The sequence below is a fragment of the Streptomyces sp. NPDC048106 genome (genome assembly GCF_040706415.1).
Classification (GTDB): Bacteria; Actinomycetota; Actinomycetes; order Streptomycetales; family Streptomycetaceae; genus Streptomyces.
Genome location: NZ_JBEZND010000024.1, coordinates 1 through 111,943 on the forward strand (window position 1 = coordinate 1; position 111,943 = coordinate 111,943).

Annotated in this window: 107 protein-coding genes (1 of these 107 cut by a window edge); 48 read left to right on the top strand and 59 right to left on the bottom strand. The window is 73.0% G+C overall.

Annotated elements, in window-relative coordinates:
* Positions 1–99 precede the first annotated feature (99 nt).
* Positions 100–465: a DUF6479 family protein gene (locus tag AB0927_RS23540; RefSeq protein WP_366669657.1), complete on the bottom strand. Its 366-nt coding sequence runs from the start codon at positions 463–465 to the stop codon at positions 100–102.
* A gap of 112 nt (positions 466–577) precedes the next feature.
* Here AB0927_RS23540 and AB0927_RS23545 point away from each other — a divergent pair, with 112 nt between their 5' ends.
* Positions 578–952: a ferredoxin gene (locus tag AB0927_RS23545; protein WP_366669658.1), complete on the top strand. Its 375-nt coding sequence runs from the start codon at positions 578–580 to the stop codon at positions 950–952.
* A 20-nt stretch (positions 953–972) separates the two neighbouring features.
* Here the strand turns inward: AB0927_RS23545 and AB0927_RS23550 are convergent, their stop codons facing one another.
* From AB0927_RS23550 to AB0927_RS23635, 18 genes are all read right to left on the bottom strand, one after another.
* Positions 973–1,860: an SDR family NAD(P)-dependent oxidoreductase gene (locus tag AB0927_RS23550; protein ID WP_366669660.1), complete on the bottom strand. Its 888-nt coding sequence runs from the start codon at positions 1,858–1,860 to the stop codon at positions 973–975.
* A gap of 101 nt (positions 1,861–1,961) precedes the next feature.
* Positions 1,962–3,986, bottom strand: coding sequence for a radical SAM protein (locus AB0927_RS23555; protein WP_366669661.1), 2,025 nt, complete (start codon positions 3,984–3,986; stop codon positions 1,962–1,964).
* Between the two features lie 82 nt (positions 3,987–4,068).
* Positions 4,069–5,025, bottom strand: coding sequence for an aldo/keto reductase (locus tag AB0927_RS23560; protein ID WP_366669662.1), 957 nt, complete (start codon positions 5,023–5,025; stop codon positions 4,069–4,071).
* On the bottom strand, positions 5,022–6,518 hold the full coding sequence (locus AB0927_RS23565; RefSeq protein WP_366669663.1) for a GMC oxidoreductase: 1,497 nt from the start codon (positions 6,516–6,518) through the stop codon (positions 5,022–5,024). The genes AB0927_RS23560 and AB0927_RS23565 overlap by 4 nt, the downstream gene beginning before the upstream one ends.
* A complete protein-coding gene (locus tag AB0927_RS23570) occupies positions 6,515–7,450 on the bottom strand; it encodes an adenosine kinase (RefSeq protein ID WP_366669664.1) in 936 nt (311 codons plus the stop codon). Before AB0927_RS23570 ends, AB0927_RS23565 begins: the two co-directional genes overlap by 4 nt.
* A 116-nt stretch (positions 7,451–7,566) precedes the next feature.
* On the bottom strand, positions 7,567–8,367 hold the full coding sequence (locus AB0927_RS23575) for an HAD family hydrolase (protein WP_366669665.1): 801 nt from the start codon (positions 8,365–8,367) through the stop codon (positions 7,567–7,569).
* The gene (locus AB0927_RS23580) at positions 8,364–8,909 is read right to left on the bottom strand and encodes an NUDIX hydrolase (RefSeq protein ID WP_366669666.1); all 546 of its coding nucleotides are present in this window, start codon (positions 8,907–8,909) and stop codon (positions 8,364–8,366) included. The genes AB0927_RS23575 and AB0927_RS23580 overlap by 4 nt, the downstream gene beginning before the upstream one ends.
* On the bottom strand, positions 8,906–9,796 hold the full coding sequence (locus AB0927_RS23585; protein WP_366669667.1) for a sugar nucleotide-binding protein: 891 nt from the start codon (positions 9,794–9,796) through the stop codon (positions 8,906–8,908). Before AB0927_RS23585 ends, AB0927_RS23580 begins: the two co-directional genes overlap by 4 nt.
* Positions 9,793–10,821, bottom strand: a complete 1,029-nt coding sequence (locus AB0927_RS23590) for an ROK family protein (RefSeq protein WP_366669668.1) — start codon at positions 10,819–10,821, stop codon at positions 9,793–9,795. The genes AB0927_RS23585 and AB0927_RS23590 overlap by 4 nt, the downstream gene beginning before the upstream one ends.
* Positions 10,814–11,920: a sugar phosphate nucleotidyltransferase gene (locus AB0927_RS23595; RefSeq protein WP_366669669.1), complete on the bottom strand. Its 1,107-nt coding sequence runs from the start codon at positions 11,918–11,920 to the stop codon at positions 10,814–10,816. Before AB0927_RS23595 ends, AB0927_RS23590 begins: the two co-directional genes overlap by 8 nt.
* The gene (locus AB0927_RS23600; protein WP_366669670.1) at positions 11,913–14,015 is read right to left on the bottom strand and encodes a glycosyltransferase; all 2,103 of its coding nucleotides are present in this window, start codon (positions 14,013–14,015) and stop codon (positions 11,913–11,915) included. The genes AB0927_RS23595 and AB0927_RS23600 overlap by 8 nt, the downstream gene beginning before the upstream one ends.
* 8 nt (positions 14,016–14,023) lie before the next feature.
* Positions 14,024–15,469, bottom strand: a complete 1,446-nt coding sequence (locus AB0927_RS23605; RefSeq protein WP_366669671.1) for a hypothetical protein — start codon at positions 15,467–15,469, stop codon at positions 14,024–14,026.
* 3 nt (positions 15,470–15,472) lie between these two features.
* Positions 15,473–16,288 carry an ABC-2 family transporter protein gene (locus tag AB0927_RS23610; protein WP_366669674.1) on the bottom strand — a complete coding sequence of 272 codons (816 nt, stop codon included), beginning with the start codon at positions 16,286–16,288 and terminating at the stop codon, positions 15,473–15,475.
* On the bottom strand, positions 16,285–17,097 hold the full coding sequence (locus AB0927_RS23615; protein WP_366669675.1) for an ABC-2 family transporter protein: 813 nt from the start codon (positions 17,095–17,097) through the stop codon (positions 16,285–16,287). Before AB0927_RS23615 ends, AB0927_RS23610 begins: the two co-directional genes overlap by 4 nt.
* Complete coding sequence (locus tag AB0927_RS23620) at positions 17,094–18,089, bottom strand: ATP-binding cassette domain-containing protein (protein ID WP_366669676.1); 996 nt, start codon at positions 18,087–18,089, stop codon at positions 17,094–17,096. Before AB0927_RS23620 ends, AB0927_RS23615 begins: the two co-directional genes overlap by 4 nt.
* Positions 18,086–19,387 carry an aspartate aminotransferase family protein gene (locus AB0927_RS23625; RefSeq protein ID WP_366669677.1) on the bottom strand — a complete coding sequence of 434 codons (1,302 nt, stop codon included), beginning with the start codon at positions 19,385–19,387 and terminating at the stop codon, positions 18,086–18,088. Before AB0927_RS23625 ends, AB0927_RS23620 begins: the two co-directional genes overlap by 4 nt.
* Positions 19,384–19,800 (bottom strand): cupin domain-containing protein, encoded by a 417-nt coding sequence (locus AB0927_RS23630; protein WP_366669678.1) that lies wholly within the window; start codon positions 19,798–19,800, stop codon positions 19,384–19,386. Before AB0927_RS23630 ends, AB0927_RS23625 begins: the two co-directional genes overlap by 4 nt.
* Positions 19,801–19,852: 52 nt before the next feature.
* Complete coding sequence (locus AB0927_RS23635; RefSeq protein WP_366669679.1) at positions 19,853–21,085, bottom strand: sedoheptulose 7-phosphate cyclase; 1,233 nt, start codon at positions 21,083–21,085, stop codon at positions 19,853–19,855.
* A gap of 151 nt (positions 21,086–21,236) precedes the next feature.
* Here AB0927_RS23635 and AB0927_RS23640 point away from each other — a divergent pair, with 151 nt between their 5' ends.
* From AB0927_RS23640 to AB0927_RS23650, 3 genes are all read left to right on the top strand, one after another.
* Positions 21,237–22,076, top strand: a complete 840-nt coding sequence (locus AB0927_RS23640; RefSeq protein WP_366669680.1) for an oxygenase MpaB family protein — start codon at positions 21,237–21,239, stop codon at positions 22,074–22,076.
* 83 nt (positions 22,077–22,159) lie between these two features.
* Positions 22,160–23,749, top strand: coding sequence for an NAD(P)/FAD-dependent oxidoreductase (locus AB0927_RS23645; protein WP_366669681.1), 1,590 nt, complete (start codon positions 22,160–22,162; stop codon positions 23,747–23,749).
* 40 nt (positions 23,750–23,789) lie between these two features.
* Positions 23,790–25,289, top strand: coding sequence for a fatty acyl-CoA synthetase (locus AB0927_RS23650; RefSeq protein WP_366669682.1), 1,500 nt, complete (start codon positions 23,790–23,792; stop codon positions 25,287–25,289).
* Between the two features lies 1 nt (position 25,290).
* On the opposite strand, the gene AB0927_RS23655 is transcribed toward AB0927_RS23650, so the two are convergent.
* The 3 genes from AB0927_RS23655 to paaK form a co-directional block, all read right to left on the bottom strand.
* A complete protein-coding gene (locus tag AB0927_RS23655; protein ID WP_366669683.1) occupies positions 25,291–26,214 on the bottom strand; it encodes an RNA polymerase sigma-70 factor in 924 nt (307 codons plus the stop codon).
* Between the two features lie 56 nt (positions 26,215–26,270).
* Entirely contained in the window at positions 26,271–26,744 is a 474-nt protein-coding gene (locus tag AB0927_RS23660; RefSeq protein WP_366669770.1) for a carboxymuconolactone decarboxylase family protein, read from the bottom strand.
* A 97-nt stretch (positions 26,745–26,841) separates the two neighbouring features.
* On the bottom strand, positions 26,842–28,140 hold the full coding sequence (paaK, locus tag AB0927_RS23665; RefSeq protein ID WP_366669684.1) for a phenylacetate--CoA ligase PaaK: 1,299 nt from the start codon (positions 28,138–28,140) through the stop codon (positions 26,842–26,844).
* A gap of 170 nt (positions 28,141–28,310) precedes the next feature.
* Between paaK and AB0927_RS23670 the strand changes: the two genes are divergently transcribed.
* The 4 genes from AB0927_RS23670 to AB0927_RS23685 all read left to right on the top strand — a co-directional run bounded on the left by AB0927_RS23670 (position 28,311) and on the right by AB0927_RS23685 (position 31,273).
* A complete protein-coding gene (locus AB0927_RS23670; protein ID WP_366669685.1) occupies positions 28,311–29,132 on the top strand; it encodes an alpha/beta hydrolase in 822 nt (273 codons plus the stop codon).
* A gap of 142 nt (positions 29,133–29,274) precedes the next feature.
* The gene (locus AB0927_RS23675) at positions 29,275–29,517 is read left to right on the top strand and encodes a DUF397 domain-containing protein (RefSeq protein WP_366669686.1); all 243 of its coding nucleotides are present in this window, start codon (positions 29,275–29,277) and stop codon (positions 29,515–29,517) included.
* Positions 29,518–29,666: 149 nt separating this feature from the next.
* Positions 29,667–30,566, top strand: coding sequence for a universal stress protein (locus AB0927_RS23680; protein ID WP_366669687.1), 900 nt, complete (start codon positions 29,667–29,669; stop codon positions 30,564–30,566).
* Positions 30,567–30,775: 209 nt separating this feature from the next.
* The gene (locus AB0927_RS23685) at positions 30,776–31,273 is read left to right on the top strand and encodes a hypothetical protein (protein WP_111583711.1); all 498 of its coding nucleotides are present in this window, start codon (positions 30,776–30,778) and stop codon (positions 31,271–31,273) included.
* Between the two features lie 6 nt (positions 31,274–31,279).
* Here AB0927_RS23685 and AB0927_RS23690 read toward each other — a convergent pair whose 3' ends face one another.
* The 3 genes from AB0927_RS23690 to AB0927_RS23700 form a co-directional block, all read right to left on the bottom strand.
* Positions 31,280–33,250 carry an N-acetylmuramoyl-L-alanine amidase gene (locus AB0927_RS23690; protein WP_366669688.1) on the bottom strand — a complete coding sequence of 657 codons (1,971 nt, stop codon included), beginning with the start codon at positions 33,248–33,250 and terminating at the stop codon, positions 31,280–31,282.
* A gap of 240 nt (positions 33,251–33,490) precedes the next feature.
* Positions 33,491–35,455, bottom strand: a complete 1,965-nt coding sequence (locus AB0927_RS23695) for an ATP-dependent DNA helicase (protein ID WP_366669689.1) — start codon at positions 35,453–35,455, stop codon at positions 33,491–33,493.
* 289 nt (positions 35,456–35,744) lie between these two features.
* Positions 35,745–36,890: an aminoglycoside phosphotransferase family protein gene (locus tag AB0927_RS23700; protein ID WP_366669690.1), complete on the bottom strand. Its 1,146-nt coding sequence runs from the start codon at positions 36,888–36,890 to the stop codon at positions 35,745–35,747.
* A gap of 245 nt (positions 36,891–37,135) precedes the next feature.
* Here AB0927_RS23700 and AB0927_RS23705 point away from each other — a divergent pair, with 245 nt between their 5' ends.
* Complete coding sequence (locus AB0927_RS23705; RefSeq protein ID WP_366669691.1) at positions 37,136–38,629, top strand: hypothetical protein; 1,494 nt, start codon at positions 37,136–37,138, stop codon at positions 38,627–38,629.
* Between the two features lie 51 nt (positions 38,630–38,680).
* Here the strand turns inward: AB0927_RS23705 and AB0927_RS23710 are convergent, their stop codons facing one another.
* Positions 38,681–40,120 carry a SpoIIE family protein phosphatase gene (locus AB0927_RS23710; protein WP_366669692.1) on the bottom strand — a complete coding sequence of 480 codons (1,440 nt, stop codon included), beginning with the start codon at positions 40,118–40,120 and terminating at the stop codon, positions 38,681–38,683.
* A gap of 363 nt (positions 40,121–40,483) precedes the next feature.
* Here AB0927_RS23710 and AB0927_RS23715 point away from each other — a divergent pair, with 363 nt between their 5' ends.
* Positions 40,484–40,897 carry an SsgA family sporulation/cell division regulator gene (locus AB0927_RS23715; RefSeq protein ID WP_366669694.1) on the top strand — a complete coding sequence of 138 codons (414 nt, stop codon included), beginning with the start codon at positions 40,484–40,486 and terminating at the stop codon, positions 40,895–40,897.
* Between the two features lie 158 nt (positions 40,898–41,055).
* Complete coding sequence (locus AB0927_RS23720) at positions 41,056–43,080, top strand: phosphocholine-specific phospholipase C (RefSeq protein WP_366669695.1); 2,025 nt, start codon at positions 41,056–41,058, stop codon at positions 43,078–43,080.
* On the opposite strand, the gene AB0927_RS23725 is transcribed toward AB0927_RS23720, so the two are convergent.
* Together AB0927_RS23725 and AB0927_RS23730 are read right to left on the bottom strand one after the other, a co-directional pair.
* On the bottom strand, positions 43,070–44,095 hold the full coding sequence (locus AB0927_RS23725) for a Gfo/Idh/MocA family oxidoreductase (RefSeq protein ID WP_366669696.1): 1,026 nt from the start codon (positions 44,093–44,095) through the stop codon (positions 43,070–43,072). The genes AB0927_RS23720 and AB0927_RS23725 overlap by 11 nt on opposite strands.
* A gap of 79 nt (positions 44,096–44,174) precedes the next feature.
* Positions 44,175–45,269: a chemotaxis protein gene (locus tag AB0927_RS23730; RefSeq protein ID WP_366669697.1), complete on the bottom strand. Its 1,095-nt coding sequence runs from the start codon at positions 45,267–45,269 to the stop codon at positions 44,175–44,177.
* 415 nt (positions 45,270–45,684) lie between these two features.
* Here AB0927_RS23730 and asnB point away from each other — a divergent pair, with 415 nt between their 5' ends.
* Positions 45,685–47,526, top strand: coding sequence for an asparagine synthase (glutamine-hydrolyzing) (asnB, locus tag AB0927_RS23735; RefSeq protein WP_366669698.1), 1,842 nt, complete (start codon positions 45,685–45,687; stop codon positions 47,524–47,526).
* Positions 47,527–47,552: 26 nt separating this feature from the next.
* Here the strand turns inward: asnB and AB0927_RS23740 are convergent, their stop codons facing one another.
* Both AB0927_RS23740 and AB0927_RS23745 read right to left on the bottom strand, forming a co-directional pair.
* The gene (locus tag AB0927_RS23740; RefSeq protein ID WP_366669700.1) at positions 47,553–48,278 is read right to left on the bottom strand and encodes a DUF4232 domain-containing protein; all 726 of its coding nucleotides are present in this window, start codon (positions 48,276–48,278) and stop codon (positions 47,553–47,555) included.
* Between the two features lie 50 nt (positions 48,279–48,328).
* Entirely contained in the window at positions 48,329–49,957 is a 1,629-nt protein-coding gene (locus tag AB0927_RS23745; protein ID WP_366669701.1) for an alpha/beta hydrolase, read from the bottom strand.
* A 296-nt stretch (positions 49,958–50,253) separates the two neighbouring features.
* Here AB0927_RS23745 and AB0927_RS23750 point away from each other — a divergent pair, with 296 nt between their 5' ends.
* From AB0927_RS23750 to AB0927_RS23760, 3 genes are all read left to right on the top strand, one after another.
* Positions 50,254–50,904: a chaplin family protein gene (locus tag AB0927_RS23750; RefSeq protein ID WP_366669702.1), complete on the top strand. Its 651-nt coding sequence runs from the start codon at positions 50,254–50,256 to the stop codon at positions 50,902–50,904.
* 355 nt (positions 50,905–51,259) lie between these two features.
* Positions 51,260–52,114, top strand: coding sequence for a GNAT family N-acetyltransferase (locus AB0927_RS23755; protein ID WP_366669703.1), 855 nt, complete (start codon positions 51,260–51,262; stop codon positions 52,112–52,114).
* A 50-nt stretch (positions 52,115–52,164) separates the two neighbouring features.
* Positions 52,165–52,950: a GNAT family N-acetyltransferase gene (locus AB0927_RS23760; protein WP_366669704.1), complete on the top strand. Its 786-nt coding sequence runs from the start codon at positions 52,165–52,167 to the stop codon at positions 52,948–52,950.
* Positions 52,951–52,957: 7 nt separating this feature from the next.
* Here AB0927_RS23760 and AB0927_RS23765 read toward each other — a convergent pair whose 3' ends face one another.
* Positions 52,958–53,221 (bottom strand): GlsB/YeaQ/YmgE family stress response membrane protein, encoded by a 264-nt coding sequence (locus AB0927_RS23765; protein WP_366669771.1) that lies wholly within the window; start codon positions 53,219–53,221, stop codon positions 52,958–52,960.
* Between the two features lie 227 nt (positions 53,222–53,448).
* Here AB0927_RS23765 and AB0927_RS23770 point away from each other — a divergent pair, with 227 nt between their 5' ends.
* Complete coding sequence (locus tag AB0927_RS23770) at positions 53,449–54,924, top strand: hydrolase (RefSeq protein WP_366669705.1); 1,476 nt, start codon at positions 53,449–53,451, stop codon at positions 54,922–54,924.
* A 48-nt stretch (positions 54,925–54,972) separates the two neighbouring features.
* Here AB0927_RS23770 and AB0927_RS23775 read toward each other — a convergent pair whose 3' ends face one another.
* Entirely contained in the window at positions 54,973–57,714 is a 2,742-nt protein-coding gene (locus AB0927_RS23775) for an exo-beta-D-glucosaminidase (RefSeq protein ID WP_366669706.1), read from the bottom strand.
* Positions 57,715–57,889: 175 nt separating this feature from the next.
* Here AB0927_RS23775 and AB0927_RS23780 point away from each other — a divergent pair, with 175 nt between their 5' ends.
* Together AB0927_RS23780 and AB0927_RS23785 are read left to right on the top strand one after the other, a co-directional pair.
* Positions 57,890–59,332, top strand: a complete 1,443-nt coding sequence (locus AB0927_RS23780) for an APC family permease (RefSeq protein WP_366669707.1) — start codon at positions 57,890–57,892, stop codon at positions 59,330–59,332.
* A gap of 80 nt (positions 59,333–59,412) precedes the next feature.
* The gene (locus AB0927_RS23785) at positions 59,413–59,937 is read left to right on the top strand and encodes a GNAT family N-acetyltransferase (RefSeq protein WP_366669708.1); all 525 of its coding nucleotides are present in this window, start codon (positions 59,413–59,415) and stop codon (positions 59,935–59,937) included.
* Between the two features lie 123 nt (positions 59,938–60,060).
* Here the strand turns inward: AB0927_RS23785 and AB0927_RS23790 are convergent, their stop codons facing one another.
* Entirely contained in the window at positions 60,061–60,498 is a 438-nt protein-coding gene (locus tag AB0927_RS23790) for an SPW repeat protein (protein WP_366669709.1), read from the bottom strand.
* 218 nt (positions 60,499–60,716) lie between these two features.
* Between AB0927_RS23790 and AB0927_RS23795 the strand changes: the two genes are divergently transcribed.
* Positions 60,717–61,904: a hypothetical protein gene (locus AB0927_RS23795; protein ID WP_366669710.1), complete on the top strand. Its 1,188-nt coding sequence runs from the start codon at positions 60,717–60,719 to the stop codon at positions 61,902–61,904.
* Between the two features lie 35 nt (positions 61,905–61,939).
* On the opposite strand, the gene AB0927_RS23800 is transcribed toward AB0927_RS23795, so the two are convergent.
* Both AB0927_RS23800 and AB0927_RS23805 read right to left on the bottom strand, forming a co-directional pair.
* A complete protein-coding gene (locus AB0927_RS23800; protein WP_366669711.1) occupies positions 61,940–62,290 on the bottom strand; it encodes a hypothetical protein in 351 nt (116 codons plus the stop codon).
* Position 62,291: 1 nt separating this feature from the next.
* Positions 62,292–62,507 carry a hypothetical protein gene (locus AB0927_RS23805; protein WP_366669712.1) on the bottom strand — a complete coding sequence of 72 codons (216 nt, stop codon included), beginning with the start codon at positions 62,505–62,507 and terminating at the stop codon, positions 62,292–62,294.
* Between the two features lie 48 nt (positions 62,508–62,555).
* Here AB0927_RS23805 and AB0927_RS23810 point away from each other — a divergent pair, with 48 nt between their 5' ends.
* Positions 62,556–62,933 carry a BlaI/MecI/CopY family transcriptional regulator gene (locus AB0927_RS23810; protein ID WP_366669713.1) on the top strand — a complete coding sequence of 126 codons (378 nt, stop codon included), beginning with the start codon at positions 62,556–62,558 and terminating at the stop codon, positions 62,931–62,933.
* 16 nt (positions 62,934–62,949) lie between these two features.
* The gene (locus AB0927_RS23815; RefSeq protein WP_366669714.1) at positions 62,950–63,879 is read left to right on the top strand and encodes a M48 family metalloprotease; all 930 of its coding nucleotides are present in this window, start codon (positions 62,950–62,952) and stop codon (positions 63,877–63,879) included.
* Positions 63,880–63,909: 30 nt separating this feature from the next.
* Here the strand turns inward: AB0927_RS23815 and AB0927_RS23820 are convergent, their stop codons facing one another.
* Complete coding sequence (locus AB0927_RS23820) at positions 63,910–64,872, bottom strand: zinc-binding dehydrogenase (protein ID WP_366669715.1); 963 nt, start codon at positions 64,870–64,872, stop codon at positions 63,910–63,912.
* A gap of 94 nt (positions 64,873–64,966) precedes the next feature.
* Between AB0927_RS23820 and AB0927_RS23825 the strand changes: the two genes are divergently transcribed.
* Positions 64,967–65,605: a helix-turn-helix domain-containing protein gene (locus AB0927_RS23825; protein ID WP_366669716.1), complete on the top strand. Its 639-nt coding sequence runs from the start codon at positions 64,967–64,969 to the stop codon at positions 65,603–65,605.
* 170 nt (positions 65,606–65,775) lie between these two features.
* Complete coding sequence (locus AB0927_RS23830) at positions 65,776–66,846, top strand: adenosine deaminase (protein ID WP_366669717.1); 1,071 nt, start codon at positions 65,776–65,778, stop codon at positions 66,844–66,846.
* On the opposite strand, the gene AB0927_RS23835 is transcribed toward AB0927_RS23830, so the two are convergent.
* Positions 66,828–67,343, bottom strand: a complete 516-nt coding sequence (locus AB0927_RS23835) for a DUF664 domain-containing protein (protein WP_366669718.1) — start codon at positions 67,341–67,343, stop codon at positions 66,828–66,830. The genes AB0927_RS23830 and AB0927_RS23835 overlap by 19 nt on opposite strands.
* Positions 67,344–67,385: 42 nt before the next feature.
* Positions 67,386–68,288 carry a LysR substrate-binding domain-containing protein gene (locus AB0927_RS23840; protein WP_366669719.1) on the bottom strand — a complete coding sequence of 301 codons (903 nt, stop codon included), beginning with the start codon at positions 68,286–68,288 and terminating at the stop codon, positions 67,386–67,388.
* A gap of 108 nt (positions 68,289–68,396) precedes the next feature.
* Between AB0927_RS23840 and mgrA the strand changes: the two genes are divergently transcribed.
* Positions 68,397–69,389, top strand: a complete 993-nt coding sequence (gene mgrA, locus AB0927_RS23845) for an L-glyceraldehyde 3-phosphate reductase (RefSeq protein WP_366669720.1) — start codon at positions 68,397–68,399, stop codon at positions 69,387–69,389.
* A 193-nt stretch (positions 69,390–69,582) separates the two neighbouring features.
* On the opposite strand, the gene AB0927_RS23850 is transcribed toward mgrA, so the two are convergent.
* Complete coding sequence (locus AB0927_RS23850; RefSeq protein WP_366669721.1) at positions 69,583–69,966, bottom strand: nuclear transport factor 2 family protein; 384 nt, start codon at positions 69,964–69,966, stop codon at positions 69,583–69,585.
* A gap of 287 nt (positions 69,967–70,253) precedes the next feature.
* Here AB0927_RS23850 and AB0927_RS23855 point away from each other — a divergent pair, with 287 nt between their 5' ends.
* A complete protein-coding gene (locus AB0927_RS23855; protein WP_366669722.1) occupies positions 70,254–70,664 on the top strand; it encodes a hypothetical protein in 411 nt (136 codons plus the stop codon).
* Here AB0927_RS23855 and AB0927_RS23860 read toward each other — a convergent pair.
* The gene (locus AB0927_RS23860; RefSeq protein WP_366669723.1) at positions 70,617–71,918 is read right to left on the bottom strand and encodes a streptophobe family protein; all 1,302 of its coding nucleotides are present in this window, start codon (positions 71,916–71,918) and stop codon (positions 70,617–70,619) included. The genes AB0927_RS23855 and AB0927_RS23860 overlap by 48 nt on opposite strands.
* 188 nt (positions 71,919–72,106) lie before the next feature.
* Here AB0927_RS23860 and AB0927_RS23865 point away from each other — a divergent pair, with 188 nt between their 5' ends.
* Entirely contained in the window at positions 72,107–72,559 is a 453-nt protein-coding gene (locus tag AB0927_RS23865) for an ATP-binding protein (RefSeq protein ID WP_366669724.1), read from the top strand.
* A gap of 35 nt (positions 72,560–72,594) precedes the next feature.
* On the opposite strand, the gene AB0927_RS23870 is transcribed toward AB0927_RS23865, so the two are convergent.
* Positions 72,595–73,482: an RNA polymerase sigma factor SigF gene (locus tag AB0927_RS23870; RefSeq protein ID WP_366669725.1), complete on the bottom strand. Its 888-nt coding sequence runs from the start codon at positions 73,480–73,482 to the stop codon at positions 72,595–72,597.
* A gap of 301 nt (positions 73,483–73,783) precedes the next feature.
* Here AB0927_RS23870 and AB0927_RS23875 point away from each other — a divergent pair, with 301 nt between their 5' ends.
* Positions 73,784–74,266 (top strand): VOC family protein, encoded by a 483-nt coding sequence (locus AB0927_RS23875; RefSeq protein ID WP_366669726.1) that lies wholly within the window; start codon positions 73,784–73,786, stop codon positions 74,264–74,266.
* Positions 74,267–74,377: 111 nt separating this feature from the next.
* On the opposite strand, the gene AB0927_RS23880 is transcribed toward AB0927_RS23875, so the two are convergent.
* Both AB0927_RS23880 and AB0927_RS23885 read right to left on the bottom strand, forming a co-directional pair.
* A complete protein-coding gene (locus AB0927_RS23880; RefSeq protein ID WP_366669727.1) occupies positions 74,378–75,283 on the bottom strand; it encodes an aminoglycoside phosphotransferase family protein in 906 nt (301 codons plus the stop codon).
* A gap of 34 nt (positions 75,284–75,317) precedes the next feature.
* Entirely contained in the window at positions 75,318–76,319 is a 1,002-nt protein-coding gene (locus AB0927_RS23885) for a zinc-binding alcohol dehydrogenase family protein (protein ID WP_366669772.1), read from the bottom strand.
* A 138-nt stretch (positions 76,320–76,457) separates the two neighbouring features.
* On the opposite strand from AB0927_RS23885, the gene AB0927_RS23890 reads away from it, so the two are divergent.
* The 5 genes from AB0927_RS23890 (at position 76,458) to AB0927_RS23910 (ending at position 80,211) form a co-directional block, all read left to right on the top strand.
* The gene (locus tag AB0927_RS23890) at positions 76,458–77,252 is read left to right on the top strand and encodes a VOC family protein (protein ID WP_366669728.1); all 795 of its coding nucleotides are present in this window, start codon (positions 76,458–76,460) and stop codon (positions 77,250–77,252) included.
* A 29-nt stretch (positions 77,253–77,281) separates the two neighbouring features.
* Positions 77,282–77,983, top strand: a complete 702-nt coding sequence (locus tag AB0927_RS23895) for a ribonuclease H (RefSeq protein ID WP_366669729.1) — start codon at positions 77,282–77,284, stop codon at positions 77,981–77,983.
* 133 nt (positions 77,984–78,116) lie between these two features.
* Entirely contained in the window at positions 78,117–79,100 is a 984-nt protein-coding gene (locus tag AB0927_RS23900) for an aldo/keto reductase (protein ID WP_366669730.1), read from the top strand.
* Positions 79,101–79,152: 52 nt separating this feature from the next.
* A complete protein-coding gene (locus AB0927_RS23905) occupies positions 79,153–79,695 on the top strand; it encodes a DUF6328 family protein (protein WP_366669731.1) in 543 nt (180 codons plus the stop codon).
* Between the two features lie 36 nt (positions 79,696–79,731).
* On the top strand, positions 79,732–80,211 hold the full coding sequence (locus tag AB0927_RS23910) for a GNAT family protein (protein ID WP_366669773.1): 480 nt from the start codon (positions 79,732–79,734) through the stop codon (positions 80,209–80,211).
* A 23-nt stretch (positions 80,212–80,234) separates the two neighbouring features.
* Here the strand turns inward: AB0927_RS23910 and AB0927_RS23915 are convergent, their stop codons facing one another.
* The 5 genes from AB0927_RS23915 to AB0927_RS23935 form a co-directional block, all read right to left on the bottom strand.
* Complete coding sequence (locus AB0927_RS23915; RefSeq protein WP_366669732.1) at positions 80,235–80,660, bottom strand: SsgA family sporulation/cell division regulator; 426 nt, start codon at positions 80,658–80,660, stop codon at positions 80,235–80,237.
* A 69-nt stretch (positions 80,661–80,729) separates the two neighbouring features.
* Positions 80,730–81,701 carry an LLM class F420-dependent oxidoreductase gene (locus tag AB0927_RS23920; RefSeq protein ID WP_366669734.1) on the bottom strand — a complete coding sequence of 324 codons (972 nt, stop codon included), beginning with the start codon at positions 81,699–81,701 and terminating at the stop codon, positions 80,730–80,732.
* 85 nt (positions 81,702–81,786) lie between these two features.
* Entirely contained in the window at positions 81,787–82,749 is a 963-nt protein-coding gene (locus AB0927_RS23925; RefSeq protein ID WP_366669735.1) for a threonine/serine dehydratase, read from the bottom strand.
* A gap of 17 nt (positions 82,750–82,766) precedes the next feature.
* Positions 82,767–83,444: an AIM24 family protein gene (locus AB0927_RS23930; RefSeq protein WP_366669736.1), complete on the bottom strand. Its 678-nt coding sequence runs from the start codon at positions 83,442–83,444 to the stop codon at positions 82,767–82,769.
* Positions 83,445–83,498: 54 nt separating this feature from the next.
* Positions 83,499–84,689: a serine hydrolase domain-containing protein gene (locus tag AB0927_RS23935; RefSeq protein WP_366669737.1), complete on the bottom strand. Its 1,191-nt coding sequence runs from the start codon at positions 84,687–84,689 to the stop codon at positions 83,499–83,501.
* A 311-nt stretch (positions 84,690–85,000) separates the two neighbouring features.
* Here AB0927_RS23935 and AB0927_RS23940 point away from each other — a divergent pair, with 311 nt between their 5' ends.
* Entirely contained in the window at positions 85,001–86,788 is a 1,788-nt protein-coding gene (locus tag AB0927_RS23940) for a M4 family metallopeptidase (protein WP_366669738.1), read from the top strand.
* 242 nt (positions 86,789–87,030) lie between these two features.
* On the top strand, positions 87,031–88,272 hold the full coding sequence (locus AB0927_RS23945; RefSeq protein ID WP_366669739.1) for an SGNH/GDSL hydrolase family protein: 1,242 nt from the start codon (positions 87,031–87,033) through the stop codon (positions 88,270–88,272).
* A gap of 9 nt (positions 88,273–88,281) precedes the next feature.
* On the opposite strand, the gene AB0927_RS23950 is transcribed toward AB0927_RS23945, so the two are convergent.
* The 3 genes from AB0927_RS23950 to AB0927_RS23960 are packed head-to-tail and all read right to left on the bottom strand — an operon-like array spanning position 88,282 to position 91,771.
* Positions 88,282–88,632: a UBP-type zinc finger domain-containing protein gene (locus AB0927_RS23950; protein ID WP_366669740.1), complete on the bottom strand. Its 351-nt coding sequence runs from the start codon at positions 88,630–88,632 to the stop codon at positions 88,282–88,284.
* Entirely contained in the window at positions 88,629–90,098 is a 1,470-nt protein-coding gene (locus tag AB0927_RS23955; RefSeq protein WP_366669741.1) for an ATP-binding protein, read from the bottom strand. Before AB0927_RS23955 ends, AB0927_RS23950 begins: the two co-directional genes overlap by 4 nt.
* Positions 90,095–91,771: an FAD-dependent oxidoreductase gene (locus tag AB0927_RS23960; protein WP_366669774.1), complete on the bottom strand. Its 1,677-nt coding sequence runs from the start codon at positions 91,769–91,771 to the stop codon at positions 90,095–90,097. Before AB0927_RS23960 ends, AB0927_RS23955 begins: the two co-directional genes overlap by 4 nt.
* Before the next feature lie 243 nt (positions 91,772–92,014).
* Between AB0927_RS23960 and AB0927_RS23965 the strand changes: the two genes are divergently transcribed.
* Entirely contained in the window at positions 92,015–92,878 is an 864-nt protein-coding gene (locus AB0927_RS23965) for a universal stress protein (protein WP_366669742.1), read from the top strand.
* Between the two features lie 6 nt (positions 92,879–92,884).
* On the opposite strand, the gene AB0927_RS23970 is transcribed toward AB0927_RS23965, so the two are convergent.
* Both AB0927_RS23970 and AB0927_RS23975 read right to left on the bottom strand, forming a co-directional pair.
* A complete protein-coding gene (locus AB0927_RS23970) occupies positions 92,885–93,658 on the bottom strand; it encodes an MBL fold metallo-hydrolase (protein ID WP_366669743.1) in 774 nt (257 codons plus the stop codon).
* 51 nt (positions 93,659–93,709) lie between these two features.
* Positions 93,710–94,339 (bottom strand): alpha-ketoglutarate-dependent dioxygenase AlkB, encoded by a 630-nt coding sequence (locus AB0927_RS23975; protein WP_366669744.1) that lies wholly within the window; start codon positions 94,337–94,339, stop codon positions 93,710–93,712.
* A gap of 124 nt (positions 94,340–94,463) precedes the next feature.
* On the opposite strand from AB0927_RS23975, the gene AB0927_RS23980 reads away from it, so the two are divergent.
* On the top strand, positions 94,464–95,102 hold the full coding sequence (locus AB0927_RS23980; protein WP_366669775.1) for a helix-turn-helix domain-containing protein: 639 nt from the start codon (positions 94,464–94,466) through the stop codon (positions 95,100–95,102).
* A gap of 92 nt (positions 95,103–95,194) precedes the next feature.
* On the top strand, positions 95,195–96,868 hold the full coding sequence (locus tag AB0927_RS23985) for an FAD-binding dehydrogenase (protein WP_366669745.1): 1,674 nt from the start codon (positions 95,195–95,197) through the stop codon (positions 96,866–96,868).
* 2 nt (positions 96,869–96,870) lie between these two features.
* Here the strand turns inward: AB0927_RS23985 and AB0927_RS23990 are convergent, their stop codons facing one another.
* Positions 96,871–97,218 (bottom strand): DUF488 family protein, encoded by a 348-nt coding sequence (locus tag AB0927_RS23990; RefSeq protein WP_366669746.1) that lies wholly within the window; start codon positions 97,216–97,218, stop codon positions 96,871–96,873.
* A gap of 244 nt (positions 97,219–97,462) precedes the next feature.
* Between AB0927_RS23990 and AB0927_RS23995 the strand changes: the two genes are divergently transcribed.
* From AB0927_RS23995 to AB0927_RS24015, 5 genes are read left to right on the top strand one after another with little or no spacing between them, the layout of a single operon-like run.
* Positions 97,463–98,881: a M1 family metallopeptidase gene (locus tag AB0927_RS23995; RefSeq protein ID WP_366669747.1), complete on the top strand. Its 1,419-nt coding sequence runs from the start codon at positions 97,463–97,465 to the stop codon at positions 98,879–98,881.
* 42 nt (positions 98,882–98,923) lie between these two features.
* Complete coding sequence (locus tag AB0927_RS24000; RefSeq protein WP_366669748.1) at positions 98,924–99,658, top strand: L,D-transpeptidase family protein; 735 nt, start codon at positions 98,924–98,926, stop codon at positions 99,656–99,658.
* A gap of 30 nt (positions 99,659–99,688) precedes the next feature.
* A complete protein-coding gene (locus tag AB0927_RS24005) occupies positions 99,689–100,393 on the top strand; it encodes a response regulator transcription factor (RefSeq protein WP_366669749.1) in 705 nt (234 codons plus the stop codon).
* Positions 100,390–102,261, top strand: coding sequence for a HAMP domain-containing sensor histidine kinase (locus AB0927_RS24010; RefSeq protein ID WP_366669750.1), 1,872 nt, complete (start codon positions 100,390–100,392; stop codon positions 102,259–102,261). The genes AB0927_RS24005 and AB0927_RS24010 overlap by 4 nt, the downstream gene beginning before the upstream one ends.
* A gap of 54 nt (positions 102,262–102,315) precedes the next feature.
* Positions 102,316–102,765, top strand: a complete 450-nt coding sequence (locus AB0927_RS24015; protein WP_366669751.1) for a DUF6098 family protein — start codon at positions 102,316–102,318, stop codon at positions 102,763–102,765.
* 12 nt (positions 102,766–102,777) lie between these two features.
* On the opposite strand, the gene AB0927_RS24020 is transcribed toward AB0927_RS24015, so the two are convergent.
* Together AB0927_RS24020 and AB0927_RS24025 are read right to left on the bottom strand one after the other, a co-directional pair.
* Positions 102,778–103,032 carry a WhiB family transcriptional regulator gene (locus AB0927_RS24020; protein WP_366669752.1) on the bottom strand — a complete coding sequence of 85 codons (255 nt, stop codon included), beginning with the start codon at positions 103,030–103,032 and terminating at the stop codon, positions 102,778–102,780.
* 186 nt (positions 103,033–103,218) lie between these two features.
* Positions 103,219–104,100 (bottom strand): LysR family transcriptional regulator ArgP, encoded by an 882-nt coding sequence (locus tag AB0927_RS24025; protein ID WP_366669776.1) that lies wholly within the window; start codon positions 104,098–104,100, stop codon positions 103,219–103,221.
* A 69-nt stretch (positions 104,101–104,169) separates the two neighbouring features.
* Here AB0927_RS24025 and AB0927_RS24030 point away from each other — a divergent pair, with 69 nt between their 5' ends.
* Complete coding sequence (locus AB0927_RS24030; protein WP_366669753.1) at positions 104,170–104,787, top strand: LysE/ArgO family amino acid transporter; 618 nt, start codon at positions 104,170–104,172, stop codon at positions 104,785–104,787.
* A 12-nt stretch (positions 104,788–104,799) separates the two neighbouring features.
* On the opposite strand, the gene AB0927_RS24035 is transcribed toward AB0927_RS24030, so the two are convergent.
* Positions 104,800–105,879, bottom strand: a complete 1,080-nt coding sequence (locus tag AB0927_RS24035; RefSeq protein WP_366669754.1) for an endonuclease/exonuclease/phosphatase family protein — start codon at positions 105,877–105,879, stop codon at positions 104,800–104,802.
* Between the two features lie 87 nt (positions 105,880–105,966).
* Here AB0927_RS24035 and AB0927_RS24040 point away from each other — a divergent pair, with 87 nt between their 5' ends.
* From AB0927_RS24040 to AB0927_RS24050, 3 genes are read left to right on the top strand one after another with little or no spacing between them, the layout of a single operon-like run.
* Entirely contained in the window at positions 105,967–106,662 is a 696-nt protein-coding gene (locus AB0927_RS24040; protein WP_366669755.1) for a response regulator transcription factor, read from the top strand.
* Entirely contained in the window at positions 106,655–107,785 is a 1,131-nt protein-coding gene (locus AB0927_RS24045) for a HAMP domain-containing sensor histidine kinase (RefSeq protein ID WP_366669756.1), read from the top strand. The genes AB0927_RS24040 and AB0927_RS24045 overlap by 8 nt, the downstream gene beginning before the upstream one ends.
* 50 nt (positions 107,786–107,835) lie before the next feature.
* Positions 107,836–109,134, top strand: coding sequence for an MFS transporter (locus tag AB0927_RS24050; protein ID WP_366669757.1), 1,299 nt, complete (start codon positions 107,836–107,838; stop codon positions 109,132–109,134).
* Between the two features lie 51 nt (positions 109,135–109,185).
* Here AB0927_RS24050 and AB0927_RS24055 read toward each other — a convergent pair whose 3' ends face one another.
* Together AB0927_RS24055 and AB0927_RS24060 are read right to left on the bottom strand one after the other, a co-directional pair.
* On the bottom strand, positions 109,186–109,641 hold the full coding sequence (locus AB0927_RS24055; protein ID WP_366669758.1) for a cyclic nucleotide-binding domain-containing protein: 456 nt from the start codon (positions 109,639–109,641) through the stop codon (positions 109,186–109,188).
* A 277-nt stretch (positions 109,642–109,918) separates the two neighbouring features.
* The gene (locus AB0927_RS24060) at positions 109,919–110,167 is read right to left on the bottom strand and encodes a hypothetical protein (protein WP_366669759.1); all 249 of its coding nucleotides are present in this window, start codon (positions 110,165–110,167) and stop codon (positions 109,919–109,921) included.
* Between the two features lie 117 nt (positions 110,168–110,284).
* Here AB0927_RS24060 and AB0927_RS24065 point away from each other — a divergent pair, with 117 nt between their 5' ends.
* Positions 110,285–110,689, top strand: a complete 405-nt coding sequence (locus AB0927_RS24065) for an ATP-binding protein (RefSeq protein ID WP_366669760.1) — start codon at positions 110,285–110,287, stop codon at positions 110,687–110,689.
* 429 nt (positions 110,690–111,118) lie between these two features.
* Positions 111,119–111,943, top strand: partial view of a SigB/SigF/SigG family RNA polymerase sigma factor gene (locus AB0927_RS24070; RefSeq protein WP_366669761.1) — the 5' portion only. The gene runs 21 nt beyond the window's last position; the window shows 825 of its 846 coding nt (coding positions 1–825); the start codon lies at positions 111,119–111,121; its stop codon lies beyond the right edge, outside the window.

Sequence of the window (111,943 nt, forward strand, 5' to 3'; positions counted from 1 at the left end):
GTCCGCTCACCCCCTACGAACTGAGCAACATGGACTCCAGGCCGAGCGACGACAAGAAGCGTCGGCGCTGGAGCAGCGGGCCACCATGGTCACCGATCGTCAGTGAGCGCCGAGCCCCCCGCCTCCGAAGGACCCGCTGGACCCGCTGCTCCAGCGCCGACGCTTCTTGTCGTCGCTCGGCCTGGAGTCCATGTTGCTCAGTTCGTAGGGGGTGAGCGGACGACCGCCCTTGGGTGTCTTGGGGACCTCCTGGTAGTCCCGGTTCTCCCGGACCTCGTGGACCGCGCCCTCCGGTGGCAGCTTGGGCTGCTCCTCGGGACGCGGGCGAGCGGACTCGCGGTACTTGACCCGGGAGGTCAGCCAGAAGCCGCCGGCGAGCATGGCCAGCAGCCCGATGGCCACGATGAAGAGCACGAGGCTCATCAGGCCGCTCGGCGCGGCAAGCTGCATCGATGCGGTGTTCATAGCAGAGGGATACCCCACCGATAAGCATATGAATCGAACAAAGAGAACGAACCGGACCTCGTCGTCGTGCCGGGCCGGGTTTGCCCCCGCCCCTCGCGGCAACCCGCACCCTGTGACCCCCCAGGCTTCCCCCCAGCAGCTCTACCGGTTCCTTGAGGACCGCTTCAGTTGTGCCCAGGCGTGCACGGAGTGTGCCCGGGCCTGCTCGGTGCGGGTCAGCCTGGTCGATCCGGGCGGCCCCGACTACCAGGAACGGGTGCGCCGGCTGGGCATCATGTGTGCCGAGGTGTGCGACGCCACCTGCCGCCTGCTGTGCGAGGAGGGCCGGCAGGACGAGGAGGGACTCCGGGGCCGGGTCGACTGGTGCCGCCGGGTCTGCCTCGAATGCGCCGGCGCATTCGAGGCACACCCCGGCGCCGAGTCGGCCGCGGCCGCCTGCCGGGTCTGCGCGGACGCCTGCGCGGACTTCCTGGACACGCTGGGCTGAATGCGCCGGGGCGCCTTCCCTCACGGCGTGAGCAGGCGGTCCTGTTCGACCAGGGGTGTGCCGCCGTGCCAGTCCAGGGCTTGGCCGAAGCGGATCAGCTCGCCGTACAGGCCGGGGTCGACGTGTTCGGCGAAGACGACGTCGAGCACGGCCGAGGCGGCCTCGGAGGGTGGCTGCGCCTGGCTGAAGTCGCTGAACCAGGGCCGGGAGGTCGCGGTGTCGACCATGCCGGGGCAGACCGCGGCGATCAGGGTGCCGGTCGCGAGGTCGCGGGCCCGGCGTTCGGCGGCGACCGCGCGCACGGCTGCGACCTGGGCCACCTTCGAGGGCACGTTCAGCCAGCGCGGCCAGCCCGCCGCCGCGGCGGTGCCGGTCCGTACGGCCTCGCGCCAGGACTCCACGGCGCTCTCCACCTGGTCCAGGCTCGCGCCGTCGAACAGGTGGTGCAGCCGCGGGTCCAGGCGGCCGAGGGTACCGAGGCTGCTCGCCACGACGAGGAGCCGGCCGCCCGGGCGCAGCACGGGGCCGAAGCGCCGCAGGACGGCATGCGTGGCCGTGTTGGAGACGTCGATGAACTCGTCGGCCCGCGCCGCCTGCGACTCCTCGGGCAGCAGCCGGGCCACCGCGTTGGAGATGACGATGTCGACACCCCCGTGTTCCGCCCGCAGCTCCTCGGCGAGCCGGGCGATGGCGTCGGTGTCGGTGACGTCGAGGACTCGGCCCTCGACGCGGGCGCGGGTGCCGGGCAGCCCGGCCACCTCGCGGGCGGCGTCGGCCACGCGCCGCCGGTCGCGGCCGGTGAGGAGAACCAGGCTGTCCGGGTCCAGGCGGGCCGCCAGTCCTTCGACGAGCGCGCGGCCGAGTCCTTGGTTGGCGCCCGTGACAAGGGCGATGCGGGAAGCGTTCACACCTGCCACGGTAGGAACCGACATCACCATGCGTCCAACGAAAGCACGGCATGGGTGATATGTGTGATTATCGTGTATTTCGCGGAGTTGACGTCACCGGCTCACCCGATGGCCGCCCCGCGGGACCTCAGCTCCGTGCCCCGGCGGCGCACGGCACCCGGAGTCCGCAGTTCGTGGGCGAGGAGGCGGGCGGCGAGTCCGTCGCGGTCGCCGGGCGCGAGGGCGGTTGCCGCGGCGACCAACTTCTCCACGGCCGCCTGGTCGAGGACGGCCGGAAGCGGGTCGTGGCCCAGGAGGCGGGCCGTCTCCGGGTCCAGCGGGGCGGGGTCCTCGGCGGACGGGTCGGCGAGTGCGCGGCTCAGGGATTCGGCGGCCTCGTCCGGCAACAGGGCTGCGTAGCGCGGGAGTTCGGCGTCCGACGCGATCAGCAGCAGGTGCTTGGCGAGGAGGGCGGCCTCCGGGAAGGGGGTGCGTACGGCCAGCGGGGCCAGGGCGTCGGGGGAGAGGCCGAGGACGCAGCCCGCGTGCAGCAGCACCTCGCGGACGCGGGTCGCGGCGGGCGCCTCGGGCAGCAGGGCGCCGGTGCGGGCGAGGAACCCGGCCACGGTCCGCTCGGCGGCCGTGCCGTCGACGGACTCGGTGCCCCGGTAGTAGCGCGCCATGTAGGCGTACCACCAGGCGAGTTGGACCTCGTACAGCTCGGCGACCACCGACTCGTACGCCTCCTGCGGGAGCAGTTCCCGCAGGGCCGGCACCAGTTCGCGGTAGACGAGGCGGATCCAGGTGTGCGGGGAGCGCTGGATGCCCCAGCACTCGCCGTGCGCGTAGTCCCCGATCAGCTCGGCGAGGCCGAGTTCCCCGGCGGCGAACTCGGAGCGCACTGCGGTGCCGGTGGTCTCGAAGCGGTAGAAGTGGTCGGCGGAGGCCGGAGGCCGGGGGGTGGGCAGCACCTGGTCGATCAGGTGCTCCACCTCGCGGTAGCGCGAGTGGAGCCGGTCCAGGTCGAGGGGCAGGCGAGGGAAGAGCGGGTCGGTGAACTGCCTCTTGAACTTGGCGATCTCCTCCGACAGCGCCTGGTAGAGGAAGACCTTGTCGAAGCGGTGGCTGAAGGACAGCCCGATGTACGGGAAGACGGTGCAGCTGCGGCACTCCGAGCGGTGGCCCACCTCCTCGTCCCGCACCCGCAGGAACTCGGGGTCCTCGACCAGTTCGCGCAGCGGACGGTCCCAGGCCACCGAGTTGTCGAAGGCGTGGTAGCAGGGCAGGACCAGCCGCCCGTCGGGGCCCACCGTCAGGATCCGCTTGTTGGCGTAGCAGTCGGTCGGCGCGGTCGGGTCCAGGGTCTCCATGTACTTGCGGAAGTGCAGGTTGACCAGCGCGAACGGCTGGTGCAGCAGGCGTATCAGCTCTTCGGCGATCGGTCCGCCGGTCGGCTCCGACTCGTCCATCCGCCCCGAGCGGCCCGCCACGGCGTCGGCGAGCGGCTTGCCGTTCTGCTCGATCAGCTTCAGCTTGCGGGCGGTCCGGTTGGTGTCGCGGACGGTGTCCTGCTCGTCGAAGTACTCGAACATCCCGGAGAAGTAGACGGTGATCCGGTTCTCGTGGGCGAAGCGCAGCAGGTCCGGTATCTCGTCCACGTTCTCCCGGGTCACCACGCAGATCAGCTTGAGGTTGCCGCTGCCGGTGGCGATGACCTTCCGGATGACGTCGACGGCCCGGTCCAGCGTGGGCACCCCGCGGATCTGCCGGTAGCGGTCGGGCCGCAGGGTGTCCAGGGAGACGTTCATGGTGTCGACGTGGGGCACGATCGCGTCGATGTGCTGGGCGAACCGGATGCCGTTGCTGGTGATCTCCACGGCCATGCCGAGCGACTTGGCGTACTGCACGATGCCGTCGATGTGCGGGTGCAGCACCGGCTCGCCACCGGTGAAGTCCACGTAGCGCACGCCGAGTTCGTACAGCTCGTCCAGGATCTGGCGGGCCCGCTCCAGGGTGAGTTCCTCGTAGCCCTTGAACTTGTCGTCCTGCCACACGTTGCAGTAGCCGCAGAGCGAGTTGCAGCGGAAGGTGATGTAGAAGCGGGCCGAGGTCAGCCGGCCCCGGTCGGTGGTGGTGCTCGCGGTCACGGGTCAGTTCTCCGTCGGTCGGTACGGCGGGGGAGTCAGCGGGCGTGAAGCCCTGGTCGGGACGGCGGGGCCGGCCGGATCCTCACGGCAGCGGGGTACCCCGTGCCGTGGTCCACAGCTCGTACCACTCCTCGTGGTCGAGGTCCGGTGCGCGCAGCGCCGCGTCCCGGCAGGCGCGGATCCGTTCGGGACGGCTGGTGCCGATCACCGGGACGATGCCGGCGGGATGGCGGGCCAGCCACCACAGAAGCACCGTCTCGGGGGTGGTGTCCTTGTCCCGGGCCAGCCGGCGCAGCAGCTCGGCGGTGGGGGAGTCGGCGTCCCCCGTGTACCGGCCGCGGGCCAGGGCGCCCCAGGCCTGGAGCTGGATGCCCCGGTCGGCGCACGCTTCGAGCGTGCCTTCGGGAAAGCCGTTGGACGCGGCCGCGGAGGTGTTGACCAGCACACCCGCCTCGACCCAGTCGCGCCGGGCCAGGCTCATCTCCAACTGGTCGGCCACCAGCGGGAGTTCCAGACGCGTCTGGAGGTGGGCGATCTGCGCGGCGCTCATGTTGGAGACGCCGAAGCGGCGCACCAGACCCTGCCGGTGCAGTTTGTGCAGCGCGGCGGCGATCTCGTCGGGGCCGGTCAGCGGGTCGGGGCGGTGCAGCAGCAGGGTGTCGATCACCTCGGTGCGCAGCCGCGCGAGGCTCTCCTCCACCCGCCGGACGATCGAGTCCGCGCGCAAGTCGTACAGCCCCGGCCGGTCCCCCTCGGCGAGCCGGATCCCGCACTTGGTCTGTACGGTGATCCGCTCCCGCAGTCCCGGCGTCCGGGCCAGCACCTCGCCGAACACGGCCTCCGACTTGCCGAACCGGTAGATGTCCGCGAGGTCGAACACCGTGATCCCGCACTCCAGGGCCGCCTCCACCGCGGCCTGCGCCCGGTCGACGTCCCCGGCGGTGTACGGCGCGCGGTCCCAGTCGCCGCCGAGCCCCATGCAGCCGTAGATCAGCCGTGCCTCGGGCGCCCGCCCGGAGAGATCCGTCTCGGTCGTCAACTGGCCGCCTCCTTCAGGGCGTCGGCGAGGAGTTCGGCCGCGGCGAGCACCGGGAGCTGGGTGTTGGCCGCGGGCACGGTGGGGAGCACGGAGGCGTCGGCGACGCGCAGGCCGGACACGCCGTGCACGCGGCCCTCGCCGTCGGTGACCGCCATCGGGTCGGTCGCGGGGCCCATGGCGCAGGTGCCGACGGGGTGCCAGTACGTGCCGAGCAGGGCTCGCAGTTCGGCGTCGGTCAGCTCGCGCGAAGGGCGGCCGGCCACGGGGCCGGCCAGCGGGGCGAGCGCCGAGGTGGCGGCGAGCCGCTCGACGATCTCCAGGCCCTCCCGCAGCACCGCCACGTCGTGGCCGCCCGGGTCGGTGAGGAACGCCGGGTCGATGTCGAGGGGCTCGGCAGGGTCGGCCGAGCGCAGCCGGACCCGGCCCCGGGAGGCGGGTTTCATCAGGAAGGCGGCGATGCCGGCCTCGTACTCGCCCGGCGGCAGGCTCCCGAAGAGCGGGTCTCCGGCCGAGGGCAGGATGTGCAGGTCCCAGCCGTCCGCCGGACAGTGCGTGCTGGCCGCCCGGACCAGCATCCGGCTGACGTACAGCTCGCCTTCCTTCTCCTGCGCGGCCAACGCCGAGTTGAGGTCCTCGGTGGGGGCCAGCGGGATGAACACCCCTGGCTGGTCGGAGAGGTTGGCGCCGACGCCCGGCAGGTCCACCTCGGCCCGTACGCCCTTCTCCCGCAGCTCGTCCGCCGGTCCGATGCCGCTGCGCAGCAACAGCCCGGCCGAGCCGAAGGTGCCGCAGGCCAGGACGTAGGTGTCGGCGGTCAGCGTCTCGCGCCGCCCGTCCACGACGACCTCGGCGCCCAGGACCTTGCCCCCGCCGAGCACCAGCCGGTTCGCCGTCGTGTCGCCGAGGACGGTGAGGTTGGGCCGGGAACGGGCCGGGCCGAGATAGCCGAAGGCCGCGTTCCAGCGCAGCCCGTCACGCGCGTTGAGCAGCGGGGTGCCGCGACCGGGCGCCCCTGGGGCACCCATGTCGACGTCCTCGTAACCGAGTTCACGCGCGCCCGCGAGCGCTGCGTGCGCCCAGACGCTGAACTCCCGCTCGGGCGCGGGGCGCAGCCGCATGGCCGCCACGGCCCGCTCCCGGTACGGCGCCATGGCGGCGGCCGACCAGCGGGGGCCGCCGGCCCGGGTCCACTCCGCGTGGTCGGCGTCCGAACCCCAGGTGTGCCAGCAGCCGTTGACGCAGGAGGAACCGCCCACGACCCGGGCGCGCAGCCGGTGCACGGCGACCCCGCGCTCCCACATGTGGTCGCGGGGCAGCGCGCGTGCGTCGCGCAGGGAGCGCGGCCAGGCGTCCTGGTCCGGCCCGTGGTCGGGTCCGGCCTCCACCAGGCAGACCGTGCGCGCGGGGTCCTCGCTGAGCCGCGCGGCGAGCACACAGCCCGCCACGCCGCCGCCGAGCACCAGCACATCGTGATGGCCTATGACACGGCTCATCCGCTCACCTTGGCGGCCTGCTCGTCGGCATCCAACTCGGCGGCGCGGGCAAGGAGTTCGTCCCGCCCGATGGCGTCGGCCCGGGTCGAGGGCACGGTGCAGGCGTGGGCGCCCGCGATCGCGCCGTAGCGGGCGCAGCGCAGCGGGTCGGCGCCATCCAGCCAGCCGAGCAGGAAGGCGGAGGCGAAGGCGTCGCCCGCGCCGTTGGAATCCACGACGGGCTCGGGCGGGGCGACCGCGGGCACCAGGGTCAGCTCGCCGTCGGCCAGCAGGTACGCGCCCTCGGCGCCCGCGGTGGCCACGACGATCCGGGCCCGGCCGCGCGCCGCGATGTTGCGCATGGTGTGCTCCGGGTCGGCCAGCGCGGTGGTGGACAGGAAGACCAGGTCCGCGGCGAGCGCGAAGGGCTCGTGGTAGGGGTTGACGCCGTCCCAGTTGTGCAGGTCCGTCGAGACGGTCAGCCCGGCCTCGCGCAGCACCGGCAGGGCGTACGAGCACGGGTGGGTGATCACCACGTGCGCGTGCCGGCTCGCCGCCGCCAGGGCGCGCAGGGTGTCCTCGGGCAGCCGGTCGGACTCCTGGCTGCGGGTGTCGTCGTACAGGGACAGCCGCCGCCCGTCCGGGCCGACCAGGTTGACCGCGCGCTTGGTGCCCGCGGCGGAGGGCACGTCGGTGAGCGGGATGCCCCGCTCCCGGTGCAGCGCGCGCACCAGGTCGCCCTCCGGGTCGGCGCCGACCAGGTCGATGTGGTGGGTGCGCAGGCCCAGGGCGCTGACCCCGAGCGCGACGAAGTCTCCGCTCTGCCCGGCGCGGGTCACGATGCCCGGCCGGATCATGTAGCTGTCGGCGTAGGGGATCGGCAGCTCCGGGACGTGGACGACGGTGTCCACGCCCGCGCCGCCCAGGACGAGGACGTCGGTCTCGGTGGTCATGGCAGTCGGCTCGTTTCTCTCGCGTCGGGGTGGTGAGTCAAGCAGCACCCCGGACGGCTGGCAAGAACTTGCAGAAATTTTCAGCAAGTTGCTCGATCGGTCGGGTGAAGCGGGGATCAGGGCGCGAACAGGCGTTCAAGGACCGCGGCGACGCCGTCCTCCTCGTTGCCCGGCGCGATCTCGTCGGCGTGGCGCTTCAGTTCGGGGTGGGCGTTGCCCATGGCGACGCCGTGCCCCGCCCACGCGAGCATCGGGATGTCGTTGGGCATGTCCCCGAACGCGACCGTGTCGGCGGCGCCGAACCCCAGCAGCCGCCCGGCCTCGGCGAGACCGCTCGCCTTGTCCACCCCGTCGGGCAGCAGCTCGACCATGCCCTCACCGGAGTGGGTGACCCCGATCCGCCCGGCGCACACGGCGTGCGCGAGCGCGGCGAGCCCGTCGTCGTCCAGCGCCCGGCTGCGGATGAGGACCTTCTCCACGGGCCGCGCCCACAGCCCCGCCGCGTCCTCGACCAGCCGCCAGCCGTGCCGCACCCGCTCGCCGAAGCCCGGCGTGACCAGGAACTCCCCGGCGAGCCCCGCGGTCACCACGCCGAGCGCCAGCGGGCCCGCCGCCTCGGCGATCCGCGCCACCAGTGCCCGGACGACGTCCCGGTCGAGGGTCGCCGAGGACAGCAGCCGGTCGGCGCCGACGTCGTAGAGCTGCGCCCCCTGCCCGCAGACCGCGAGCCCCTGGTAGCCCAGCGGGGCCAGCAGGGCGCGGCAGCCGGCGGCCGGACGGCCCGTCACCACCAGGTGCCGGGCGCCGCGGGCGTCGGCCCGGGCGAGCGCGGCCCGGGTGCGGGGGGAGACGGTGAGGTCGCCGCGCAGCAGCGTGCCGTCGAGGTCGGTCGCGACGACCTTGTACCGCGGCGTCATCCGGCCCCGTCCCGGTGCAGGTCCAGCAGGGTGTACGCGGCCAGCGTCGCCGCGTCCGTGATCCGGCCGGCCCGCACGAGGTCGCGCCACTGCGCCGGATCCGCCCGGCGCTGGCGCATGTCGGCCTCGGTCGCCTCGCGTTCGGGCGGCCCCTCGGTCAACTCCTCGGCGAGGAAGACGTTGCAGCCCTGGCTCGCGTAGCCGTAGGCGACGTGCACCATGCCCAGGTACGTCATCCGGGCGGCCCGCAGCCCGGTCTCCTCGCGCAGTTCGGCGCGGGCCAGTTCGAGCGGGGGCGCGCCGGCGTGCCCGGCGGGCCAGGAGCCCTGCGGGAACTCCCAGTAGCGGCCCGCGACCGGATAGCGGTACTGCTCGACCAGATGCAGACCGCCGTCGTCGTCCAGGGGGATCACCAGCGCGTAGTCCGGCTTGTCCACGACGCCGTACACGCCCTCGCTCCCGTCGGGGCGCCGGATGTCGTCCTCCCGGACGGTCATCCAGGCGTTGCGGTAGACCTCGCGGGAACGCACGGTGCGGATCACCGGGCGGCCTCCAGCAGGGCGCGGGCCCCCTCGGCCACACCGCGCACGCGCAGCCCGTGCCGGCGCAGCACCTCGTCAAGCAGGGTGCTGGTCAGGCAGGTGTGGGCGGGCCGGCTCGCGTACCGGCCCTGCGCCCGGGGCACCCGCGTCACCCGGGTGCGGGGCACGCCCAGGCCGTCGGCGATCGCCTCCGCCCAGTCGGCCCGCGAGACCCGGTCAGGGCCGCCGAGGTGCAGCAGCGCGGGCGTCTCGGGCTCCAGGGCGGCGGCGGTCACCGCGGCGACGTCCTCGACCAGCACCGGGGTGGTCCACTGGTCGTACGGCGCCTCCACCTGCTCGCCCGCGCGCAGCCGATGGGCGCAGGCGGCGAAGAAGTTCAGCCACTTGGCGGAGTCGGCGGGCTCCCAGCCGTAGACCAGGCTCACCCGCAGCACGGTGGCGTCGGGGGCCTCGCCGACGATCCGCTCGGCGGCGAGCTTGGCCCGGCCGTAGGCGTTCGCGGGCGCCGTGGGGGTGCTCTCGTCGTTGTCGGGGCCGCTGCCGTCGAAGACGTTGTCCGTGGAGATCAGCACGGTACGGCGGCCCCGCGCGGCCGTCGTCAGATGGCGGGCCGCCGCGCTGTGCAGCGCGACGGCACGCTCGGGGTCGGCCTCGCACCAGGTGACGTCCGAGGGGCCGTGCACCAGCACGAGCCGGTCGGGCCGCACCGAGTCCACCGCGCGGGCGCAGGCGTCCGCGTCGGTGGCGTCGAGCCGCACCCAGGGCGCGGTGGAGCCCGGCGGCGGGGTGCGGGAGGCGAGGACGGGGGTGCCGCCCTCGGCGGCCAGCCGCTCGGCCACGGCCCGCCCGACGAAGCCGCTGCCGACGATCAGCGTGGTCGTGCTCATACGGCCGTCACCGCCCTGCGGCCCACGCCCCGTGCCGCCAGCAGCCGCCCGGCGCCGATCAGTCCGTGGTCGTCGTCCGGGGCGCCGAGCGTCACCATGCGCCGGATGCCGTCGGCGTCCAGCCCGAAGCAGCCGAGGCGCTCCAACTCCTCGGTGAGCAACTGGACATAGCGAGGTCCGACGGCGAGGGCGAAGCCGCCCATCAGGATGTAGCGGCGGATGCCGATGGAGGTGAACACGGAGATGATCGCCGAGGCGAGATAGGGCAGGACGGACCGCAGGACGGCCGTCGCGAACGGGTCGCCGGCCCGGATCGCGGCGACCAGCGCCGGGTTGTCCAGCCGGTCCGGGTCGGGCGCGGTGGCGCCCAGCGCCGAGCGGGCGTAGCCGCCGGGGTCGGCGTGGGCGGCGCGGCGCGCGGCCGCGAGGGTGCCCCGCCCGGAGGCGATGCCGCCGAGGTGGCCCCGGCCGCCGCAGTCGCACCGGGGCGCGTCCGGGGATGGATCGCAGGGCCAGTGGCCGAGTTCGCCGCCGTGGCCCTCCGGGTCGAGCAGCACCTCGCCCGCCCGGTACACCTTGCTGCCGATCCCGGAACTCACCGTGATCAGGCAGAACGGCGGCTCCTCGGGGCCGCGCACATAACGCCACGCGGCGGCCGTCAGGTCGTTGACCACCACCACGGGCAGGCCGAGGCGGTCCTCCAGCGACTGCCGCACCGGCAGCGGATCACCGGGGCCGCCCCAGATGGTGGGCGCGGCCAGCGCCCGGCCGTCGGCGGTGACGGGGCCGGCGAAGGCCACGGCCAGCGCGCCGCTGCCGTGCCGCGCCACCGCCTCGGCGCACAGCCCGGCGAGCTGCTCGCGCACGCGTTCCTGGAGGACCTCGACGGGCGCGCCGGGGTAGCGGTCCAGGCCCTCGGTGGGGGTGCGGCGCACATCGGACAGGGCGCCGGTGGTGAGGTCGTAGCGGGCGGTGCGCAGGGTGGTGCCGCCCAGATCGACCACCGTGCAGGCGGGTTCAGACATGGGCTCCTCCTCGGGGGGAAGCGGGCGCCACGGACTGCACCGTGCCGTCCTCCAGCACGATCGCGGAGTCGATCTCGGCGCCGTCCGGCACCGCCGCACCCGGCAGCAGCACGCTGCGGCGCACCCGCGCCCCGGCACCGATCCGGGCGCCGGGGAAGGCGACGCTGTGCTCCAGCAGACCGCCGTTGACGAGATCGGCAGGCACCAGGCTGCGGGTCACCCCGGGAGCGGACGCGACGACCTCGCGCGGCACCTCGGGGCTTACCGTACAGGGGAGTTGACCGACCGTCAGGGACGGCTGCTCCGCGACCAGCGCGAGATGGGCCCGGTGGTAGCGGTCGACCGTGCCGATGTCCTCCCAGTGCCCGGGCACCTCGTGGCCGAGGATCAGCTCGCCGCCCGCCAGCATCGCGGGGATGACGTCCCGGCTGATGTCGTGCTGCCAGCCGGTGCCGTCCAGCCGCTCCAGGTAGTGGTGGAGCCGGGCCGCGTCGAAGACGCAGAACGCGGCGAACACCAGGTCGCTGGTCGGCTCGGCGGGCTTCTCGACGAACGCCGTCAGCCGTCCCGCCCGGTCGAAGTCGACCATGCCGAACAGATGGACGTAGGCCCGCTCGATCCGCTGGTAGGCCAGGGTGAGCGCGGCGCCGGAGCGGCGGTGGGCGGCGATCAGCGGCCCGTAGTCGAAGCGGTACACGTGGTCCGCGTGCAGCACCAGCACCTCGGAGGTGCCGGGGCCGAACAGGTACGGCGCCTTGCGGATCAGCGCGTCCGCGGTGCCCCGCTCGGGCGTGCCCCCGGGCGGCGGGGGCCGGTAGCCGGTGCCCTCGCGGTACGAGCGGTCGTACGGCCCGAAGTGCACCCGGAAGCCGGGCCGCCACCACGTGCGGTGCAGGTCGTCCATCAACTGCCGTTCCTCGTACTGGGACAGCAGCAGCACCTCGCCGAAACCGGACGCCTCGGCGTTGGCGAGCGAGAAGTCGATCAGCCGGCAGGAACCCCCGAACGGCACCAGCGGCTTGAGCCGGCCGTGCCCCAGCGGCCCCATCCGGCGGCCCTCGCCGCCGGCGAGCAGCGCGGCGCGCACCCCGTCAGCCATGGCGCACCACGTCCCAGACGGAACGCCCGTCGGCCAGGGTCAGCAACAGGTTCAATTCCCCTCCGGTGTCGGGCAGTTCATGCAGATCCATGGTGAACTCGCCGGGTCCGGTCGCGGTCGCCCGGTGGACCGCCGTCCCCCGGCGCCCGGCGCCGGTGGGCTCGGCCCACAGGACCGCCTCCACGCGGGCGGCGCCCGGCAGCCGGCAGGTGAGCCGCCCGTCTTCGATCGAGTGGCGGGCGTCGAGGCGGGCCCGCAGCTCCGGGTCGTCCGCGGCGGCGCGGGCACAGCGCTCGAAGTCGGCGCGCGCCCAGGCGGCCTCGAACAGGGCGCGGCGCGCTCCGGCGTCCAGGGGGCGGCAGCGGGCGTAGGCGTCGGCGTCCCCGAGCCGGGCCGCGGCCTCGGCGATCGCGTCGCCGTGGGTCGCGTACGCCTCCTCGGGCAGCAGGTCGAACCAGCCGTGCTTCAGCAGGAGCCGGACGTCCCGCGCGGGCCGCTCGCCCTCCCACAGGGGCGTGAAGGCGTCCAGGTGCTGCCGGGCCGTGTGCTCCCAGGTGAACTGCCGTGCGTTGGCTATGGAGTTGGCCCGCAGCCGGGCGTACTCCTCGGGCCGTTCGCGCAGCAGGGCGGCGGCCTCCTGGATACGGCGGGCCAGCGCGTCGGTGAGCAGGGAGTCGTCCTCGGCGAAGGAGCGGTTGACGGCGAAGCCGGTGGCCCCGGAGGTGTTCAGCGGGTCGGCGACATGGCCGAAGTGGGCCATGCCCCGCTGGGCCGTGGCGATCGGGACCGCGCCGACGGCCATCGCCTCGCCCTGCGCGATCAGGAACGTGTCCATCTCGAACTTGGACGGGAAGAGGCAGAAGTCCGAGGAGGCGGCGTAGGCCATGATCCGTTCCTCGGCGACCCGTTCGCACTCCAGGAAGATCCGGCCCTTGTGGCGTTCGACCACCTCACGGATGTACGGGTCGCCGATGCCGTCGTCGCTGAGGCAGCGCAGCACGAAGTTGGCCGCCAGGCCCTCGGTGAGCACACGGTCGGCCGCGCGGAACAGCTCCAGCTGTCCCTTGTGGTTCACGGCGTACCGGGCGTTGTGGAAGAACGTGGGCAGCGCCGGGTCCAGGCCGAGGCCGCCGAGGACGGCCGCGCGGTCCACGGCGGGCCGCTCCGGCGCGGTCCAGCGGTCGCCGATCGCGCAGCCCCCGACGAAGCTCTTGTGCGCGTTGCGGCGCACCGTCTCGTGCACGGGCATCCGGCGGAACGGCTCCTCGAACGGGGTGCCGGCGAAATCGGTGTAGAACTCCAGGTGTCCGGGTGAGAGGAAGTCGACCAGGTCGGCGTGGTCGGCGACCAGGTCGTAGACGCCGATGTGCCCGGGACCGTACTCGTAGTGCAGATGGGTCCGTTGCTGGTAGGCGCTGCGCACGGACGCCTCCGCCGGGCCCGGTTCCTCGGCGGGCAGGGTGACCGGCGCCTGAAGGAACTCCAGCAGCCGTTCGACCTTGGGCCGGTACACCTTCTTGGTGATCGGCATGTTGCTCTGCACGGTGCCGACGACCAGCTTCGACGGGTCGGCGCGGAAGGCCGCCGGCATCAGGTAGTGGTAGTACGGCTCGTGGGCGTGCACGAGCGCCTTCTCGTCCCCGAACCGGGCGCGCACGAACCGCACCGTGTCCGTCTGGTAGGCCAGCGGCTTGAAGAAGACCAGGTCATGGCCTTTGCTGTCGTACGGCGGGTAGAAGCGGTCGGGGAGCGCGTCGAGCAGCTGGTTGGACAGGAAGTACAGGTCGACGCCGTCCAGGCGCAGCCGGTGCGCGGTCGTGGTGAGCGGGATGGTCACCTCGGCCGGGAAACGGTCGCCCCAGGTGTCCGGGTCGAGGACGAGCGGCAGTTCGTAGGTGTCCTCGTAGTCCAGGGTCTCCAGATCGTAGGAGGCCCGCAGTTCGGCCAGCCGGCCGTGGGCCGGGGTGACGACCGAGACCCGGTGGCCGGCGTCGGCGAAGGACTTGGAGAGGTTCCAGAGGTAGACGGAGATGCCGCCCTGGAGGAAGCGGTGGTCGAAGCCCCCGCACTCGAAGTAGGTCTCGATGATGTGCACGGGTGTCCTCATCCGGTGGCCGGGAGACCGCTGGCCTCCACGGCGTGCCGCAGGTTGATCGCCGCGTGGTAGGCGCGGTCGTGGGCGTAGGCGTAGTCGAGCTCGTGGATCAGCCGGCGCAGCCGGAACAGCCGCCAGGCCGGGTGCGCGTCCCGGTCCGGACCGGCGTCGGCCAGCAGGTTCCCGGCCCGCGTGGCCCACAGCCCGGACGCCCGCCTGAGCCGCGCGAGAGAGGCCAGCCGCTCCTCGGTCCAGCCGGGCGTGTCGGGGCGGGCGCCCGCCGCCTGGAGCAGCGCGGTGCGGCAGGTGTCCTCCGGGTCCATGCCGAGGACGCCGGCCGCGTGGTCGGAGAACTCGTCGGCCGTGAAGATCTCCAGCCCCCGGGTGAGCGCGGCCAGGTCCTGCCACGGCGACTGCGCGGTGGCCGGGTCGGCCGGGTCGGCGCGCGGGGTGGACAGGTCTATCACGCACAACTCCCAGCTTCCGTCGGCACGTTCGCCGCGCAGGACATGGGACAGATGCAGGTCGCCGTGGCACGGCCCGGCGGGCCAGGGCCGCGCCGGCAGCCCCGCGACGCGGGCCAGCTCGCGGGACAGACCGGTCGCGGCGGCCTCGCGCACCGGCACCGGGTAGCGCGTGTCCGCGAGGATCAGCGGGGTGAGCCGGGCGAGCCGCTCCACGGCCTCGTCGAGCACCGCCTCGGCGGGGAACTCCGGGTGCGGGCCGAGCCGTTCGGCCAGCTCCTGGTGGAAGTCGCGCAGGAAGCGCCCGGTCGCCCGCAGCGGCGCGACCAGGTCGTGCTGGGAGGCGTCGACGGCCGTGGCCGGCTCGACTCCGTCCGCCAGCAGGGGCCACAACGCCCGGATCCCCGCCCGCAACGGCACGTTGAGGCCCTCGCCCTCGGCGAACCGGTACAGCACCCCGAGCGGCTCGCGCCTCCCCGTCGCCGTGTCCACGTACGTGTAGTCGCCCACCGGCTGCTGGGTGCGCCCGCCGTCCGCCATCAGGCGCAGCAGCTCGGCCTCCCGGTTCCCGGTGCCGATGCGGCGGTAGCTCTTGTGGGTGTGCGCGGTGCCGCCCAGGTCGATCAGGGACAGCGCGTTGGAGCACCAGCCCGGGTCGAAGGGCAGCGGACCCCGGTAGGCGGCGGGCGCCCCCCGGAACTCGATCGTGTTGCCGCGCGCGGTGGGCAGGCTCAGTCCGTCGCGCAGCGCGCCCACCACCGCCCGGTCGAAGGCCTCGGTACCGGCGGCGGTCCGGCCCGGATCGGCGTCGAGGACCGGCACGAACCAGCGGGCCTCGCCCGCCTTGACCAGCAGCAGCCGCACCTCGCCGAGCACGGCCTGGTCGTCCAGCTCGAAGGGGCCCCGGCGCCCCGCCTCGTCCATCCAGGAGGCGGCGCGCAGCAGGCCGGCGGTCGCGGGCGCGGGGGCGCCGGGCAACAGGGTGTCCATGGGTCAGCTCCCGGTCATCTCGTAACGGTCGACGCCCCGGTGCCAGACGACCAGGGCGAGCGCCACCACACCCGCGGTCACCACGAACAGCCAGGGCAGCATGCCGGTGCGCCCGAAGAGGAGGTAGGCCGCGGGGACGTAGGCGGTGAAGGCGTAGGGCAGCAGCCAGGTCAGCAGCCACCGCAGGGAGGGGTGGTACAGATCGAGGGGGTAACCGGAGAAGTCGCCGAGCTGGTTGGCCGCGTACAGGGCCGGGAAGCTGTTCGTCGTCCAGAACGCCAGCGACGCGAACAGCGTCTTGATCGAGGCGAGGACCAGCGTCCCGCACAGCACGAGCAGCGGCAGCAGCAGCCACTGCACGGCACTGAGTCTCAGGTCCAGCTCGTCGGCCGCGTACCAGGTCAGGGCGGCGCCGGTGAGCAGTTCGCCGAAGCCGTCCGGGTACAGGAACCGCTCGGACAGCAGCGAGAACAGCGGGTGCACCGGCCGGATCAGATAGCGGAAGAACTCGCCGTTCTGCACCAGCTTGCGGGCCATGACCCACAGCTGGTCGGTGAACATCCGGTCCAGGCCGCGCGGCAGCAGCGAGAAGCCGAGCAGGAACAGCACCTGGTGGTAGTCCCAGCCGGCGATCCGCGGGGTCTGCCGGAACACCATGCCGACCACGGCGACCTGGCACACCACCCGCAGCACCAGGCCGCCGGCGCCGAGCAGGAAGTCCATCCGGTACTCGGTCAGCCGGTGCACGCTGACGGCGCTGAGATGCCAGGTCAGCCGGGCGTAGCGGGCGGCCGTCGCGAGCGGTCCGGGTGCGCTCATCCGCCCAGCACCTCCACCCGGCGTACGGCCCCGCGCCAGGCCAGCGCGGCCAGCGCGCACAGCGCGAGCGCCCAGCCGAGCTGCACGGCCAGGATCCCCGCCGCGCCCGCCGCGCCGTCGTAGCGCCCGAGCAGCAGGCGCAGCGGCCCGTCGACCATGCCCTGGAACGGCAGCACGCGGGCCACGGCCGCGAGCGGACCCGGCATCAGCGCGAGCGGCACCACCTGCCCGGCGAAGAACGCGACCACGCTGTCCTTGACGACGCGCACGCCCCAGATGTTGGTGGTGACGAACCCGGCGAGCCCGACCAGCAGGTTCACCCCGAAGCCGATGACCAGGGACAGGACGGCGGAGCACGCGAAGAGCAGCATGCCGCCCCAGGTCGGCGTGGTCAGCGGCAGCAGCAGCGCGTACAGCGCGACGACGGGTACGGCGACCAGCGTGGCGTTGGTGAGCGACACCGGCAGCCCCGTGGCGAACCGGGACAGCGGATAGCTGACCGGGCGCAGCAGCGAGACGGCGATGTCCCCGCGCTGGACCTCCCCGGAGACCTCCTCGTCCACCCGGCTGGCCTGCATCAGGCCGAGCACCTGGGCGAGCAGCACGTACGTCGTCAGGCGCGGCAGGTCGTAGCCGCCGGGCAGCCCGCCCGGCCGGCCGCCGTAGACCGCGCGCCACAGGAAGACCTGGACGCCGACCGCCGTGGTGGCGGTCAGGGCGTTGATCAGGAAGGTGGAGCGGTACTGGAGCAGCGACTGGAGGCTGGCGGCCGCGAACGGGGTGTAGCGGCGCAGCGCGGGGGCGTTCACCCGGCCGCCCGGCCGGCGTAGATGCGCCGCAGCACCATCTCCAGGTCGGGTTCGGGGGCGACGCAGTCGGTGACGTCGAAGTGGTCGAGGAGGAAACCCATCACCTGCCGGGCGGTCCAACGGGCCACCGGGTACTCGACCTTGATCCGCCCGTCGTCGGCCAGCTGCGCCGACGCCCCGTCGAGTCCCTTCTCGATCAGCCCGGTCGCGTCCTCGGACGAGCCGTGGTGCTCGAAGACCACCGCCCTGGTGTCGGCCGTGCGCAGCAGTTCGTGCATGGTGCCGCGGTGCACGACCTCGCCGTGGTTGACGACCAGTACCTGGTCGCAGATGGCGGTGATGTCGCCCATGTCGTGGCTGGTGAGCAGCACCGTGGTGCCGAGTTCGGCGTTGACGTGGTTGACGAGCCTGCGGACGGCCTCCTTGAGTACCAGGTCGAGCCCGACCGTCGGCTCGTCCAGGAAGACCACCTTGGGGTCGTGCACCAGGCTCGCCGCGACCTCGGCCCGCATCCGCTGGCCCAGACTGAGCTGCCGTACCGGTGTGTTGCCCAGCGCGTCGAGGTCCAGCAGCTCCTGGAACAGGGCCATGTTGCGCCGGTAGACGGCGTCCGGGATCTCGTGCACGCGGCGCAGGATGCGGAAGGAGTCCGGCACCGGCAGGTCCCACCACAGCTGGCTGCGCTGCCCGAACACCACCCCGATGTTCGCGGCGTTGCGCCGCCGCTCCCGGTACGGCTCCAGACCCGCGACCAGGGCCCGGCCCGAGGTGGGCGTCATGATGCCGGTGAGCATCTTGACGGTGGTCGACTTGCCCGCGCCGTTCGCCCCGATGTACGCGGCCTTCGTCCCGGCCGGTATCTCGAAGGACACCCCGGACACCGCCCGCACCAGCCGGTGCTCCCGGCTGAACAGGGTGCTGAGGCTGCCCATCAGGCCGGGCTTGCGCTCGGCGACCCGGAACTCCTTGACGAGGTTCTCCGCGACGATCACCGCGGGTCCCCCGTGGCGCGCTCCAGGGCGCGGTCGAGCAGCGTGACGCCCTCTTCGAGGAGTGCCCGGTCGATGGTGAACGGCGGGGCCAGACGCAGCACATGGCCGCCGATCGCGGTGCGCAGCCCGAGGTCCAGCGCGTGCCGGTACACGGCCTGGGCGATCTCGGGCGCGGGCGTCCGGCTCGCCCGGTCGCGCACGAACTCCAGCCCGTGCAGCAGCCCGAGCCCGCGCACCTCGCCCAGCACCTCGTACTTGGCGTGCAGTTCCGCCAGCCGCTCGTCCAGCACGGCGCCCAGCTCGGTCACCTTGGCGAGCAGCGCGTCCCGGCGTACGACCTCCAGCGTGGCCTTCGCGGCGGCGATGCCCAGCGGGTTGTTCGCGTACGTCGACGCGGTGGACCCGGCGCGGCCCGCCTCGGGGTGCCGCAGCACCGCGGACCGCCCGGCCAGCGCGGCGAACGGGAAACCCGAGGCCAGTCCCTTGGCCAGGGTCACGAGGTCGGGCTCGATGCCGAACCGCTCACTGGCCAGGAAGGTGCCGGTGCGGCCGCCGCCGGTGAGCACCTCGTCGGCGACGAGCAGCACGCCGTTCTCCCGGCAGCTCTCGGCGATCTGCTCCCAGTACCCGGGCGGCGGCACGATCACCCCGGCCGCGCCGAGGACCGGCTCGAAGACCAGCGCCGAGACGTTCGGCTTCTCCGCGATGTGCCGGCGCACCAGCGAGGCGCAGCGCACCCCGCAGGAGGGGTACTCCAGCTCCAGCGGGCAGCGGTAGCAGTAGGGGGAGTAGCCCAGCACGCTGTTGCCCGCGAACGCCTGGTGGCCGATGTCCCAGTGGACCAGCATCCTGGCCCCCTGCGTCTTGCCGTGGAAGCCGTAGCGCAGCGCCCCGATCCGGTTGCGGCCCGGCTCGGCGACGGCCTGCACGGCACGCAGCGCGGCCTCCACGACCTCGGCGCCGGTGGAGAAGAAGGCGTAGGTGTCGAGCTGTTCGGGCAGCAGCTCGGCGAGCAGGTCGCACAGGGCGGCGCGGTCGGCGGTGGCGAAGTCGTGCACGTTCCACAGCCGGCCGGCCTGCTCGGTGAGCGCGGCGACGACCTCGGGATGGCAGTGGCCCAGCGACTGGGTGAGGGTGCCGGCCGCCAGGTCGATGTACTGGTTGCCGTCCAGATCGGTGAGGACGGCACCGCGGCCCTCCACGAAGACCCGGCGGCCCAGCGCCGACTCCTCGGAGGCGCCGGGCGCCATGTGCGCCGACTCCCGCTCCAGCAGCTCCCGTTGGCGCGGGCCGGTCATCCGGCACCGCCCAGCGGGCCGACCTCGAAGACCAGCAGGTTGAGGTCCTCGTCGGCGTCGTTGACCAACCCGTGTTCGCCGTAAGGGCGGTTGGGGACCACGTCGCCCGCGCGCACCGGGAACTCCTCGCCGTCCAGGGTCATCCGGCCCCGCCCGGAGAGGATCACGTACGTCTCCTCGTCGTCGGCGTGCCGGTGCAGCCCGATGGACGTGCCCGGGGGCAGCACCACCAGGTCGATGAACGCGATCGGGGCCCTGGCACCGGCGCCGAGGTAGGCGCGGTGGGCGCGGATCGTGCCGGTGCCGCCGTGGTCGCCGGTCACCTCGCGCAGCAGTCCCTCGTACAGGTTGGTGACGCGGGTGCGGACGGGCTCGGGCGCCGGGGCACCCGGCTCCGGCAGGGCAGGACTCATCGCGGTGCTGCTCCAAGTCGCTTGCGGGGACGGGGGTTCGGGGCGGGACGCGTCAGTACGCGGCCGTGAGCGGCGTGGTGGGGGAGGCGTTCGAGGCGCGGGTGGCCAGGGCGTCCAGCGCCTCCTTGAGGGCGCCGTCGGGAATGTCGTCCAGATCGTCCACGAAGACCGCCGAGCCGATCCCGTCGGGCACCACGAGATGCAGCCGGCGGCCCCGGCGCTCCCAGGACGCCGTCAGCGCCCGCTCCATCAGCTCGGGCGTGCAGGTCTCCGGATCGAACACGGGCAGCCCGAGCGCGTCGATCAGGGCGACGATCCGCGCGCAGTCCCCGGCGTCCAGCAGCCCCAGCACCCGGGCGAGTTCACTGGAGAGCGCCATGTCGACGGCGACCGACTCGCCGTGTGCGATCCGGTACTCGCTGGCCGTCTCCATCACGGGCCCGAAGGTGTGCCCGAAGTCGACGAGGCGGGCCAGGTCGTGCTCACGGAGGTTGGGACACAGCTCCTCCATCATGAGCCGCATCGAGGTGCGCAGCACGTAGTCCTCGACGCCGTGCCGGCCGAGTCCGTCCTGCGCGAGCGCCGCCGGGGTGGCGTACGGCCGCTGGAAGACCTGGGGGCACTCCTCCAGGGTCCGGAAGAGCCGGGCGTCCTTGATGACGGCCATCTTGGCTATCTCGCCCAGTCCGCAGCGGATGTCCCGGGGCGCCAGCGTGCGCAGGAAGCCGGGGTCGTTGAGGGAGGCGTGCGGCGGGTGGTAGGCGCCGAGCATGTTCTTGGTGCCCAGCGCGTTGATCCCGGTCTTGACGCCCACGCCCACGTCGACCTGGCCGACCAGGGTGGTGTTGACCTTGATGTAGCGCACGCCCCGGCAGTAGATCGCCGCCGCGAACCCGACCAGGTCGCAGGTGACGCCCCCGCCGACGGCGAGCATCACCCCGCCGCGGTCCAGGCCCGCCGCCTTGGCCAGCGCGCAGATCTCCTCGACGGATTCCATGCGCTTGCGGTCCTCGCCGCCGCCCAGCACGTGCACGCTCCAGGTGCCCGGGGCGAGCCGCGCGTCCAAGTAGGCGCGGAGCTGGCGCCCGTACAGCCGGTCGACGGCCGGACCGGTGAAGGCCACCACCCGGCGCCCCTCGCAGCGCTCGGCCAGCAGCGGGTTGGCGGGGGAGAGCACCTCACGGGTGAGGTCGACGCGGTACGAGGTTCCGTCCGGGGCGCGGAGGGTGAACCCGCTGTCATCGCCTCGGACCCCGGATTCGGCGGCGGATGTCTGCGCCGTCACGACACTCCTCGAATCGGCCGGTTGCACCACCGGCTCGCCGTCAACTGCGATCAACAGGGCCTGAGTTAAACAGGTGACCGAGCGCGTCTGCAAGAACTTGATGAAACTTGCTGCTGTTTCTTGCAAGCGGAGGGGCGGTCATACTGGCCGCATGGGCGACCCCGGCCTCTTCACCCCGCGCTCCGTGACCTGGCAGATGCACGGCGACCCCATGATGTGGGTCGCCGGCATCCGTGCGCTCTATCTGCAGGCACTGCTCCCGCGCGCGGTGCGCGGCGTGCTCCAGAATTCCGACTTCCGCCGCGACGCCTGGGGCCGGCTGCGGCGCACCGCGGACTTCGTGGGCACCACGACGTACGGTACGGCGGAGGCCGCCGAACGCGCCGGGGCCCGGGTCCGCGGCATCCACCGGATGCTCGGCGCGACCGACCCCGCGAGCGGCGAGCGGTACGGCGTCGACGAGCCCGGACTGCTGCTGTGGGTGCACTGCGCGGAGATCGACTCCTACCTGCACGTGCTGCGCCGCTCCGGCTTCCCGCTCACCGACGCCCAGGCCGACCGCTACGTCGCCGAACACCGGGTCAGCGCGCGCCTGGTGGGGCTCGACCCGGAGCGGGTGCCGGCGAGCCGGGCCGACCTGGCCGCGTACTTCGAGGAGACGCGCCCCCGTCTGGCCGCGGGCCCCGAGGCCCGGGAGGTGGACGACTTCCTCCGGCGCCCGCCGGCGCACCCCCTGCTGGTCCCGGCGCGCGAGCTGCTGTGGCGGCGGGTGGCGGGGCTCGCGTACGCCGCGCTGCCGCCCTACGCCCACGAGCTGTACGGCAGGCCGGCCCCCGCCCCCGCCGTCGTCACCCGCCGCCTGCGCACGACGGGCGCCGTGCTGCGCCGGATCCCGGCCCGGCTGCGCTGGCAACTCCCGCCGAAGCACATCCTGCGCGCGATGGACCGCCTGGGCCCGGCCGCCCGCCCGGCCCCGCACAAGGTCCCTTAGGGCCGGTCCAGGGCTCAGGGCCCTGTCCACGGCGCGTCGGGTCCCCTCTGGCCCCGCCGGATCGCCCCGTGTTACGAAGGACCATGTCCGCGAAACCGGGAACCCGCGCGTACGACGCCGTCATCGTCGGCGCAGGCCACAACGGTCTGGTCGCCGCCGCCTACCTGGCACGGGCCGGGCGCTCCGTGCTGGTGCTGGAGCGGCTCGGCCACACCGGCGGGGCCGCCGTCTCCAGCCGCCCGTTCGCCGGGGTGGAGGCCCGGCTGTCGCGCTACTCCTACCTGGTCAGCCTGCTGCCGCCGAAGATCGTGGCCGACCTCGGGCTGGACTTCCGGCTGCGCTCGCGCACCATCTCCTCGTACACCCCCGTGGAACGCGCGGGCCGCCCCACCGGACTCCTCGTCGGCGGCGGCGAGCAACGCACCCGGGACGCCTTCGCCCGGCTGACCGGCGGCGAGCGCGAGTACGCCGCCTGGCAGCGCTTCTACGGCATGACCGGCCGCGTCGCCGAGCGCGTCTTCCCGACCCTCACCGAGCCCCTGCCCACCCGGGACGAGCTGCGCCGCCGCATCGACGACGAGACCGCCTGGCGGGCCCTGTTCGAGGAGCCGATCGGGACCGCCGTCGAGGAGCACTTCCAGGACGACCTGGTCCGGGGCGTGGTCCTCACCGACGCCCTCATCGGCACCTTCGCCGACGCCCACGACCCCTCCCTCGCCCAGAACCGCTGCTTCCTCTACCACGTCATCGGCGGCGGCACCGGCGCCTGGGACGTCCCCGTGGGCGGCATGGGCGCCCTCACCGACGCCCTCGCGACGGCCGCCCGTACGGCGGGCGCGGAGATCGTCACCGGGCACGAGGCGGTCCGGATCGCCGGCGACACCGAGGGCGCCGAGGTCACCTACCGCACCGCCGACGGCGAGGGCGTCGCCGCCGCCCGGCACGTCCTGGTCAACGCCTCGCCGCACGAACTGGCCGCCCTCACCGGGGCGACGCCCCCGGAGCCCGCCGAGGGCGCCCAGCTCAAGGTGAACATGCTGCTCACCCGGCTGCCGAAGCTCCGGGACCCGGACGTCGACCCCCGCGAGGCCTTCGCCGGCACCTTCCACATCGCCGAGGGATACCGCGAGCTGGCCACCGCGCACGCCCAGGCCGCGGCCGGCCGGCTCCCCGCCGCGCCGCCCTCCGAGATCTACTGCCACTCCCTGACCGACCCCACCATCCTCGGCCCCGGACTCGCCGGGCGCGGCTACCAGACCCTCACCCTCTTCGGCCTGCACACCCCGGCCCGGCTCTTCGACCGGGACAACGACGGCGCCCGCGAGGAACTGCTGGACGCCACCCTCGCCCAGCTCGACGTCCACCTCGCCGAGCCCCTCGCCGACTGTCTGGCCACCGACGCCGACGGCCGCCCCTGCATCGAGGCGAAGACCCCGCTCGACCTCGAACGGGACCTGCGGCTGCCCGGCGGCAACATCTTCCACCGCGCCCTGTCCTGGCCCTACGCGCAAGCGGACACGGGCCGTTGGGGCGTGGAGACCCCGCACCCGCGGGTCCTGCTGTGCGGCGCGGGCGCGGTGCGCGGGGGAGGGGTGAGCGGGGTACCCGGGCACAACGCGGCGATGGCGGTACTGGAACACGGCCACCGGAACCGGAATCCCGACCTGCCATAGCCCTTGACCTGCGCGTCCTTCGGCCTCAGGATCGGCGCTCATGAGCAAGGGACAGGACAGCACGGTCGACGCGATGCTGCGGCGCAGCGCCCGCCGCACCCCCGCGCGGGTCGCGGTGGAGTACGGCGAGCGCGGCTGGACGTACGAGGAACTGGACGACGCCGTCTCCCGCGCGGCCGCGCTGCTGCTCGCCGAGGGCCTCGCCCCCGGCGACCGGGTCGGCGCCTACGGCCACAACTCGGACGCCTATCTGATCGCCTTCCTCGGCTGCGCCCGCGCGGGCCTGGTCCACGTCCCGGTCAACAACCACCTCACCGGCGACGACCTGGCCTACGTCGTCGGGCAGTCCGGCAGCGCCCTGGTGCTCGCCGACCCGGACCTCGCCGGCCGGCTCCCGGACGGGGTACGGTCCCTGCCGCTGCGGGACACCGGGGACTCCTTCCTGGCCCGGCTCGCGGACACCCCGCCCTACGACGGCCCCGGGCCGCGCGCCGAGGACCTGGCGCAGCTGCTGTACACCTCCGGTACGACCGCGCTGCCCAAGGGCGCGATGATGACCCACCGGGCGCTGGTGCACGAGTACCTGAGCGCGATCACGGCCCTTGACCTGCGCCCCGGCGACCGCCCCGCGCACGCGCTGCCGCTGTACCACTCGGCGCAGCTGCACGTCTTCCTGCTGCCCTACCTCGCGGTCGGCGCCACCAGCGTCATCCTGGACGCGCCGGACGGGGACCTCCTGTTCGACCTGATCGAGGCGGGCCGGGTGGACAGCGTGTTCGCGCCGCCCACCGTGTGGATCGCCCTGGCCAACCGGCCCGACTTCGCCACCCGGGACCTCGACGGGCTTCGCAAGGCGTACTACGGCGCCTCCATCATGCCCGTGCCCGTCCTGGAGCGGCTGCGCGAGCGCCTGCCGGACCTCGCCCTCTACAACTGCTTCGGGCAGAGCGAGATCGGCCCCCTCGCCACGGTCCTCGGCCCGGCCGAGCACGAGGGCCGGCTGGACTCCTGCGGGCGGCCCGTGCTGTTCGTGGAGGCCCGGGTGGTGGACGAGGAGGGCCGGGAGGTGCCCGACGGCACGACCGGCGAGATCGTCTACCGCTCACCGCAGTTGTGCGAGGGCTACTGGGACAAGCCCGAGGAGACCGCGGCGGCCTTCCGGGACGGCTGGTTCCACTCCGGCGACCTCGCGGTGCGGGACGCGGACGGCTGCTTCACCATCGTGGACCGGGTGAAGGACGTCATCAACTCCGGTGGCGTGCTGGTCGCTTCACGGCAGGTCGAGGACGCCCTCTACACCCACGAGGCGGTGGCGGAGGCCGCCGTGATCGGCCTGCCCGACGAGCGGTGGATCGAGGCCGTCACCGCGGTCGTCGTGCGGCGGGAAGAGGTGACGGAGGAGCAACTCGTCGCGCACGTGCGGGAGATACTGCCGTCCTTCAAGGCGCCCAAGCGGGTGCTGTTCGTGGACGTGCTGCCGCGCAACGCCAGCGGGAAGATCCTCAAGCGCGAACTGCGGGACAGCTTCGGGAACAGTTGAGTCAACCCGCCTGCCGGCGGGCCCGCTTGACCTCCTCGTTCACTGCCCAGGCGTCCGCGACCGGCCCGAGATGGCCGAGCTTGTCGGGGTTGGTCACCGCGCGTACGGCCTGGATCCGCCCGTCCAGGACGTCGATGACCAGGGTCTGGAACACCCGGCCCGCCCGGTCGTGGAACACCGCGCCGGGCTGGCCGTTGATCTCCCGCGGCTCGTAGGACACCTCGGCCCGCAGCAGCGACGGGAAGACCGAGCCCAGCAGCCGCGCCACGTTGTCCGCACCCACCACGGCCCGGGAAAGCTGGGGTGCCTTGCCGCCGCCGTCCCCGACCAACTGGACGTCGGCGGCGAGGAGCCGGCGCAGCCCGCCGACGTCGCCGTCCCGCAGCGCGCCGAAGAACCGCGTCGCCAGCTCCTGCCGTTCCCGCCGGTCCGCCGCGAACCGGGGCCGCCCCGCCGCCATGTGCCGCCGCGCCCGCACCAGCAACTGGCGGCAGGCCGGCTCCGAGCGCTCCACGGCCGCGGCGATCTCGTCGAAGCCGAAGGCGAACACCTCGCGCAGCACGAACACCGCGCGCTCCAGCGGGCTGAGCCGTTCCAGCAGCAACAGCGCCGCCATCGACACCGAGTCGGCCAGCTCGGCCGACCGCGCCGGGTCCTCGTACGGGTCGCTGAGCAGCGGCTCCGGGAACCACGGTCCGACGTACTCCTCGCGCCGCACCCGCGCCGAGCGCAGCACGTCGATGGAGAGCCGGGTCACCGTGGCCGACAGGAACGCCTTGACCGACGTGGGCCGGGTGGCGGAGGCCGCGAAGCGCAGCCAGGTCTCCTGCACCGCGTCCTCGGCCTCGCCCACACTGCCCAGGATCCGGTAGGCGATGGAGAACAGCAGCGGCCGCAGCTCCTCGAACTCCTCGTGCTTGCCCATGCCGATCCCTTCCCCCGTGCCCACGCCCGACCCCGTCCCCGGTGTTTCCGCGGACCCTAGTGGAACGACCCGGGCACGTAGTCGCCCGCCGGCCGCCGGGCGATGACGTTCATCCGGTTCGCCAGGTTCATGAAGGAGACCAGGAGGACCAGGGCGGCGAGCTGGTCCTCGTCGTAGTGCTCGGCGGCCCTCGCCCAGGTCTCGTCAGCGACCCCCGTGGCCGCGTCCGCGATCCGGGTGCCCTCCTCCGCCAGCGCCAGCGCGGCCCGCTCGGCCTCGGTGAACACCGCGGCCTCCCGCCAGGCCGCGACCAGGTTCAGCCGGACCGCGGACTCACCGGCCAGGGCCGCGTCCTTGGTGTGCATGTCGATGCAGGAACCGCACCCGTTGATCTGGCTCACCCGCAGCGCCACCAGCTCCTGGGTGGCGGCGGGCAGGGCGGACTCCTTGAGCTCCCTGCCCGCCGAGGCGATGTACTTCAGGGCCTTGCCGACGACGGGGTTGGCGGCGTAGTCGAGGCGTGCGTCCATCATGTCCTCCGGGGAGTCGATCGTGCCTGCATCCCCGAGACGAGACAGCCCTGCACCCTGTGACACGGCCGGCTGTGACCCGCGTCTCACCCTGTGCTCAGTCGCGCGGCCGCAGGTCCACGATCCGGCGGATCTTGCCGACCGAGCGCTCCAGCGACTCCGGCTCCACGATCTCCACGTCCACCGAGACCCCGATGCCGTTCTTCACGGCGGTCACGATGGACCGGGACGCGGCCTCCCGCGCCTCCGGCGTGGCGCCCGGGCGTGCCTCGGCCCGCACGGTGAGCGAGTCCATACGACCCTCACGGGTCAGCCGCAGCTGGAAGTGCGGGGCCACGCCCGGTGTGCGCAGCACGATCTCCTCGATCTGCGTGGGGAACAGGTTCACCCCGCGCAGGATCACCAGGTCGTCGCTGCGCCCGGAGATCTTCTCCATCCGCCGGAAGACCCGGGCCGTGCCGGGCAGCAGCCGGGTCAGGTCCCGGGTCCGGTACCGGACGATCGGCATGGCCTCCTTGGTCAGCGAGGTGAACACCAGCTCGCCCCGCTCGCCCTCCGGCAGCACCTCGCCGGTGACGGGATCGATCACCTCCGGGTAGAAGTGGTCCTCCCAGACGGTCAGCCCGTCCTTGGTCTCCACGCACTCCTGCGCCACACCCGGGCCGACCACCTCGGACAGGCCGTAGATGTCGACGGCGTCGATCGCGAACCGCTCCTCGATCTCCCGCCGCATCTGCTCGGTCCAGGGCTCGGCCCCGAAGACCCCCACCCGCAGCGAGGTCGTACGGGGGTCCACGCCCTGCCGCTCGAACTCGTCCAGCAGTGTCAGCATGTAGGAGGGCGTCACCATGATCACGGCCGGTCGCAGGTCCTGGATCAGCTGCACCTGCCGCGCCGTCATGCCACCGGACGCCGGGACGACCGTACAGCCGAGCCGCTCCGCGCCGTAGTGGGCGCCGAGCCCGCCGGTGAACAGCCCGTACCCGTACGCCACGTGGACGATGTCGCCGGGGCGCCCGCCCGCCGCCCGGATGGACCGCGCGACCATGTCGGCCCACATGGACAGGTCACCGTCCGTGTAGCCGACCACGGTCGGGCGGCCGGTGGTGCCGCTGGAGGCGTGCAGCCGGCGGATCCGCTCCCGCGGCACCGCGAACATCCCGAACGGGTAGTTCTCCCGCAGGTCCGCCTTGGTGGTGAAGGGGAAGCGGGCGAGATCCTCCAGCGAACGGCAGTCCTCCGGGCGTATCCCCGCCTTGTCGAAGGATTCCCGGTAGAACGGCACGTGCTCATAGGCGTGCCGCAGCGAGGCGCGCAGCCGCTCCAGCTGGAGCGCCCGCAGCTCCTCTGGGCCGAGCCGTTCGCCCGCATCCAGCAGATCCCTCGCATCCGCCATCGGCACGTCTCCTTACCCAGACATTCCGGACGACCGATCATTCGGTCGAACTGTTCGGGGTCAGTAATTCAGGCCAGAGGGGTTTCAGACAAGGGGGCTGCGGAGATTTGTCGCGCCGCAGGCGGGAAATGCCTTGCGACCGGCCGCGCCCGGCCTCGACCATCATGTCCATGCCGACCTTCACCACGACCGACGGCACCCGGCTCGCCTGCCACCTGCGGGGCGAGGGCGAACTCCTCGCCGTCCTGCCCGGCGGTCCCATGCGCGCCTCCGCCTACCTGGGGGACCTCGGCGGGCTCGGCGCGCACCGCCGCCTGGCCCTGCTGGACCTGCGGGGCACCGGCGACTCGGCCACCCCGACCGACCCGGCGACGTACCGCTGCGACCGCATGGTCGAGGACGTGGCAGCCTGGCTCGACCACCTCGACCTGCTCGCCCACTCCGCGGGCGCGGCCCTGGCCATGTTGTACGCCGCCCGTCACCCCCACCGGATACGGCGCCTGCTGCTGATCACCCCGAATCCGGCCGCCCTCGGCCTGCGCACCACCCCCGCGGACCGCCTGGCGGCGGCCGCGCTGCGGACACACGAGCCCTGGTTCCCCGAGGCGTACCCCGCCTTCCGCGCCTGGCTCGCGGACGAGACGGACTTCGACGACGTGTTCCTGCCCTTCTTCCACGGCCGCTGGGACGCCACCGCGCGGGCACACGCGGACGCGGAGCCGGAGCAGAGCAACGGCGAGGCCGGTGAGCGGTACTTCGCCAAGGGGGTCTTCACGCCGGACGCGACCCGCGCCGCCCTCGCCGCGCTCGCGGCGCCGGTGCTCGTGTACGCGGGGGAATTCGACGGCGGTCCCCGCCCGGACCTCGCCCGGAGGATCGCCGAGTCCTTCCCGGACGCCGAGCTCACCGTTCAGCCGGGCGCCGGCCACTACCCGTGGCTGGACGACCCGGAGGAGTTCCGGAAACGGATCACCGCCTTCCTCGGCCGGTGACCGGCGACCCCGCAGGCGGCTGCCGGCGGGCCGGGAGCGGTGAGCCGGGGGAGCGCCGAACGTCCTCCCCACGTGGGCTGTTGGGCGCCGGGAGCGGTCGCTAGGCTGGCCCGCGCACGACGACACCGGGAGGAGCACGGACGTGGCCGAGAGCACCACCCAGCAGAAGCCGCTCATGGGCTGGGACAAGCCGGACCTGGACCTCAGCAAGGCCGAGTGGCAGTCCAGCAGCCGAGGCAAGGGCGATGTCCAGATCGCCTTCGTCGAGGGCTTCATCGCGATGCGTAACAGCGACCGCCCGGAGAGCCCCTCCCTGATCTTCACCCCCGCGGAGTGGGGCGCCTTCGTCTGCGGCGCGCGGGAAGGGGAGTTCGACCTCACCTGAGGGCGGCCCGAGCCCGCTTCGCCTGACCTGAACCGGGGGTGTTGCGCCCCGTTTTCCGGACACGCGACCTACAGCGCCCTGTCCGGGTGGCTGCCTGGGCAAGGCTGGCCCCAGCAAGGCAGAAGGTCGGGTTCCGGAGGTGAGGAAGCATGAGCGCTGCGCCGGTCATCGCCGCGGTGGACGGTTCCGAGGACAGCCTGCGCGCGATGGAGTGGGCCGCGGACGCCGCCCGCCGCCGCGCGGCACCGCTGCGGGTGGTCCATGTCCGCCAGTACGCCGCCTGGAGGCAGACCGACGTACTGGTGGCCGGGCCGCCCGAGGCGGAGGGCGACCCCGTCCTCGACGAGGTGCGCACCCGGCTCGCCGCATACGCGCCCGAGGCCGTGGAGTACATCGCGCTGGAGGGCGCGCCCGGTGCGGTGCTGCCCGAACTCGGCGTCGACGCCCAGCTGATGGTGCTGGGCTCCCGGGGCCGGGGCGGCTTCGCCAGCCTGCTGCTCGGCTCCAACAGCCTCGCCGCCGCGCGGGACGCCGAGTGCCCGGTGGTCGTCGTACCCCCGCCCGGCCGCGAGGTGCACGGCGAGGGCCCGGCCGAGCCCGGACCGCGGGTGGTCCTCGGCCTGAACGTCGACAGTCCCGACGAGGCCACCCTCTCCTTCGCCTTCACCGAGGCGTCCCTGCGCGGCGCCCGGGTCCAGGCGGTCGCCGCCTACCCGTGGCCCCTGCAGACCTGGTCGGCGCCGGGCCAGCTGGTGCCGCCCATGCCCGACCAGGAGGCCATCGCGAACGAGACCCGGGCCCTCGCCGAGGGCTTCCTCGCCCCGCACCGCGAGCGCCACCCGAGCGTCCGCGCCGACGCGGAGGCCCTGCCGGGCGACGCGGCGGGCAGCCTCGTGGCCGCCTCCCGGGACGCCGAACTGGTCGTCGTCGGCCGCCACCGCCGCCGCCTCCTGGCCCCGGCCCGCATGATCGGCTCCGTGACCCAGGCCGTCCTGCTGCACGCCGCCAGCCCGGTCGCGGTGCTGCCCCCGACCCCCGCGGAGCGGTGACCCGGCCGGCCGTACCCACCGGAGGCGCCACCGGCAGCTCCCGGCCTTCCCTACCGGTCGGTTCGGGGACTTGTCCCGGCGGCGCACCACCGGGCACCCGCAGGGCTCCGGCGTCCCGCCGCCAGGCGGCTGACGGGCGCCGCTCCCGGGGTCCCGCCACCGGGTGCCCGCAGGTCACTCACCCCTGCCGGGGCACGTACCATGGCCGCATGTCGTTCCTCCGCCGCCGCAGTGCCACTCCCGCCGGGCCCGACTTCGACGTGCTGGCCATGGACCCGGGCGACTGGCCGGGCAATCTCGGCGCGGGTCTGCTGCCCGCGCCCGACGGCACCTGCCAGGGTGTCTTCCTGCGCTACGACCTCTTCGGCGGCCGCGGCCCCGCGATGATCATCGGCAATCTGCCGCAGGGCTCCCCGGCCCGCGAGGTGGCCGAGGAGGAGATCCCCTTCGAGGTGGGCCAGCTTCTGCTGGCGCTGGAGAACGACGAGGAGGTCACCGTCGTCGGCACCGAGGACACCCCTGTCCTCCAGGGCGACAACCTCCTCATCGTGCGCCGCCTGAAGCTGTCCGAGAGCCGGATCTCCTGCGTGCAGTTCGACCGCAGCGACGGCGTCCTCGTGACCATCGCCGCCTGGGACCGGCCCATCACCGACGACCTGTACGCCCTGCTGAAGCCGCTCCCGGCGGAGCTTTTCCAGCAGGGCTGAGACGGCCTAGCCGGCCGAGTTCTCCACGGTCACGTCCGCCGCGCGGACGAACTCGACGCGGTGGCCGTACTGGATCTCGTAGTACAGGTCCTGGCCCCGCACGACCTGGTGCGCTTCCGGGGTGAAGGTGACCGCGTAGTAGTACTCGCCCGGCATCTCGTCACCGACCACGTACTTCTGCCCCGCCGGGATGGTGTACGGCAGCGGCACCACCGACTGCGCGGGCACCCCCGCCGGGTAGGCGGACTTCTCCGGGTAGGCGCGGCCGTACACCGGAATGCTCGCCAGACCGTCCTTCGGGGTGATCACCAGCCCCTTGGCGGAGACCGCCGTCGGCTGCTTCGCCGGGTTCTGGAACCAGGCCTTCTGGCCGAGGTACCAGATGGCCGTCCAGTCGCCCCAGCGATCCGCGACCGCGTACTGCTGGCCGGTGGACACCCGCGAGGACACGTCGTTGACGCCGGTCGTCGGCGTCGTGCCGAGCCCGACGTCCTTGATCAGCGGCGCGCCCGCATCGTGGTCCGTGTACAGCCGCACCTCGCTGGAGGCGTGCGCCGCGCAGGGCTCGCCCGCCGTGGTGCAGCCCGTGTACGTCGGCTGGTTGGCGGCGTAGTCGGGCCGGATCGTCACCAGGCCGCCCCGCTTGCCCGCCGTCTTCCTGAACGGGTGGCCGAGCAGCTGGAAGTAGTGCGCCCAGTCCCAGTACGGACCCGGGTCGGTGTGCATGCCCGGGATGGTGGACGCGGTCGGGCCGGGCACGTTGTCATGACCCAGGATGTGCTGCCGGTCCAGCGGGATGCCGTACTTCTTGGACAGGTACTTCACCAGACGCGCCGAGGACCGGTACATCGACTCGGTGAACCAGGCGTCCGGGTCGGTGAGGAAGCCCTCGTGCTCGATGCCGATCGAGCGGGCGTTGACGTCCCAGTTGCCCGCGTGCCAGGCCACGTCCTTCGCCTTGACGTGCTGGGCGATGAGCCCGTCGGTGGAGCGGATGGTGTAGTTCCACGACACGTAGGTCGGGTCCTGGATCAGGTTCAGCACCCCGTCCCAGGCGCCCTCGGTGTCATGGATGACGATGTACTTGATCGGCTGCGACGCCGGCCGGTCGCCGAGGTCGTGGTTGCCGTAGTCGTTGTTGCCGAACTGCGCGTAGGCCGCCGGGAACCACTCGCAGGACACCGACTTCGGGCACTCCGCGCCGTCGGCGTCGACCGTGCGCAGACCGGTCCCCGCCAACTGCGCGGTGTCCGGGGCGAGACCCGGCTCGGCGGTGAGGGCGACCCGCTGACCGGCGTCCGTGGTACGCCGCTCACCGGTGCGCAGCACGTCGTACACGTCGTCGGCGTACGACCTCGCGGTCGCCGTGTCGTCGGCGCCGGAGAAGCGGGCCACCGCGCCGTACCAGTCGGCGGGGTCGGCACTCAGCGGCTCGCCGAGCTGCCGCTGCGCGGCGGCCAGCAGGGCGGCGCCGCCGGACACGTTCGCCGCCGGGTCGGTGCGCAGCTCCGCGGCCGGGATGCCGGTCAGCTCCGCGGCCCGGGGGAGGGTCTTCAGCCGGGCCGGCAGCGCGGAGTCGGCCGGTGCCTGGGCCGTGGGGCGCAGGGCGGGGCGGGAACCGTCGCCGCGGGCGTCCTCGGTGCCGTCGGCGAAGTGCTCGGTGGTGGCGATCGCGGTACGGGCGTCGGTGAGGTGCATCGGGCCGTAGCCGCCGGAGACGCTGGGCGCGCCGCCGTGGTAGTCCCAGCGGGACTGGAGGTAGGAGACGGCCAGCAGCACACTCTGCGGCACGTGGTACTCGGCGGACGCGGCGGCGAACGCCGACTGGAGCCGGTCCGGGGCGGCGCCCGGCGCGCTCTGGGCGGGGGCCGCGCCGAACAGCGGCAGCAGCAGGGCCGCCGCGGCGAGCGGTACGGCGGCCCTCTTCAGGTGTCTGTGGCCGGGAGTGGACGGGGAATCGGGGGCGGAACCTCGCAATGCGGCCTCCTGTGACGGGCGGGCGTGGCGGGGCGTGCGGCGCCGAGCTGGGTCAGTGGTATCGGCTTGCCGACGATCCGTCAATGATGCAGTCGCCAAGAAGATTTCCCACGTCACGGCGGGTTTCGGCGAGTTTCGCCACGGCGGTGGGCGGGCCTGCGGGGCGTCAGTGGAATAGACCAATGGGTTCCGTCGAGGGAGTGGAGTTGCGCCGAGGTGGGACGGAAAGCCGCCGGGTCGTCAGGCGGACGGGACGGTGATGGTGCGGAGGCGCTTGGTGGCCCGGGTCAGGGCTACGTACAAGTCCCTTTCCCCACCGGGGCGGGCGGTGATGATTTCCTCGGGGTTCATGACGACGACCCCGTCGAATTCCAGGCCGCGCGCCTCGGAAGCCGGCACGACGCGTGCGTGGTCGGCGATCCCCTGGGCCGTCAGCTCGCTGACCCTGGTGTCCGCGCAGATCACCCCCAGAAGCTCGCCCGGGTGCGCGGTGCTCTGGGCGCGGAGTTCCTCAGCGACGGCGGTGACCAACCCCTCCGGAGGCGCGGTCACGGTGCGAGGACTCTCGCCGCTGCGCAGTGACCGGGTGGGCCGCTGGTCCGGAGCGATCCGCGCGAGCAGGTCCCGGACGCTCTCCAGGATCTCCTGCGTGGTGCGGTAACTGACGGTCAGCTCATGCAGTCTGAACCGCGGTCCGACATGGGGGCTCAGTGCTTCCTTCCAGTCCCGTGCCGTCGCGACCGGGCCTGCCTGGGCGAAGTCGCCCACCAGCGTCATCGCCCTCGCCGGGCAGCGGCGGACGATCATCCGCCACTGCATGGCGGTCAGTTCCTGCGCCTCGTCGACGACGACGTGCCCGTACGTCCGCTCGGGCGGGCCGTCGACCAGGCTCGCCGCCTCGTCCAGCAACGGCACATCGGCATCGGTCCACGGGGCGTCGGCGCCGCGCAGCAGAAGGGACCGCTCACGCGCGGTCAGGCCGGGCAGGTGCTCGGCGAGCGCGTCGGCGTTCGTCAGGAGCGCCTGCACGAGGTCACCGGGTACCAGCCGCGGCCACAACACCTCGACCGCCCGGTCGACGCCGGCATCGTCGAGGAGATCGGCTCGGATGGCGTCCAGGTCCAGTTCGTGGACCGGACCCGGGTCGGCCGCGCCTTCGGTACGGTGCTGGGCGGTTCCCGTGAACCGGTCGAGGTCCAGGCCCGTCATCCTTTCGGCGTCGGCGTCGATCTGCTCCAGGAGGTCGCCCATGTCCCGCTGCATCGCGTCGGTGACGGCGTCCACCAACAGCTCCTTGAACACCTGGCGCGCGGGATTGTGCCCCGCGGCGGCCGCCACGGCGGCGTCGCGTGCCGTGGCCACTTCCTCGCCGGACAGGTGAGCCGGTTCCCGTCCGACCCGCACGGTGAAGTCACCGGCGGGGGCTTGGTGGACGCGCAGCAGGCCGGCCAAGGCGTCGGCGAGGTCGGAGCCGCCCTTGAGCCGCGCCGTGTCGAACGGGTCCACCGTGTCCGTGGACACTCCGGCCAGTTCCCCGCAGGTCGCCAGCACGACGTCGTTCTCCCCGAGCGAGGGAAGGACCTGGGAGATGTAGTCGAGGAACCGGGCGTTCGGTCCCACCACCAGGACACCCTCCTCCGCGGCGCGGGGGAACGCGTAGAGGACGTAGGCCGCCCTGTGCAGGGCGACCACCGTCTTGCCGGTGCCGGGCCCGCCCTGCACCACGGTCACCCCGCGGTGGGCGGAACGGACGACCTCGTCCTGCTCGGCCTGCAACGTCGCGACGGCCGAGTGCATCCTGCCCGTGCGCCGTGCCGACAGCGCCTCGGTCAGCGGGCCGTCCCCGACGACGTCCTCGTCGGTCGGGGCACTCCCGTCCAGCAGTTCGTCGCTGACCGAGACGACCGTGCGCTCCTGAAGGCGCAGGTGCCGGCGCCGCCGCAGGCCCATCGGGTGGACCGGTGTCGCCTCGTAGAAGGGCCGCGCCGCGTTCGCGCGCCAGTCCACGAGCAGAGGCAGGTCGTCCTCCTCCGTATGCAGTCCGATCCGCCCGATGCGCAGGGCGGTGCCATCCGTCCAGTCGACGCGACCGAATACCAGCCCCTTTTCGGCGCCCTCCAGCCGGCCGATTTCCTTGGCCAGCCGCTCGGCGGCGATTTCTCTCTCGTATGCCTCACCGGCGCCTTCCGCCGGGGCCTTCAGCACACTCGCCCGGTGTACTCGCGCCTCGGAAATCCGCTCGGTAAGCAACTCGTACAACGAGGACACATAATCCTGCTCCGATTCAACCGCACGCGCAGCGACATTATTCATTTCCGGCAACAGAGGGCTCCTTCGACGGGAGCCATACCATACGGTCAAAGTTCTCTGAAGGTAAGTCTTGACTTACTTGGTGAATGTATGTCCCTGCGGCCTTATGAGCGAGCCGGAAAAAAGGGAAACGCTCGGCTGGGAAATCCCAGCCGAGCGTCCGCATAAACCGCTCGCGACGTGATCAGCGCGTGCCGACCGCCGCGCGCACCGCCTTGCGGGCCATCTGGCAGTCGTCGTGCAGCCGCCTGAGCAGCAGCCGCTGCTCCTCGCCGGACGGCACGGCGCCCGGGTGGGCCGTACCCGGTGCCGCCGGGGCCGGGTCCTGCATCGAGCGCTGCACGGCCGTCTCGTACCGCCTGATCTCGCGGGTCAGCAGCAGCATCAGGTTCACCAGGAAGGCGTCCCGGGAGGCCGGGCCCGCCGACTGGGCGATCTGGCTGATCTGGCGCCGGGCCCCCGGGGCCTGTCCGAGCACCAGCCACAGGGTGGCCAGGTCGTGGCCCGGCAGGTACCAGCCCGCGTGCTCCCAGTCCACCAGCACCGGACCCGCCGGGGAGAGCAGGATGTTCGACAGCAGCGCGTCGCCGTGGCAGAACTGGAGCATGGAGCCCCGGCCCACCTCCTGCGCGATGCCGTGCAGCAGCTTCTGGAGGTCGCCGAGATCCCGGTCGGTCAGCAGCCCCAAATCGTGGTAGCGGGAGATCTGTTCGACATAGTCCAGCGGCATGTCGAACAGACCGGCCGGGGGCCGCCAGCCGTTCATCCGGCAGACCGCGCCGAGCGCCGTGCGGATGTCGGCGCGGGGCGGCGCCTCCATCGGATGCCGCTGGAGCGCCGCCACCCGGCCGGGCATCCGCTCGATCACCAGGGTGCAGTTGTCCGGGTCCGCCGCGATCAGCCGGGGCGCCCGGACCGGGGGGCGGTGCCGGACGAACGAACGGTATACGGCTATTTCGTGGCGGCTCCGCTCCTCCCACGCCGGCGCGTGGTCCAGCAGACACTTGGCGACGGCCGTGCTGCGCCCGGTGGTGCCCACGAAGAGCACGGACCGCGCGCTGCGCCGCAGGACCTGGACCGGCGTGAACTCCGGGCAGATCCGCTGCACCGCGGCGATCGCGCCGCGCAGCGGGGCGCCCTGGGGGCCGGACAGGTCGAGTCGCCCGCTCAGCGGTGGGACGCCGGGCTGGCCCGGGGCCCGCCGGGGCCGTGGCGCGCCCAGCATGGAGCCGCCCGGACGCACCGCCGGGTCGAGGTACGGTCCGCCGCCCGCCGGGCGGGGGCGCAACGGCCGAAGCGGGGCGGACACGGAGGACGATGCCGCGTACATGGGAGATACAGATCCCTTCGTTGCCTGCGGTGCCTGCCTGAGAAGTCCTCGCGTCAACCCGGCCCGGTCCCCGGGTACACCCTGGGGAATGTTCCCGGGACGCCGGGTCGGGGTGGCGCTTTCCTACCTGACACCCGATGACCCGTGGCACACCATCTGGCGCACCCTGGCGAACCCTGGCGAATAGTCGCCCGGCAACCTCCACGGGGCTACTGTCAACTCAGCCGAGAACCTGGGGGCTTGACGTGAGCGGACGACCCAACACCCGCCTCTCCGATCTGTTCGGCCTGGCCGGCTGGTCGAAGGGCGAACTCGCGAGGCTGGTCAACAGGCAGGCGGCGGCCATGGGCCACCCCCAACTGGCGACCGACACCTCCCGGGTCCGGCGGTGGATCGACAGGGGAGAGATCCCGCGCGATCCCGTGCCGCGGGTGCTGGCGGCCCTGTTCACCGAGCGTCTCGGCCGTGTCGTGACCATCGAGGACCTCGGTCTGGTGCGCCACGGGCGGGCAGGGAAACGGCAGGGCGACGGGATCGAGGAACATCCCGACGGAGTGCCGTGGGAGCCCGAGCGGACCGCCGCGGTCCTCACCGAATTCACGGGAATGGACCTCATGCTCAACCGACGCGGCTTGGTGGGCGCGGGTGCCGCGCTCGCCGCGGGATCCACACTCAGCAGCGCCATGCACGACTGGCTGCAGACCGACCCCGTCCTCAGGGCCGACGGCCCTGCCCTGGACGACCCCCTGCACGCCGACACCACAGGTCTCGACCGCTACGAGGCCGCCCCCATCGGCTCGGACGAGGTCGCGGAGCTGGAGCGCTCCGTCGAGGTGTTCCGGGCCTGGGACGCGGCCCGGGGCGGCGGCCTCCAGCGCAAGGCGGTGGTGGGCCAGCTCAACGAGGTGGGCGGCATGCTCGCCTACTGTCATCCACCCCACCTCCAGCGGCGCCTGTGGGGCGTCGCCGCCAACCTGGCCGTCCTCGCGGGCTGGATGTCCCACGACGTCGGCCTGGAGCCCACGGCGCAGAAGTACTTCGTCATCGCGGCGCACGCCGCCCGGGAGGGCGGCGACCGGCCGCGCGCCGGGGAGGCGCTGTCCCGGGCGGCCCGCCAGATGGTCCACCTGGGCCGCCCGGACGACGCGCTGGACCTGATGAAGCTCGCCCAGTCCGGCGGGGGCGACCGCCTCCAGCCGCGCACGAAGGCGATGTTCCACACCATCGAGGCCTGGGCACAGGCGGCGATGGGCCAGGGCCAGGCGATGCGCCGCACCCTCGGTCAGGCGGAGGACCTGTTCGTCGCCGACCGGGGCGACGGCGAGCCCCTCGACTGGATGCAGACCTTCAAGGCCGAGGACCTGTACGGCATGCAGGCCCTGGCCTACCGCACGCTGGCGGAGTCCGACCCGGACGCGGCGGTGCACGCCCAGCACTTCGCGGAGAAGGCCCTGGCGTTGCGCGTCGACGGCCGGGAGCGCTCGAAGATCTTCGACCATCTCTCCATGGCCTCGGCCTGTTTCATCGCCGACGACCCCGAACAGGCCGACCGCTACGCGCGACTGGCCCTGATGTCGATGGGCGCGAACTCCTCCCGCCGCACCTGGGACCGGCTGCGCCAGATGTACCGGCTCACCGCGGAGTACGCCGGATACCCGAAGATCCACGAACTGCGGGAGGAGATCAGGCTCGTCCTGCCCAAGCCCAGGAGCAAGGCCGGGAACAGCGCACCCGCGTAGGAGCCCGCGCGCCTCGTTCTCTCCCGCACACCGGTCACAGAGACCGGTTCATCACGCCGTGACCCTGGCGACGAGCACACACGCGTCGTCCACCCGGGCCCCGCCGAACTCCTCCACGAGCACCCGCACGCAGTCCTGCGCGTCCCGGACGTCGTCGAACCGTGGGGCGAGGCCGAGCAGCCGGTCCACGGCCACCGTGCCCCGGCGCCCGGGCACCAGCCCCTCGGTGTGCAGCAGGAGCAGGTCGCCCGGTACGAGGTTCACCTCGGCCTGCCCGTAGCCGGCGCCCGGGGTGGCGCCGAGCAGCACGCCCCGCGGGGCGTCGAGCACGCACCCCGTCCCGTCGCGGTACAGCAGCGGGGCGGGGTGTCCCGCCTGCCCCCAGACCAGGGTCCGGGTGGCGGGCCGGTAGCGGCAGCAGAGCGCGCTGCCGAGGGCGGGGTGCACCGTGGAGTCGAGCAACCGGTCCAGTAAAGCCAGGAGTTGGCCCGGCTGGGTGCCGGCCATGGCCATGCCGCGGACCGCGCCGAGCAGGGTCGCCATGCCCGAGGCGACGGCCACCCCGTGTCCGGTCAGGTCACCGACGCTGAGCAGGGTCTCGCCGTCGGCCAGCTCCAGGGCGTCGTACCAGTCCCCGCCGATCGGTGCCCCGCCGTCCGCGCGCAGCCGGTGCGCGGCGAGGTCCAGTGTGCGCGGGCCCTGGTGCGGGGGGCGCAGGGAGCCGCGCCAGGGCGGCAGCACGGCCTCCTGCAGTTCGGTGGCGACCCGGTGCTCGGTCTGCTCGCGCTGCTGGTGCCGCCGGAGCGAGTCGCGGGTCTCGTGCACCGTCCGCTGGCTGTGGCGCAGCGCGCTGACGTCCCGCAGCACGGCCCACATCGAGGCGGTGGCGCCGTCGGCGCCGAGTACCGGCTCGCCCGTCATGTGCACGGCCCGCACGGAGCCGTCGGGGCGGCGCACCCGGAACTCGCCGTCGATCGGCCTGCCGTCGATCAGGCAGTCCGTGACCATCGCGGTCAGCTTCGGGCGGTCCTCCTCCACGACCAGCGAGGGCAGTTCGTCCAGGGTGAGGGCGGGCAGGGCCGGGTCGCGGCCGAGGATCCGGTACAGCTCCCCGGACCACGTCGCCTCGTCCGTCAGCAGATTCCACTCCGCGCTGCCGACCCGGCTGAGCGGCGCCCTCCGCGGTGCGCCGGCCGGAGCCGGGCGGACGGCGCGCACGCCCACGGGTTCCGCCGGTTCGGCCGGGGGCAGTGGGGCGGGGCCGTTGCGCAGCTGGGCCAAGTGGGCGTCAAGATCGTCCAGTTGGTGCAGCGCCAGGTCGTACAGGGCGCGCTGCCAGCGTTCCCCGGGGTCGGTGTCGTCGTGACGGACGTCCCGCCGAACCGCGTCCACGTCACCCTTGAGCCGCCGCGCCTGCGTGATCAACGCCTCCACCGGGTCGTCGCCGGGTGGCTGGGCGGCTGAGCGGTCCGCGGAGACAGGGGACGGCATTTCGCACTCCGAACGAGGGGGACGGCAGGGCCAGGCGGGGCGGGGACCGTACCGACTGTTGCACAGCCCGGGACGCCCTGTAAGGGATTTGGCAACACACGATACGGTGGTGCTTCTGGCATATGCCAGAGTCTCCCCGGAGCGGTCCGCAGCCGCGCGCGACGTACCCGGTCGCGCGATCAAGTCGTAGACCTGCTACGGGAGTTGACGGACTCGGTGGTCCTGCGTCGGGACCCCCGGAGGAGGCGGTCAACCACCTGTTCGAGGGCCGTATGTTCGTCGCCGTTCGGGACCGGCCGGTACCCATCGAACTCTGACCGGATTTGGCGGCATGCGAAGGGCCTCCCGGGACTCCATAAAGGCATGGAGACCACCATCGAACTGCCCGCCCTCGCCCGGCTCGTCACCGCCGAGGACCGGGAGATCCCCCTCACCGCCACCCTGCGTTACACCACGCGCGAGCCGCTGGCCGTCTTCATGGACTTCCCGGCCGAGGCGGCGCTGGAGGGCGAGGACGTGAGCTGGACCTTCGCCCGGTCCCTGCTGGACCAGGGGCTGCGCACCCCGGCCGGACATGGCGATGTCCAGATCTGGCCGTACAGCCGCACCCGGACCGTGCTGGAGTTCCACTCGCCCTTCGGTCTCGCCATGCTCCAGTTCCCCACCTCGACCCTGCGCCGCTTCCTGGTGCACACCTACGAGGCGGTGGCGGCCGGCCAGGAGGACATGGCGGCGGTGGTGGAGCGGGGGCTGAACGCGCTGTTCAGAGAGGTGTGAGGCGTGCGGCGCACGCCGGTCGCGTCCCGGGGAGCACCGGGCGGCTTCGGGCGCTGTTCACCTTCGCCTCACCGCACGGGTATGGACCCCGACGCCCGGCGCGGGCACCCTGGCCCGCGGTGTGCCGCAGGGGCACTCCCGTGACCGAGGGCGGACGAATGACACCGATCAGCCGAAGGGGATTCGTGGGGCTGGGCGCATCCGTGGCGGCGGGAGTGGCGCTGGGCGCCACCACGCGCCCGGCCGCGGCGGCCGCCACCCCGGCGACCGGCACGATCAAGGACGTCAGGCACGTGGTGATCCTGATGCAGGAGAACCGCAGCTTCGACCACTACTTCGGCCGTCTGAAGGGCGTGCGCGGCTTCGACGACCGCAGCGGCATCACCCTCAGCGGCGGCCACTCGGTCTTCGACCAGCCGAACCTGCTGTCCCGCCAGTACCCGTGGAAGCTCAGCTCCACCCCGTCGGTCTTCGGCAAGGACGGCGAGACCCTCGCGCAGTGCAACGGCGACCTGCCGCACTCCTGGTCCTCGCAGCACTCCGCCTGGAACAAGGGCCGCCTGGACAACTGGGTCCTCGGCGTCGGCAACGTGCGCTCGCTCGGGTACCTGGACCGCTCCGACATCCCGTTCCACTACGCTCTCGCCGACAACTACACCGTCTGCGACGCCTACTTCTGCTCCACGCTGAGTGCCACCGGACCCAACCGCACCTACCTGTGGAGCGGCAAGGTCGACTCCTCCAGCAACGACGGCGGCGACGAGTCCGGCCTCACCTGGGAGACCTACGCCGAGTCGCTCCAGGCCGCCGGGGTGAGCTGGAAGGTCTACCAGAACGCCGCCGACAACTACGGCGACAACGCCTGCGCCTACTTCGCCAACTTCGCCGCCGCCAAGGCCGGCGACCCGCTGTACGACCGGGGCATGTCCTCGGTGCCGGAGGTGACCGGCTCCACCCCGGACGACATCGCCGCCGCCATCAGGGCCGATGTGCTGGCGGGCACCCTCCCGCAGGTCTCCTGGGTGGTGGCCAACCAGGCCTTCTCCGAGCACCCCTACGCCCCGCCCGGCGACGGCGCCCACTTCGTCAACCTCGTCTACCAGGCCCTCGCCGCCGACGAGGACGTCTTCGACTCCACCGTCATGTTCCTCAACTACGACGAGAACGACGGCTACTTCGACCACGTGCCCCCGCCGTCCCCGCCCGCCGGCACGGCCGGCGAGTTCCTGGGCGGCGTGCCCTACGGCTTCGGCTTCCGGGTGCCGATGATCGTCATATCGCCCTGGACGCGCGGCGGCTGGGTCTCCTCGGAGGTCTTCGAGCACACCTCGGTGCTGCGCTTCCTGGAGACCTGGACGGCCGCCCTCGGCACGCCCGCGAAGTGCCCCAACATCAGCGACTGGCGCCGCCGGGTGAGCGGCGACCTCACCGGCGTGTTCGACTTCGCCCACCCGGTTTCCGGCCCGGTCCCGCTGCCCGCGACCAGCGTCATCGGCATGGACAACTGCGCCCTGCTGCCCAACCCGGTGCCGACCGACAACGCGCTGCCCGCCCAGGAGCCCGGCACCCGACCGGCCCGCGCGCTGCCGTACCAGCCGGGCGGATACCTGGACCACCTGGAGTTCGGCTCGGGCGGCAAGATCCTCGCCTGGTTCGTCATGACCAACCAGGGCGCCCCCGCCTCCCGCGCGGCCCACTTCTCGATCCACCCCAACGCCTACCGGGACACCACGCCCTGGCAGTACACGGTGGACGCGGGCGGCACCGCCACCGACTACTTCAACATCGGCTCGGGCTACGGCGACGGCAAGTACGACCTGTCGATGGTCGGCCCCAACCGCTTCCTGCGCCGCTTCCAGGGCGACGCCACCAAGACGGGCAAGTCCGCGGAGGTGAGCACCCGTTACGCCGTCGAACCGGGCACCGGCAAGCTCGCCCTCTACTTCCGGATGACCAACTCCGGCTCGGCGCCGGTGAGGTTCACCATCACCTCCAACCACTACCGCGGCGACGGCCCCTGGACCTACACCGTCGCCGCCGGCACCTCGGCGGAGGACTTCTTCAACGCGGTCGCCTACACCGACGGCTGGTACGACTTCACGGTGACCGTCGACTCCGACGCGACCTGGTCGCGCCGGTTCACCGGGCACCTGGAGACGGGCGCCGCCAGCGTCAGCGGCTGACCGCGGCGTACAGGTCCGGGCGCGGGGCGAGTGCGACGGCCGTCCGGTCGCCGGACTCCAGGGCCCGGACCCCCGCCTCGGCGACGACCGAGGCGGCGTAGCCGTCCCAGGCGCTCGGCCCGGTCACCCGGCCCGCCCGGGTGGCGTCCACCCAGGACTGCACCTCGCGGTCGTAGGCGTCGGCGAAACGCACGAGATAGTCCTGGGCCACCGCCCGGCGCGCGCCGCCCGCGCGGGTGACCACCATGGCGTGCTCCTCGCCGATCCGCGCGCTGCCCGCCTCGCACACCGCCTCGCAGCGCACCTGGTAGCCGAAGCCGCAGTTGACGAACGCCTCGACGTCCACCAGGGCGCCCCGCTCGGTCTCGAACAGCACGAACTGCGGGTCGATCAGCCCCTTCGGCGCCCCCTGGGAGGACACCGGGCGCCGGACGGTCACCGCCGTCAGCTCCTCGCCCAGCAGCCAGCGGGCCGCGTCGATCTCGTGCGAGACCGAGCTGTTGATCAGCTCGGCGCTGGTGTAGCCGGGCGGCGAGGAGACATTGCGGTGGACGCAGTGCAGCATCAGCGGACGGCCGAGGCTCCCCCCGTCCAGCAGCGCCTTCAGCCGCTGGTACTCGGCGTCGTACCGGCGCATGAACCCGACCTGCGCCAGCCGCCGGCCGAGCCGTGCCTCGGCCTCCACCACCCGCAGCGCCCCGGCGGAGTCCGGCACCAACGGCTTCTCGCACAGCACCGGCAGGTTCCGGGCGAACGCGGCCAGCAGCGCGGCCTCGTGCGCGGGCCCCGGGGAGGCGATCAGCACGGCGGCGACGCCCGGCGCGTCGAGCGCCGCCTCGGGGTCCGCGTGCACGGTGACGCCGGACAGGCCCGCCACGGCCGCCTTCGCCCGCTCGGCGTCGGGGTCGGCGACGGCCGCGACCCGGGCGCCGCTGACCACTTGGTCCAGGCGCCGTACGTGATCGGCCCCCATGTTCCCGGCACCCAGCACCGCCACACCCAGCAGCTCACCCATGCGCGCGCTCCCTCACCTCGACGATCACGCGTAGCGTACGTCGGCGGGGGAGCGCGCACTCAAGGCTTCGACGGGCGGGTCAGAACCGCAGCACCCCCGCGATCCCGTCCTCCTCGCCCAAGGTGCCGTCGGGCACGAAGCGGACCTCGGCGCCGGTCTCCAGGCACTGCTCCACGATCTCGTCCACGATGTCGTCGCGGGCGTCCAGGTCGGCGGGCTCGGCCGGGATCAGATGGTCGCCGTCGTCACGGACGACCGCTCGGAAGCCCTCCTCCACGGCGAGCAGCCGCACCCGGCCCTCCCGGGCGCTGAGCCACAGCTCGTCCAGGCCCGCCGCGAAGGTGCGGTGGCCGCGCGCGGAGGTCAGCTCCTCGACCACGGAGGTGGTGTCCTTGGACTCCTCCGCCTCCAGCGCCGGCCGGATGGCCTGCCACACCGCCTCGGGACCGGAGTTCGCGAGGCCGCCGTGGCCCACCAGCACGGCGTGCTTGGTGACGCTGCCGGCCTCGTCCATCAGGGAGAGCGCGGCCCTCTCGCCGGTGACGTACAGCGGACGGGGCTGGTCGCGCAGGAGGGAGGCCATCGCGATGTCCGCCTCGCGCAGGAACTGGCGGGTGCCCTCGTCGCGGAAGGTGCTCGGCAGGTCACCGATGCGCATCTGCCGCTCGGCGTCGAAGTTCTCCCGGTTGCGGATCAGCGGGAAGCCCCCGGCGTGGGCCTCCTCGACCCGGCCGCCGCCACCGCTCCACAGGGTGACCCGGTCGGCCGAGACGGACAGCACCCAGAAGGGCCGCTCGGCCGCCTGCGCGGCGACCAGGTTGCGGGTGAGGAAGGTGTCCGCGAGCACCACGCGCTCGGGGACACTGCGGGCCAGCGACCAGACCTGGTGCTCGCCCGGCGCGGCGAAGATCACCAGACCGTCCTCGGCGTGGGCGAGATCCACCTCGGCGAGGGCCCGGTCGAGCTGGGCGTCGACGTCCGCGCGCCGCTCACGGGTCACGGCCGGATCGGCCTCCAGGCGCTTCCTGGCCTCGGCCACCACATTGCGCAGCCGGACCGGATCCTGGTCGCTGCCCGACCCGCGGCGGTGCGTCGGGGTCAGCACCGACACCGCCGGGTAGGGCCGCGGCCGCCGCAGTTCGGCAAGGGTTGCGGGACTCAGTGCGTGCTCCATGACAGCACCATAGGGCCGATTCACAAGTACGGCATTCGGGGTATTCCGGATATATGACTGTTGAGCGTGACGTGCCCGCGATGCCCCGGTGGCCCGGCCGCCGGGGCACCGGGGCGGTTCCTGATCGCGAAGCCGCGGGGCGAACACCGCTTGGGGAACTTTTTGCCCGTGGCCGGTTCCCGCCGCTTCCGGCGCACCGGCGCCGCGTTTCCTGGATTTCACACAGGCAAAACACGGCCGAAATCATCGGGCGCACGGCCCCGGCCGTGTCGCGGTCGCGTTGACCGGCACCGGCCGCCGACGGACGCTCGTCATGTAGGTGCTCGATACAACTGGTTCGCCGGCCGGTCCACGACCCCCGCGAAAGCGCAGGTGGGCGCGAGACCTTCGGCCGGCCGGAGGCAGGAGGCAGCGCATGTGCGGCATCACCGGATGGGTGTCCTTCGACCGTGACCTGACCGCCGAGGCCACCACCTTGCATGCGATGACCGAGACGATGGCCTGCCGCGGCCCGGACGACCGCGGCACCTGGGCCGAGGGGCCCGCGGCCCTCGGCCACCGCCGGCTCGCCATCATCGACCTGCCGGGCGGCCGCCAGCCGATGTCCCTCGCCACCCCCGAGGGCACCGTCGCGCTGGTCTACTCCGGGGAGACCTACAACTTCACCGAGCTGCGCCGCGAACTGACCGACCGCGGCCACCGGTTCACCACCGACTCGGACACCGAGGTGGTCCTGCACGCCTACATCGAATGGGGGGACGCGGTCGCCGAACGCCTCAACGGCATGTACGCGTTCGCCCTCTGGGACGGCCGCCACGACAAGCTCGTGATGATCCGCGACCGCATGGGCATCAAGCCGTTCTACTTCTACCGGACGCCCGACGGCGTCCTGTTCGGCTCCGAGCCCAAGGCGATCCTCGCCAACCCGCTGGCCCGCCGCCGCGTGACCCTCGACGGCCTGCGCGAGCTGTTCGCGATGATCAAAACCCCCGGCCACGCCGTCTGGGACGGCATGCGCGAGGTGGAACCCGGCACGGTCGTCACCGTCGACCGCTCCGGCCTGTCCACCCGCGTCTACTGGAGCCTGCGGACCCGCCCGCACGAGGACGACCGCGACACCACCATCACCACCGTGCGCACCCTCCTGGACGACATCGTGCGCCGCCAGCTCGTCGCCGACGTGCCCCGCTGCACCCTGCTCTCCGGCGGCCTCGACTCCTCGGCCATGACCGCGCTCGCCGCCCGGCAACTCGCCGAGCAGGGCGAGACGGTGCGCTCCTTCGCCGTCGACTTCGTCGGCCAGACCGAGAACTTCGTCGCCGACGAACTGCGCGGCACCCCCGACACCCCCTTCGTGCACGACGTCGCCCGGCTCGCCGGCACCGACCACCAGGACATCGTGCTCGACGCCCAGGCCCTCGCCGACCCCGCCGTGCGCGAGCAGGTCATCCGGGCCCGCGACCTGCCGGCCGGCCTCGGCGACATGGACGCCTCACTGCTGCTCCTCTTCCGCGCCGTCCGGCAGAAGTCCACGGTGGCCCTGTCCGGCGAGTCCGCCGACGAGGTCTTCGGCGGCTACCTCCAGTTCTTCGACGAGGAGGCCCGCAACGCCGACGCCTTCCCCTGGCTGGTGCGCTTCGGCCGGCACTTCGGCGCCGACTCCGACGTCCTGCGCGGCGACCTGGTCAAGAACCTCGACATGGCCGGGTACGTCGCCGACGGCTACCGCACGGCCGTCGCCGGCATCGAACGGCTCGCGGGCGAAAGCGACTTCGAGTTCCGCATGCGGCGGATCTGCCATCTGCACCTGACGCGGTTCGTGCGGATACTGCTCGACCGCAAGGACCGGATGAGCATGGCCACCGGCCTGGAGGTGCGGGTGCCGTTCTGCGACCACCGCCTGGTCGAGTACGTGTTCAACACCCCGTGGGCCCTGAAGTCCTTCGACGGCCGGGAGAAGAGCCTGCTGCGCGAGGCCACCAAGGACGTCCTGCCGCGGTCCGTGTACGACAGGGTCAAGAGCCCCTACCCGTCCACGCAGGACCCGCGGTACGCCCGCGCCCTCCAGGACCAGGTCAAGGACCTGCTCGCCCGGCCCTCGCACCGCGTCTTCGACCTGGTGGACCGGGACCGCGTACGGCAGGCCGCCGAACGCGAGGCCCCGGTCGCGGACCAGGCGGCCCGGCACGGCCTGGAACGCACCCTGGACCTCGCGCACTGGCTGGACCTGTACTCACCGGAACTCGTCCTCGACTGAGCCGCCCGGCCCGGCGAGTGGATCCCTCAGGTCGGGCTGGGGCTGGTCGGGCTCGGGCTCGTCGGCGCCGGGGCGACCGGGCTCGGGCTGGTGGGGCTCGGGCTGGTCGGGCCCGGCCTGTTCGGAGTCGGCCTGATGGGCCTGGTCGGGCTCGCGGTCGGGCTCGGTGTCGTCCTGGTCGGGCTCGGAGTCGCGGTCGGGGTCGGGGTCGGCCTCGGGCTCGGCCGGGCGTGGAGCCCGAGCGCCCGGTCCGCGGCCGCCGCCGAGGGCTGCCACCACGTCGTCACCGGCTCCCACACCGACACCTGGGCGCCGGTGCCGAGCCGGGCCGGGGAGAAGACGCGGCCCCAGCGGCCCGCCCAGTCGCCGACGGTGACCGACGACGCCCGGCGCGCCTGCGGGTCCGCCGGCCGGGCGATGGTGCGCACATCGGCATGGACGGTCGACCCCGCCGCGAGCCGCAGCCGGCCCGTGCCGTCCGACGGCATCGGCAGCGCCGCCCCGTCCAGGCCGCCGAAGGTCACCAGCGGCACCCGGTCGATGGCACAGGCCCGTCCGCCGGTGTTGGTGACGCTGACGCGCACGACGGCGGGACGGTCCGGCAGGGCGGTCGCCCGCAGCCTCAGCTGACCCTGGACGCAGGGGGCCGCCGATGGCTCCCGGGTGGCCGCCTGTCCCGGCGGCGCGGTCAGCAGCAGGGCCGCCACGGCGGCCGTGGCGGCGGGTACGGCGATTGCGGCGCGGATGCGCATGATGGTGTCCCTCCGTCGCGGTCGCGGACGCCGGTCGGCGGCCGCTGCGTTCATCGGTCGATGCGGTTCGGGAAGACGCTCCACTCCTTCCCGTCCGCCGGGCAGGAGCTGCCGTACGAGGGCAGGGAGCCGTAGAGCAGGAAGTCGTCCACCCGGCGGTGCACACACACGGAGGAGCCGTATCCGGTGTGCCCCTCGCCCTTGTTGTCGAGGACGACCGCCGACGGGCCGAGCCGCTGCGCGGTCTCGACCGTCCACGGGTACGGTGTCGCCGGGTCGCCGCGGGTGCCGACCAGCAGCATCCGCGCCGTGTCGACGTCCTTCACCCGGGCGCGGATGAAATCGGTGCCCTTGGGGCGGCCGTAGCACATCAGCACCTGGGTGAGCCGGTAGCGGCCGAAGACCGGGGACGCCTCGTCGTACGCGGCCCGGAGCCGCTTCAGGTCCGCGGCGATCCGGGCCGCGGAGGGCCGGTCGGGGTCGTCGGCGCAGTTGATCGCCATCAGGGCGGCCTGGAGGTTGTCGGCCGGCACGTCCTGGGGGTCGACCAGGCCGTCGTGCCCGGCCACCCGCCGGCCGCCGGTCAGCCCGGCACCCCCGGTGGCGAAGCCCATGACGCCCCGGGGATCGTCGTCCCGCTTCAGCGAGCCCAGTGCCCGCTCCAGCGACGGCCACAAATCCCTGCTGTAGAGGGCCTGCACGATGGCGGCCACCAGGTCCTGCCCGGAGAACGGGTCGCCGCCGTCCGTCGTGACCGGCCGCCCGTCCAGCGAGCGCACCAGCCGCACCACCTCGTCGCCGGCCGTGCGCCGGTCCCGCCCGAACGGGCAGCCCGCGTCCCGCACGCACCAGTCCAGGAAGTCGTCCAGCGCGGTCTGCTGTCCCCGCGCGCCCTCGATGCCCTGCTCGGCGAGCGACTCGGTCAGGGTGTCCACCCCGTCCAGCGCCATCCGGCCGACGTTGTGCGGGAACTGCGCCGCGTACACCGCGCCGAGCCGCGTTCCGTAGGAGAAACCCAGGTAGTTGAGCTTCCTGTCGCCGAGGGCCTGGCGGATCACGTCCAGGTCCCGGGCCGCGTTGACGGTCCCTATGTACGGCAGCACGTCACCGGAGCTGCGCGCGCACGCGTCGGCGGTTCGCCGCAACTGGCGCAGCAGCGCCTGGGGATGGCCGAGGTCGGCGTCCGCGCCGGTGACGGCCGCGGCCTGGTCGCCGCCGTCGCCGCAGCTGACGGGGGAGGAGCGGCCGACGCCGCGCGGGTCGAAGGTCACCACGTCGTAGCCGTTGGTCAGTCCCATGAACTGCTTTCCGCCGTAGGCCAGTTCGCCGACGCCCGCGCCGCCGGGGCCGCCGAAGTTCAGCAGGACCGACTGATGGGACCTGCCGGTGGCGCGATAGCGGGCCAGCGCGAGGTCGAGCGTGCCCCTGCCTGGGCGGGCGTAGTCGAGCGGGACCGTCACCTTCCCGCACTGGAGGTCCCGCGGCATGCCCGGGCCCGCGCAGGCGCCCCAGGCCACCTCCTGCCGGTAGAACCGGGACAGGTCGGGGCGGGCCGGCGCGGCGGGGACCGAGGCCGCGGCCGGGGACACGGGCAGCACGGAGCCGAGCAGTGCCAGGGCGAGGACTCCGGTACCCGCACAGCGCCGCACCGCGGACCGCGTGCACAGCTTGGCCAGCATCGATCGCCTCCCGGGGCGCCCGCAGCGGACCGGGACGGCGCCCTTTCGCTCACCATAAGTGGGCCCCGTTCGGCCCGCCTCCGGACGAGCGGAACGCCACCGGGTGCCGTATCCTCCGCGCCCGCTTGGGAGCGTTCACCAGCCTTACAAGCGGTTTATCGCCTGTGCCACTCGATGGGGTGAAAGCCGGATAGGCCATAACTTGGATGGTTCGCCCGCGTTTTACGGGATGCGGGTGGCTGCCCGCGAACTTGTCTGGAAGGCAGGAAACAATGAGACGGGCTACCCGAAACGGTGTGATCGCCACCGTCGCCGCCTCCGGCGCGATGGCCCTGGCCTGGCCGGTGTCCGCCGCGTTCGCGGCCGACGCCGGCGCGAGTGCCGACGGCGTCGCGGTCGGCTCGCCCGGAGTGGTCTCCGGCAACAGCATCCAGTTGCCGGTGGACATCCCGGTGAACCTGTGCGGCAACACGATCGACGTCGTGGGACTGCTCAACACGGCCGCGGGCAACGCCTGCGCGAACGAGAGCGGTGACGAGAAGGGCGAATCGACCTCGTCCAGCGGTGCCGTGGCCCACGGCAGCGCCGAGCACTCCCCGGGAGTGCTCTCCGGCGACGTCGTCCAGGTCCCCATCCACGTGCCGGTGAACGTCAGCGGTAACAGCATCAACGTGGTGGGCGTGGGCAACTCGGCGACGGGCAACACCTCCGTCAACGGCGGCGAGGAGACCCCGAGCCATCCGGTGACGACCGCCCCGGAGCCGCCGGCCCCGGTCAAGTCCCACCCGGCCGCGCCGAGCACCCCGCGTCCCGCGCCGGATCCGGTGAGCGCCTCGCTGGCCCACACGGGTACGGACCTGACCACCCCCGCGGCGGTCGGCAGCGCGGCGCTGTTGCTCACGGGCACCATCCTCTACCGCCGCTTCCGCCCCACCCGCATGCACTGACCCCCCACCCTGTCCCAGGCCTCCACCGGCCACCGGGCCCCCACCGTCCAGCACTTGGCCGGACGCCGGCCCGGTGGGGCCTCGCGGCGAAACCCCCTACGAGCCTCCGAGCGGCGACCCGAACCCGCTCGCGCCACGGGCTGCACGCCTACTCCTCCTTCGCGCCCCCGCTCCGGGCGTTCTTCATCGCGCTGACCGTCCTCGATCCACTGGTCGCCGTCCTGCTGCTGAACACCCCCCGGCCGGTGCCGGTCGGCTGATCTTCCCGTGGCACAAAGGCCGTTGATCCGCGAGGATGCTGCGGACACGGGCCGTGCCGTACGGCGGCGGGCCCCCGACGCGACGGAGCGCACCGATGACTTCTCCCGCCCCCCACGACCTCGTCGTCACCCGGGCCGACCTGGCCGACTGGCCGGTGATCAGCGGGTGGGCGGCGGCGGAGGGCTGGAACCCCGGACTGTCCGACGGGCCCGCGTTCTTCGCCCAGGACCCCGACGGCTTCTTCATCGGCCGGATCGGCGGGGAACCGGTCTCGGCCGTCTCCGTCGTCAACTACGGCGCGGACTACGCCTTCCTCGGCTGCTACCTGGTCCGCCCGGGCCTGCGTGGCCACGGTCACGGCCTCACCACCTGGAAGACCGCCCTCGCCCACGCCGGAACCCGCACCGTCGGCCTCGACGGAGTCGTCGCCCAGCAGGACAACTACCGCCAGTCCGGCTTCCGCCTCGCCTACCGCACCATCCGGTTCACCGGCACCGCCCCCGAGCCGGAGACCCCCGAGGGGGTCCGCCCGGCCGCGCCCGCGGACCTCGCCGCGATCACCGCCTACGACAGCGCCTGCTATCCGGCCGACCGCCCCCGCTTCCTCGCCGAGTGGCTCACCGCCCCGGGCCACCGCACCGTGGTACGCCACCACGACGGCCGCCTCACCGGGTACGGCGTGATCCGCCCCGGCCACGACAGCCTGCGCGTCGGCCCGCTCTTCGCGGACACCGCCGACGACGCCCGTGCCCTGTTCGCCGCGCTGGCCGGCGAGGCCGCGGGCCGGGAACTCGCCATCGACGTACCCGAACCCAACGCCGCCGGCACCGCCCTCGCCGAGGCCGCAGGCCTCACCCCCTCCTTCGAGACGGCCCGCATGTACACCGGCCCGGTCCGCGACCACGCCCAGGACCGCGTCTTCGGCGTGACGACCCTCGAACTGGGCTGACCGCGTAAACACGTTGCCGAGTCCGCTCCCGCGTGATCGAGTGGGCCGCCATGGACAAGACCGAGATCCTCGCCCTGTACGACCGTGACCTGCGCGAACACGCCGTCCCCGACGGCCCCGGAGCCCGCGTCGAGCGCGTCGGGCAGGTGGTACGGCAGATCGCGGACCCGCACGGCTGGAACGGCGTGCTCTGGTCCGGCCTCGACGAGGCGGGCGCGGACGCGGCGATCCGGGAGCAGATCGCCTGCTTCACCGCCCTCGGCCAGGACTTCGAGTGGAAGCTCTACAGCCACGACCGGCCCGCCGACCTCGGCGCCCGGCTCACCGCGGCCGGGTTCCGGGCCGAGCCGGCGGAGACGCTGATGATCGGCGAGATCGACCGGCTCGACCTGGCCGCCCGGCTGCCCGAGGGCGTACGGCTGGTGGCGGTCGTGGACGAGGCGGGCGTCGGCCTGTTCACCGAGATCCACGAGAAGGCGTTCGGCACCGACGGCACCCGGATGCGCCGGCGTCTGCTCGACCAACTCGCCGCGGATCCGGGCGCGATGGTGGCCGTCGTCGCGCTGGCCGGGACGGAACCCGTCAGCGCGGCCCGGATGGAACTGGTGCCCGGCACCCCGTTCGCCGGCCTGTGGGGCGGCGGCACCGCCGAGGAATGGCGGGGCCGCGGCCTCTACCGCGGCCTCGTCGCCCACCGCGCCCGCGTCGCCGCCGCCCGCGGCTGCCGCTACCTCCAGGTCGACGCCTCGCCCATGAGCCGCCCCATCCTGGAACGCCTCGGCTTCCTTCCGCTGAGCACCACGACCCCGTATCTGTATGAGGCCAAAGGGAATTGACGGTACATCAGCGACGTGACCGTGCTCGGTCGAGGGCGCTGATCCCCACCGCCGCCAGGGCGATCTGGATGAGCCACTCGATCCAGTCCGGCCCCTTGGTGTCCGCGACCCCGATCCCCGCCGCGATCGCGGACCCGATCAGCGCGGCCACGATTCCGACGACGATGGTCCACAGGATCCCGATGTGCTGCCGCCCCGGCACCACAAGCCGGCCCAGCACGCCGATGATCAGGCCGATGACGATCGCACTGATAATCCCTGAAATCTCCATCTCCACCCCTCTTCGCGGCGTATCCCGTCCTTGGTGAAGGTGCCCGCTCGAAGCGGAGACAGTCCGGCGCGGTTTATTGCCGGGACTTTCTGTTCACCGGCGCTTCATGCCATGTACCTTTCAAGCAATCGACGCGTGTAGAACCCTCAAGCGGGTTCTACGCGCGCAGATTTGGCGCCGCAACTCCTCTACCCCACACCCCACACCCCACAACGGAGGTTCGCCGGATGCTCGGATCGATGAGATCCCGACGCAGACTCACCACCGCACTCGCCGGTTTCGGCCTGCTCCTGACCGGAGCCGCCGTCCAGGTCGGTGCGAGCGCCCCCGCCCAGGCGGCGACCACCCATCGCGTCCTGTTCGACAACGCCCACGCCGAGACGGCGGGCAACGCCGACTGGGTCATCTCCACCAGCCAGCCCGACCCGCTCGGCCAGAACGCCAACCCGACGTCGGAGACGAGCTGGACCGGCGCGCTCTCCTCCTGGGGCGTGGCGCTGCAGAAGACCGGCAGCTACAGCCTGAAGACGCTGCCCGCGGGCCAGAGCCTCAGCTACGGCGGCACGTCCGCGCAGGACCTGTCGAACTTCGACACGCTGGTCCTGCCGGAGCCCAACACGATGTTCACGGCCGCCGAGAAGACGGCGATCATGACCTTCGTGAAGAACGGCGGCGGTCTGTTCATGATCTCCGACCACACCGGTGCCGACCGCAACAACGACGGCTACGACGCGGTCGAGATCCTGAACGACCTGATGACGAACAACGGGGTCGACAACACCGACCCGTTCGGCTTCTCCATCGACACGATCGACGTCAGCTCCGACTACCCGCCCGCGATCAGCGACAGCACCGACCCGGTGCTGAACGGCTCGTTCGGCAAGGTCACCAAGAGCCTGATCGCCGACGGCGCGACCGCCACCCTCAAGCCCGCCGACAATTCCTCCGTCAAGGGCCTGGTCTACCGCACCGGTTACTCGGGCAACACCGGCGCCTTCTTCCTGACCAGCACCTTCGGCGCCGGCCGCGTCGCGTTCTGGGGCGACAGCTCCCCGATCGACGACGGCACCGGCAGCTCCGGCAACACCCTGTACGACGGCTGGAACGACACCGGCGCCACCAACGCGCCGCTCGCCCTCAACGCCACCGCGTGGCTCGCCGGTGACGGCAGCACCAGCGGCGGTGGCGGCGGCACCGGCGGCGGCGGCACCGGCGGTGGCGGCACCGGCACCTGCACCGCGGGCCAGCTCCTCGGCAACGCCGGCTTCGAGTCGGGCAACTCCACCTGGAGCGCGTCCAGCAGCGTCATCACCAACTCCACGGGCGAGTCGCCCCGTACGGGCTCGTACTACGCCTGGCTCGACGGCTACGGCACCGCCACCACCGACACCCTGTCCCAGTCGGTGGCCATCCCGGCGGGCTGCACCTCGGCCAAGCTGAGCTTCTACCTGCACATCGACACGGCCGAGACCTCGAGCACCGCCTACGACACCCTCAAGGTGCAGGTGCTGAACAGCTCCGGCACGGTCCTCGGCACCCTGGCGACGTACTCGAACGCCAACGCCGCCTCCGGCTTCACCCAGCGCAGCTTCGACCTCAGCGGCTACGCCGGGCAGACCGTCACCCTGAAGTTCACCGGCACCGAGGGCTCCAAGTACCAGACGTCGTTCGTCGTGGACGACACCGCGCTCAACGTGAGCTGAGCGTCCTGAACGCGAGGGGGGTGGGTCCGGCGGGACCCACCCCCCTCGTCATGCCGCCGGCACGGTCCGCTCCGGGGTGTTCCAGCCGGAGACCCGCACCCGCGGGGCCGCGCCGCGCAGGTCGGCCGTCCGGTAGACGGCGGTCAGCGTGACCGACTCGCCCGGCCACAGGCCGACCTCGTTGTCCGACCAGCGCACCGGCAGCACCGGTGCCCCGCGCCCGTCCACCAGATGCACGTCCGTCAGCAGCGACGGCGTCTGCCCCTCCGTGGTGTTCCGCAGGGTCACGGTGGTGGTCGAGGTGCCGCCCCGCGACCGTGTGGTGGCCGTCGCCGTCACCGGGACCGGCGCCATCGAAGCCAGCCCGGTGAGGTCCGCGTAGCCCGTCGTCGGCGTGTACCACCAGGTGGTGTGCTCCCAGTCGAGCGTGTCGGGCTCGGTGGACAGCCAGTACACGTTCCGGCTCACCTCCCGGCCGTCCGCGTCGGTCAGCAGCAGCCGCAGAAGGTACGTGCGCGCCAGTCCGGGCACCGAGGCCGGCAAGGTCAGCGCGGTCGCATGGGCCCCGTCCCCGGCCACCGACACCCCGCCGGCCGTCCCGTCGTAGCGCACGGTGCCGTCGGGGTCGAAGAGCGTGGCCCGCGCGGTGAGCCCCCGCTCCGGCGCGTGCCGGTTGTTCACCACCGCCACCGAGTGGTCGTCGTACGCGTACTGGATGTGCAGTGGCTCGCCGGCCTTCTTCGCGCCGAAGTAGGCGCCGCCCTGATCGAGGTAACGGTCCGTCAACTGCCAGTGCAGTGACGTCCAGCCGCTGTCGAACATCCAGTGGATCACGCCGGTGGCGGGCTCGGTGCGGTCCGTCGCGTTGCGTCCGTACGCCTCGAACTGGGCCCGTACGTTCTCGTACTGGGCCAGCTGGGCCTTGCGCACGTAGTCGGCGAGGCCGGTGGGCGCCCCGTAGCGGGCGGCGAGCGCGTCGTCGTAGAGCGAGAGGGTGCCGAAGGTGGCGGACGGCGAGCGGTGGTACTGCCTGGCCCCGGGATCCCGCCAGAGGCTGTCGAGTTCGGCCGGGGTGAGCATCCGGCGCAGGGTGTCCAGCGTGGGGATGCTCGGGCCCGCGCTGGTCTCGGAGTTGAAGCCGGTGGCCCCGCCCTCGCGCTTGGCGTACCAGTAGTCCGGTGGCACCCAGTCGTAGGGGCCGGTCATCTTCATGCCGGAACGGCCCAGTCGGGGGGAGGACTTGTCGGAGGCGGCGGCGATCACGGGGAGGTTCCAGTCGGCAGCCCGCAGCGCGTCCAGGTAGTTCTTCTCGATCGTCGCGTCGGGCGCGAAGTCGCTGCCGATCAGGAAGGAGATCACGCTCGGGTGGTCCCGCAGCCGGGCGGCCTCGGCGGCCATGGACGCCTTCGCCACCGGATAGTCGGCCGGCGTCCACTTCTCCCCGTTCTCCGTGCCGTTGACCTGGCCCTCCCACTTGTCGCAGCACTCCCAGCCCGGCAGCGTGAGCACACCGAGCCGGTCGGCCAGCTCGAAGAACTCGTCCGGCTCCAAGTGGCCTTCCAGACGCAGGGTGTTCAGGCCCAGATCGACGGCGTACCGCAGCCGGTCCTCCGCGTAGCCGCGGTCCCAGCGCAGGAACTCGTCCGGCGACCAGCCACCGCCCCTGATCAGCAGCGGGCGGCCGTTGATCACGTACCGGCGGGCCCCGGCCGCGTTCAGCGGGGCCCGGACGTCGCGGATGCCGAAGGTCCGGTGGGCGGTGTCCGAGGTCGCGCCCGCCACGCGCGCGGTGAGGTCGAGGGCGTACAGCGGCTGCCCGCCCATTCCGGCCGGCCACCACACCTTCGGCGCCCTCAGGCGCAGTCCGGGCACGTCGGCGGGGGAGAAGGTGACGGTCCGGCTCTCGTGCGGGGCGAGCCGGACCGAGGTGCGGAAGCGCGTGCCGCCGATGGCGCCGGAGACCTCCGCGGTGACCGCCGTACCGGAGTCGTTGCGGGCCTGGGCCCTGACGGTGAGGCCGGCCGTGGCGAGGGACGGCACGGCCAGCTCGGTGATCACATGCGCGTCGCGCAGCGCCACCGGGCCGCTCCGCCGCACCAGGACGTCCCGGACGATGCCCATGTTCCGGTCGGGCGGCGGCTGGAGCCAGTCCAGCCAGCCGGTGGTCAGGTCCTTGCTCGGCTCGTTGGGCCGGACACGGAAGGCGACCGAGTTGACGCCGGGCCGGACCAGCGAGGTGACGTCCAGTTCGTGGTGGGTGTAGACGCCGGTCACGTCCGCGGCCGTGGCCACCTGGCGGCCGTTGACGTAGACGTCGGCCGCCGAGACGACCCCGCTGAAGTCGAGCAGGGTGCGCCGCGTGGTGTCGGCGACGGTGAAGTCGGAGCGGTACCACCACGGCACCTCGAAGTCGGCCCTCGGGATCTTCTCGAGGTTGGTGGAGCGGAAGGGGTCGTCGTACACCCCGGCGGCGAGCAGCGCGGCCAGGACCGTGGAGCGCGGGCCCGCCGGGTACCAGCCGCGCGCCGGATAGCCGGGGGAGGAGACGGCCGCAGGGGAGTCGCCCGCCTTGGCCGTGGACTGGACGGCGTAGCCGGCGAGCGGGGTCGCGGAACCGGCGGCGGAGGACACCTGGGTGCTCCGGGTGGGCGGATTCAGCTCCGCGAGCGGGCGGAGCGGCGGCGCGGGGGAGTGGGGCCCGGACCAGGCGCCGGTGGTGAGGTAGCCCAGCAGGGCGAGGAGTCCGATGGCCGTGGCGAGCCTATGGCCGGGGGCGGGGCGAGGGAACACAGACGGTCTCCAGGCTCGTAAAGTTAGGAAACTTTACTAACCGGCCTTAAGCTAGGTCGCCGTCAAAGGACTGTCAACGAACGTCGCCACGGCGTCCGCTGAATATCCGTCAACCGCCTTCTCCCGGCGCCCGGATTCTCGTAGGGTCCCCTCCCCGACGCCTCCAGGAGTCCCCATGTCCGGTAGCCCGCCGTCTCCGGCCGGTTTCGTCCGCCGGGTCGGGCTGTTCCAGGCCACGGCCATCAACATGAGCCAGATGTGCGGCATCGGCCCGTTCGTCACCATCCCGCTGATGGTCGCCGCGTTCGGCGGCCCCCAGGCGGTCATCGGGTTCGTCGCGGGCGCCGTGCTGGCGCTGTGCGACGGGCTGGTCTGGGCGGAACTGGGCGCCGCGATGCCCGGCTCCGGCGGCAGCTACGTCTACCTGCGCCAGGCCTTCCAGCACCGCACCGGGAGGCTGATGCCGTTCCTGTTCGTGTGGACGGCGATGCTCTTCGTGCCGCTGATCATGTCCACGGGCGTGGTCGGCTTCGTCCAGTACCTCGGCTATCTCGCCCCCGGTCTCGGCGGCACGGCCGGTGATCTGACCGGTCTCGGCGTCATCGCCCTCGTCGTGCTCCTGCTGTGGCGCGGCATCGAGCACATCGCGCGGATCACGGCCGTGATGTGGACCGTGATGATCGCCTCGGTGGTCCTGGTGATCACCGCCGCCGCGACGGACTTCAGCCCACACCTGGCCTTCACCTACCCGGCGGGCGCCTTCGACCTGGCCGGCGGCCACTTCTGGACCGGCTTCGCCGCGGGCCTGACCATCGGTGTCTACGACTACCTCGGCTACAACACCACCGCCTACATGGGCGCCGAGATCAAGGACCCCGGCCGCGTGCTGCCGCGCTCCATCCTCTACTCGATCCTCGGCATCATGGCGATCTACCTGCTGCTCCAGATCGGCACGCTCGGCGTCGTCGACTGGCACCGCATGAGCGACCCCGGCGACATCGCGTCCACCTCCGTGGCCTCCGCGGTCCTGGAGCGGACCTGGGGCAGGGGGGCCGCCGACACGGTCACCGTGCTCATCCTGATCACCGCCTTCGCCTCCGTGTTCACGGGCCTGCTGGGCGGCTCCCGGGTGCCCTACGACGCCGCGCGCGACCGGGTCTTCTTCCGGCCGTACGCCAGGCTGCACCCCCGGCACCGCTTTCCGACGGTGGGCCTGGCGACCATGGGTGTGCTCACCGCGGTCGGCTTCCTCATCGGCCGCCACACCGACCTCGCGACCCTGATCCAGCTCCTCACCACCGTGATGGTGATCGTCCAGGCGCTGTCCCAGATCGTCGCCCTGACGGCGCTGCGCGTCCGGCGGCCGTCGCTGCACCGCCCGTACCGCATGTGGCTCTACCCGCTGCCGTCCCTGGTGGCCTTCGCCGGCTGGTGCGTGATCTACGGCTACGCCGACCGCAACTCTCCGGGCCGCCACCCGGTCGAGTGGTCCCTGGCCTGGCTGGCCCTCGGCTGCGTGGCCTTCCTGATCTGGGCGCGGGTGGACAAGGTCTGGCCGTTCGGGACGAAGGAGACCGGTGAGCAGCGCCCGGCCGGGCTGGACACCGAGACGGTCTGAGCGTGGAGGGGCTATGATCCACGCAGACGTGCACGAGCCTCCCCGGCAGGACCTTGAGTCCGCCGGGGAGGCTTTCGTTCATGACCGAAACCAGCGTCGAAACCATGAGCGCGGACGTCCGCGTCCGCCCCGCGAGCGCCGAGGACCGGCCCGCCGTCGAGCGGCTGTGGCTGATGTTCCGCCATGACATGTCCGAGTACCAGGGCGGGCTGCCCGCCGCCGACGGCACCTTCCGCAGCGAGCGCGTGGAGGCCGCGTTCACCGCGCCCGGGTGGGCGCCCTATCTGCTGACCCGCGGCGATCACCTTGCCGGCTTCGCCTTCGTGCGGGGGCTCGACGGGCCGGTGCGGGTGTTCAACAGCTTCCTCGTGGTGCGGGGGGCGCGGCGCGGGAAGGTCGGGCTGCGGGCCGCGGTGGAGGTGCTGCGGCGGCATCCGGGACGGTGGGAGATCCCGTTCCAGCGGGGCAACGCGGGCGCGGTGGCCTTCTGGCACCGGGTCGCCGAGGATTCCGCGCCGGGTGGGTGGAGCTGTGCGGAGCGGGCGGTGCCGGGGCGCCCGGAGCTGCCGCCGGACCTGTGGCTGAGCTTCACCGTGGGCCGCTGACACAGGGGAGGACCGGTTCGCGCTGGGCGGACCGGCCCTCCGTCTTTCTTCCTTCCGTGTTCTTCTTTCCTTTCTCGACGTTCCGCTCCTTTCCCACGCGTTGTCCTCGTGCTTCCTTCCCCGCTAAGGCCTGGTAGTGCTCTTCGCCGACGTGGCGGCGCAGACGAGTCCGAGGAGGAGTGTCAGCGCGCCGATGATGACGTTGTTGATGATCACACCGGTGTCCGGGGCGCTGCCCACGATCCACGGTGCGATGATCATCCAGACGCCCAGGGCGCACATCGCCCAGCTGAGGCCGTACATCCGCTCGGGGGCCCTGGTGAATCCCAGTGCCAGCAGGCCTATCGCGATGCCCATGATCAGGTTGTGGGTCATGAGCGCCGGCTGGCTGGCGGTGTAGTGGAGGATCCAGGGCGATGCCGCGCAGTACAGGCCGAGCAGGAACACCGGCCCGTCCACGAGCGCCACATCACGGCCGCCGAGCATGCGGGCGTAGCGTTCCCGCATTTCGGGGACATCGGGGTGGGTCGACATGTCACCCCTGTGCGAGACGTTGGCCATGACTTTCGTCTCCTTCGAATGCGCAGGCCAGACCACTTCCGGATGCGGTGTTCAGCCAGTGCCGCAGTTCCCATTTTGCGCTTCTTCGCGGTTTATGTGTAGCGCTGGAGTGATTTGTCATGCACAGCGGCTCAGGGCCTCCCGCGAGGGCCGGTACAACCCCGAGCCGGTCGAACCTGTCTTCACAGGCGCAGGCGAGGCGCTGTCGAAAGGGAGACATGATCAGGCGAGTCCGGTTCGGTCGGGTGGGTGCGGTGGCGGCAGCCGTGGTGGTTCTGGGCGCGCCGGTGGCGCGGGCGGACGCGGGGACGCCGTCCGCGACAGGTGCCCGCACGCTCCAGGTGAAGGCCCCGGGCGACGCGGACCGGCTCACGATCGACCGACTCGGCCGCGACGGCGGCGAGACCCTGAAGGTCGGGTCCACGCTCAAGGTGCGGGCCGGGTTCACCTACCACGGCAAGCGGGCGCTGCGGCAGGTGATGGTGTATCTCTTCACGTCCGAAGGGCTTCCGTTCACGACCGAGTACGGCAACTGCCATTACGGCAGCAAGGTGCGGCAAGGCTCGGAGCAGACGTCCAGCAGGGCGTTGTGCCGGATCGACGTGAGGGTCGAGCCCGGTGAGTCCGTCGACCTGGCGCCCATCTCCCTGAAAGTGGGCGAGCACGCGCTGACGGAACGAGTGTCCGTGGGGGACGCGACGGGCATGGACTGGTCCGGCGGCGAGTGGCCCGACGTCCACCGGGGCCGGGGCGAGCCGCTGACCCTCGCGCGGCGCACCGGCAGCGTGCCGCCCGCCGACCGGCAGACCGACGGCATGGAGAGCGGCATGCTGACGGTGAGCGTGGACAACACGTGGGACATGGCGGTGACGGGCGCCGCGCTCAGGGGCAGGAAGGGCGAGACGCTCACGGCCGGCCTGGCCCTGGACTTCCACGGTGCCGATCTCCAGGCCCAGTTGGACGCCGAGAACAGCGTGCCGTTCGCCCGTGTCGAGGTGAAGTTCCCCAAGGGCGTGACCGTGTTGAACATTCCGAAGGACTGCAAACGCGGCGACGTCCGGTCGAGACCGCCCTACTACCTGTGCGAATACGGCCTGTACACCAACGGCTTCGACATACCGCTGCTCCGGGACGGGTTCCACAGGGACTACCCCTTCAAGGTGCGGATCGACGACACGTCCCGGCTCACCGGCGGCACGGTCCGGGTCGACGCCCCCGAGGAGCGGTTGCGGGCGGACGCCGACCCCGGCAACAGCACCGCTCCCATCACCTTCGAGGCGGTCGGCGGGGCGGCCGACGGTGCGGGCGGGTCCGGTACGACGGCATGGGTCGTGGCCGGGAGCGCGGCAGCCGTGGCGCTCGCCGGGCTCCTCGCCGTCGCCCTCGTCCGCCGGCGCGCCCGCTGACCTCCGGTAGGCCCGGTCGCGCGTGGGCGCCGTGCTCAGGCCGGGCATCCCGTCGGGGTGCCCGGCACCGGGCGGATCGGAAGGCGTGGGCGTTGAGCGCCTTCTGGAGCTGCGTGGTGGTGGCCGCGTCCCAGGTGCTCTGCGGAGTGAGGCCGAGGTGCTTGATGAGCGGTGAGCGCGGCCTTCACCACGGCGGCGGCGTGCGGGCCGTACTGCCCGTCGACGGTGAGGCCGGCGCGCTGGACGGTGTAACTGATGGACATGTCGCACCACTGCCCGGTGAAGCCGTACCAGGAGGTGACGGTGTTGTGGTTGGAGCCGGGCGGGTGCTCGGCCGTGCCCAGCGGCTTGCGTGCGGCGGCGATCATGCCCCGCGCGGTGCCCATGTCACAGCTCCCAGTCGTCGTCGAGGGCCTCGATGTCGGAGGTGACCGCGTGGTCCGGGTCCTGGCTGAGCCCTGTCTGGTCGGGGTCGACGTCGAAGACTCCGGCACCGCCCGCCGGGTACGCAATGGCCGCCGCGCAGGTCACGGGCGGGCGGCACGCCGTACCGGGGTGTCCCGCGGCGGACAGGGCGGGCTCGCGCGCCCGTATGACTACCATCGTGTAGACGGTCCGCACGCGGACGACGAGGAGGGTGAGGACGTTCCCATGACCGACGGCAAGGACGAACGCCGGCCGGCCGGTGGACTGGAGGCGAGCGTCATGGCCGCGCTCTGGGCCGCCGACGGGCCCCGGACCCCCGGGCAGGTCCAGTCGAGCTTGGGCACGGACCTGGCGCGCACCACGGTGACGACGATCCTCAGCCGCCTGCACGACAAGGGCGTCGTCGAGCGGCAGCGCAGCGGCCGCGGCTTCGTGTACTTCCCGGTCCAGGAGGTCCAGGACGCCCACGGCCTCACCGCCCGCCGGATGCACAGCGAGCTGGACCGGGACAGCGACCGGGAGACCGTGCTCGCCCGCTTCGTCGCCCAGCTCAGCCCGGACGACGAGCGCATCCTGCGCGACCTCCTCGAATCCGACGGCTGATGAGAGCGCCCGGCCGATGACCGCCCTGCTTCTGCTGCCGCTGCTGCTGCCCTGCGTCCTGCCGGCGCTGGCCCGGCGGGCCCTTGCCCGGCTGGCCCCGGCCGCCGCGCTGTGGGCGGTCACGGGCTGTGCGGTGGTCCTCGCCGGCTGTTCCCTCGCCGCGCTCGGCGCCTTCGTGCTGATCGGTCTGCTGCGGCTTCCCGTGTTCGCCGCGTTCGGCGAGTTCACCCACCCCCTGCACACCGCCCCCGCGATGATCGTCGTACCGGCCGCCGCCACCTCGGTCGGTGTCCTCGCCGTCTGCTGCTGGACCCTCGTCCGCTCGGTGCTGCGCCAGAGCCGGGCCTTCCGCGTGGCCCGCACCGAGGCCGGGCGGCGGCCCGCCGCCGGTGATCTGTGCGTGGTGGACTCGCCCCGCCCCGACGCCTACGCGCTGCCCGGCCGCCCGCACCGCATCGTCGTCACCACCGCGATGCTGCGCAGCCTGGACGGGCCCGAGCGGGAGGCGCTGTTCGCGCACGAGCGGGCGCACAACGAGGGCGGCCACCACTACTTCCTCGCCGCCGCCGAACTCGCCGCGCACTGCCACCCCGCGCTGCGGCCGGTCCGTACGACGATCCGGCTCGCCGCCGAGCGGGCCGCCGACGAGGCCGCGGCCGCGTGGGTGGGGGACCGGCGGCTGACCGCGCGGGCCATCGCCCGCGCGGCCCTCGCCGGGCACGCGTCCGCCACCCCGCGGCCCGCCTTCGCGGCCGCGGCGACCACGGGGCCGGTTCCGCAGCGGGTGCAGGCCCTCCTCGGTGCGTCGCCCGGCAGGCCCCGCGCTGGCCGGGCCGTCGCCGCGCTGCTCATCGCCTGCACCGTCCTGTCCGGGGCGACCTCGGCGGCCGGGCTGGCGGACTTCCACCACCGGGTGGAGGTGGCCCAGGGCGAGGAAGCGCCCTGAGGCGAGCGCCTTGGGTGCGGGCAAGGCGGGCTACGGTGTCAGCACGATCCTGCCGAAGACTTCACCCGCGTCCATCTTCCGGTGGGCCGGCCCGGCGTCGTACAGGGGCAGCAGTTCGTGGACCACCGCTTCGAGCTCGCCACGGCCGGCCGCGCCGAACAGCTCGCCGCGTACGGCACTCAACTCGGCCGGGGGGACGGTAGCCGCGCTGAAGGCGGCGAAGGACAGCGACTTCTGGAACGCCGCCATGATCCTCGTACCGAAGTCCGCGGGCGGCTGACCCGCGACGGCGCCCACGGCCACCATGCGGCCGTTCGGGTTGAGCCGGTCGAGGAACGACGGCATGTCCGCACCGGCCACGACGTCGATGATGACGTCATAGCCCGCCGGAGCCGCTTCCCCTCCGTCACCGGACCGGTCCAGCACATGGGTCGCGCCGAGCCGGCGCAGCCGCTCGCCGCGCTCGGACGACGACGTCGTGACCGCCACCGCGGCGGCACCACCGCGAGCCGCGAGCTGCACCGCCATGATCCCGATACTGCCCGCCGCGCCCCGCACCAGGACCGTCTCGCCGGGAGCGAAACGGGCGTGGCGAAGCCCGAAGTGGGCCACCGCACCGGCGCTGCCGAGCGTCACCGCGGCGGCGGAGGACAGGTCGTCGGGCAGGGGAAGCACCTGCTCGACCGGCGCGACGGCCTGTTCGGCGTAGCCGCCGCCGGTGCCGGTGGAGCCCCACACCCGTCGGCCGATCCACGACGCGTCGACGCCGTCACCGACCGCGGTGACGGTGCCCGCCACCTCGCCACCCGGGATGTGGCCCTCCTGGAAGCCGTAGGCGGCCAGAGCCCCGCTTCGGATCAGGATGTCGACACCACCGACGCCCACCGCCTCGGAGGCGATCAGCACCTGCCCGGCGGCAGGCGCGGGCACCGGCAGGTCGACCACAGCCAGACCCTCAGGACCTCCGAACGTCCGGATCGAGATTGCCTTCAATGTGATCTCCTGGTTTTCGGACCGCTCAAGCGCGAGAGCCTCTACGTCACGGACGGTAACGGACGCCCCCGTCCGTTTCGGTAAAGTGAGAGCGGTGACCGACCGTTTGCCTCATGCGCTGCGATCCGACGCGCTGGACAACCGCGAACGCATCCTCGACGCGGCCCGGGCGCTGTTCTCCGCCGATGGCCTGGACGTGCCGATGCGGGAGGTAGCGCGGCGTGCCGGGGTGGGACCCGCCACTTTGTACCGGCACTTCCCGACCAAGCAGACGCTGGTCGCCGAGGCCTTCGCGGACCAGTTGCACGCGTGCCGCGCGATCGTCGACGAGGGGTGCGCGGATCCCGATCCGTGGCGTGGCCTGTGCCTGGTGATCGAGAAGATCTGTGAGCTGCACGCTCGCGACCGGGGCTTCACCGAAGCCTTCCTGGCGGCCTACCCGGGGGTGAGGGATGTCGCCGCCGGTCGTGAGTACACGGTGAAAGCGGTCGCCGAACTGGCCCGGCGAGCCAAGGAAGCGGGGCGCCTGCGGTCCGACTTCGTCCTGGACGACCTGATTCTCGTCCTCATGGCCAACAAGGGGATCCACGCCGCTTCGACCGCCGCCCAGGTCCAGGCTTCCCGGCGCTTTTCCGGGCTGGTGGTCCAGGCGCTCGAAACATGCCCCCGGCACGCACCGCTGCCACCGGCGGCACGACTGGCCTCCGCGCCACCCCACGGCCCCTCGCGGTAGACGCCCAATTTCACCGCGGCGGAGCAGACCGCGGCACCCCGTTCGACACCCTTGGCGACGCGCGTAGACAACCCACTGGTTTTACGTATAACCTCACCGGCTAACCACTCCCGTCGGCACCGTCGGCCGCCTGATCGACCCCGGTACAACCTGCTGAGGAACGCCCTGCCATGACCGCCCCCCGCATCGACACCGACACCCTCCGCCGCCTCCCCAAGGCCGTGCTGCACGATCACCTCGACGGCGGTCTGCGTCCCGCCACCGTCGTGGAGCTGGCCGCCGAGGCCGGGCACCGGCTGCCCACCACGGACCCGGACGAGCTGGCCGCCTGGTACGTCGAGGCCGCCAACTCCGGCGACCTGGTGCGCTACATCGCCACCTTCGAGCACACCCTCGCCGTGATGCAGACCCGCGAGGGCCTGCTGCGCACCGCCGAGGAGTACGTCCTGGACCTCGCCGCCGACGGTGTGGTCTACGGCGAGGTGCGCTACGCCCCCGAGCTGAACACCCGGGGCGGACTGGGCATCGCCGAGGTCGTGGAGAGCGTGCAGGAGGGCCTGGCCGCCGGCATGGCGAAGGCGGCCGCCGCGGGCACCCCGGTGCGCGTCGGCACCCTGCTGTGCGGCATGCGGATGTTCGACCGCGTCCGCGAGGCCGCCGACCTGGCCGTGGCCTACCGGGACGCCGGGGTCGTCGGCTTCGACATCGCCGGCGCCGAGGACGGCTTCCCGGCCGCCGACCACCTGGCCGCCTTCGAGCACCTGCGCCGAGAGAGCGTGCCCTTCACCATCCACGCCGGCGAGGCGTACGGCCTGCCCAGCATCCACCAGGCCGTCCAGGTGTGCGGCGCCCAGCGCGTCGGGCACGGGGTGCGGCTGACCGAGGACATCGTGGACGGCAAGCTCGGCCGTCTCGCGTCCTGGGTGCGTGACCGCCGTATCGCGCTGGAGATGTGCCCCACCTCCAACCTCCAGACCGGCGCCGCCACCTCGATCGCCGAGCACCCGATCACGGAGCTGAAGGACCTCGGCTTCCGGGTCACCCTGAACACCGACAACCGTCTGGTGTCGGGCACGACGATGACCCGGGAGATGGCGCTGCTGGTCGAGGAGGCCGGCTGGGGCGTCGAGGACCTGCGGACGGTCACGGTGAACGCGGTCAAGAGCGCGTTCATCCCGTTCGACGAGCGCAAGGCCCTCATCGAGGACGTGATCCTGCCCGGCTACGCGGCCGCGCTCTGAACCAGCCCCTTGAGGTAGGCGGCCTGTCCGATGTGCTGAAGGTCGTCGGACAGGACGCTCACCAGGCGCACGCCCAGCGTGACCGGCGGGTCCCAGCGCTCGTCCACGACGCCTTCGAGGTCCTTGGCGGCCAGTGAGCGCAGCGCGCCGAGCGTCTGCTCGTGCACCGCGTCGTAGTACCCGGTCAGCAGGTCGGCGCTCTCGACCCGCACCTTCGCGACCTTGGCGGGGCTGTGCCCGTAGCCGGTGTCGGACCGGGGCAGGTCGAGGCCGAAGCGCTTCTCCCAGCCGTCGGAGAGCCACACCTGGTCGAGGCCGAAGGCGTCGGCGACATGGTCGTCCTGCACCCGCGTGAGGTGCCAGACCAGCCAGGCGATGGTGTTGGCGTCGGGCGCCGGGCGGTGGTGCAACTCGTCCGGTCCCAGGCCGTCGAGGGTTTCGTGGACTTCTTCCCGGATGCGGCCGTAGCCGTCGATGAGGATGTCCTTCGCATGCATACCGTCCACCATCACAGATCGGCGGCGCGCACGCGTCCGGAATCAGGAGGACCGGGGCGGTGTCCGGCCCTCCGCTTCGAGGAGGGCGACGAGGGCGCGGGCCGCGGGGCTGGTGGACCGCTCGGGCGGCAGCAGGGCCACCGTCTCGTACTCGGCCTCGCCCGTCCCCTTCAGCGGGAGCGCGGTGAGCGTGGGCCGCTTGTGCCGGAAGTGCCGGGGTACGACCGCGATGCCCAGGTTCTCGTCCACCAGGTCCAGCAGCGTGTGCACGTCGTTGACCTCCAGCGCGACGGTGCGCCGCACCCCCGCCGCGGCGAAGGCGGCGTCGGTGGCCCGGCGCGGGCCCCAGTCCGGGTGGAAGTCGACGAAGACCTCACCGGCGAGGTCGTCCGGGCACAGCAGCGCCCCGGTCGCGGCGAGCCGGTGGCGAGGGTGGCACAGCACGGTCATCGGCTCGCTGGTCAGCGACACCGAGCGCAACTGGTCGCCGTCCGCCCGGGTGCGGTACGCGAAGGCCAGGTCGAGGCGGCCCGCCGCGACCTCCTCGGCCAGCGCGCCCGAGCCCGCCTGGCGCAGCCGGATCTCCACGTCCGGGTGCGCGCCCCGGAAGGCCGCCAGCAGCCGGGCCACGTGCACGCCGGCGATGCACTGCTCGGTGCCCAGCGCCAGCGTGCCGCGCAGCACGCCCTGCACCGCCGCGACCGCCTCGTGCGCCGCGCGCACCTGTGCGAGGATCCGCTCGGCCTCCGCCAGCAGCGCCCGCCCCGCCTCCGTCAGCGTCACCCGCCGCGTGGTGCGTACGAACAGCGGCGCCCGCAGCTCCCGCTCCAGCGCCCGGATGGACGCGGACAGGCCGGACTGGGACACCATCAGACGTTCGGCGGCCCGGGTGAAGTGCTGGTCCTCGGCGACCGCGACGAAGTGCTGGAGATGGCGCAGTTCCATGATTGAGCAGCCTATCCGCTCAATTCCATCCGATTCTCCCGTTGGACCGCCGGCCGCCGCGCGGGGAATCCTGGACCGGTAGATCCATGCCCACCCCCTGGAGTCGCGTTGTACACCGCATCCCCCGACCGTTACGCCGAGATGCCCTACCGGCGCACCGGACGCAGCGGCCTCAAACTCCCCGCGCTGTCGCTCGGCCTGTGGCACAACTTCGGCCCCGACCGCCCCGTGGAGACGCAGCGCGCGATCCTGCGCCGCGCCTTCGACCTCGGCATCACCCACTTCGACCTGGCCAACAACTACGGCCCGCCGCCCGGCGCCGCCGAGTCCGCGTTCGGCGCCGCCCTCGCCGCGGATCTCGCGCCGTACCGCGACGAACTGGTCGTCTCCACCAAGGCCGGCTACCTCATGTGGCCGGGGCCGTACGGCGAATGGGGCTCGCGCAAGTACCTGCTCGCCTCCCTGGACCAGAGCCTGAAGCGGATGGGCCTGGAGTACGTCGACATCTTCTACTCGCACCGCCCCGACCCGGACACTCCGCTGGAGGAGACGATGGGCGCCCTGCACACGGCGGTCCAGCAGGGCAAGGCGCTCTACGTCGGCATCTCCAACTACTCCGCCGCACAGACCCGGGAGGCCGCCCGCATCCTCGCCGACCTCGGCACTCCGCTCCTCATCCACCAGCCGCGCTACTCGATGCTCGACCGGCGCCCCGAGGACGAGGGCCTGCTCGACGCCCTGGACGAAATCCAGGCCGGCTCCATCGTGTACTCCCCGCTGGAGCAGGGCCTGCTCACCGACCGCTATCTGAAGGGCATCCCGGAGGGCTCCCGCGCCGCGGGCGACAGCCCCTTCCTGAACCCGGAGGCGGTCACCGAGGACCTCGTCGGACGGCTGCGCGCCCTCCAGGAGATCGCCGCCGCCCGCGGCCAGAGCCTCGCCCAGCTGGCCCTGGCCTGGGTGCTGCGCGGCGGCAGGGTCACCTCCGCCCTGGTCGGCGCGAGCAGCGCACGCCAACTGGAGGACAGCGTCGGCGCCCTGCGCAACCTGGACTTCGACACGGAGGAACTGAAGCGGATCGACGCGATCATCCGACCGTAGCCTCGCACCGGCCGCGCGGCGGGTGCGAGCGCTTCGCCCCGCCCGCGCCGCCCATGCGGTTGCAGCGCGCCTCTTCCGCGCTGCCGGGCTCCGGTCGTATGGCTGTAGCGCGGGTTGCAGCGCGCCTCGCCCCGGCGGTGGGGCCGGAGTGCCGCCACCGCCGCCCCTGTGCCCGTGGCGTCGCTTCGTGACGTCACGCGCTCGTCGGTACCCGGTCCAGGAAACCCAGTACCTGGCGGATGCGGCCCTCCGCGTCCAGTGTGACCACGTCGAAGCCGGCGACCGGGGCCGAGCTGTCGGCCTCGTTCACCAGCTCCCAGCCGAAGCGCGCGGTGTCGTGGTGGCCGTCCACCGCGCCGAGCGGGCGGAAGACGAACCCCGGGAACTGCTCGTGGGCCGCGGCGATCACCGCCGCCACACCCTCGTGGCCGCGGACGTCGGCGAGCGGGTCGGTGTAGGAGCCGTCCGCGGCCCAGGCGGCGGCGACCGCCTTGCTCAGCGCCTCCGGCTCGGTGGCGTTCCAGGCCTCGAAGTAACGGGCGGCGGCGATCTCGTAGCGTTCGGTGATCACGGACATGGTGAATCAGCCTCCATCGATGTCGTCTGTGCTGGTCGGAGCCGGGTTCGGGGTTTCGCCGACCCGGTGTGACCACCATGCCCGAAGGCCGCCCGGCGGGTCGATTACCTCCGGGGTCATGCCCGGACCGCCCCGCGGAACCCCACCATTTCCATCGAAAAAGGTAGGGAACATGTCAACAGAGTGGCCGGAAAGTCGTGGTGACAGCGTTTCGGCCGGGGCGATACTCGAACATCGAGGGGCACTTCACCGCACAGGAGCCGGACGAGGCGACGGGGGAGTGATACGTGCACGACGAATTCCTGTGCCATGTCACGGCATACGGGGTGTGCGGCGGCCGGCGTATCGGCGTACCGCTCGGCACCTACCGTGCGCCCACCCTGGCGCTGGCTCTGTGGTGGCTGCGCGACCGCGCGTCCTGGATCGCCGAGCGGCTCGACCCCAGTCCGGAAGCGGTCCCCTTTCCGGCGGGGGCGCTGGTGCCGGTCGCGGAGACGGTGGCCGACGTGCCCGCCCTGCTGCGCGGCTGGTGCGCCGACGACGACCAACAGGAGCGCGTGGCCGACGAGTTGGCGGCGGGTCGGCTGGTGCGGATCGCCGCGAGCGACGACACCACGGAGTACGAGCTGCTCGCCGAGTCCGTCGACGCCCTACGGATGCAGCGCACCATTCCGGCGCTCGTGGTGCCCATCGGATGACCGGCGCCGGCGGCGCGCCGCCAGGGCGAGCAGACCGCCGAGGAACCCGGCGACCAGCCCCCACAGGGCGCCCAGGCCCACCGCCTGCCACGTCCGCGGCCGCAGCAGCAGTTCCCCGGACAGGCCGCCGCCCAGGTTGCCGATGCCGAGCAGGGACAGCCCGTAGTGCGCGGAGATCCGGCACAGCAGGCAGATCATCAGCGTGGTGAGGGCCAGCGCGACGCCCAGCCGTACGGCGTGCAGCCACAGCGGGGTCCCCGCCGGTGAGCGCAGGGCCGCCCGGACGGCGACCGCGAGCAGCAGCACCCCGGCCGCCACCGGCAGCCAGGCCATCCGGGCGTCGTAGTCGCTCAGCGTCCGCAGATCGACCTCCGAGACGTCGGGGGTGCGCAGCAGCACGTCCAGGATGTGCGGCACCGGCAGCCCGAACGGACCGTCCACCCGGCCGTGCCAGGTCGCCCCGAGGCCGATGGTCAGGGCGGGCCAGACCAGGTTGGGCAGGCCGAGCAGGATCAGCGCGAAAGTCGTTCTGGCGTGCCCCCGGGTAGCCGCGGTGACGAGCGCGACGACGAGCCCCACGGCGACCGCGGCCAGCAGCAGCTCCACCATCGCGCGGGCCGCGGGACGCGCCCGCTCCCGCCACCTCGGCGCTCGCCCCGGCAACGGCACGCGGCGCGCGGCGAGCAGCGCCACCACCAGCACCCCGACCAGCCACAGCAGCGCGAACAGCACGGTCAGCGGCACGTCCGCGGTGAACCCGATCCGCGGCTCCGCCTCGAACAGCGAGGTCAGATCGCTGAGGGTCCCGCTGCCCACGTCGACGGCGAACGTCTGCCGGGCGGCGAAGGCGAGCCCGGTCAGCGCGAGCAGCCACAGGACGACGACCCGGACGGCCCACCCGGCCAGCTCCCCGGCCGCGGTGACCGTCCCGTGCCGCAGCGGGCGCAGGAAACCCGTGCCGACCACCAGGGCGCCGGCCAGCGCCACGGACAGGGGGAGTACCGTGATCCCGGCTTCGGTCCTGGCCAGGGCGCCCGCGTTCCCGGTGAGCCGGACGCTGCCGCCGACCGCGGTGACCACGGTCGCGGCCAGCACTCGGGGGAACGCCCCGTCCGGCAGGCCGGCCGCGCCCGCCGCCCACAGGCCGGCCGCGGCCACCAGCACCATCACCGCGAGTCCGGTCAGCACCACGGCCAGGGCCTCGGGCCAGCCGTGCCGGGCGGCGGGCCGCGCGGAGACGGTCACAGGGCTCACGCCTGCCACGCTAAGCAGCGGCCGGACGCCCCGCCCGCCGGGGTGGTCCGTCCGCGCCGGTACGGACCGTGACGCGCGCCACTGTGCGCGCACGGCGAACGCCTGGACTGCGAGGCGCGGCCCGGGGTAAGAGGACTGGTGCGAATATCACCGAATGGACCGGGCCACCGGCCTGCGAAAGAGACAGCATGACGGATCATCTGGGCGGGGCAGTGATACCGACCGGTTTCGACGTACCCGTCGAGCCGCTGAGACGTGCGACCCATTTCACCGGCGAGCCCGGCTGCATCGCCGAGGCGCGGGCCTTCGCGGCCCAGTTCCTGGAGCAGCTGCGCACCGAGTGGTGCGCGAGCATCGACCGCGGTGCGGACGGCGAGCTGCTGCTGCTGGTCAGCGAGCTGGTCACCAACGCCGACCGGCACAGCAACGGCCCCTACATCCTGGAACTGGAGGGCACGGACACATCCGTCACGGTCTCCGTCTGCGACAGCAGCACGGCCGTGCCCCACATCTTCCCGAAGAACCCGCAGCGCGTCGGGCGGCACGGCCTGGAGATCGTCAACGCGCTCGCCGTCGAGGTCGCCGTCGAGCGGGTCCCGGTCGGCAAGCGCGTGATCGCCCGGTTCGACCTGCGGCGCTGAACGCCCGGCCGCGGTGCCGGGCGTTCAGCGGGGGCTCAGGCGCAGCCCAGCTCGCCCAGCATCCCCTGCCGCAACCGGGTGATGATCCGCTTGATCAGCCGTGAGACGTGCATCTGGGAGCAGCCGAGCCGTTCCCCGATCTCCGCCTGCGTGGCCTCCTCCACGAACCGCAGATGGATGATCTGCCGGTCCCGCTCGCTCAGCTCCGCCATCAGCGGCGCCAGCGCGTGGAAGTCCTCCACGAGGCTCAGGCCCTCCTCTTCCACGCCGATGAAGTCCGCGAGCACGGCCTCGCCGTTCTCGGGACCCTCGCCGGTGAGCGCGGCGTCCAGGGAGGAGGAGTTGTAGCCGTTGGCGGCGAGCTGGCCTTCGAGCACCTGCTCCTCGGAGAGGTTCATCAGGGTGGCCAGTTCCGCGACCGTCGGCTCCCGGTCGAGGCGGCTGGACAGCTCCTCGCGCGCCTTGGCCAGCTCCACCCGCAGCTCCTGGAGCCGCCGGGGGACGTGCACCGCCCATGTGGTGTCGCGGAAGAACCGCTTGATCTCGCCGACGATGTACGGCAGCGCGAAGGAGGTGAACTCCACCTCTCTGGACAGCTCGAACCGGTCGATGGCCTTGATCAGCCCGATCATGCCGGTCTGGACGATGTCCTCCATGTCGTCGCCGCGGCCCCGGAACCGGCCGGCCGCGAACCGTACGAGCGACATGTTCATCTCGATGAGGGTGTTGCGCGCGTACTGGTACTCGTGGGTCCCCTCCTCCAGTTCGGTCAGCCGACGGAAGAACTGGCGGGACAGCTCGCGGGCGTCCCGCGGGGCCACGGAAGTGGGGTCCGCGATGCCGGGCAGTGCCCCCGCGTCCGTCCCGTCCTGCCCGGTCCTCTCGGTGACCACTGTCTGCGACCGCATCCCGGCGGTATTCATTACCTCTCCCACGAAAGTCACGGTTCGACGTCTGCCTTTTCGGCCTGTGCGTCCGGTCCCTGCGCTGTTGTGTCCACGGCGCGTACCCCGGATCCGGCATTCCATTCCCGCCGGTGGGGTCGCTCACGGGACGGGTACCCCTGGTGACCCGACGCATGCGCATGCCGCACGGCACTGGCGTGAAACCGACGCTCTCCCCGCGTCGGCGCGCACCCGCGGGCCCCGGGCGGGTGCCACCGATGAGTTTCCGGCCGCACGCGGGTCTGTATCCCGACCGTGTTCTCCCAACGAGGAGGTGCTCATGACCACCGACGGTTTCACCACGTGTCTCTGGTTCGACGGCCAGGCGGAGGAGGCCGCGCACTACTACGTGTCGGTCTTCAAGAACTCCCGCGTCGACCGCGTCAGCCGCCACACCGGCGCCGGTCCCGGCCCGGAGGGCTCGGTGCTGACCGTCGAGTTCACGGCCAACGGCCAGCGGTTCCTGGCGCTCAACGGCGGCCCCCAGTTCACCTTCAACGAGTCGATCTCCTTCCAGATCCTCTGCTCCGACCAGCAGGAGATCGACCACTACTGGAACCGGCTCACCGAGAACGGCGGCGCGGGCGGCCCCTGCGGCTGGCTCAAGGACCGGTACGGCGTCTCCTGGCAGGTCGTCTACGACCGGCTGCCCACCCTGATGAGCGACCCGGACCCCGAGAAGGCCGCCCGCGCGGCCCGCGCCATGATGAGCATGGGCAAACTGGACGTCGCCGCCCTGGAGAAGGCGTACGCGGGGGAGTGACACGGGGGACACGGGGCCGGGCCCGGAGCCGGCCCGGCGCGCCGCCCGCATCCGGCTTTCGGGCTACCCGCCTTCCCGGCTATCCGCCTTCCCGCCTTCCCGGCTACCCGGCTACCCGGCCTCGGCCAGGATCTCGGCGATCACATGCCGGGAGTTCCGTGCCAGGGGCGGGTTGGTGTGCCAGTAGTACGGCAGCTGGATCAGCGCGACCGACAGCGCCCAGCCCCGCCCCCGCGCCCACTCCGCGTCGTCCGCGCCGACCGCCTTCCGGAAGGTGTCCCGGACGCGGGCGGGCAGCAGGTTCCACGCCGGCATGAGGTCCACGGCCGGATCGCCCACCCCGGCACAGCCGAAGTCGATCACCGCGCCGAGCCGGCCGTCCTCGACCAGCACATTGCCGGGGGACAGATCGCCATGGGCCCACTGCGGCGGACCGCTGTGCGCCGGGGCGGCCAGCGCCCGCTCCCACAGCGCCGTGACCGCACCCGCGTCCACCCGGTCGCCCAGCTCGGCGACGGCCGCGCGGGTCGCCCCGTCCCGCTCCCGCAGCGGACCACCCCGGTAGCCGGTCGGCGCCCCCTCGGTGCCGACGCGCCGCAGTGCCCGCACGAACAGCCCCAATTCCTCGGCCAGGCGCGCCGGTTCGGTCACCGCCCCCGCCACCGGGTTGGTCCCCTCCAGCCAGCGGTAGACGGACCAGGGCCACGGATACGCGTCGTCGTCGCCGGGCTCGTCCGACGCCACCGGCTCCGGCACGGCCACCGGAAGCAGCGGCCCCAGCCGGGGCAGCCAGCGCTGCTCGTGCCTCAGGTCCGGGACCGCCCCCGGGTGCCGGGGGAGCCGTACCACCAGCTCGGTGCCCAGCCGGAACATGGCGTTCTCCGTGCCGGAGGACGCGAGCCGCCGTACCGGCAGCGCGGACCACCGCGGAAAGCGGCGGGCGACCAGCCGCCGGACCAGGGGGGCGTCGAGGTCCAGCTCGTCCGGGCGCATCTTCTGTGGGTTCACGGCACCCATCCGAGCGCGCCGGCGTCCTCGCTGTCGAGCGAATTCACTCGGGCACCAGCACCGCCGCGCCGTCGAAGCGGCCCGCCTTCAGATCGCGCAGGGCGTCCAGGGCCCGGTCGAGCGGATAGGGGTGGGTGGTCGCGCGGACGCCGTAGCGGGCCGCCAGAGCGAGGAACTCCCGCCCGTCCGCACGGGTGTTGGCGGTGACGCTGCGCAGCTCCTTCTCGTAGAACAGGTCCGTCTCGTAGTGCAACGGCGGTACGTCGCTGAGGTGGATGCCCGCCAGCGCCAGCACCCCGCCCCGGTCCAGGGCGCGCAGCGCGACCGGCACCAGATCGCCGACCGGGGCGAAGAGGACCGCCGCGTCCAGCGGCTCCGGCGGCGGCTCGTCGAGGTCCCGCGCGGAGGCCGCGCCCAGCGCCAGGGCGAGCCTGCGCGAGACCTCGTCCCTGGTGATCACGTGCACGGTGGCGCCCTCCGCGAGCGCGACCTGCGCGCACAGATGGGCGCTGCCCCCGAAGCCGTACAGGCCGAGGCGTCCGCCGCGCGGCAGCGCGGAGCGGCGCAGCGCGCGGAACCCGATGATCCCGGCGCACAGCAGCGGCGCCGCCGACACGTCGTCCAGCGCCTCGGGCAGCCGGTAGGCGAAGGCGGCCGGCACGGTGGTGTACTCGGCGTAGCCGCCGTCCGCGTCCCAGCCGGTGTACTGGGAGCGCGGGCACAGGTTCTCGGCGCCCCGCGCGCAGTAGGCGCACACCCCGTCGGTGCGGCGCAGCCAGGCCACGCCCACCCGGTCGCCCGGCGCGAAGCCGAACACCTGCGACCCGAGACCGGCCACCTCGCCGACGACCTCGTGGCCTGGCGTCACCCCGGCCCGGCGCGCCGGCAGATCGCCCTCGGTGACATGCAGATCGGTCCGGCACACCCCGCACGCCCGCACCCGTACCAGCAGCTCGTCCGGTCCCGGGGCGGGCACCGGCCGCTCCACCAGCCGCAGCGGCTCGCCCTCGACCGGGCCCCGCGCCACCACCGACCACGCCCGCATCGTCATCGCCCGTGCCCTTCCGGGACCGCCGGTGTCCCCTCCCCAGTGTCCGGCAGCGCCCCGCTCCGCGCGCGGCCCGGCCGGGGGCTGGCTAGCGTGAGCAGGCGGGGGCCGCGACGACATCAGGAGGCGGCGGGCATGGCCGTACAACCCGAGGGAACGCCGTGCTGGGCCGACGCGATGTTCACCGACCTGGAGGGGGCCAAGAAGTTCTACGGCGACGTCCTCGGCTGGACCTTCGGCGCGTCCAGGGCGGAGTACGGCCACTACACGCAGGCCTCCGTGAACGGCAGGGCCGTGGCGGCCGTCGTGCCGCCCATGCCCGGCCAGGAGGGCCAGTCGCGGTGGTGCCTCTACCTCGCCTCGCCGGACGCCGCGGCCACCGCCGACAAGATCCGGCAGCACGGCGGTGACGTGCTGATGGAGCCGATGCGGGTCGGCGACTTCGGCACCATGTGCCTGGCCCGCGAGCCCAGCGGGGCCGTGTTCGGGGTGTGGCAGGCGGGCACCCACGAGGGCTTCGAGGCGACGGCCACCCCGGGCGCCTACTGCTGGGCCGAGGTGTTCACCCGCGAGCCCGCGAAGGCGGACGACTTCCTCCGCGCGGTCTTCCCGTACCGCACGAAGGACATCGTGGACGACGCGGTGGACTTCCGGATGTTCCAGGTCGGCGAGGAGACCGTGCTGGGGCGGATGCGGATGACCGACGACTTCCCGCCCGAGGTGCCCTCGTACATCAACGTCTACTTCACCGTCGCAGACTGCGACGAGGCCGTCGCCACGGCCACCAGGCTCGGCGGCAGCGTGCGCTTCGGGCCGATGAGCAGCCCCTTCGGCCGGTTCGCGACGCTCAGCGATCCGCAGGGCGCCGACTTCTCGGTGATCGACATCACCACCACCGAGGGGGAGATGCCGAGGATCCGGGACGCCTGAGCGGGACGGGGCACCCAGGCCGTCATGGGATGATCGTGCGCATGCGTGAACGAGTGGTGGCCGCGTGCGACGGGGCTTCGAAGGGAAACCCCGGACCGGCCGGATGGGCGTGGGTGGTCTCGGACGACGACGAGCGGACGCCCGCTCGCTGGGAGGCGGGCCCGCTCGGCCGGGCCACCAACAACGTCGCCGAACTCACCGCTCTGGAGCGGCTGTTGAGCAGCGTGGAGCCCGGCGTGGCGCTGGAGATCCGGATGGACTCCCAGTACGCGATGAAGGCCGTCACCACCTGGCTGCCGGGCTGGAAGCGCAACGGCTGGAAGACGTCCGCGGGCAAGCCGGTCGCCAACCAGGAGCTGGTGGTCCGCATCGACGCGCTCCTGGACGGCCGGTCGGTGGAGTTCCGCTACGTCCCGGCCCATCAGGTCGACGGCGACCCGCTCAACGACTTCGCCGACCGCGCGGCCAGCCAGGCCGCCACCGTGCAGGAGCCGGCGGGCAGCGAGCTGGGCTCGCCGGTGCCGCCGCCCTCGCCGGACACGCCCAAGTCGGCCGCCCCCCGGAAGAAGACGGTCCGTCGCGCCGGGGGCGCCGCGTCCTCGTCGCGCACCATCAAGGCGAAGTTCCCCGGGCGCTGCGTCTGCGGCCGCTCCTACGCGGCGGGCGAGTCCATCGCCAAGAACGCGCAGGGCTGGGGGCATCCGGACTGCCGTACCGCCGAGGCCGGGTGACGGCAGGCGGCGTGCGCCGAGGGCCGTCCGCGACGCAGACGGCCCCGGACCACCGGTTCCCCGGAGTGTCCGATCGGGTCTCCCCGGAGTGCCCGGTTCCGCGGGAGCGGGCACCGGGTGACAGACTGTCGTCATGGACGAACGTGTAATCGACAGGTCGGGACAGAGGGCGTCGGTGGTCGGGCTCGGCACCTGGCAGCTGGGCGCGGACTGGGGTGACGTGGCCGACAAGGACGCCCTGGCCGTCCTGGAGGCCGCGGCCGAGGCCGGGGTCACCTTCTTCGACACCGCCGACGTCTACGGCGACGGGCGCAGCGAGCAGACGATCGCCACCTTCCTGCGCAGCCGCCCGGATCTGCATGTGCTGGTGGCCACCAAGATGGGCCGCCGCGTCGACCAGCTCCCCGAGAACTACGTCCTCGACAACTTCCGCGCGTGGAACGACCGTTCGCGGCGCAACCTCGGCGTCGACCGGATCGACCTGGTGCAGCTGCACTGCCCGCCCACTCCCGTCTACTCCACCGACGCGGTGTACGACGCCCTCGACACCCTGGTCGAGGAGGAGCGCATCGCCGCCTACGGCGTGAGCGTGGAGACCTGCGCCGAGGCACTGGAGGCGATCGCCCGGCCGAACGTGGCCAGCGTGCAGATCATCCTCAACCCGTTCCGCATGAAGCCGCTGCGCGAGGTGCTGCCCGCCGCCCGCGCGGCCGGTGTCGGCATCATCGCCCGGGTACCGCTCGCCTCCGGGCTGCTGTCGGGCAAGTACACCAAGGACACCGTCTTCGCGGCGAACGACCACCGCACCTTCAACCGGCACGGCGAGGCCTTCGACCAGGGCGAGACCTTCTCCGGCGTCGACTACGAGACGGGCGTGGAGGCGGCCGCCGAGTTCGCGGCGCTCGCCCCCGAGGGCTACACCCCGGCCCAGCTCGCGCTGCGCTGGATCATCGGGCAGGAGGGCGTCACCACGGTGATCCCCGGCGCCCGCAACCCCGAGCAGGCCCGCGCCAACGCGGCCGCCGCGAAGCTGCCGCCGCTGGAGCCGGAGACGTTCACCGCGATCCGGGACCTGTACGAGCGACGCATCGCGGAGCAGGTCGAACACCGCTGGTGACCGCGCCGGTGCACACCGTTTGAAGGAACGGCCCGGCGGTTACTTGCATCGCATGACCGAGGAAGGACGGCGCGGGGACGGACGGCCGGGTGACGGACGGCGCGGCGAAGTGCGGCGCACAGGGCGGAACGAGACGGAGGAGGAGCGGGCCGACCGGATGTGGGGTGAACTCATCCAGGAGGTCCGCGTCGCCCAGACGGGCGTGCAGATCCTGTTCGGTTTCCTGCTGACCGTCGCCTTCCAGCCGAAGTACGCCCGGCTGCCCGACGCCGACCAGCGCATCTACATCGTCACCGTGGTCCTCGGCGCCTGCGCCACCGGCGCCCTGATCGGGCCGGTCTCCCTGCACCGACTGGTCTCCGGCCGCCGGGTCAAACCCCGGGCGGTGCGGCTCGCCTCCCGGCTGACCTTCGTCGGCCTGGTGCTGCTGCTGGCCACCATGACCTCGGCCCTGCTGCTCATCCTCCGGGTGGCCACGCACGCCGGCTACGTGCCCTGGCTGGTCGCGGCCGTCGTCGCCTGGTACCTGGTGTGCTGGTACGGCCTTCCGCTGTGGGCGCGGCGCCGGCACACCGCCCACCCGGAAAACCGGTGACGAACCCGCGAACGTCCCCCGTAGGGTTCGGCCATGATCCCCGAACTCCAGCGGCTCAGCCTGGACCACGCCCCCGCACTGCTCGCCTTCGAACGTGAGAACCGGGCGTACTTCGCCGCTTCCGTCCCCGACCGGGGTGACGACTACTTCGCCCGGTTCGGCGAGCGGCTCGACGCCCTGCTCGCCGAGCAGGAGGCGGGCATCTGCCACTTTCACGTCCTGGCCGGCCCGGACGGGGAGATCCTCGGCAGGGTCAACCTCATGGACGTGGCGGACGGCGGCGCCGACCTCGGCTACCGCGTCGCCGAGCGCGCCGCGGGCCGGGGCCTGGCCACCCGGGCCGTACGGGAGCTGTGCGCACGGGCCGCCGACGCGTACGGCCTGACCCACCTCAAGGCCGCGGCCAGGGTGGACAACCTGGCCTCGCGCACCGTGCTGTCCCGCACCGGTTTCACCGTCGTCGGCGACACCCGGCTCTCCGGCCGTCCCGGCCTCACCTACCGCCGCCCGCTCTGAACGACGCCGCCCGCCGACCGTGCTCAGCCCGTGGCGAGGATGTCCGCCAACAGCTCGTCCACCGGGGCCCGTTCGCGGCCGGGCGGCACGATCTCATGGGTCTCGCGCAGGAACGCGGCGACGGCCGGTGCCCAGGCGTACACCACCGCGCGGTGCCGCCCGCCGTCCGGGCGCGCGTCCCCGAGGAACTCCAGGCGCAGCTCCTGCCACATCCCGGTGCCGGCCGGCCGCAGCCGTACGTCACCGACGCCGACCGGCCTGCTCAGGCCCTCGGCGACCATCTCCCGGTCCAGGCGCCAGTGGGCCAGCACCTGGCCTTCGTGGGCGAAGACGGCCGTGACGGCATACGGGTCGGCGGCGTCGTAGCCGAGGTGGACGAAGACCGGGAAGCGGCCGGTGCCGGAGGTATGGAGCTGCACCACCAGGGTCTTGTTCACGAAGGTGTTCACGCGAGAACCTCCCGGGACGATCGGCGTAGGGTCCACGGGTACCCCCGTTTCGCGCGGGTCGAGCATCCGTCAGCCGAGCGCCTCCCGCAGGGCGGGCAGCAGGGTCTTCGCCGACCAGTCGAGGAACTCCGGCTGGGTGTCGCCGCCGATCTGCACCAGGGCGATCTCCTCGAACCCGGCCTGCGCGTACGGCCGTACGGCCTCGACGAAGGCGTCCGGGTCGTCGCCGCACGGGACGGCGGAGGCGACGTCGTCGGGGGTCACGAACTGGGTCACGGACTCGAAGGAATCCGGGTGCGGCAGCTCGGCGTTCGCCTTCCAGCCGAGCCCGAACCAGCGGAACTGGGCGTGGGCGCGCTTGACGGCCGTGTCCCGGTCGGGGTCGTAGCTGACCGGAAGCTGGCCGACGTGGGGCTTGCCGCGGCCGCCTTCGCGGTCGAACGCCGCCGGCAGCTCCGGCTTCGGCTCGGTCGCGATCATCACGTCGCCGAGCCGCCCCGCGAGCCGGCAGGACTGCTCGCCGGAGACCGCGATGCCGATCGGCGGCGGCTGCTCGGGCACGTCCCACAGCCGGGCCGACTCCACCTGGTAGTGCCGCCCGTGGTGGGTGACGTGCTTGCCCTCGAACAGCGCGCGGATGATCTCCACCGCCTCCTCCAGCATCTCGTGGCGCACGTCCACCGGAGGCCAACCACCGCCCACCACATGCTCGTTCAGGTTCTCGCCCGCGCCGAGCCCGAGCCGGAACCTGCCCTCGGACAGCAACTGCATGGTCGCCGCCTTCTGCGCCACCACGGCCGGGTGGTAGCGCCGGATGGGGCAGGTCACGTAGGTCATCAGCGGAATCCGCGAGGTGGCCTGGGCGGCGGCGCCCAGCACGCTCCACGCGTAGGGGGAGTGGCCCTGCGCCCGCAGCCACGGAAAGTAGTGGTCCGAGGTCACCGAGAAGTCGAACCCGACCTCCTCGGCCCGCACCACATGGTCGACCAGGTCCCGGGGCCCGGCCTGCTCGGTCATCATCGTGTATCCGATTCGCACCATGAGCGCCGAGTCCCCGGACCGGCCACCGCGAAAACGGCCCGCCGACGACGGATCGGCGGGCCGGGGGTGTGTTCCGAAACCAGCTCTAGCGCAGCCCGAAGCGGTCCGCCCAGCCGGTCACCTCCGCGAGGGTCGTGTTGCCCCCGCAGACCACGAGGCCCAGGCGGGCGCCGGGACCGACGCGCGAGACCACCTCGCGGGCCGCCGGGAGCAGACAGCCCGCGGCCGGTTCGGCCCACACCTTGGCGTGGTCGGCCAGTTCCAGGCAGCCACGCACCGCCTCCCGGTCCGGCACCACCAGCACCTCCTCGACCAGCTCGGAGACATGCTCGTACGTCAGCCGGGACACGGTGGGCGCGCTGAGCGTGGTGACCAGCGAGGACACCGGCACCGGCACCGGGCCGCCCGCCTTCAGCGCGGCGGACATCGCCTCGGCGCCCGCCGTCTCCACGCCCCACACCCGCACTCCCGGGCGGCGCGCCCGCAGCGCCGCCGCGATGCCCGCGATCAGCCCGCCCCCGCCGATGCTGACGACGACGTCCGTCAGTTCCTCGCCCGCGTCCTCGGCCAGTTCGAGGCCGACCGTGCCCTGACCGGCGATCACGGCGGGGTCGTCGAACGGGTGGACCACCGTCAGCCCCTCCTCCCCGAGCCGTGCTCCCAGCTCGAAGGCGTCGGCCATGCCGTCGGCCAGTCGCAGCGACGCCCCGGCCTCCTCGGCCAGCGCGCGGGAACGCGCGGGCGCGGTGCGGGGCATCACCACGGTCGCCTTCACGTCGAGGGCCGCCGCCATCACCGCGAGCGCGATCCCGTGGTTGCCGCCGCTGACCGCTACCACGCCCGCCGCCCGCTCCGCCTCGCTCAGCGACAGCAGCTTCGCCACGGCCCCGCGGGCCTTGAACGAGCCCGTGCGCTGGAGCAGTTCGAGCTTGGCGGTGACCGGGACGCCGAGCAGCGCGCCGAGCCCGGGGCTCGCCACGGTCGGCGTCCGCACCACGTGCGGGGCGATCAGCTCGGCCGCGGCTTCGATCTCGGAGATGCCTATCAAGGTGTCGTGCCTTCCGTTCAGTGCTGCTGCGGCTTGTGCTGGGTCAGCTCGCTCGGGCGTACGACGACGACGCCCTCGCCCCGGAGCATCAGCTGTACGGCCTCGCCGGAGCCGCCGCGCAGCATCGAGCCTATCGACTGCGAGCGGTGCAGCGAGGTCTCCAGCCGCTCGGTCCAGCCGACCACCGCGTCCGTGTCGACGTACACCGGCCGCTCCGGCGAGACCGGGACGACCAGCGGCTCGCCCTCGCAGACCAGGCCGAGCCGGCCGTGCCCGCTGAACACGCTGTTGAACAGGCCGCCCGCGGTGATGCCCGAGCCCTTGACCGTCCTGATCTCGTACGACAGCGACGGGTCGAAGCACAGCACATGGCGACCGCCCACGGTGAACCGGTCGCCGGGCTCGATCTCCACGACGAAACAGTTCTGCGCCTCGTGCGCGAGCCAGACCTCGCCCTGCCCGCGCACCGCCATCAAGGGCAGCCCCTCACCGGTGACCGCCCGCTTGAGCATGCCCCCGACCCCCTGCCCCTTGCGCTCGAAAGCCAGGTCACCGCGGTGGGCGACCATCGCGCCCTGCCGGGCGTACATCTCGCCGTCCACCACGTACCTGAGGCACTTGGCGTTCTCGACGGACATGCCCGGCTCGGCGGTCGCCCGCACCATGTGGCGGCCGGAAAAGAGATCACCCTTCATGCGGGCATCCTGACCCGGCGGCACGCCTTCTGCCAAGATCACGGCGCCCGGGGCCTACTCCTTGCCCGCCGCCTGCGGCCACCGCTTGCCCTGCTTCCCGCAGAACGCCGAATCCAGCGCTCCGGCGAGCGTGTTGAGCACCTTGCCGTTGTTCGACGTGGTGGCGAGCGCCGTCATGCTCCGCCCGCCGTCCTTCGTCGCGAACGCGTACGTGTAGTAGCCCTGCACCGTCCCCGTGTGCCCGTACACCGAGATCCCGCACGGCAGATCGCGGCGGCGCAGCCCGAGCCCGTACGCGGTGGTGGCGTCGACCCGGGTCATCCTCTCCATCTCGGCGAGCCGCGCGGCGGACAGCAACCGCCCGCCGAGCAGCGCGCCGTAGAACGTGTCGAGGTCCCGCGCGCTGGAGACGATCGCCCCCGCGCTCTGCGCCCACGACACCGTCTGCTCGGTCGCGTCCACCAGCGGATCGCCCGCCGTGTCGGGGGTGAGGTAGCCGTGCGCGTGGGTGCCCGGGATCCTGGTGTCGGGGTGGACGTAGAAGGTGTCGCGCAGCTTCAGCGGCCCGAAGACGCGGTTCTCGTACTCGGTCCGCACGGAGTGCCCGGTGATCTTCTCGATGAGCATGCCCGCGACGACGAAGTTGGTGTTGGAGTACGAGTACGCCGCGCCGGGCGCGTTGGTGCGGGGATGCCGCAGGGACAGCGCCACCAACTCGCGGTAGGTGAAGACCCTGTCGCGGACCGCCTCGAACCCGCGGACGCTGTCGGCGAACATGTCGTTCGTGAAGTCGTACAGCCCGCTGCGGTGGCTCAGCACCTGGCGCACCGTGATCCGGTCGTCCGGCAGCAGCCCCGGCAGATAGCGGTCGACCGGCGCGTCCAGCACCAGCCGGTGCTCGTCGGCGAGTTGCAACAGGACGACGGCCGAGAACGTCTTGGTGACGCTGCCGACGCGGAACCGGTCACCGGCGCCCATGGGCCGCCGGGTGCCGCGGTCGGCGTAGCCGCGCGTCGCCTGGTACGTCGTGCCGTGGTCGTCGATCCGGGCAAGTGCGCCCGGCGCGCCCGCGGCCACCGCCGAGCGCAGCACCGCGGCCAGGCCCGCCGTGTCGGGCGCCGGAAGCCCGGCCGCCGCGGGGGACTTCACCTCCCCGGTCGCGGCCCGCGCCGGGACCGCGAGCAGCGACAGCGCCACCGCCGCCGCTCCGAGGACCGCACCCCTGCTCACCGTGGCTGACACCATCGGGCACCCACTCCCATCCGTACGTCCGTTGATGCGACATCGGTCACATTCCGGCCTGGGAACCTAGGGGATCGAGGCCACGTCTCCACAGCCGACACACAGTTGGTCATTTTTCGATCACTCTTCGGCGCTCGTTTGCAAAGTATTGCCCTAGAAGGTCGCGAAATGGATCATTTCAGGTTTACGTGCACATGACTGATCCGTAAGGGTGAATCCCGCGGGGCCCGACCAGCCCCGGTGGCGCCGAACCGCGCCACGTCGCAGGGCGGTTGAGGACTTCGCCGCCCTTCACAGAGGGAACCCTGATCAGATTGCGTAAACCGCACATACGCTCGATCGCGCTCGCCGTCGCGGTGGCGACGGCTGCCACGGGCCTGGCCGGTACGGCCTTCGCGGGACCCGCCACGGGGAAGGCGCGCGCCGCCGCGTTCGTCACCAACACCGGCGCCGTGGTGGCCGCGGCCCGCACCGCGGCCTTCGCGCACGCGTCCGCGACCGGCGTCTCCACGGGCGACGAACTGCACGCCAAGGACGTCATGCTGGACCCCGAGGGCGCCCGGCACGTCCGCTTCGAGCGCACCCACGACGGCATGCCGGTGCTCGGCGGCGACCTTGTGGTCCACCTCGACCACCGGCTCGCCTACACCGGCGTGACCCGTGCCACCGACCGGACCGTGAAGCCGGCCGCCGCCACGAAGGCGAAGCTGACCGCGGACCAGGCCGCCACCGAGGCCGCCCGGGCCGCCAAGGGCGAGGCGGGCACCGCCCGGCTCGTCGTGGACGCCCGCGACGGCGCCTCCGCACTCGCCTACCAGGTGACCGTGACCGACCAGGACGGCACCAGCACCGTCGTGGTCGACGCCGTCACCGGCAAGGTGCGCAGCAACACCCCCGACAGCGACCAGTTCCTGTCGCCGAAGCTGGTCAAGAGCCTGCTCAAGAGCGGTGTGACGGCCACCCCGAGCACCGGCGCCGCCCGCGCCGCCGCCCTGGCCCGCGCCGACGCCCCCACCGGCGCCAAGACGGCCTACTACCCGTCGGCCGCGAGCGGCACCGGCAAGACGCTCTACGTCGGCAGCGTCGGTCTCACCACCACGCAGACCTCACGCGGCCACTACCAGCTCGCCGACCCGAGCCGCTACGGCACCGAGGTCCGCGACGCCAAGGGCCGGACCACGGAGAGCTTCGGCGCCGGCACGAAGTTCACCGCCACCACCAACGTGTGGGGCGACGGCACGACCGCCAACCGCGCCAGCGCCGCCGCCGACGCCCAGTACGGCATCGCCAAGACGCTGGACTTCTACCAGAAGACCTTCGGCCGCAAGGGCATCGCCGGCGACAGCAAGGCCGCCCACGGCCTGGTCCACTGGGGCAGCAAGGTCGCCAACGCCTTCTGGGACCCGACCTGCACCTGCATGCTGTACGGCGACGGCGACGGGCGGACCTTCAAGAAGCCGCTGGTCGTCCTGGACGTCACCGGCCACGAGCTGACCCACGGCGTGGTGGACGCGACCGCCAGGCTGGAGCCGACCTACGTCGACTCCGACGGCAACCAGTACGGCGAGCCGGGCGCGCTCAACGAGTCGCTGGCGGACATCTTCGGCTCCGGCGTCGAGTTCTCCGCCGCCAACAAGCAGGACACGCCCGACTACCTGATCGGCGAGAAGCTGGGCCTCTCGCAGAAGTTCCTGCGCCGCCTGGACCACCCCTCGCTCGACAAGCTGGAGGGCACGATCGACTACTGGACACCGGCCACCCACTACACCGAGGTGCACGCCGGTTCCGGGGTCTCGTCGCACGCCTACTATCTCCTCGCGGAGGGCAGCGGCAAGAAGACGATCAACGGCGTGGCGTACGACTCGCCGACGTACCACGGGTCCACGGTCAAGGGCATCGGCCGTACCAAGGCCACCGCCGTCTTCTACCGTGCGCTGACCCGCTACATGGTCTCCACGACCGACTTCCACGGCGCGCGCGTCGCGACGCTGAAGGCGGCCCAGGACCTGTACGGCGCCGACAGCACCGAGTACAAGACGGTGGACCAGGCGTGGGCCGCGGTCGACGTGACCGCCGCCAACACCCCGGCCGCCCGGCGCTGACGGCCGGCGCGCACGACCGGATGCCCCGCCCCGCGCGGGGCATCCGCATGTCCGGGCCCGTGCGGGGCATCCGCACCACCCGATGCCGTGGGCATCATGGACGGCGGCGAGCCGACGAGGAGGGGAAGCGGATGACCGCCCACCGAGGTGCGAAACCGTTCCCGCGGCGGGACCATGACCCGCGTGGGACACACGGGTACGGCCGTGGGGGCCCGGCCGGGTTCCGACGGTCCGCGCGCGCCGTGAACGGCCGGGCCGGGCGCGTCTGCCGGGTCGCCGCCGCCCTGCTGACGGTCGCCGCCTGCCAGGCCGGGCCCGCCCGCGCCGTCGCCCATCCGCCCGGCGAACCGAGCCGGCCCTCCGGCGTGGTCACCTGGGCGGCGAGCGCCGAACGCCTGGGCGCGGGCACCGCGGGCGCGGAGTACCGGCTGATCGTGCACACCAGCGTCGGCGGCACCGCGCCGCGGATCCGTTTCACCAACGCCTTCGGCGACCGCCCGCTGACCCTCGACCGCGTCCACGCGGGCCTTCGCGCGCAGGGCGCCGCCCTGCGCCCCGGCGGCAACCGGCCCCTGACCTTCGGCGGCGCCCACCGGATCACCCTCCCCGCCGGCGCCGTGGCCTGGAGCGACCCGCTGCCCGGCCGGGTGCCCGCCGGATCCGACCTCGCGGTGAGCCTGCGCACCCCGGACGCCGCCGGACCGGCCAGCGGCCACGAACTGGCGCTCCAGACCTCGTACACCGCGCAGGGCGGCGACCGCACCGCCGAGGAGGGCGCCGCCCACTGGACGCGCACCACCGGTTCCTGGTGGTACGTGGACGCCGTCGCCGTACGCCCCGACCACCCGGCCACCGGCGCCGTGGCCGCGCTCGGCGACTCCCTCACCGACGGCTGGCAGTCCACCGCCGACCGCAACCGCCGCTGGCCCGACTACCTGGCCCGGCGCCTGCACGCGGCCCGCGGCGCCCTGCGGGGCGTGGCCGACGAGGGCATATCCGGCGACCGGCTGCTCGCGGACGGCGCGGGGGACGGCGCCGGGCAGAGCGTCCTGCACCGCCTGGACCGGGACGTGCTGTCCCAGCCGGGAGTGCGCACCATCGTCCTCTTCGCGGGCGTCAACGACCTCAAGGCCGGCACCGGGGTCACCGCGGCCGACCTGGTCGCCGGGTACCGGCGGCTGGTACGGCGGGCCCACGCGGCCCACCGGTGCGTGGTGGCCGCCACCATCGGCCCGTTCAAGGGCTGGCCGGAATGGGACCGCGCCGCCGAGGCCGTGCGCCGGGAGGTCAACCGATACATCCGCATGGGCGGGCAGTTCGACGCCGTCACCGACTTCGACCGGACGCTGCGCGACCCCCGCGACCCCGAGCGGCTGCGCCCGGAGTACGACGGCGGCGACCATCTGCACCCCGGCGACCGGGGCATGCGGGCCCTCGCCGACACCGTCGACCTGGACCGGCTCGACTGCCCGCGCCGAGGCTGAGGCGCCGGCTCAGCCCAGCGTCCGCGCCCAGTCCTCCGGTACCCGCCCCGCCGGGCCCGGCACCGGCTGGTCGGCGGGATGCGAGGCCGGCGGGGCGAGTTCGGGTCCCTCGGTGAACAACTCCTCGGTGGCGTAGTTCCAGAACCACCCCTCGTCCGGCTCGAAGCTGCGGATCACCGGATGACCGGTGGCCCGGTAGTGCGCGGTGGCGTGCTTGTCGGGCGAGTCGTCGCAGCAGCCGATGTGCCCGCACTGGGCGCAGCGGCGCAGATGGAACCACCAGCCGCCCGTCGCCTCGCACTCCACGCAACCGGTGCCGCTGGGCGGGACGCCCGGTTCGATGCCTTCGACGCCGCTCATGAGGCCTCCTTCGTTCGTTCCCCGGCCGGTCCGGGCCGCTCGGCGGTCAGCGGCAGCAACACCTGGAAACGGGTGTCGCCGGGCTCCGAGTCGACCCGCAGCGTGCCGTGGTGCTTGTTGACGACGATCCGCCAGGAGATGTCCAGGCCGAGCCCGGTGCCCTCGCCGACGGGCTTGGTGGTGAAGAACGGGTCGAAGATCCGGCCCCTGATCTCCGGCGGGATGCCGGGCCCGGTGTCCCGGAACTCCACCAGCAGCCGGTCGTGCTCGCGCGCGGTACGCACCGTCAGCGTGCCCTCGCCGCCCGAACTCCGCATCGCGGACACCGCGTTGTCGACGAGGTTGGTCCACACCTGGTTCAGCTCGGCCGGGTAGGCGGGCACCGGCGGCAGCGTCCGGTCGTAGTCCTTGACCACCCGGATGCCCGAGCCGGTCTTCGCCGACAGCATCAGCAGGGTGCTCTCCAGGAGTTCGTGCACGTCCACCGCCCGGTACGGCGCCCGGTCAAGCTGCGAGTACTGCTTGGCCGCGTCCACCAGGTGCGAGATGCGGGTGGTGGCGTCCTCGATCTCGCTCATCAGCAGCTCGGTCTCGACGGTGTAGTTGAGCCAGCCCATCGCGCCCGGCAGGATCTCCTCGTCCACGGCCGCCGCGACCTGCTCCAGCCAGTCGACGTCGAGTCCCGCCTGGACGAAGACCGGTGCCAACTGCCAGCCGTTGCCCACGCCGTGGTCGTCCAGCCAGTCCCCGAGCAGGTCCTCCCGGTCGGCGGCCTCCAGCGGGCTCAGCGCCGGGGCCTTCGCCACCCGCTCCGCGGTGCGCTCCTGGATCTCCACCAGGTTCGCCAACGCGTCCCGGGAGAAGGGCCCTTCGGCGATCACGGCCAGCTTGCGCCGCATCTTCGCCACCCGCTCCCGCAGGGTGGCGGTGGCGCGCACGGCCGCGGCCGCCGGGTTGTTCAGCTCGTGCGTGAGCCCCGCCGACAGCGAGCCGAGCGCCAGCAGCCGCTCCCGCTGCCCGATCGCCGCCTGGGTGTTCTTCGATCCCATGAACAGGCCCTCCAGCAGATGCACCGCCATCGGGAACCACTCGTGCATCACGTCCGCGAAGAGGTCCGCGGGCAGCACGAAGAACCGCGTCGGCTCCGTGACCCGCATCGAGTTGGTGTACACCTGCCGCACCCGGTCGCCCAGATACGCCTGCATCGCGCCGCCGTACACACCGCGCTGCGAGGTGCGGGCGACCTCCACGTCGTCCCCGCCGACCCGGCGCGAGATCACCGCCGTGCCCTCGACCATCACGAAGAAGCAGGTCGCCGGGTCGCCCTCGGTGTACACCGGGCCCGGCTGGAACAGCTCCACCCGCCCCTGGGCGCACAGCCGCCCCAACTGCCCGGCGTCGAGCTTCTCGAAGAGGAAGAGCGACCGGATCTCCTTCGGGTCGCACGGCATGACCTGCCCGCTCACGACTGCTCCAGGTACCGGTGGACGAGCATGACGGCCATGGCTCCCTCGCCGACGGCGGACGCGACGCGCTTGGCGGACTCGGCGCGCGCGTCGCCCGCCACGAACACCCCGGGCACGCTGGTCTCCAGGTGGTACGGCGGCCGGTCCAGCTCCCAGCCGGCCGGCGGCCGCCCGTCGGCGGTCAGGTCGGGCCCGGCCAGGATGAAGCCGCGCTCGTCGCGCAGCACGCTGTCGCCGAGCCAGTCGGTCAGCGGGGCCGCGCCGATGAACACGAACATCCACTGGGCGTCGACCCGTTCGGTCTCGCCGGTCTCCAGGTGACGCAGCGTCAGCTGTTCCAGGTGCCCCGAGCCGTGGGCCGCGTCCACCACCGTGCGGCAGCGCACCTCGATGTTCGGCGCCTCGTCGATCTGCTGGACCAGGTAGTGGGACATCGAGGCCGACAGGTCCGCCCCGCGCACCAGCAGCGTCACCGACTTCGCGCCCCGGGCGAGGTACATCGCCGCCTGGCCCGCCGAGTTGGCGCCGCCGACGATGTACACGTCCTGGCCCTGGCAGCAGGCCGCCTCGGTGAGCGCCGAGCCGTAGTACACCCCGCAGCCGGTCAGCTCGGCGCAGCCGCCCGCCGCCAGCTGCCGGTACTGCACGCCGGTCGCCAGGATCACGCTGTGCGCGGCGATCGCCGTACCGTCCGAGAACCGCACGACCCGCGCGGCGCCGCCCGTCTCGAGCCCCGTCACCTCGCGCGCGGTCAGGATCTCGGCGCCGAACCGGGCCGCCTGCCGCCGGGCCCGGTCGGTGAGCTGGGCGCCCGAGACGCCGTCGGGAAAGCCCAGGTAGTTCTCGATGCGGGAACTCTGCCCGGCCTGCCCGCCGGTCGCCGAGCGCTCCACGAGCACCGTGCGCAGCCCCTCCGAGGCCCCGTACACGGCCGCGCCGAGCCCGGCCGGGCCGCCGCCGATCACCACGAGGTCGTAGAAGTCGGCCGTGGGGGTCGTCGCCAGGCCCACCCGCGCGGCCAGTTCGGGCGCCTCCGGCTCGACCAGCGCCGAGCCGTCCGGGGTGACCACCACCGGCAGCCGCTGCCCGTCCTGCCCGGCCGCGGCCAGCAGCCGCCGCCCCTCCGGCTCGTCCACCGAGTACCAGCGGTAGGGCACCTGATTGCGGGCCAGGAACTCCCGCACGTCCGAGGACGGCGCCGACCAGCGGTGCCCGACCACCTTGGTGCTCGGCACCGGCTTGTGGTCGCTGGCGCGCCATGCCTGGAGGAGATCGTCCAGGACCGGATAGAGCTTCTCCTCCGGCGGATCCCAGGGCTTGAGCAAATAGTGGTCGAGGTCGACCACGTTGATCGCGTCGATCGCCGCGTTCGTGTCCGCGTACGCGGTCAGCAGCACCCGCCGCGCTCCCGGGTACACGTCGAGCGCCTGCTCCAGGAACTCGATGCCGTTCATCCGCGGCATGCGGTAGTCGGCCAGGATCACCGCCACCAGATCGCCGCGCAGCTTCAGTTCGCGCAGCGCCTCCAGCGCGGACGGCCCGGACTCGGCGCGCACGATCCGGTACGACGCCCCGTAGCGGCGTCTCAGGTCGCGGGCGACGGCACGGGAGACCCCCGGGTCGTCGTCCACGGTCAGGATGACGGTCCGCGTCGCGTCGGCGGCCGGTGTCATCGGGGCCTGTGCGCTGGGCGCGGCCTCTGTCATGGATCTCCCACCCCGAGCGTCGGAATACCGCGGGCCGGTGGCGTCGGGCCACCGCACCGGTACGAGCCCATCGTATGTTCGATCGTCCGGCTTCGCCCCGATACCCCGGCTCGGCCCGGGAGCGCGGAGGGCCGGGGTCCGCCGGGGGCACGCGGTGTCCGATAGTGGGCACCAGCAGCAGGAACGGGCGGCACCACGAGGAGGCCACGCATGACACGCGCGATCACGGCAGGGCTGGACGGCACGGAGGAGAGCCTGGCCGCGCTGGACTGGGCGGCCCGGGAGGCCGTGCGCCGGGGGCTGCCCCTGCGGGTCCTGCACGCGTGGCACCACGCCGAGAAGCTCGCCGGCGACCGGGACACCCAGCGGGGGTGGGCCGAGCAGGGCGTCGCGGAGGCGGTGCGTCAGGTCGCCGGGCGGCATCCGGAACTCACGGTGGGCGTCGACGTGGTCGAGGAGGGCGCCGTCGAGGCGCTGGGCCGCGCGGCCCGGGACGCGGAGATGCTGGTCCTGGGCTCGCGCGGACACGGGCGGGTGGTCGGCTTCCTGCTGGGCTCGGTCGGACAGCACGTCATCGCCGAGGCCGCCCGGCCCGTGGTGCTGGTGCGCGCGGGCGACCGCGCGGCCCTGGAGGCCGCCGGGCGGGAGGTGGTGGTCGGCCAGCACGGCGACGCCGAGGACAGCGCGGACGCGCTGCGCTTCGCCTTCGAGGCGGCGGCGGCCCGCGGCGCCACCGTGCGCGCCGTACGGGCGTGGAGCCTGCCGCCGGTCTTCGCCTACAGCCCCGGCTCGCTCAGGCTGCTGGACGAGGCCGGCGGTCTCGAACCGTACGAGAAGCAGGCGCTGGCCGACGCCCTGCGGCCCTGGCGCGAGCGGTTCCCCGAGGTCCCCGTGGCCGAGCAGGTGGAGATGGGCAGCGCGGCGCAGGTGCTGCTGTCGCTCGTCGGCCGCGCCCAGCTGATGGTCGTCGGCCGCCGGGCCCGGCGCACCGCCGTGGGCGCCCGCATCGGCTCCGTCGCACACGGGGTGCTGCACCACGCCGACTGCCCGGTGGCGGTGGTCCCGCACACGTGATCCGCGTCAACTCCCGCCGCGCGTACGGGAGCCGCGGGTGGCCCGGTCCCGGGCCTGTTCGGCGGCGGCGCGCACCGCGCCCCGGTGGACCGGGCCGTGACCGGGCAGCAGGGTGTCGCCGTCGAGCGCGGCGATCACGTCCAGGGAGGCCAGCACCCCGCCGCGCTCGTGGTGGAAGAAGCCGGGCAGGAGCTGCGGCCCCTTGACGCGCGACACGGCGTGCCCGCTGATCAGGGCGTCGCCGGAGACCACGATGCCGGCCTCGGGCAGGTGGTAGGCGCAGTGCCCGTCGGTGTGGCCGGGGGTGTGCACGGGCACCGGCCGGCCCGGCAGGTCGAGCGCGCCCGCGCCGGGGAACGGCTCGGGCGCGGTGACCGGGTTGTGCGCGGTGCCGCCGACCTTGACGACGTGCGCGGCCCAGGGCAGCATGCCCGGCCGCCACGCGTTGCGGACCACGTCGCCGATGGTCGCCTGGTGCAGGAAGTCCCGCCGGGCGTGCGGGACTTCGGCCGGGTGGAGGTAGACGGGCGTGCCGTACGTGGCGCGCAGGTACTCGGCCGAGCCCAGATGGTCGTTGTGCGCGTGGGTGATCAGCACCGCGGCGACCGCCTCCGGTGAACCGCCCACCGCCGCGAGGGACTCCAGGACCCCAGGCCGGTCCCCGGGGTAACCGGTGTCGATCAGGGTGAGATCGTCCCCGTCCTTCAGAATCACCCAGTTGACGTGGTTGCCGTGCACCAGGTAGGTGCCGTCGGCGACTTCGTGTACCTCTGCCCGCATGGTCTCTCCGCGCCCGAGTGCCAGTGATCGTCGGGGGGACAGCCAATCAGATCAGCGCACGCCGTGCGGCCGGAACTGGATGCTGATCCGCGGTCCCGCCGCCCGCGCCGTCTTCGGCACGCAGTGCTCCCAGGTGCGCTGGCAGGAGCCGCCCATCACGATCAGATCGCCGTGCCCGAGCGGCCGCCGTACCGTGGCGCCGCCCCCGCCGGCCGGGCGCAGCAGCAGATCGCGGGGCTCGCCCACGGAGAGGATCGCGACCATGGTGTCCTCGCGGGCGCCCCTGCCGATCCGGTCGCCGTGCCAGGCCACGCTGTCCCGGCCGTCGCGGTAGTAGCACAGCCCGGCGGTGGTGAACGGCTCGCCCAGCTCTCCCGCGTAGTGCCGGGACAAGGCGGCGCGGGCCTCGTCCAGGACGGGGTGGGGGAGCGGGTCCGCGGCCCCGTAGAAGGCCAGCAGGCGGGGTACGGCGACGACCTGGTCGTACATCTTCCGCCGCTCGGCGTGCCAGGGGACCTCCGCCGCGAGCCGCTCGAAGAGGGCGTCGGCACCGGTCAGCCAGCCGGGCAGCACGTCGATCCAGGCGCCGGCGCCCAGCACGGTCCGGCTCAGCCCCCTCAGGGGGCCGAGGCGCAGCTCGTCGGTCTGGTCGAACAGGGAGCCCTGGAGGTGCGTGGCCATGAGGCCAGCGTACCTCTTATTCGAAAATACGTTCCCATTTGATCGCCGACGAGGTCGCCGGTCCAGGGCTCTTTCGATACATCGCCGTATCGGATACATTCGCGTATCGAACGGAGGTGCCGTGGTGCAGGAGACCGCCAGACGCGTCACCCGGCGCCGGGTGCACACCCGCGCCCGGCTGCTCGACGCCGCGTTCCGGGTGTTCGCGGCCAAGGGTTTCGGGCGCGTCTCCATCGAGGAGATCTGCGAGGCGGCCGGGTACAGCCGGGGCGCCTTCTACTCGAACTTCGCCACCCTGGACGAGCTGTTCTTCGCCCTCTACCAGGAGCGCGCCGACCTCATCGCCGACCAGGTCGCGGGCGCCCTCGCAGAGGACGGCCCCGGCCTCGACGTACCGGCCGCCGTGGACCGCGTCACCGAGGTGCTGCTGCTCGACGTGGACTGGCTGCTGGTCAAGACCGACTTCCTGGTGCACGCGGCCCGGGACCCGCGGGTCGCCCGCGCCCTCCTCGACCATCGCGCCCGGCTCCGCGAGGCCGTCGCCGACCGCCTCTTCCGGGCCCGGGGCCATACCGGACTCCCCGCCGTGCTCGGCGACGTGGCCGGTGCCGCGCACGCCGTGGTCGCGGCCTACGACGGCGTCACCACCCAGCTCCTCCTGGACAAGGACGTCGAGCACGCGCGGATCTGGCTCAAGCAGCTGCTCACCGCGCTGCTCACGGACGGCGGCGGCACGCCGGACGGCGCCGCACAGACGCACTGACGCACTCACGCACTGACGCACTCACGCACTGACGCACTCACGCACTGACGCGAAGTGCTGGATCGACGTACTGAGGAAGGAACCTCCACGCCATGGACGCGGACGTCATCGTCGTCGGAGCGGGCCTCGCCGGCCTGGTCGCGGCACACGAACTCACCAGCCGGGGGCGCCGGGTGGCCCTGGTGGACCAGGAGAACGCCGCCAACCTCGGCGGCCAGGCGTACTGGTCCTTCGGCGGGCTCTTCCTCGTGGACTCGCCCGAACAGCGCCGCATCGGCATCAAGGACTCCTTCGACCTGGCCTGGAACGACTGGCGGGGCAGCGCGCGGTTCGACCGGATCGCGGACGAGGACTCCTGGGCGGTGCGATGGGCCCGCGCCTACGTGGAGTTCGCGGCCGGCGAGAAGCGGTCCTGGCTCCAGGGACACGGCATCGAACTGCTGCCCACCGTCGGCTGGGCCGAGCGCGGCGACCTCAGGGCCGACGGGCACGGCAACTCCGTGCCCCGCTTCCACATCGCCTGGGGCACCGGCACCGGAGTGGTCGAGCCCTTCGTCCGGTACGCCCGGCAGGCCGCCCGGGACGGACTGCTGACCTTCTACCACCGCCACCAGGTGGACGACCTGGTCATCGAGGACGGCACCGCCCGCGGCGTGCGCGGCACCGTCCTCGCCGCCGACGACGCCCCGCGCGGCGTCGCCTCCAGCCGCGAACGCGCCGGCGACTTCGAACTCACCGCCCAGGCCGTCGTCCTGACCACCGGAGGCATCGGTGCCGACCACGACATCGTGCGCCGCTACTGGCCCGCGCGGCTCGGCACGCCCCCCGCCCGGATGGTCACCGGCGTCCCCGCCCACGTCGACGGCCGCATGCTCGACATCAGCGCGGCGGCCGGCGTACGCCTGGTCAACCGGGACCGGATGTGGCACTACACCGAGGGCCTGCGGAACTGGGACCCCGTCTGGCCCGGCCACGGCATCCGCGTCCTGCCCGGCCCCTCCTCCATCTGGCTGGACGCCCTCGGCCGCCGGCTGCCCGACCCCTGCCTGCCCGGCTACGACACGCTGAGCACCCTCAAGTACCTGCGCACCACCGAGGACATCGCGGGCTACGACCACTCCTGGTTCATCCTCACCCGGAAGATCGTCGAGAAGGAGTTCGCGCTCTCCGGCTCCGAGCAGAACCCCGACATCACGGCCAAGGACCGCAAGGCGGTGCTGCGCGACCGCGTCTTCGGCAAGGGCGCCCCAGGGCCGGTGCAGGCGTTCCTCGACAAGGGCGCCGATTTCGTCACAGCGGACCGGCTGGAGCGGCTGGTCGAGAAGATGAACGGCCTCACCGGGGAGCCGCTGCTGGACGCGGCCGAGGTGCGCCGCCAGATCGAGGCCCGCGATCTTCAGATGGCCAACCCGTACAGCAAGGACTCGCAGATCCAGGGCATCCGCAACGCCCGCCGGTACCTGGGCGACCGCCTCGGCCGGGTGGCCGCCCCGCACCGCCTCCTCGACCCGGCGGCGGGCCCCCTCATCGGCGTACGGCTGCACGTGCTGACCCGCAAGACGCTCGGCGGCATCCAGACCGACCTCGACTCACGCGCCCTCGGCGCCGACGGCACCCCGGTCGAGGGGCTGTACGCGGCGGGCGAGGTGGCCGGCTTCGGCGGCGGCGGGGTGCACGGCTACAACTCCCTGGAGGGCACCTTCCTCGGCGGCTGCCTGTTCTCGGGACGCGCCGCGGGCCGGCACGCGGCCCGGCACACCGGCTGACCTCAGCCGCCGAGCAGTTCCAGGAGCACTTGGGCGTGGCTGCGTTCCGGCGTCTTCGTCGCCGTCAGGAGGGTCACCGGCCCCTTGCGGACCGACGTGCGCAGGCCGTCGAGCAGCCCGGCGGCCTCGGGGGCGTCCAGCTCCGCCTCGTACCGGTGGCGGAACTCCTCGTAGGAGCCGCCGCCGTGGAACCAGGTGCGCAGCTCGGCCGAGGGGGTGAGCCCCTTGGGCCACTCGTCGACGTGCGCGGCCTCCTTGGCGAGGCCGCGCGGCCACAGCCGGTCGACCAGCACCCGCAGCCCGTCGTCCGGCTCGGGCGATTCATAGATCCGGCGTACGCGCACGCTCACGGTCTGGCCCTTCCTTCATCACGGCGGCCGCTTTCGGCGAGCGTACTGCGCGGGCCGCGCAGCCGCCGTTCGGCGACGAGGGCGCGGCCCGCACCCGGCACCGCCGTTCGGCCGTCCGGCGGGCCCGGAATGTGCCGGGCGGCGACACGGCCGGCGGATGGCCAGAATGAATCGGAGACCCGACGACATCGGCGCCTCTAGTCTGTGGGCCAGCCGAGCACCAGCCACCTTCCGAGGAGCGCACGTGACGCCACGCCGCAGACAGCCCGCACGCCGTCGTACCCCCGGTCTCGGCCGCGGGACGGTCCTCGCCACCGTCCCCGTCGCCGTGGCCGCACTCCTCGGCGCCGGACCGGCCGGGGCGGGCACCACCGGCGCGGCCGGCGCGGGCGACCCCTACTTCCCGCTCAGCGGCAACGGCGGCTACCACGTGCGCCATTACGACCTGACGCTGCGCTACCGGAGCGGCGGCCGGCTGGACGGCACCGCGATCCTCACCGCCCGCGCCACCCAGCCGCTCACCCGCTTCGACCTCGACCTGAAGGGCCTGACGGTCGGCGGCGTCACCGTCGACCGCACCGCAGCGTCCTTCAAGCGCTCCGGGCAGGAACTCCTCGTCACCCCGCGCCACGCCCTGCGCGCCGGGCAGGACTTCAGGGTCACCGTCGCCTACCACGGCACCCCCGAGCCCGTCACCGACCCCGACGGCTCGGCGGACGGCTGGATCCCGACCGACGACGGCGCCTTCGTCGCGGGCGAGCCCCAGGGCGCGATGACCTGGTTCCCGGCGAACGCCCACCCCAGCGACAAGTCGTCGTACGACTTCACGATCACCGTGCCCGAGGGCCGCACCGCCGTCGCCAACGGCACCCTGCTCGGCCGGCGCACCGCCAAGGGCGAGACCACCTTCCGCTGGCGCGAGACCGAGCCCATGGCCGCCTACCTCGCCACCGCCACCATCGGCACCTTCCAGGTCCGGCAGTACACCACCCGTGACGGCATCCGGATCTACGACGCCGTGGACCCCCGCGAGGCCGAGGACGCGGCCCCGGTGCTCAGGCAACTGCCGTCGGTCCTGGAGTGGGAGAGCAAGCTGTTCGGGCCCTACCCGTTCAAGTCCGCCGGATCCATCGTGGACCACGCCGACGTCGGCTACGCCCTGGAGACCCAGACCCGCCCGCTCTACGACTCCGCGCCCGACATCCTCACCCTGGTGCACGAGAGCGCCCACCAGTGGTACGGCGACTCGGTGTCGCTGACCTCCTGGAAGGACATCTGGCTCAACGAGGGCTTCGCCACCTACGCCGAGTGGCTCTACTCCGAACAACACGGCGGCGACAGCGCCCAGAAGACCTTCGACGCCCTCTACGCCCGCCCGGCGGGCGACGAGCTGTGGGCCTACCCGCCCGGCGACCCGGGCAGCGGCGAGAACATCTTCGGCACGCCCGTCTACGACCGCGGCGCCATGGCCCTGCACGAGCTGCGCAAGGCGGTCGGCGACCGGACGTTCCTCAGGATCCTGCGCGGCTGGGCCACCGAGCACCGCGACGGACACGGCACCACGACGCAGTTCGAACGGCTCGCGGAACGGGAGTCGGGCACGTCGCTGAACTCCCTCTTCCGGACCTGGCTGTACACCGAGGGCAAGCCGAACAAGGCCTGAGTTCTTACCAATTCCTCATATTCGTCGGCCATCGTCGACGACATGATCAACCGCAGAACCGCCGTATCCCTCCTCGCCTCCCCGCTGCTGCTCACCGGCTGCGGCGGGAGAGCCGGGAAGGCCGGGCACCGGGCGCGGTCCAGCCGCCCGGCGCCCGCGACCGGCACCACCTCCCAGGCCGAGCACACCCCCCAGGGCATACCCGGGCTCGGCCCCACCCGGTCGGCGGCGATACCGCGGCAGTGCACCCAGGCCGTCGTCGCCACCGGACGTGGCCCCGACTCCCCGCAGTGCACGGTCGTCCTGCACCAGCGCACCGCGAACGGCTGGCGGCCCAGCCCGAGTTGGCCCGCACACAACGCGCTGCACGGCTGGAGCGCCCACCACATGCTGGGCGACCTGCGCTCCCCGCTCGGCGTGTACACCCTCTCCGACGCCGGGGGACTGCTGCCCGACCCCGGCAGCCGGCTGCCGTACCACCGGTCCAGCGGATTCCACTCGCCCGGCACCGGCTTCGAGGGCGAACCCCTGGACGGCTCCTTCGACTACGTCATCGCCATCGACTACAACCGCGAGCCCGGCACCTCACCGCTGGACTGGACCCGCCCCCTCGGCCCGAAGCGCGGCGGGGGAGTCTGGCTGCACGTCGACCACGGCGGCCCCACCCACGGCTGTGTCAGCGTGGCCAAGGCGCACATGAAGGACCTCCTGCGCACCCTCGACCCGGCCCGGCACCCGGTCGTCGCGATGGGGTACGCCGACTGGCTCGCGACCTGAGCGGCTCAGGAGCGGCTTAGGATCCGACTCGTGTGCGCACATGTGCTGGTCGCCGAGGACGACGAGAAGCAGGCCGAACTGATCCGCCGCTCCCTGCTGGCCGAGGGACACACCGCGACGGTGGTGCACGACGGCGCGGCCGCGCTCGCCACGGCCCGGCGCCTGCGGCCCGACCTCCTCGTCCTCGACCTGATGCTGCCGGTCCTGGACGGCTTCGGCGTCTGCCGCGGACTACGCGGCGAGGACGGGGAGCTGGACGTCCCCGTGGTGATGCTCACCGCCCGCTCCGGCGAGGACGACCTGCTGCTCGGCCTCGAACTGGGCGCCGACGACTACCTCACCAAGCCGTACAGCCCGCGCGAGCTGATGGCCCGCATCCGCACGGTGCTGCGGCGCAGCGGACGCGTCGCGGGCGTCCGCGGCGACGACCCGGCGGTGCGGGCCGCCGGGATCAGCGTCGACCCCGGGCGCCACGAAGTACGTTGCGACGGCGTGCCGGTGGACGTCACCCCGGCCGAGTTCCAGATCCTGCTGGCGATGGCGGCGGAGCCGGAGCGGGTGTTCACCCGGCGACAACTCCTGCACTGCACCCGGGGGTTCGACCGGTCCTCCACCGAACGCGCCGTCGACGTCCACATCATGAACCTGCGCCGCAAGATAGAGGCCGACTCCCGGCGTCCGGTACGGCTGCTCACCGTGTTCGGCGTCGGCTACAAGCTCAGCGGCCGGCCGTGAGACCCCCCGCGCGGCGGCGGATCCCGCTGCGCAAGCGGCTCCTCGTCCGGCTGCTGTCCGTCTCCGCCCTGATCGCCGTCTGCTCGGTGGCGGCCACCGCCTGGCTCGCGGTGACCACCACCACCAGCGCCCTCAAGGAGGAACAGGGCCAGGACCTCGCCGCCGACAACAGCATCCTCGCCCAGCTCAGCGGGTACGCGGCCACCCACTCCGACTGGTCCGGCGTCCGGCGGTCCGTGCGGGACCTGGCCGCCCGGACCGGCCGCCGGATCGCGCTCACCACGCCCGACCGCACCCTCGTCGCCGACTCCGCGCCGCGCGGCACCCCGCTGCCGCCCCGGCCCGCCGCGAGCGTCGACCCGCTGCGCACCGACACCTACAGCGAGACCGGCGCCCAGCTCAGCGGCATCGACCCGCGCGCCGTCGGCCCCTACCGGCTGCCCGCGCGCGAACGCGCCGAACTGGACGCGCTGGCCACCCGGGGCAGGAAGTGCTACGCCGACTACGGCCTCCGGACCACGGTGCTGCACACCCCCGGCGGGCGCCCCGTGCTCACCGGCACCGACGGCGCCACCCCCTCCCGCTACGGCGTGACGGGGTGCGAGGACGACCGGCTCGTCGCCCCCACGCCCACCGAACGCAAGGCCCTGGACGCGCTGTCCGACCTCGCCCGCCCCTGTCTGAAGCAGGCGGGCCTGGAGACCGGCGACGGCCCGCTGTTCCTCGCCTTCGACCCGACCGCCGAGGATCACTTCGGCGGCGGCCCGCTGCTCGCCAAGCTCACGGGGCAGGCCGACGGCGCCACCGTGCGCTCGGCCCGGACCTGTGTGCTCACCGCCCGCCGCGCCCAGCTGGAGCCCTATGTCGCCCCGGCCGCCGACCTGTTCCTCGGCATCGGCGACCGGAACCCGTCCCGCTTCGACATGTCCCCCCAGAACAAGGCCAAGGTGGTCTCCGCGGCCGGACTGGTCCTCGCCGTCACCGTCGCCGTGACCGCCGCCGTCGCCATCCGGCTGGTCCGGCCGCTGCGCGCGCTGACCGCGGCCGCGCAGGCGCCGCCCGAGCAGCACGTCAGGGTGCCGGTGACCACCCGCGACGAGACGGGCATCCTCGCGGAGGCGTTCAACGAACTCACCGAGCGCCGCGAACGCCTGGAGGCCCAGCGCAAGGCCATGGTCAGCGACATCGCGCACGAGCTGCGCAGCCCGCTCACCAACATCCGCGGCTGGCTGGAGGTGATGCGCGACGGCGTCGTCGACCCGGACCCGGGCCTGCTGGACTCCCTGCACGAGGAGGCGCTCGTCCTCCAGCGGATCATCGACGACCTCCAGGACCTCGCGGCCGCCGAGGCCGGCACCCTGCGGCTGCACCGCGAACCGCTGTCCGCCGGCGAGCTGCTCGACCAGGTCGCCGCCGCCCACCGGGTGGCCGCCGACGCGGCCGGGGTCACGCTGGTGACCGAGGCGGAGCCGGCCGTCTGGCTGGACGCCGACCCGGTACGGATGCGGCAGGCGCTCGGCAACCTCGTCTCCAACGCCCTGCGGCACACCCCGGCCGACGGCACGGTCACCCTGACGGCCCGCCGGGACGCCGCCGACGCCGTGCTCACCGTCGCCGACACCGGCTCCGGCATCGCCGCCGAGGACCTGCCGCACGTCTTCGAGCGGTTCTGGCGCGCCGAGAAGTCCCGCAGCCGCCGCACCGGGGGCAGCGGCCTCGGGCTCCCGATCGTCCGCCACCTGCTCGCCGCGCACGGCGGTACGGCCCGGGCCGCGAGCGAGCCCGGCCAGGGCGCGGTGTTCACGCTGCGGCTGCCCGCGGCACCGGCGCCGGGCGAGGAGCCGTGGGGCGGCGCCGGGGAGCCGTAGCACCGGAACGCGGTGGTCCGGTTCCGGGTGCGCGCCGTGGGTACTCCGGAGGTCATGAGCGCACCGGACTCCCTGCCGACCGTCTCCACGCTGGCCGAGGCGGCCGCCCTGCTCGGCCGGCACCGCGGCCTGTACGTGCGCTGGTCCAAGGGTCCCGGTCTCGATCTCCAGGCCGTCTCCAGCACCGACGAGCTCACCGGCGTCCCGATGCCCGGCCTGTCCGCCAACCCGCTCGACGTGGAGGACTGGTGGGGTGACCGCTCACCGGAACTCTGGGTGGCCCGCCGCCTGTACGACTACGCGCACCTCCCGCACGACAAGGGCCCCGGCGTGCGCCCCTGGGTGCTCAAGGGCCGCGAGAGCGGCCGCGGCCCCGACAACGAGCCCCTGGTCGCCGACGCCGAGCCGCTGTGCTGGATCGCCGACGAGGTGATCGAGGCGGCCAGGGCGGAGGTGGCCCGCCAGGAACGGGAGTGGGGGACCCTGCGCCGCGGCGGACGCTGAGCCGGTGCCGGTTCAGCCCGAGCGCGGGCGGGAGCGGGCAGCCCGGCGGCGCAGCGACCGGCGCTCCGGTTCGTCGGTACCGCCCCAGATGCCGATGCCCTGACCGGTGTCCAACGCCCAGTCGAGACACTGCTCTCGGACCGGGCAGCGCCGGCACACCGCCTTGGCCCGCTCGGCCTGCACCTGCGCGGGCCCGGTGGTACCGATGGGGAAGAAGAGATCGGGGTCCTCGTGCCGGCACGCGGCATGATCGCGCCAGTTCTCCATGGAAGTCTCCTGGATCGGATCGGGGGTCGTCCGTGTCCTGTCGAAGGCGTTCCGGTTGCGGGTGACCGGTCGGAGCGGTGTGAAACGGCCGCGACCGCAACGGGCGGCGAATCCGCGGGCGCCCCACGGGACTTCGGCCACCGCGAGGTCTCCCTGGCACCTCCTGTGCCTCGACCCTCCTTTGCCTCAACCCCGCAGCGCCCGTGCCGCCGTGGCCGTCACCGCGTCGGCCAGCGCCGCCAGGGCGGGGGAGTCGAGCTTCCACTGCTGCCAGTACAGGGTGACCTCCATCCACTCGCCCGGCGCGAGAAGGGTCAGCAGGCCCTCGTCCAGCAGGGGGTGCGCCTGGACCTCCGGGACCATGCCCCAGCCGAGGCCCGCGGTGACGGCGTCCAGGAAGCCCTCCGAGGTGGGCACGTAATGCCGCAGCGCAGCGGCCGAGACGCCGCCCAGGCGGCGGACGTAGCCGTCCTGGAAGTCGTCCTTGCGGTCGAAGACCACCACGGGCGCAGCGGCGAGGGCCTCCGGCAGGGGCCGCCCGGCGATCCGGGTGCGGGCGAACTCCGGCTCGGCGACGGGGAGATAGCGCATCCGGCCGAGCGGACGCGCGGTGCACCCGGGCACCGGGTCGGGCGACGAGGTCACCGCCGCCATCACCAGGCCCTCGCGCAGCAGGACCGCCGTATGGCCCTCGTCCTCGCGGTGCAGCTCGAAGCAGAGCCCCGGCACCCGGCTCAGCGCGGGCAGGAACCAGGTCGCCAGCGAGTCCGCGTTCACCGCGACCGACACCCGGGTGGGCTCCCCGGCGCCGCTGAGACCCAGCTCGCCCCATGCGTCCCGCTCCAGCCGGGCGAGCTGGCGGGCGTAGCGCACCAGCACCGCGCCGGAGTCCGTGGGCCGCACCGGTTTGGTCCGCTGGAGCAGCACCCGCCCGGTGCGCTGTTCGAGGGCCTTGACCCGCTGGCTGACCGCCGACGGCGTCACGTGCAGGGCGGCGGCCGCCGCGTCGAAGGTGCCCTCGTCCACCACCGCGAGCAGCGTCCGCACCTGGTCCAGGGGAAGGTCCATCACAGGCGCTAATGATACGTAAGAATCTTTAGCTGTACTTGAGAGGCCGGTTTCCTTAGCGTCGGTCCCATGAACCACACCGCCCTGACCGCCGCGGTCGCCGGCTTCGGCACCGGCCTGTCCCTGATCGTCGCCATCGGCGCCCAGAACGCCTTCGTCCTGCGGCAGGGGGTGCGCCGGGACGCCGTACTCGCCGTGGTCGGCATCTGCGCCCTGTCCGACGCGGTGCTCATCGCGCTTGGCGTCGGCGGCGTCGGCGCGGTCGTGGTGGCGTGGCCCGGCGCGGTCAGGGCGGTCGGGATCGTCGGCGGCGTCTTCCTGATCTGCTACGGCGCGCTGGCCGCCCGGCGGGTCGTCCGGCCCACCGGGACCGGGCTGACCGTGGCGGGCGAGGCGGCCGGATCCCGGCGCCGGGCCGTGCTCACCTGCCTCGCGATGACCTGGCTCAATCCGCACGTCTACCTGGACACCGTGTTCCTGCTGGGCTCGCTCGCCGCCGACCGGGGTCCGCTGCGCTGGACCTTCGGGCTCGGCGCCGCGCTCGCCAGCCTGTGCTGGTTCACCGCGCTCGGCTTCGGCGCCCGGCTGCTCGGCCGGTACCTGGCCCGGCCCGGCGCCTGGCGGATCCTGGACGGTCTGGTCGCCCTCACCATGCTCGTGCTGGGCGCCTCGCTGCTCGTCGGCTGACGTCCTGCTCGGTCACCAGCTGATCGCGGCCGCCACCGGCAGGTGGTCGCTGCGGGTGGCCGGCAGCACCCACGCCTTCTCCGGCCGCACGCCTCTGACCAGGATCTGGTCGGTCCGCACCACCGGGAACCCGGCCGGCCAGCTGAAGCCGAAGCCGTCCCCGGCCGCGTCCTGGGCCGAGTGCATCCGCGCGGTGAGGCCGGCGAGCGCGCGGTCGTCCGTGGTGCCGTTCAGGTCGCCGAGCAGCACCACCCGCTCACTTGGATCGGCGGCGACGGCCTTGCCGAGCGCCCGCACGCCTATGTTCCGCGAGGCGGTCCAGAAGCCCGCCCTGGGATTCACCCGTACGGACCCCAGGTGGGCCACGTACACCGTCAGTGGCCCGTGGTCGGTGGCCACCGTGGTGCGCAGCGCCCGGTTCGCGGCCAGCTTCTTGTCGGCCGGCTTGGTGGCCGCCAGCGGCCCGTAGTCCATGATGTCGATCGGCCGGGTGTCCGACAGCGGCAGCTTGCTCCACAGCCCGACCGTGCCCTGCACCGTGTGGTACGGGTACGCCTTCGCCAGGCCCTTCTCGTACAGCGGCGTCGCGTGCGGGGTCAGCTCCACCAGGGCCAGCGCTTGCGCCCCGGAGGCGGCCAGGTCGCGTGCGGTGCCGGCCGGGTCGGGGTTGTCGGCGTTGACGTTCTGCTCGGCCAGGGTGAGGTCGCCGCCGGGGTGGGACTTGTCGCCGAGCAGCCCGCCGAAGAGGTTCAGCCACACCACGACCGGCAGCAGCAGCGCGACCACCGCGGCGGCGGAGCGGCGCCACAGCGCCCCGGCCAGCAGCAGGGGCACGAACAGGCCGAACCACGGCAGGAAGCTCTCCACCAGGCTGCCGAGGTTCCCGAGGCCCCGGTTCGGGATCTTCGCGTGCAGCAGCATGAGCAGCCCGAGCAGCAGCGCCAGTGACGCGAGCAGCGGGCCGCGTTGCCAGGGCCCGGGCCGGGAGGCGGCGCGTATCGCCCGGCGGACGCGCGCGCGCCGGGTCCCGGCGCCGGTCTCCCGGCGGCCGGCGCCGCCCTGCCCGGTCTCCGCCGTGTCTGTTCCGTTCATGCCGCCAGTCAACGCCGCGTCGCGTTGCCGGGACGTATGGGATTCCCGATACGCCGACGATATGCGCCGGCTCGTAGCATCAAGAGCATGCGCGTGCTGATCGTCGAGGACGAACCCTTTCTGGCGGAAGCCATCCGCGACGGTCTGCGCCTGGAGGCGATCGCGGCCGACATCGCGGGTGACGGCGACACCGCTCTGGAACTGCTGAGTGTCAACGCCTACGACATCGCCGTCCTCGACCGCGACATCCCCGGGCTCTCCGGTGACGAGATCGCCGCACGCATCGTCGCCTCCGGCAGCGGCATGCCCATCCTCATGCTCACCGCCGCCGACCGTCTCGACGACAAGGCGTCCGGCTTCGCGCTCGGCGCCGACGACTACCTCACCAAACCGTTCGAACTCCGGGAACTCGCGCTCCGGCTCAGAGCACTCGACCGCAGGCGCGCCCACAGCAGACCACCCGTGCGGGAGATCGCGGGCCTGCGTCTGGACGCGTTCCGCCGCGAGCTCTACCGGGACGGCCGTTACGTCGCGCTCACCCGCAAGCAGTTCGCCGTGCTCGAAGTCCTCGTCGCCGCCGAAGGGGGTGTCGTCAGCGCCGAGGAACTCCTGGCGCGCGCGTGGGACGAGAACGCCGACCCCTTCACCAACGCCGTGCGCATCACCGTCTCGGCGCTGCGCAAGCGTCTCGGCGAACCCGGGATCATCGCCACGGTGCCAGGCGTCGGCTACCGCATCGACACGCGGCCACGGGCCGCAGACGCGGGTGGCGAGCGTGGATAGGGCACCGGGGCCGAGCGTGCGCCTCAAGCTCACCCTCAGCTACACCGGATTCCTCCTCCTCGCCGGCGTCCTGCTGCTCGCGGCGGTGTGGGTGTTCCTCCTGCGTTACGTGCCCGAGCGCGCGCTCATCGTCACGGGCACCCCCACGCATGGCGTCTTCCCCATCCGGTCCAACCTCCTGCGCGTCTTCGTTCCGAGGGCGGCCGTGGTCCTGGCGTTCCTGCTGGTGCTCGGTCTCGTGGGCGGGTGGACTCTCGCCGGCCGGATACTCGCCCCGCTGACCCGCGTCACCGACGCCACCCGCCTGGCCGCCACCGGATCGCTCTCCCACCGGATCCGGCTGCCGGGCCGCGAAGACGAGTTCCGCGAACTCGCCGACGCCTTCGACACGATGCTGGGACGCCTGGAAGCACACGTCGCCGAACATCGGAGATTCGCGGCCAACGCCTCGCACGAGCTGCGCACCCCGCTGGCGATCTCGAAGGCCATCCTTGATGTGGCCCGCGCCGATCCGCACCGCGACGCGGGGGAGGTCCTCGACCGCCTCCACACCGTCAACACCCGGGCGATCGGCCTCACCGAGGCATTGCTCCTGCTCAGCCGAGCCGAGCAGCGGTCCTTCACCCGAGAACACGTCGACCTGTCCCTCATCGCGGAGGACGTCACCGAAACGCTCCTGCCCCTCGCGGAGAAGCGTGGCGTCACCCTCGGGACCCGCGGCGACATCACCCCCACGACCGGATCGCAGGCGCTGCTGCGGCAGCTCACCACGAACCTCGTGCAGAACGCGATCATCCACAACCTGCCCGAACAGGGCATCGTGTGGGTGACTACCGGCGTCCGCCCGGACAGCGTGGTGCTCACGGTCGAGAACACCGGCGAGCAGGTCGCCCCGGAGCTGGTCCCGACACTCACCGAACCGTTCCGGCGGGGCACCGAGCGCGTGCACACCGACCACGCGGGGGCCGGCCTCGGCCTGGCCATCGCCAAGACCATCACCCAGGCACACGACGGAACACTCACCCTCACCCCGCGCCCCGCCGGCGGGCTGCGCGTCACCGTGGAGCTACCCGCGACCGGGGGAGCGCCGCACACGCCTGCCCCCGCGGCCGTTGTCCGATGAGATAGTTAGGCTCTCGAATCGAAAAGATGTAACGAGCAACCAGGACATCCGTGAACACCAGCGAGAGCAGTACCGAGACCGGCAGCGACGCGCCGGCGGCCGACACTCCGCCCCACCGCGGCTGGCGCCGCTGGGCGATGGACACCCGCCCGCTGCGCATCCCCGCCTACCGGCGCCTGTGGTCCTCGACCATCGTCACCTCCGTGGGCAGCCAGCTCACCGCCGTCGCCGTGCCCAAGCAGATCTACGACATCACGCACTCGTCCGCCTGGGTCGGCTACGCCAGCCTGGCCGGGCTCGTGCCCATGGTGGTGTTCGCGCTGTGGGGCGGGGCGGTCGCGGACACCGTGGACCGGCGCAAGCTGCTGCTGTGGACCAACAGCGGGATCGCGGTGACCTCGCTGCTGTTCTGGGCGCAGGCCGCCACCAAGCTGGACTCCGTCGTCGTCCTGATGGTGCTGCTCGCGCTCCAGCAGGCGTTCTTCGGCCTCAACTCCCCGGCGCGCAACGCCTCCATCGCCCGGCTGGTGCCCGCCGGGGAGCTGCCCGCGGCCAACGCGCTCAACTCCACGGTGATGCAGACCGGACTGGTGGCGGGCCCGCTGCTCGCCGGTGTGCTCATCCCGGTCATCGGCCTGCCCGAGCTGTACCTCATCGACGCCCTCGCGCTGTGCGTCACCGTGTGGGCCGTCTTCCGGCTGCCCCCGCTGCTCCCGCTCGGCGACGGCCCCGCGCGCCGCGCCGGGGTGCGCGAGATTGCCGAGGGGTTCCGCTACATATCCCGGCACAAGGTGCTGCTGCTGTCCTTCCTCGCCGACATCGTCGCCATGGTGTTCGGCATGCCGCGCGCCCTGTTCCCGCAACTGGCCGCGCAGACGTACCACTCCTGGGGCGAGGGGCTCGCGCTCGGCGTGCTGTTCGCGGGGATCCCGGTCGGCGCGGTGCTCGGCGGGCTGTTCTCCGGCGTGTTCTCGCGGGCCCGCCGGCACGGCTGGATGGTCATCGGGGCGGTGGTCGGCTGGGGCGTGGCCATCGCCGGGTTCGGGCTCAGCGGCAATCTCTGGCTCGCGCTGGCCTTCCTCGCCCTGGCCGGCATCGCCGACATGGTCTCGATGGTGTTCCGCGGCGCGATCCTGCTGTCCGCCGCGACCGACGAGATGCGCGGCCGGATGCAGGGCGTGTTCACGGTCGTGGTGGCCGGCGGCCCGCGCCTCGCGGACGTGTTGCACGGCACCGCCGGCTCCGTGTTCGGCCCGCGCGCGGCCGTGGCGGGCGGCGGCGTGCTGGTCGTCGCGGCGATGCTGGCTCTGGCGGCGGCGGTGCCCGCGCTGCGGCGGTACCGGATCTGAGGGAGCCCGGGCGGGGCGCGGCGCACGGCGACCGCGCCCCGCGAAGGCGGGTTACAGCGGGCTGCGGCGGCCCAGTGTGTACTGGTCCATCAGCTTGCCGCGGGTGGTCTCCAGGCGGTGGGCGAGGATCTCGGCCACCGAACGCACCAGGGACAGGCCGAGCAGCGGGTCCTCCACGCACAGGGCGAGCACCGCGGGCCCGTCGAACTCGTAGGCCCGGACGTTGCTGAAGGCCACCGAGCCGAAGTCCCACTGGTACGGCGGGAAGAGCCATGACCAGCCGAGCAGATCGCCCGCGCCGAGTGTGGCCACGGTCACCCGCTGCCGTGAGGTGACCTGCTGGTCCAGGTGGACCGCGCCGGAGCGGATCACCCAGAACCGGTCGGCCGCGCCGCCCGCCTCGAAGATGCGGGTGTCCTCCGGGAAGGACACCTCCTTGGCCAGCTCCATCAGGCGTTCGCGCTGCGCCTGGGGCAGGGCGGTCAGCAGTTTTATCGCTTTGGTCATGGCGCGGGCTCCTCGCCGGCGACGGTTCGGGTACTGCGGTGCCTCTCGTGGGGGCCGGTGCGTTGCGTACACCCATTTCAGCCGCTGGCGGCGGGCAGGGCACCTCGAAGGAACCGGATTTCTTCGCACCGGCCGTCATCCGGGCAGGAAAAAGCCCTGGCTGGACGGGGGAAACCAGCCAGGGCAGTCACGGGTGACACGGCGGGCTCCGTGGCCCACGCCGCCATCACGTATGGATGAACGATAAACCACTGAACGTACGTCCTGGTAATCGGGGTCAGGTGACTCGTCTCACGCCCTCCGCCTCCACGGGGTGCGCGCCTGGCCGCACGATCTCGTCGAGCACGCGCCACACGGCCTCGTAGGCCCGCGCCGAGGCCGCGGCCTCCCGGGCCCGCTCCGGCTCGCCGGCCGCGAGGCTCTGGGCGCGGTCCGCCCAGAGCCGCTGCTCCTCGGCCGCGCGGTCCCGGCCCCGCTGGATGCGCCGCAGCAGTTCGTCGCCGTCCACGCCATCGGTCATACGCATCGGGTACCCCCTCCGGGCGCGGTGATGACTTCGGTACCGACCGTGTTTGAGGGCCGTGCTGAGGGTCAGCCGAAGAGGGAGAGAGCGCGATTCCGGCACCGTTCAGGGAGGGAAGGGATGCCAGACACGTACTCCATACCCGTCGAGGAACCCCCGCGCCGGCCGGCCGACGCCCGCACCGCGGTACGACGCGCAGTCGCCGAACGCTGCCGGGCCCGCCATCTGCCGCTCGACCCGGAGGCCATGGACGACGCACTCCTGGTCGCCTCGGAACTCACCACCAACGCCATCGTTCACGGCGGCGGCATCACCGGCTTCGACGTCGACGTCGATTCCGCCGGCGTCCGCGTCTCGGTGAGCGACCGCAGTACCGAACTGCCGGTCGCGCAGGCGCCCCCGCCCGGTTGCCCCCGGCGCCACGGCCGAGGCTGGCCGATCATCTGCCATCTCTCCCGCGACGTCCGCGTCTGCGAACTCCCCTGCGGCGGCAAACGCATCACCGCGGTCGTGCCGCTGGCGTGAGCCGGGGCGCTCCGGCCGGCGGCGTCGGGGTCCGGGTGTCCGAAGGGGGCGGCCGGGGCACCGGGTCGCCGGTCGCCAGGTCATCCGAAACGGAAGGCCGCCGCGGGTCGTCCCGCGAACCATCGGCCCGCACACGTGTGCGGGCCAAGCCCCCGACCTCCGCCTTCACCACGAGCCGTGAAGCCTCCGAGCCCCCCGCCTTCACCGCGCCTCCGATTCTCCCTTGCAAGGGTGTTTGCCCACCGGGCCGGGGGGCAGACGGAATCTCGTGCTTCGGACCGGAGGCGCGCGCCCAGTGGGAAACGTCGGATGACTGGGCCCCCCTTCCGGCGGGCCCCGATGTTCCCGCGGCAACCCTGACAAGCACCGTTCGGGCCAGAACCGGAATCTTCCGGCCGCGCCCAGACTCACGTTCAGGAGCGATTCCGCATGCTGACCGACAAGTCGACAAGCCGTCCCGGCACGCCCGCCACCGCCACCGCCACCCAGGCGACACGGCGGAGCCACGACGACGCCCCGGAGACCGCGGAGCTGTTCGCCCGGCTTGCGGCCCTGGACGAGGGTCCCGAGCGGGACGCCGTACGCGACGAACTGGTCGCCGCCTGGCTCCCCATGGCGCACCGTATCGCCGGCCGGTTCCGCGACCGGGGCGAGTCCGTGGAGGACCTGCGCCAGGTCGCGGCGCTTGGCCTGGTGAAGGCCGTCGACCGGTACGACCCCTCGCGCGGCGCGTTCGAGAGCTACGCCGTGCCCACCATCACCGGCGAGGTCAAGCGCCACTTCCGGGACCGGATGTGGGCGCTGAGGGTGCCCCGCCGGGTCCAGGAACTGCGCAACCGGGTCCGTGTGGCCCGCCGCGAGCTGACCCAGAACCCGGGCAGCCCCGAACCCACCGTCGCCGCCATCGCCGCCCACACCGGGCTCACCGAGGACGAGGTGAGCGCCGGCCTGGAGGCGCTGGAGAGCTTCAGCACGCTGTCGCTGGACGCCGAACTGTCCAGCGGCGACGACGGGTACAGCCTCGCCGACACCCTCGGTGCCGCCGACACGTCGTACGACGTCGTGGTCGACCGCGAGGCCGCCAAGGAGGGGCTGCGCCGGCTGCCGGAGCGCGAGCGGGCCATCCTCTACATGCGCTTCTTCGAGGACATGACGCAAAGCCGCATCGCCGACCGGCTCGGCATCTCCCAGATGCACGTCTCGCGGCTGATCAGCCGTAGCTGCGCCCGCGTCCGCGACGACGTCCTGGGCCGC

What these genes read in the sequence shown, in the direction of transcription:
- asnB (WP_366669698.1), top strand. Translation starts at nt 45,685, where the DNA reads ATGTGCGGCATCACCGGATGGGTGTCCTTCGACCGTGACCTGACCGCC.
- AB0927_RS23575 (WP_366669665.1), bottom strand. Translation starts at nt 8,367, where the DNA reads ATGACGCCGCGGTACAAGGTCGTCGCGACCGACCTCGACGGCACGCTG.
- AB0927_RS23590 (WP_366669668.1), bottom strand. Translation starts at nt 10,821, where the DNA reads ATGTCTGAACCCGCCTGCACGGTGGTCGATCTGGGCGGCACCACCCTG.
- AB0927_RS23960 (WP_366669774.1), bottom strand. Translation starts at nt 91,771, where the DNA reads ATGACACCGGCCGCCGACGCGACGCGGACCGTCATCCTGACCGTGGAC.
- AB0927_RS23895 (WP_366669729.1), top strand. Translation starts at nt 77,282, where the DNA reads ATGATCGTGCGCATGCGTGAACGAGTGGTGGCCGCGTGCGACGGGGCT.
- AB0927_RS23700 (WP_366669690.1), bottom strand. Translation starts at nt 36,890, where the DNA reads ATGTACGCGGCATCGTCCTCCGTGTCCGCCCCGCTTCGGCCGTTGCGC.
- AB0927_RS23585 (WP_366669667.1), bottom strand. Translation starts at nt 9,796, where the DNA reads ATGAGCACGACCACGCTGATCGTCGGCAGCGGCTTCGTCGGGCGGGCC.
- AB0927_RS23790 (WP_366669709.1), bottom strand. Translation starts at nt 60,498, where the DNA reads ATGGCCAACGTCTCGCACAGGGGTGACATGTCGACCCACCCCGATGTC.
- AB0927_RS24000 (WP_366669748.1), top strand. Translation starts at nt 98,924, where the DNA reads ATGATCAACCGCAGAACCGCCGTATCCCTCCTCGCCTCCCCGCTGCTG.
- AB0927_RS23760 (WP_366669704.1), top strand. Translation starts at nt 52,165, where the DNA reads ATGGACAAGACCGAGATCCTCGCCCTGTACGACCGTGACCTGCGCGAA.
- AB0927_RS23785 (WP_366669708.1), top strand. Translation starts at nt 59,413, where the DNA reads ATGACCGAAACCAGCGTCGAAACCATGAGCGCGGACGTCCGCGTCCGC.
- AB0927_RS23900 (WP_366669730.1), top strand. Translation starts at nt 78,117, where the DNA reads ATGGACGAACGTGTAATCGACAGGTCGGGACAGAGGGCGTCGGTGGTC.
- AB0927_RS23610 (WP_366669674.1), bottom strand. Translation starts at nt 16,288, where the DNA reads ATGAGCGCACCCGGACCGCTCGCGACGGCCGCCCGCTACGCCCGGCTG.
- AB0927_RS23630 (WP_366669678.1), bottom strand. Translation starts at nt 19,800, where the DNA reads ATGAGTCCTGCCCTGCCGGAGCCGGGTGCCCCGGCGCCCGAGCCCGTC.
- AB0927_RS24015 (WP_366669751.1), top strand. Translation starts at nt 102,316, where the DNA reads ATGAGCGCACCGGACTCCCTGCCGACCGTCTCCACGCTGGCCGAGGCG.
- AB0927_RS24040 (WP_366669755.1), top strand. Translation starts at nt 105,967, where the DNA reads ATGCGCGTGCTGATCGTCGAGGACGAACCCTTTCTGGCGGAAGCCATC.
- AB0927_RS23800 (WP_366669711.1), bottom strand. Translation starts at nt 62,290, where the DNA reads ATGGGCACCGCGCGGGGCATGATCGCCGCCGCACGCAAGCCGCTGGGC.
- AB0927_RS23890 (WP_366669728.1), top strand. Translation starts at nt 76,458, where the DNA reads ATGGCCGTACAACCCGAGGGAACGCCGTGCTGGGCCGACGCGATGTTC.
- AB0927_RS23930 (WP_366669736.1), bottom strand. Translation starts at nt 83,444, where the DNA reads ATGAAGGGTGATCTCTTTTCCGGCCGCCACATGGTGCGGGCGACCGCC.
- AB0927_RS23880 (WP_366669727.1), bottom strand. Translation starts at nt 75,283, where the DNA reads ATGGGTGCCGTGAACCCACAGAAGATGCGCCCGGACGAGCTGGACCTC.
- AB0927_RS24035 (WP_366669754.1), bottom strand. Translation starts at nt 105,879, where the DNA reads ATGAACGGAACAGACACGGCGGAGACCGGGCAGGGCGGCGCCGGCCGC.
- AB0927_RS23920 (WP_366669734.1), bottom strand. Translation starts at nt 81,701, where the DNA reads ATGGTGCGAATCGGATACACGATGATGACCGAGCAGGCCGGGCCCCGG.
- AB0927_RS24020 (WP_366669752.1), bottom strand. Translation starts at nt 103,032, where the DNA reads ATGGAGAACTGGCGCGATCATGCCGCGTGCCGGCACGAGGACCCCGAT.
- AB0927_RS23745 (WP_366669701.1), bottom strand. Translation starts at nt 49,957, where the DNA reads ATGCTGGCCAAGCTGTGCACGCGGTCCGCGGTGCGGCGCTGTGCGGGT.
- AB0927_RS23625 (WP_366669677.1), bottom strand. Translation starts at nt 19,387, where the DNA reads ATGACCGGCCCGCGCCAACGGGAGCTGCTGGAGCGGGAGTCGGCGCAC.
- AB0927_RS23975 (WP_366669744.1), bottom strand. Translation starts at nt 94,339, where the DNA reads ATGGCCACGCACCTCCAGGGCTCCCTGTTCGACCAGACCGACGAGCTG.
- AB0927_RS23680 (WP_366669687.1), top strand. Translation starts at nt 29,667, where the DNA reads ATGAGCGCTGCGCCGGTCATCGCCGCGGTGGACGGTTCCGAGGACAGC.
- AB0927_RS23840 (WP_366669719.1), bottom strand. Translation starts at nt 68,288, where the DNA reads ATGGAACTGCGCCATCTCCAGCACTTCGTCGCGGTCGCCGAGGACCAG.
- AB0927_RS23670 (WP_366669685.1), top strand. Translation starts at nt 28,311, where the DNA reads ATGCCGACCTTCACCACGACCGACGGCACCCGGCTCGCCTGCCACCTG.
- AB0927_RS24025 (WP_366669776.1), bottom strand. Translation starts at nt 104,100, where the DNA reads ATGGACCTTCCCCTGGACCAGGTGCGGACGCTGCTCGCGGTGGTGGAC.
- AB0927_RS23715 (WP_366669694.1), top strand. Translation starts at nt 40,484, where the DNA reads ATGGAGACCACCATCGAACTGCCCGCCCTCGCCCGGCTCGTCACCGCC.
- paaK (WP_366669684.1), bottom strand. Translation starts at nt 28,140, where the DNA reads ATGGCGGATGCGAGGGATCTGCTGGATGCGGGCGAACGGCTCGGCCCA.
- AB0927_RS23805 (WP_366669712.1), bottom strand. Translation starts at nt 62,507, where the DNA reads ATGGTAGTCATACGGGCGCGCGAGCCCGCCCTGTCCGCCGCGGGACAC.
- AB0927_RS23570 (WP_366669664.1), bottom strand. Translation starts at nt 7,450, where the DNA reads ATGACCACCGAGACCGACGTCCTCGTCCTGGGCGGCGCGGGCGTGGAC.
- AB0927_RS23810 (WP_366669713.1), top strand. Translation starts at nt 62,556, where the DNA reads ATGACCGACGGCAAGGACGAACGCCGGCCGGCCGGTGGACTGGAGGCG.
- AB0927_RS23740 (WP_366669700.1), bottom strand. Translation starts at nt 48,278, where the DNA reads ATGCGCATCCGCGCCGCAATCGCCGTACCCGCCGCCACGGCCGCCGTG.
- AB0927_RS23970 (WP_366669743.1), bottom strand. Translation starts at nt 93,658, where the DNA reads ATGCGGGCAGAGGTACACGAAGTCGCCGACGGCACCTACCTGGTGCAC.
- AB0927_RS23755 (WP_366669703.1), top strand. Translation starts at nt 51,260, where the DNA reads ATGACTTCTCCCGCCCCCCACGACCTCGTCGTCACCCGGGCCGACCTG.
- AB0927_RS23685 (WP_111583711.1), top strand. Translation starts at nt 30,776, where the DNA reads ATGTCGTTCCTCCGCCGCCGCAGTGCCACTCCCGCCGGGCCCGACTTC.
- AB0927_RS23645 (WP_366669681.1), top strand. Translation starts at nt 22,160, where the DNA reads ATGTCCGCGAAACCGGGAACCCGCGCGTACGACGCCGTCATCGTCGGC.
- AB0927_RS23710 (WP_366669692.1), bottom strand. Translation starts at nt 40,120, where the DNA reads ATGCCGTCCCCTGTCTCCGCGGACCGCTCAGCCGCCCAGCCACCCGGC.
- AB0927_RS24065 (WP_366669760.1), top strand. Translation starts at nt 110,285, where the DNA reads ATGCCAGACACGTACTCCATACCCGTCGAGGAACCCCCGCGCCGGCCG.
- AB0927_RS23835 (WP_366669718.1), bottom strand. Translation starts at nt 67,343, where the DNA reads ATGCATGCGAAGGACATCCTCATCGACGGCTACGGCCGCATCCGGGAA.
- AB0927_RS23935 (WP_366669737.1), bottom strand. Translation starts at nt 84,689, where the DNA reads ATGGTGTCAGCCACGGTGAGCAGGGGTGCGGTCCTCGGAGCGGCGGCG.
- AB0927_RS23870 (WP_366669725.1), bottom strand. Translation starts at nt 73,482, where the DNA reads ATGAATACCGCCGGGATGCGGTCGCAGACAGTGGTCACCGAGAGGACC.
- AB0927_RS24060 (WP_366669759.1), bottom strand. Translation starts at nt 110,167, where the DNA reads ATGCGTATGACCGATGGCGTGGACGGCGACGAACTGCTGCGGCGCATC.
- AB0927_RS23885 (WP_366669772.1), bottom strand. Translation starts at nt 76,319, where the DNA reads ATGCGGGCGTGGTCGGTGGTGGCGCGGGGCCCGGTCGAGGGCGAGCCG.
- AB0927_RS23720 (WP_366669695.1), top strand. Translation starts at nt 41,056, where the DNA reads ATGACACCGATCAGCCGAAGGGGATTCGTGGGGCTGGGCGCATCCGTG.
- AB0927_RS23815 (WP_366669714.1), top strand. Translation starts at nt 62,950, where the DNA reads ATGACCGCCCTGCTTCTGCTGCCGCTGCTGCTGCCCTGCGTCCTGCCG.
- AB0927_RS23650 (WP_366669682.1), top strand. Translation starts at nt 23,790, where the DNA reads ATGAGCAAGGGACAGGACAGCACGGTCGACGCGATGCTGCGGCGCAGC.
- AB0927_RS23770 (WP_366669705.1), top strand. Translation starts at nt 53,449, where the DNA reads ATGCTCGGATCGATGAGATCCCGACGCAGACTCACCACCGCACTCGCC.
- AB0927_RS23565 (WP_366669663.1), bottom strand. Translation starts at nt 6,518, where the DNA reads ATGAGCCGTGTCATAGGCCATCACGATGTGCTGGTGCTCGGCGGCGGC.
- AB0927_RS23660 (WP_366669770.1), bottom strand. Translation starts at nt 26,744, where the DNA reads ATGGACGCACGCCTCGACTACGCCGCCAACCCCGTCGTCGGCAAGGCC.
- AB0927_RS23605 (WP_366669671.1), bottom strand. Translation starts at nt 15,469, where the DNA reads ATGGACACCCTGTTGCCCGGCGCCCCCGCGCCCGCGACCGCCGGCCTG.
- AB0927_RS23795 (WP_366669710.1), top strand. Translation starts at nt 60,717, where the DNA reads ATGATCAGGCGAGTCCGGTTCGGTCGGGTGGGTGCGGTGGCGGCAGCC.
- AB0927_RS23725 (WP_366669696.1), bottom strand. Translation starts at nt 44,095, where the DNA reads ATGGGTGAGCTGCTGGGTGTGGCGGTGCTGGGTGCCGGGAACATGGGG.
- AB0927_RS23540 (WP_366669657.1), bottom strand. Translation starts at nt 465, where the DNA reads ATGAACACCGCATCGATGCAGCTTGCCGCGCCGAGCGGCCTGATGAGC.
- AB0927_RS23730 (WP_366669697.1), bottom strand. Translation starts at nt 45,269, where the DNA reads ATGGAGCACGCACTGAGTCCCGCAACCCTTGCCGAACTGCGGCGGCCG.
- AB0927_RS24030 (WP_366669753.1), top strand. Translation starts at nt 104,170, where the DNA reads ATGAACCACACCGCCCTGACCGCCGCGGTCGCCGGCTTCGGCACCGGC.
- AB0927_RS23905 (WP_366669731.1), top strand. Translation starts at nt 79,153, where the DNA reads ATGACCGAGGAAGGACGGCGCGGGGACGGACGGCCGGGTGACGGACGG.
- AB0927_RS23965 (WP_366669742.1), top strand. Translation starts at nt 92,015, where the DNA reads ATGACACGCGCGATCACGGCAGGGCTGGACGGCACGGAGGAGAGCCTG.
- AB0927_RS23985 (WP_366669745.1), top strand. Translation starts at nt 95,195, where the DNA reads ATGGACGCGGACGTCATCGTCGTCGGAGCGGGCCTCGCCGGCCTGGTC.
- AB0927_RS23595 (WP_366669669.1), bottom strand. Translation starts at nt 11,920, where the DNA reads ATGGCTGACGGGGTGCGCGCCGCGCTGCTCGCCGGCGGCGAGGGCCGC.
- AB0927_RS23865 (WP_366669724.1), top strand. Translation starts at nt 72,107, where the DNA reads ATGACGGATCATCTGGGCGGGGCAGTGATACCGACCGGTTTCGACGTA.
- AB0927_RS23875 (WP_366669726.1), top strand. Translation starts at nt 73,784, where the DNA reads ATGACCACCGACGGTTTCACCACGTGTCTCTGGTTCGACGGCCAGGCG.
- AB0927_RS24055 (WP_366669758.1), bottom strand. Translation starts at nt 109,641, where the DNA reads ATGACCAAAGCGATAAAACTGCTGACCGCCCTGCCCCAGGCGCAGCGC.
- AB0927_RS23655 (WP_366669683.1), bottom strand. Translation starts at nt 26,214, where the DNA reads ATGGGCAAGCACGAGGAGTTCGAGGAGCTGCGGCCGCTGCTGTTCTCC.
- AB0927_RS23830 (WP_366669717.1), top strand. Translation starts at nt 65,776, where the DNA reads ATGACCGCCCCCCGCATCGACACCGACACCCTCCGCCGCCTCCCCAAG.
- AB0927_RS23780 (WP_366669707.1), top strand. Translation starts at nt 57,890, where the DNA reads ATGTCCGGTAGCCCGCCGTCTCCGGCCGGTTTCGTCCGCCGGGTCGGG.
- AB0927_RS23850 (WP_366669721.1), bottom strand. Translation starts at nt 69,966, where the DNA reads ATGTCCGTGATCACCGAACGCTACGAGATCGCCGCCGCCCGTTACTTC.
- AB0927_RS23950 (WP_366669740.1), bottom strand. Translation starts at nt 88,632, where the DNA reads ATGAGCGGCGTCGAAGGCATCGAACCGGGCGTCCCGCCCAGCGGCACC.
- AB0927_RS23640 (WP_366669680.1), top strand. Translation starts at nt 21,237, where the DNA reads ATGGGCGACCCCGGCCTCTTCACCCCGCGCTCCGTGACCTGGCAGATG.
- AB0927_RS23765 (WP_366669771.1), bottom strand. Translation starts at nt 53,221, where the DNA reads ATGGAGATTTCAGGGATTATCAGTGCGATCGTCATCGGCCTGATCATC.